At 51.5% G+C, this 115343-nt stretch carries 80 protein-coding genes, 1 tRNA gene, 1 other RNA gene and 39 pseudogenes (2 of these 121 only partly in view); 43 read left to right on the top strand and 78 right to left on the bottom strand.

Annotated features, from left to right (window positions below; translation table 11 throughout):
- Positions 1 to 986 carry the 3' portion of an MFS transporter gene (locus tag JZM30_RS14685; protein ID WP_252319581.1) on the top strand. It extends 61 nt beyond the left edge of the window, so only the last 986 of its 1047 coding nucleotides appear in the window; its start codon lies off the left edge, out of view; its stop codon occupies positions 984 to 986.
- A 72-nt stretch (positions 987 to 1058) separates the two neighbouring features.
- Here the strand turns inward: JZM30_RS14685 and JZM30_RS14680 are convergent.
- Positions 1059 to 1877: pseudogene (locus JZM30_RS14680) on the bottom strand (DMT family transporter).
- A 20-nt stretch (positions 1878 to 1897) separates the two neighbouring features.
- Here JZM30_RS14680 and JZM30_RS14675 point away from each other — a divergent pair.
- Positions 1898 to 2404, top strand: a complete 507-nt coding sequence (locus tag JZM30_RS14675) for a TetR/AcrR family transcriptional regulator (protein ID WP_252319580.1) — start codon at positions 1898 to 1900, stop codon at positions 2402 to 2404.
- 62 nt (positions 2405 to 2466) lie between these two features.
- Here JZM30_RS14675 and JZM30_RS14670 read toward each other — a convergent pair.
- Together JZM30_RS14670 and JZM30_RS14665 are read right to left on the bottom strand one after the other, a co-directional pair.
- A pseudogene (locus JZM30_RS14670) lies at positions 2467 to 3114 on the bottom strand (ABC transporter six-transmembrane domain-containing protein); the annotation flags it as partial.
- Positions 3051 to 4312: pseudogene (locus tag JZM30_RS14665) on the bottom strand (diguanylate phosphodiesterase). The pseudogenes JZM30_RS14670 and JZM30_RS14665, both read right to left, overlap by 64 nt.
- A gap of 525 nt (positions 4313 to 4837) precedes the next feature.
- Between JZM30_RS14665 and JZM30_RS14660 the strand changes: the two are divergent.
- Positions 4838 to 6058 carry an ISL3 family transposase gene (locus tag JZM30_RS14660; protein ID WP_252319579.1) on the top strand — a complete coding sequence of 407 codons (1221 nt, stop codon included), beginning with the start codon at positions 4838 to 4840 and terminating at the stop codon, positions 6056 to 6058.
- A 56-nt stretch (positions 6059 to 6114) separates the two neighbouring features.
- Positions 6115 to 6547: pseudogene (gene umuD, locus JZM30_RS14655) on the top strand (translesion error-prone DNA polymerase V autoproteolytic subunit).
- A gap of 48 nt (positions 6548 to 6595) precedes the next feature.
- Here the strand turns inward: umuD and JZM30_RS14650 are convergent.
- Complete coding sequence (locus JZM30_RS14650; RefSeq protein WP_252319578.1) at positions 6596 to 7093, bottom strand: YgjP-like metallopeptidase domain-containing protein; 498 nt, start codon at positions 7091 to 7093, stop codon at positions 6596 to 6598.
- 127 nt (positions 7094 to 7220) lie between these two features.
- Between JZM30_RS14650 and umuC the strand changes: the two are divergent.
- Positions 7221 to 8400: pseudogene (gene umuC / locus JZM30_RS14645) on the top strand (translesion error-prone DNA polymerase V subunit UmuC); the annotation flags it as partial.
- 57 nt (positions 8401 to 8457) lie between these two features.
- On the opposite strand, the gene JZM30_RS14640 reads toward umuC, so the two are convergent.
- Positions 8458 to 9006 carry a LysR family transcriptional regulator substrate-binding protein gene (locus JZM30_RS14640; protein ID WP_286673601.1) on the bottom strand — a complete coding sequence of 183 codons (549 nt, stop codon included), beginning with the start codon at positions 9004 to 9006 and terminating at the stop codon, positions 8458 to 8460.
- Between the two features lie 478 nt (positions 9007 to 9484).
- Here JZM30_RS14640 and JZM30_RS14635 point away from each other — a divergent pair, with 478 nt between their 5' ends.
- From JZM30_RS14635 to JZM30_RS14620, 4 genes are read left to right on the top strand one after another with little or no spacing between them, the layout of a single operon-like run.
- Positions 9485 to 9664: an FAD-dependent oxidoreductase gene (locus JZM30_RS14635; protein ID WP_252319574.1), complete on the top strand. Its 180-nt coding sequence runs from the start codon at positions 9485 to 9487 to the stop codon at positions 9662 to 9664.
- Positions 9639 to 10739 (top strand): FAD-dependent oxidoreductase, encoded by a 1101-nt coding sequence (locus tag JZM30_RS14630; RefSeq protein ID WP_252319572.1) that lies wholly within the window; start codon positions 9639 to 9641, stop codon positions 10737 to 10739. Before JZM30_RS14635 ends, JZM30_RS14630 begins: the two co-directional genes overlap by 26 nt.
- Positions 10740 to 10754: 15 nt before the next feature.
- Positions 10755 to 11609 (top strand): MFS transporter, encoded by an 855-nt coding sequence (locus JZM30_RS14625; RefSeq protein ID WP_252319570.1) that lies wholly within the window; start codon positions 10755 to 10757, stop codon positions 11607 to 11609.
- The gene (locus JZM30_RS14620; RefSeq protein WP_252319569.1) at positions 11548 to 11988 is read left to right on the top strand and encodes an MFS transporter; all 441 of its coding nucleotides are present in this window, start codon (positions 11548 to 11550) and stop codon (positions 11986 to 11988) included. The genes JZM30_RS14625 and JZM30_RS14620 overlap by 62 nt, the downstream gene beginning before the upstream one ends.
- 211 nt (positions 11989 to 12199) lie before the next feature.
- Here JZM30_RS14620 and JZM30_RS14615 read toward each other — a convergent pair whose 3' ends face one another.
- Complete coding sequence (locus JZM30_RS14615; protein WP_252319567.1) at positions 12200 to 13030, bottom strand: AEC family transporter; 831 nt, start codon at positions 13028 to 13030, stop codon at positions 12200 to 12202.
- A gap of 130 nt (positions 13031 to 13160) precedes the next feature.
- On the opposite strand from JZM30_RS14615, the gene JZM30_RS14610 reads away from it, so the two are divergent.
- Entirely contained in the window at positions 13161 to 14060 is a 900-nt protein-coding gene (locus JZM30_RS14610) for a LysR family transcriptional regulator (protein ID WP_252319565.1), read from the top strand.
- A gap of 55 nt (positions 14061 to 14115) precedes the next feature.
- Here the strand turns inward: JZM30_RS14610 and JZM30_RS14605 are convergent.
- The 3 pseudogenes from JZM30_RS14605 to licT form a co-directional block, all read right to left on the bottom strand.
- Positions 14116 to 15589 (bottom strand): annotated as a pseudogene (locus tag JZM30_RS14605) (glycoside hydrolase family 1 protein).
- Positions 15590 to 15598: 9 nt separating this feature from the next.
- Positions 15599 to 17481, bottom strand: a pseudogene (locus tag JZM30_RS14600) (beta-glucoside-specific PTS transporter subunit IIABC).
- A gap of 110 nt (positions 17482 to 17591) precedes the next feature.
- Positions 17592 to 18456, bottom strand: a pseudogene (gene licT / locus JZM30_RS14595) (BglG family transcription antiterminator LicT).
- Between the two features lie 471 nt (positions 18457 to 18927).
- Here licT and JZM30_RS14590 point away from each other — a divergent pair.
- The 4 genes and pseudogenes from JZM30_RS14590 to JZM30_RS14575 all read left to right on the top strand — a co-directional run bounded on the left by JZM30_RS14590 (position 18928) and on the right by JZM30_RS14575 (position 21593).
- Positions 18928 to 19985 (top strand): annotated as a pseudogene (locus JZM30_RS14590) (NAD(P)-dependent alcohol dehydrogenase).
- 54 nt (positions 19986 to 20039) lie between these two features.
- Positions 20040 to 20936: pseudogene (locus tag JZM30_RS14585) on the top strand (LysR family transcriptional regulator).
- 160 nt (positions 20937 to 21096) lie between these two features.
- Positions 21097 to 21173: transfer RNA gene (locus JZM30_RS14580), tRNA-Val, on the top strand.
- Positions 21174 to 21437: 264 nt separating this feature from the next.
- On the top strand, positions 21438 to 21593 hold the full coding sequence (locus tag JZM30_RS14575) for a SymE family type I addiction module toxin (RefSeq protein WP_291831478.1): 156 nt from the start codon (positions 21438 to 21440) through the stop codon (positions 21591 to 21593).
- 139 nt (positions 21594 to 21732) lie between these two features.
- Here JZM30_RS14575 and JZM30_RS14570 read toward each other — a convergent pair whose 3' ends face one another.
- The 15 genes and pseudogenes from JZM30_RS14570 to JZM30_RS14500 form a co-directional block, all read right to left on the bottom strand.
- Positions 21733 to 22056, bottom strand: coding sequence for a hypothetical protein (locus tag JZM30_RS14570; protein WP_252319564.1), 324 nt, complete (start codon positions 22054 to 22056; stop codon positions 21733 to 21735).
- A 151-nt stretch (positions 22057 to 22207) separates the two neighbouring features.
- Positions 22208 to 23041 carry an RHS repeat domain-containing protein gene (locus JZM30_RS24020; RefSeq protein ID WP_308167169.1) on the bottom strand — a complete coding sequence of 278 codons (834 nt, stop codon included), beginning with the start codon at positions 23039 to 23041 and terminating at the stop codon, positions 22208 to 22210.
- Positions 23042 to 23121: 80 nt separating this feature from the next.
- Positions 23122 to 24471: a hypothetical protein gene (locus JZM30_RS24015; protein ID WP_252319563.1), complete on the bottom strand. Its 1350-nt coding sequence runs from the start codon at positions 24469 to 24471 to the stop codon at positions 23122 to 23124.
- 72 nt (positions 24472 to 24543) lie between these two features.
- Positions 24544 to 26232 (bottom strand): DUF6531 domain-containing protein, encoded by a 1689-nt coding sequence (locus JZM30_RS24010; RefSeq protein WP_252319562.1) that lies wholly within the window; start codon positions 26230 to 26232, stop codon positions 24544 to 24546.
- A 40-nt stretch (positions 26233 to 26272) separates the two neighbouring features.
- On the bottom strand, positions 26273 to 26551 hold the full coding sequence (locus JZM30_RS14550) for a hypothetical protein (RefSeq protein WP_252319561.1): 279 nt from the start codon (positions 26549 to 26551) through the stop codon (positions 26273 to 26275).
- Positions 26552 to 26846: 295 nt separating this feature from the next.
- Positions 26847 to 27134, bottom strand: coding sequence for a hypothetical protein (locus JZM30_RS14545; RefSeq protein ID WP_252319560.1), 288 nt, complete (start codon positions 27132 to 27134; stop codon positions 26847 to 26849).
- Positions 27135 to 27225: 91 nt separating this feature from the next.
- Positions 27226 to 27522, bottom strand: coding sequence for a hypothetical protein (locus tag JZM30_RS14540; protein ID WP_252319559.1), 297 nt, complete (start codon positions 27520 to 27522; stop codon positions 27226 to 27228).
- 262 nt (positions 27523 to 27784) lie between these two features.
- The gene (locus tag JZM30_RS14535; RefSeq protein WP_252319557.1) at positions 27785 to 28078 is read right to left on the bottom strand and encodes a DUF4123 domain-containing protein; all 294 of its coding nucleotides are present in this window, start codon (positions 28076 to 28078) and stop codon (positions 27785 to 27787) included.
- On the bottom strand, positions 28075 to 28578 hold the full coding sequence (locus JZM30_RS14530; RefSeq protein ID WP_252319555.1) for a hypothetical protein: 504 nt from the start codon (positions 28576 to 28578) through the stop codon (positions 28075 to 28077). Before JZM30_RS14530 ends, JZM30_RS14535 begins: the two co-directional genes overlap by 4 nt.
- Before the next feature lie 104 nt (positions 28579 to 28682).
- Positions 28683 to 28859, bottom strand: a complete 177-nt coding sequence (locus JZM30_RS14525) for a hypothetical protein (protein WP_252319553.1) — start codon at positions 28857 to 28859, stop codon at positions 28683 to 28685.
- A gap of 150 nt (positions 28860 to 29009) precedes the next feature.
- Positions 29010 to 29710, bottom strand: a pseudogene (locus JZM30_RS14520) (ankyrin repeat domain-containing protein).
- Between the two features lie 140 nt (positions 29711 to 29850).
- Positions 29851 to 31101, bottom strand: a pseudogene (locus JZM30_RS14515) (PAAR domain-containing protein).
- A 9-nt stretch (positions 31102 to 31110) separates the two neighbouring features.
- Positions 31111 to 33099, bottom strand: a complete 1989-nt coding sequence (locus JZM30_RS14510) for a type VI secretion system Vgr family protein (protein WP_252319551.1) — start codon at positions 33097 to 33099, stop codon at positions 31111 to 31113.
- Positions 33100 to 33301: 202 nt separating this feature from the next.
- Positions 33302 to 33820 carry an Hcp family type VI secretion system effector gene (locus JZM30_RS14505; protein ID WP_252319549.1) on the bottom strand — a complete coding sequence of 173 codons (519 nt, stop codon included), beginning with the start codon at positions 33818 to 33820 and terminating at the stop codon, positions 33302 to 33304.
- Positions 33821 to 34056: 236 nt separating this feature from the next.
- Positions 34057 to 34973: pseudogene (locus JZM30_RS14500) on the bottom strand (AraC family transcriptional regulator).
- Positions 34974 to 35222: 249 nt separating this feature from the next.
- Here JZM30_RS14500 and yqhD point away from each other — a divergent pair.
- Positions 35223 to 36384, top strand: a pseudogene (yqhD, locus tag JZM30_RS14495) (alcohol dehydrogenase).
- Between the two features lie 62 nt (positions 36385 to 36446).
- On the opposite strand, the pseudogene JZM30_RS24005 reads toward yqhD, so the two are convergent.
- A pseudogene (locus tag JZM30_RS24005) lies at positions 36447 to 37535 on the bottom strand (NADH:flavin oxidoreductase).
- 71 nt (positions 37536 to 37606) lie between these two features.
- Positions 37607 to 37897 carry a MarR family winged helix-turn-helix transcriptional regulator gene (locus JZM30_RS14475; protein ID WP_252319541.1) on the bottom strand — a complete coding sequence of 97 codons (291 nt, stop codon included), beginning with the start codon at positions 37895 to 37897 and terminating at the stop codon, positions 37607 to 37609.
- Positions 37898 to 38307: 410 nt separating this feature from the next.
- On the opposite strand from JZM30_RS14475, the gene JZM30_RS14470 reads away from it, so the two are divergent.
- The 3 genes from JZM30_RS14470 (at position 38308) to JZM30_RS14460 (ending at position 41441) form a co-directional block, all read left to right on the top strand.
- Positions 38308 to 38760, top strand: a complete 453-nt coding sequence (locus tag JZM30_RS14470; protein WP_252319539.1) for a hypothetical protein — start codon at positions 38308 to 38310, stop codon at positions 38758 to 38760.
- Positions 38761 to 39420: 660 nt separating this feature from the next.
- A complete protein-coding gene (gene pykF, locus JZM30_RS14465) occupies positions 39421 to 40833 on the top strand; it encodes a pyruvate kinase PykF (RefSeq protein WP_252319537.1) in 1413 nt (470 codons plus the stop codon).
- A gap of 371 nt (positions 40834 to 41204) precedes the next feature.
- On the top strand, positions 41205 to 41441 hold the full coding sequence (locus JZM30_RS14460; protein WP_252319536.1) for a major outer membrane lipoprotein: 237 nt from the start codon (positions 41205 to 41207) through the stop codon (positions 41439 to 41441).
- 172 nt (positions 41442 to 41613) lie between these two features.
- Here JZM30_RS14460 and JZM30_RS14455 read toward each other — a convergent pair whose 3' ends face one another.
- From JZM30_RS14455 to sufA, 7 genes and pseudogenes are all read right to left on the bottom strand, one after another.
- Positions 41614 to 42654, bottom strand: a complete 1041-nt coding sequence (locus tag JZM30_RS14455) for a L,D-transpeptidase family protein (RefSeq protein ID WP_252319534.1) — start codon at positions 42652 to 42654, stop codon at positions 41614 to 41616.
- Positions 42655 to 42937: 283 nt separating this feature from the next.
- Positions 42938 to 43254: pseudogene (gene sufE, locus JZM30_RS14450) on the bottom strand (cysteine desulfuration protein SufE); the annotation flags it as partial.
- Positions 43255 to 43357: 103 nt separating this feature from the next.
- The gene (gene sufS, locus JZM30_RS14445) at positions 43358 to 44581 is read right to left on the bottom strand and encodes a cysteine desulfurase SufS (RefSeq protein WP_252319687.1); all 1224 of its coding nucleotides are present in this window, start codon (positions 44579 to 44581) and stop codon (positions 43358 to 43360) included.
- A gap of 24 nt (positions 44582 to 44605) precedes the next feature.
- Positions 44606 to 45886, bottom strand: a pseudogene (sufD, locus tag JZM30_RS14440) (Fe-S cluster assembly protein SufD); the annotation flags it as partial.
- A complete protein-coding gene (gene sufC / locus JZM30_RS14435) occupies positions 45861 to 46607 on the bottom strand; it encodes a Fe-S cluster assembly ATPase SufC (RefSeq protein WP_252319532.1) in 747 nt (248 codons plus the stop codon). The pseudogene sufD and the gene sufC, both read right to left, overlap by 26 nt.
- A 108-nt stretch (positions 46608 to 46715) precedes the next feature.
- Positions 46716 to 48166 (bottom strand): annotated as a pseudogene (sufB, locus tag JZM30_RS14430) (Fe-S cluster assembly protein SufB).
- 53 nt (positions 48167 to 48219) lie between these two features.
- Positions 48220 to 48594 carry a Fe-S cluster assembly scaffold SufA gene (gene sufA, locus JZM30_RS14425; protein ID WP_252319530.1) on the bottom strand — a complete coding sequence of 125 codons (375 nt, stop codon included), beginning with the start codon at positions 48592 to 48594 and terminating at the stop codon, positions 48220 to 48222.
- A gap of 438 nt (positions 48595 to 49032) precedes the next feature.
- Between sufA and JZM30_RS14420 the strand changes: the two are divergent.
- Positions 49033 to 49434, top strand: a pseudogene (locus tag JZM30_RS14420) (hypothetical protein).
- A gap of 46 nt (positions 49435 to 49480) precedes the next feature.
- Here JZM30_RS14420 and JZM30_RS14415 read toward each other — a convergent pair.
- Both JZM30_RS14415 and ydiJ read right to left on the bottom strand, forming a co-directional pair.
- On the bottom strand, positions 49481 to 49843 hold the full coding sequence (locus tag JZM30_RS14415; protein WP_252319529.1) for a hotdog fold thioesterase: 363 nt from the start codon (positions 49841 to 49843) through the stop codon (positions 49481 to 49483).
- A gap of 54 nt (positions 49844 to 49897) precedes the next feature.
- A pseudogene (gene ydiJ, locus JZM30_RS14410) lies at positions 49898 to 52911 on the bottom strand (D-2-hydroxyglutarate dehydrogenase YdiJ).
- 371 nt (positions 52912 to 53282) lie between these two features.
- Between ydiJ and ydiK the strand changes: the two are divergent.
- The 3 genes from ydiK (at position 53283) to apbE (ending at position 55960) form a co-directional block, all read left to right on the top strand.
- The gene (gene ydiK / locus JZM30_RS14405) at positions 53283 to 54401 is read left to right on the top strand and encodes an AI-2E family transporter YdiK (RefSeq protein WP_252319686.1); all 1119 of its coding nucleotides are present in this window, start codon (positions 53283 to 53285) and stop codon (positions 54399 to 54401) included.
- Between the two features lie 268 nt (positions 54402 to 54669).
- Positions 54670 to 54783, top strand: an RNA gene (gene rprA / locus JZM30_RS14400) — antisense sRNA RprA.
- Positions 54784 to 54913: 130 nt separating this feature from the next.
- Positions 54914 to 55960 (top strand): FAD:protein FMN transferase ApbE, encoded by a 1047-nt coding sequence (gene apbE / locus JZM30_RS14395; protein ID WP_252319528.1) that lies wholly within the window; start codon positions 54914 to 54916, stop codon positions 55958 to 55960.
- A 165-nt stretch (positions 55961 to 56125) separates the two neighbouring features.
- Here apbE and ppsA read toward each other — a convergent pair.
- A pseudogene (gene ppsA, locus JZM30_RS14390) lies at positions 56126 to 58497 on the bottom strand (phosphoenolpyruvate synthase).
- 332 nt (positions 58498 to 58829) lie between these two features.
- On the opposite strand from ppsA, the gene ppsR reads away from it, so the two are divergent.
- The 6 genes and pseudogenes from ppsR (at position 58830) to JZM30_RS14360 (ending at position 64867) form a co-directional block, all read left to right on the top strand.
- Positions 58830 to 59651 carry a posphoenolpyruvate synthetase regulatory kinase/phosphorylase PpsR gene (gene ppsR / locus JZM30_RS14385; protein WP_252319527.1) on the top strand — a complete coding sequence of 274 codons (822 nt, stop codon included), beginning with the start codon at positions 58830 to 58832 and terminating at the stop codon, positions 59649 to 59651.
- Between the two features lie 333 nt (positions 59652 to 59984).
- A complete protein-coding gene (locus JZM30_RS14380) occupies positions 59985 to 61031 on the top strand; it encodes a 3-deoxy-7-phosphoheptulonate synthase (RefSeq protein WP_252319526.1) in 1047 nt (348 codons plus the stop codon).
- A 204-nt stretch (positions 61032 to 61235) separates the two neighbouring features.
- A pseudogene (locus tag JZM30_RS14375) lies at positions 61236 to 62275 on the top strand (hemin-degrading factor).
- A complete protein-coding gene (locus JZM30_RS14370) occupies positions 62272 to 63090 on the top strand; it encodes a heme/hemin ABC transporter substrate-binding protein (RefSeq protein ID WP_252319525.1) in 819 nt (272 codons plus the stop codon). The pseudogene JZM30_RS14375 and the gene JZM30_RS14370 overlap by 4 nt, the downstream one beginning before the upstream one ends.
- Positions 63087 to 64092: pseudogene (locus JZM30_RS14365) on the top strand (FecCD family ABC transporter permease). The gene JZM30_RS14370 and the pseudogene JZM30_RS14365 overlap by 4 nt, the downstream one beginning before the upstream one ends.
- Positions 64085 to 64867, top strand: coding sequence for a heme ABC transporter ATP-binding protein (locus JZM30_RS14360; protein ID WP_252319524.1), 783 nt, complete (start codon positions 64085 to 64087; stop codon positions 64865 to 64867). Before JZM30_RS14365 ends, JZM30_RS14360 begins: the two are co-directional and overlap by 8 nt.
- Position 64868: 1 nt before the next feature.
- On the opposite strand, the gene JZM30_RS14355 is transcribed toward JZM30_RS14360, so the two are convergent.
- The 5 genes from JZM30_RS14355 to JZM30_RS14335 all read right to left on the bottom strand — a co-directional run bounded on the left by JZM30_RS14355 (position 64869) and on the right by JZM30_RS14335 (position 68064).
- Complete coding sequence (locus JZM30_RS14355; protein WP_252319522.1) at positions 64869 to 66320, bottom strand: protein adenylyltransferase SelO; 1452 nt, start codon at positions 66318 to 66320, stop codon at positions 64869 to 64871.
- 89 nt (positions 66321 to 66409) lie between these two features.
- Positions 66410 to 66664, bottom strand: a complete 255-nt coding sequence (locus JZM30_RS14350) for a hypothetical protein (protein ID WP_252319520.1) — start codon at positions 66662 to 66664, stop codon at positions 66410 to 66412.
- 23 nt (positions 66665 to 66687) lie between these two features.
- The gene (locus JZM30_RS14345; RefSeq protein ID WP_252319518.1) at positions 66688 to 66852 is read right to left on the bottom strand and encodes a hypothetical protein; all 165 of its coding nucleotides are present in this window, start codon (positions 66850 to 66852) and stop codon (positions 66688 to 66690) included.
- A 30-nt stretch (positions 66853 to 66882) separates the two neighbouring features.
- Entirely contained in the window at positions 66883 to 67134 is a 252-nt protein-coding gene (locus JZM30_RS14340) for an EAL domain-containing protein (RefSeq protein WP_252319516.1), read from the bottom strand.
- 450 nt (positions 67135 to 67584) lie between these two features.
- Positions 67585 to 68064 carry an MFS transporter gene (locus tag JZM30_RS14335; RefSeq protein WP_291831133.1) on the bottom strand — a complete coding sequence of 160 codons (480 nt, stop codon included), beginning with the start codon at positions 68062 to 68064 and terminating at the stop codon, positions 67585 to 67587.
- Positions 68065 to 68070: 6 nt separating this feature from the next.
- On the opposite strand from JZM30_RS14335, the gene JZM30_RS14330 reads away from it, so the two are divergent.
- From JZM30_RS14330 to JZM30_RS24355, 5 genes are all read left to right on the top strand, one after another.
- Complete coding sequence (locus JZM30_RS14330) at positions 68071 to 68544, top strand: Gfo/Idh/MocA family oxidoreductase (protein WP_252319512.1); 474 nt, start codon at positions 68071 to 68073, stop codon at positions 68542 to 68544.
- A 195-nt stretch (positions 68545 to 68739) separates the two neighbouring features.
- On the top strand, positions 68740 to 69162 hold the full coding sequence (locus JZM30_RS14325) for a hypothetical protein (RefSeq protein ID WP_252319510.1): 423 nt from the start codon (positions 68740 to 68742) through the stop codon (positions 69160 to 69162).
- A gap of 2 nt (positions 69163 to 69164) precedes the next feature.
- Positions 69165 to 70049 (top strand): NAD(P)-dependent oxidoreductase, encoded by an 885-nt coding sequence (locus JZM30_RS14320; RefSeq protein ID WP_252319508.1) that lies wholly within the window; start codon positions 69165 to 69167, stop codon positions 70047 to 70049.
- A gap of 33 nt (positions 70050 to 70082) precedes the next feature.
- Positions 70083 to 70514 (top strand): M20/M25/M40 family metallo-hydrolase, encoded by a 432-nt coding sequence (locus tag JZM30_RS14315; protein WP_252319505.1) that lies wholly within the window; start codon positions 70083 to 70085, stop codon positions 70512 to 70514.
- 114 nt (positions 70515 to 70628) lie between these two features.
- A complete protein-coding gene (locus tag JZM30_RS24355; protein WP_367115877.1) occupies positions 70629 to 70877 on the top strand; it encodes a peptidase dimerization domain-containing protein in 249 nt (82 codons plus the stop codon).
- On the opposite strand, the pseudogene JZM30_RS14310 reads toward JZM30_RS24355, so the two are convergent.
- Positions 70874 to 72074, bottom strand: a pseudogene (locus tag JZM30_RS14310) (IS3 family transposase). The gene JZM30_RS24355 and the pseudogene JZM30_RS14310 overlap by 4 nt on opposite strands.
- Positions 72075 to 72160: 86 nt before the next feature.
- Between JZM30_RS14310 and JZM30_RS14305 the strand changes: the two are divergent.
- From JZM30_RS14305 to JZM30_RS14275, 7 genes and pseudogenes are all read left to right on the top strand, one after another.
- The gene (locus JZM30_RS14305; RefSeq protein WP_291831225.1) at positions 72161 to 72880 is read left to right on the top strand and encodes a M20/M25/M40 family metallo-hydrolase; all 720 of its coding nucleotides are present in this window, start codon (positions 72161 to 72163) and stop codon (positions 72878 to 72880) included.
- Positions 72880 to 73875, top strand: a complete 996-nt coding sequence (locus JZM30_RS14300) for an ATP-grasp domain-containing protein (RefSeq protein WP_252319684.1) — start codon at positions 72880 to 72882, stop codon at positions 73873 to 73875. The genes JZM30_RS14305 and JZM30_RS14300 overlap by 1 nt, the downstream gene beginning before the upstream one ends.
- 204 nt (positions 73876 to 74079) lie before the next feature.
- A pseudogene (locus tag JZM30_RS14295) lies at positions 74080 to 75498 on the top strand (aromatic amino acid lyase).
- Between the two features lie 95 nt (positions 75499 to 75593).
- The gene (locus JZM30_RS14290; RefSeq protein ID WP_252319504.1) at positions 75594 to 76823 is read left to right on the top strand and encodes a nucleotide sugar dehydrogenase; all 1230 of its coding nucleotides are present in this window, start codon (positions 75594 to 75596) and stop codon (positions 76821 to 76823) included.
- 47 nt (positions 76824 to 76870) lie between these two features.
- Positions 76871 to 77911, top strand: coding sequence for an SDR family oxidoreductase (locus JZM30_RS14285; protein WP_252319503.1), 1041 nt, complete (start codon positions 76871 to 76873; stop codon positions 77909 to 77911).
- A 26-nt stretch (positions 77912 to 77937) separates the two neighbouring features.
- Positions 77938 to 78288: a hypothetical protein gene (locus JZM30_RS14280; RefSeq protein ID WP_252319502.1), complete on the top strand. Its 351-nt coding sequence runs from the start codon at positions 77938 to 77940 to the stop codon at positions 78286 to 78288.
- A gap of 288 nt (positions 78289 to 78576) precedes the next feature.
- Entirely contained in the window at positions 78577 to 79164 is a 588-nt protein-coding gene (locus JZM30_RS14275; RefSeq protein WP_252319501.1) for a hypothetical protein, read from the top strand.
- Positions 79165 to 79255: 91 nt separating this feature from the next.
- Here the strand turns inward: JZM30_RS14275 and lplA are convergent.
- From lplA to lolC, 10 genes and pseudogenes are all read right to left on the bottom strand, one after another.
- Positions 79256 to 80277, bottom strand: a pseudogene (gene lplA / locus JZM30_RS14270) (lipoate--protein ligase).
- 57 nt (positions 80278 to 80334) lie between these two features.
- Positions 80335 to 80802 (bottom strand): NlpC/P60 family protein, encoded by a 468-nt coding sequence (locus tag JZM30_RS14265; RefSeq protein ID WP_252319500.1) that lies wholly within the window; start codon positions 80800 to 80802, stop codon positions 80335 to 80337.
- 138 nt (positions 80803 to 80940) lie between these two features.
- A pseudogene (gene btuD / locus JZM30_RS24780) lies at positions 80941 to 81692 on the bottom strand (vitamin B12 ABC transporter ATP-binding protein BtuD).
- A 39-nt stretch (positions 81693 to 81731) separates the two neighbouring features.
- The gene (locus JZM30_RS14255; RefSeq protein ID WP_252319499.1) at positions 81732 to 82283 is read right to left on the bottom strand and encodes a glutathione peroxidase; all 552 of its coding nucleotides are present in this window, start codon (positions 82281 to 82283) and stop codon (positions 81732 to 81734) included.
- A 23-nt stretch (positions 82284 to 82306) separates the two neighbouring features.
- A pseudogene (gene btuC, locus JZM30_RS14250) lies at positions 82307 to 83347 on the bottom strand (vitamin B12 ABC transporter permease BtuC).
- Positions 83348 to 83470: 123 nt separating this feature from the next.
- Positions 83471 to 84301: a Sir2 family NAD+-dependent deacetylase gene (cobB, locus tag JZM30_RS14245; protein WP_252319498.1), complete on the bottom strand. Its 831-nt coding sequence runs from the start codon at positions 84299 to 84301 to the stop codon at positions 83471 to 83473.
- Positions 84302 to 84380: 79 nt separating this feature from the next.
- Positions 84381 to 85296, bottom strand: a pseudogene (gene nagK / locus JZM30_RS14240) (N-acetylglucosamine kinase).
- A 52-nt stretch (positions 85297 to 85348) separates the two neighbouring features.
- On the bottom strand, positions 85349 to 86596 hold the full coding sequence (lolE, locus tag JZM30_RS14235) for a lipoprotein-releasing ABC transporter permease subunit LolE (RefSeq protein ID WP_252319497.1): 1248 nt from the start codon (positions 86594 to 86596) through the stop codon (positions 85349 to 85351).
- Positions 86593 to 87300 carry a lipoprotein-releasing ABC transporter ATP-binding protein LolD gene (gene lolD, locus JZM30_RS14230; RefSeq protein WP_252319495.1) on the bottom strand — a complete coding sequence of 236 codons (708 nt, stop codon included), beginning with the start codon at positions 87298 to 87300 and terminating at the stop codon, positions 86593 to 86595. Before lolD ends, lolE begins: the two co-directional genes overlap by 4 nt.
- Positions 87293 to 88495, bottom strand: a complete 1203-nt coding sequence (gene lolC / locus JZM30_RS14225; RefSeq protein ID WP_252319493.1) for a lipoprotein-releasing ABC transporter permease subunit LolC — start codon at positions 88493 to 88495, stop codon at positions 87293 to 87295. Before lolC ends, lolD begins: the two co-directional genes overlap by 8 nt.
- Before the next feature lie 136 nt (positions 88496 to 88631).
- On the opposite strand from lolC, the pseudogene mfd reads away from it, so the two are divergent.
- A pseudogene (gene mfd, locus JZM30_RS14220) lies at positions 88632 to 92078 on the top strand (transcription-repair coupling factor).
- 124 nt (positions 92079 to 92202) lie between these two features.
- On the opposite strand, the pseudogene JZM30_RS14215 reads toward mfd, so the two are convergent.
- From JZM30_RS14215 to JZM30_RS14200, 5 genes and pseudogenes are all read right to left on the bottom strand, one after another.
- Positions 92203 to 93494: pseudogene (locus tag JZM30_RS14215) on the bottom strand (cytosine permease).
- Positions 93491 to 93685 carry a helix-turn-helix transcriptional regulator gene (locus JZM30_RS24350; RefSeq protein ID WP_367115883.1) on the bottom strand — a complete coding sequence of 65 codons (195 nt, stop codon included), beginning with the start codon at positions 93683 to 93685 and terminating at the stop codon, positions 93491 to 93493. The pseudogene JZM30_RS14215 and the gene JZM30_RS24350 overlap by 4 nt, the downstream one beginning before the upstream one ends.
- Positions 93686 to 93691: 6 nt before the next feature.
- Positions 93692 to 94183 (bottom strand): PAS domain-containing protein, encoded by a 492-nt coding sequence (locus tag JZM30_RS14210; RefSeq protein WP_252319491.1) that lies wholly within the window; start codon positions 94181 to 94183, stop codon positions 93692 to 93694.
- Positions 94176 to 94589: a GNAT family N-acetyltransferase gene (locus JZM30_RS14205; RefSeq protein ID WP_252319489.1), complete on the bottom strand. Its 414-nt coding sequence runs from the start codon at positions 94587 to 94589 to the stop codon at positions 94176 to 94178. Before JZM30_RS14205 ends, JZM30_RS14210 begins: the two co-directional genes overlap by 8 nt.
- Before the next feature lie 583 nt (positions 94590 to 95172).
- A pseudogene (locus JZM30_RS14200) lies at positions 95173 to 96524 on the bottom strand (MFS transporter).
- A gap of 97 nt (positions 96525 to 96621) precedes the next feature.
- Here JZM30_RS14200 and JZM30_RS14195 point away from each other — a divergent pair.
- Positions 96622 to 97361, top strand: a pseudogene (locus JZM30_RS14195) (helix-turn-helix transcriptional regulator).
- A gap of 171 nt (positions 97362 to 97532) precedes the next feature.
- Positions 97533 to 98817 (top strand): annotated as a pseudogene (gene yegD, locus JZM30_RS14190) (molecular chaperone).
- A 205-nt stretch (positions 98818 to 99022) separates the two neighbouring features.
- On the opposite strand, the pseudogene JZM30_RS14185 reads toward yegD, so the two are convergent.
- The 21 genes and pseudogenes from JZM30_RS14185 to plsX form a co-directional block, all read right to left on the bottom strand.
- Positions 99023 to 99559 (bottom strand): annotated as a pseudogene (locus tag JZM30_RS14185) (glycine zipper 2TM domain-containing protein); the annotation flags it as partial.
- Between the two features lie 333 nt (positions 99560 to 99892).
- A pseudogene (locus tag JZM30_RS14180) lies at positions 99893 to 101025 on the bottom strand (NAD(P)/FAD-dependent oxidoreductase).
- A gap of 15 nt (positions 101026 to 101040) precedes the next feature.
- Positions 101041 to 101199, bottom strand: a complete 159-nt coding sequence (locus JZM30_RS24345; protein WP_368858840.1) for an NAD-binding protein — start codon at positions 101197 to 101199, stop codon at positions 101041 to 101043.
- A gap of 302 nt (positions 101200 to 101501) precedes the next feature.
- Complete coding sequence (ycfP, locus tag JZM30_RS14175; protein ID WP_252319487.1) at positions 101502 to 102044, bottom strand: alpha/beta hydrolase YcfP; 543 nt, start codon at positions 102042 to 102044, stop codon at positions 101502 to 101504.
- Positions 102045 to 102194: 150 nt separating this feature from the next.
- Positions 102195 to 102785, bottom strand: coding sequence for a phosphotransferase (locus JZM30_RS14170; RefSeq protein ID WP_252319485.1), 591 nt, complete (start codon positions 102783 to 102785; stop codon positions 102195 to 102197).
- A gap of 256 nt (positions 102786 to 103041) precedes the next feature.
- Positions 103042 to 103620 carry a penicillin-binding protein activator LpoB gene (lpoB, locus tag JZM30_RS14165; RefSeq protein WP_252319483.1) on the bottom strand — a complete coding sequence of 193 codons (579 nt, stop codon included), beginning with the start codon at positions 103618 to 103620 and terminating at the stop codon, positions 103042 to 103044.
- 20 nt (positions 103621 to 103640) lie between these two features.
- Positions 103641 to 103778 carry a hypothetical protein gene (locus tag JZM30_RS14160; protein WP_252319481.1) on the bottom strand — a complete coding sequence of 46 codons (138 nt, stop codon included), beginning with the start codon at positions 103776 to 103778 and terminating at the stop codon, positions 103641 to 103643.
- Positions 103779 to 103794: 16 nt separating this feature from the next.
- On the bottom strand, positions 103795 to 103965 hold the full coding sequence (locus tag JZM30_RS14155; protein ID WP_252319479.1) for a putative periplasmic lipoprotein: 171 nt from the start codon (positions 103963 to 103965) through the stop codon (positions 103795 to 103797).
- A 57-nt stretch (positions 103966 to 104022) separates the two neighbouring features.
- Positions 104023 to 104373, bottom strand: coding sequence for a purine nucleoside phosphoramidase (gene hinT, locus JZM30_RS14150; RefSeq protein ID WP_252319477.1), 351 nt, complete (start codon positions 104371 to 104373; stop codon positions 104023 to 104025).
- 185 nt (positions 104374 to 104558) lie between these two features.
- Positions 104559 to 105966: pseudogene (gene ptsG, locus JZM30_RS14145) on the bottom strand (PTS glucose transporter subunit IIBC).
- 308 nt (positions 105967 to 106274) lie between these two features.
- A pseudogene (locus tag JZM30_RS14140) lies at positions 106275 to 107064 on the bottom strand (metal-dependent hydrolase).
- A gap of 19 nt (positions 107065 to 107083) precedes the next feature.
- Positions 107084 to 108097 carry a DNA polymerase III subunit delta' gene (holB, locus tag JZM30_RS14135; protein WP_252319475.1) on the bottom strand — a complete coding sequence of 338 codons (1014 nt, stop codon included), beginning with the start codon at positions 108095 to 108097 and terminating at the stop codon, positions 107084 to 107086.
- A gap of 2 nt (positions 108098 to 108099) precedes the next feature.
- Entirely contained in the window at positions 108100 to 108768 is a 669-nt protein-coding gene (tmk, locus tag JZM30_RS14130; RefSeq protein ID WP_252319473.1) for a dTMP kinase, read from the bottom strand.
- Positions 108758 to 109783 (bottom strand): endolytic transglycosylase MltG, encoded by a 1026-nt coding sequence (gene mltG, locus JZM30_RS14125; protein WP_252319682.1) that lies wholly within the window; start codon positions 109781 to 109783, stop codon positions 108758 to 108760. Before mltG ends, tmk begins: the two co-directional genes overlap by 11 nt.
- 14 nt (positions 109784 to 109797) lie before the next feature.
- On the bottom strand, positions 109798 to 110598 hold the full coding sequence (gene pabC, locus JZM30_RS14120) for an aminodeoxychorismate lyase (protein ID WP_252319471.1): 801 nt from the start codon (positions 110596 to 110598) through the stop codon (positions 109798 to 109800).
- Between the two features lie 194 nt (positions 110599 to 110792).
- Positions 110793 to 112036: pseudogene (gene fabF, locus JZM30_RS14115) on the bottom strand (beta-ketoacyl-ACP synthase II).
- Positions 112037 to 112117: 81 nt separating this feature from the next.
- Positions 112118 to 112354: an acyl carrier protein gene (gene acpP / locus JZM30_RS14110; RefSeq protein ID WP_012765204.1), complete on the bottom strand. Its 237-nt coding sequence runs from the start codon at positions 112352 to 112354 to the stop codon at positions 112118 to 112120.
- Between the two features lie 143 nt (positions 112355 to 112497).
- A complete protein-coding gene (gene fabG / locus JZM30_RS14105) occupies positions 112498 to 113232 on the bottom strand; it encodes a 3-oxoacyl-ACP reductase FabG (protein WP_252319469.1) in 735 nt (244 codons plus the stop codon).
- Between the two features lie 13 nt (positions 113233 to 113245).
- Positions 113246 to 114175: an ACP S-malonyltransferase gene (gene fabD / locus JZM30_RS14100; protein WP_252319467.1), complete on the bottom strand. Its 930-nt coding sequence runs from the start codon at positions 114173 to 114175 to the stop codon at positions 113246 to 113248.
- Between the two features lie 18 nt (positions 114176 to 114193).
- On the bottom strand, positions 114194 to 115147 hold the full coding sequence (locus JZM30_RS14095) for a beta-ketoacyl-ACP synthase III (RefSeq protein WP_252319465.1): 954 nt from the start codon (positions 115145 to 115147) through the stop codon (positions 114194 to 114196).
- A 6-nt stretch (positions 115148 to 115153) separates the two neighbouring features.
- Positions 115154 to 115343, bottom strand: partial view of a phosphate acyltransferase PlsX gene (plsX, locus tag JZM30_RS14090; RefSeq protein ID WP_252319463.1) — the final stretch only. It continues 857 nt past the right edge of the window; the window shows 190 of its 1047 coding nt (coding positions 858-1047); its start codon lies beyond the right edge, outside the window — the gene reads right to left on this strand; the stop codon is at positions 115154 to 115156.

Below are 115343 nucleotides of genomic sequence, written 5' to 3'. Positions count from 1 at the left end.
TTGCCTGGAGTTCCTGGATCACCCGAACGCCGTTGATACGAGACACGCTGCATGCGTCTACTGAGGTTTTCGGATTGATTTTGTTTGGTTTTTCCTGCGGGTCTATGGTGGGAATACTCTGGTCAGGAAAACTGATCAACAAGTACGGCATTCGTCGCGTTACGCTAGCGGGTTTTATGCTGCTGGCTATCGGTTTCCTGCTTCTGGCCGTGGCGCTTTTACTGGCAAATCAACCTGTCGCGTTTTGTGCGCTGGCGCTGTTTGGCATGGGGATGACCGCACTGAACATCAGCATCAACCTCCATTTTGGCATAATTATCAGCCTGACTGCGCTGACGCTTGCATTGCAATTTACCCATATGCCGTGGGCAAGCGCCCTTGTGGCAGAGCAACACAGTGAAAACCGCAGCTATAAAGCGCAGGTGATTCATGAACTGAAAGACGCGCGTCTAATGCTTCTGGGCGTAGTGATTTTAGCGATGGCGCTGGCGGAAGGCTCTGCCAATGACTGGCTGCCGTTGTTGATGATCGATGCGCATGGTTTCAGCCATACATCAGGCTCTCTGTTCTTTGTCGGGTTCGCCGCAGGCATGACCGTCGGGCGCTTTGCAGGCGGTTACATCGTAAACCAATTTGGCCGCACTGCCATTCTCAAATTCAGCGTGATTTCAGCCGCCCTGGGATTGGGACTGATTATTTTAACCCACATGCAGTGGCTCGCGGCCCTCGCGGTTATTTTATGGGGGATTGGCGCATCGTTGGGCTTTCCACTCACTATATCTGCCGCTGGCGCTACGGATGAAAACCGTGCGGTGCGCGTCACCCTTGCAGCCATTCTCGGCTACATCGCTTTTCTCGTCGGGCCGCCAGCGCTGGGGTTTATCGGCGAACACGCCGGGCTGCGCATCGCCATGCTGCCGGTATTGTGCATGGTGATCCTGGCGTTTTTCTGTACCTCTGTCGCCAGAGAAAAAAAGCCCCGTTAAAGCACCAGCGTGATGCGTTTTGGCCTCACCGTTGGTGCCTATTGTTGGCACCAACGGAAACTGAGGCAATATTTATCTCAATGGCGGCCGCCATGACTGACGATTGACCATACAGATACCGACACACATTAGCACGAGCGCGATGGCATAGCGCCATTCCAGCATTTTCTCGCCCAAAAACAGCGCAGAAAGCAGCACGCCCGCAACCGGGATCAGGAAATTAAACGGCGCAAGCACACCCACTTTGTTGTATTTCAGCAGTTGGCTCCACAGTGCAAAACTGACCGACTAAATCAGCACCAGATAAAGCAATACCATGCAGGCCGTGCCGCTTTCGATACGAATATTGCCTCCCAACAGGTAGCCCGCCGCAATCATGACTACGCCACCAATGGTCAATTGGTAGCCCGTCATCATTGTTGCGTCCATGGCAGCAGAAATACGTTTACCGTAAATGCTCGCCGCAGAGATTAAAAATGCCGAAATCACGATGAAGCCGTCACCCATCAGCGTAAACGTGAAATCGCCCAGCCCGTTGATATTCACGATGGCAACACCCATAAAGCCCACCAGGCAGCCGACACTTTTATTGATGCTTAATTTGTCATTATTGTACAAATAGTGTGCCAACAGTACGCTGAAAAACGTCTGAGTGGCATTCATGATCGACCCGTTAACCCCGGTGGTGTGTGCCAAACCAATATAAAATAGCGTGTATTGCACAGCAGTCTGGCTTAAACCCAGGATCACCAACTGTTTCGGTTGGCCAGGCAGTAGTTGCGTCAGAGAACACCCGCGTACTTTTGCCAGCAACAGCAACAAGATGCCTGCAATCGCAAAGCGGTAACCTGCGAATAGCTTAGAATGAAGTGGTGTCCAGCGCAGCAGCAATGGGGAATAAGGAGCAAAAGATGGCCGCCTCGTGCGATCAGACAGATATCGTAACAGATACACCCACCAGGATCGCGCAAGCCGCGCTAAGCGTAATCCTTGAACATGGTGTGCGCGGTACCACGTATCGCCGGGTGGCGGCGTGGGCGCAACTCTCTTTAGGCACCTTAACCTATCGCTATAAAAGCATTGATGCGCTGTTGATCGACGCGTTCACCTTTATGATTGACGAAATTTCTCACGCCTTCCATCAGCGTCTGGCACAAGCAGAAGAGATCGATGGGGCCTGTGAAGCCGTCGCCGATCTGATTTGCGGGAATATCTGGGCAACGCCGAACCACCTGACGTTAAGCTTTGAACTCTATGCGCTGGCTTCGCGCCAGGAAGCCTACCGCGCGCTGTTACAAGAGTGGATGTCGCGCAGCAGGACTGCATTACACCGCCATTTTAACGAGGAAACGGCATGGACGCTGGATGTATTAATTGAGGGGTATACCATTCATAACTTTTTTAATCGCCACCCATGAGTCGGGAAAAAATTCTGCTGGCAATCACCCGATTGGTGCGGGAATAATGGCACAGCTCGCGATCAGCCAAGCCCCGTATTCACGCGTTTGCCAATCTCTTTCAATTGCGCGTATTTTTCCAGTAACGCCGGGCTGTCATCCAGGCTCATCACAAACATCCACAAGTAGGTCATCACAGAATAAACGTGCCCAGCATCAATGCCTTTTTTCCCCGCCATCAGCATGATAACACCACCAAACAGCAGCGCTGAGGCAGCACCGATAGCAAGATAGCCCCACGCCTCACGATCGGACAGACGGATACGCAGACGCGCCATCATATCATAATGGCGATGCAGTTTCCTTTCTCCTGCACTGCTGACAACCGCAATATCCTTTTCTAATCGGTTATTAAGCCGTTGATAGAGAATCTCATTCCAGCGTGTATATTCCGACAGGAAAAAAGCGAAAAAGACCAGGATCCCCAGGCAAAAGAAACCTGCCATGCGCTCAATGACCAGCAGCATGACAACAGCACCACACATCGACGCTAATGACGTAATCAACGGAGGCAAATGCGTTTCGAAAAAGCTGACCTACTCCCGAGACATCGCCACGCGGGCGGCAATGGTAGAGTTGTTCTGCGCGTCCTCACGCTGTGTCAAAATCACCGGAACCGCAAGCGCGGCATAAATACGCGCAAAAGTACGCATATCAATACTGCGCCGCGCCGGTGCGGCCAACAAATAGCAGGTACGCCATTGAGTTTGGGCTTGGCAAAGAGGAATCCCTGAAAACGCCTAATGCCTGCTGCTTCTAACCAGCACCACTCTTCCACCGTTTCGACCCCTTCCGCAACGACACTGATCTCCAGTTCCGCACAACATTTTACGATGGCCTGAACAATCGCCTGCTTGGGCCCATGTGCATGGATATCCGTTACGATGCTGCGGTCGATTTTGATTTTGCCTGGCTGAAACTTCGCAAGCAGCGATAGCCACACCAATCCCCGCCGAACGTAATTGCTGGATAGCAGAGGAAAATGCGTCGAAACTGGAAATGACTTCATCCTCCGTCACTTCAACAATGACCTGTTCAGGCACCAGGCCATTGCGGTCGATCTGCTCCAGTAAAATATCAACGGCATTCGGCACCTTGACCAGCGACATCGGCAGCAGGTTAATAGAAATTTTATGGCTGCCAATATTGATATTTTTCGCCAACGCCCACGCCCACGCCCACGCCCACGCCCACGCCCACGCTTTGGAGGAAAGATCGGTTTCATGCAGTTTGTCGGGCGGAATCGACGCGAAATAATCCTGCGGCGATTCACCTTTCGGACCACGGATCAACGCTTCAAACGAGCTGATTTGCCCACGCAGCGACTCAATAATGGGTTGCAACGCAAACTGGCAAGGTTGCCCTAAAAACGACTGTTCTGGAGGAGAGGTAAAAGGCGGCGCTTCTGACAAGAAACCCCAGGACTCAGGTTCTCTGCTGTAGGCCAGTTGTTTTTTCCAGCGACCTCCCACATAAGGTACGAATAAATTTATAAACCCGGTCATCACTCGCCAGATTATAGCGCAGCGCGCCAGTTTTTATCACCGCTCGCAGTACGGCACCGGGTTTATCATAGCGTAAATCAAACAGCGCCATGCCCATATTGATAAAACGGCGCTTCGCCGCATAATCACGCATCAACTCAACCACACCGTCATGGCGAGGATCGTGACAGATCGCGTCATACAACTGATTCACGGCTTCTGGTTCACCTTCCAAAACCTGAAGAAAATGACTGCCATCAAAGATCAGAATGCCGGTCAGTTGCAGCGTCATATTACGCGCCTGAGACTGCGCCACTAACGCATCAAGCAGCGATAGATCAAATGTTCGGCTTGCACGGCTTCGGTAAATCAATGTAGGCAGCATAAGACCCAGGCCCTTAGAAAAAAAATAGGTGTTTCAATCTTCCCACCATCAGGGAAAGGCATAACCATAGGTAAGATACTAGACAAGGCGTTTCTCGCGTATCACCGTTTTTCCTAAACGCACTACGCTGCCCCCGTATTCAACGGACGATCGCGGCTGTAAGGTGTCCGCTAAAAGACACGTTCATGGACAAAGATTAGCAGCAACAAAATTCATCCTCCAATTTTCAATACCCTGTATCACACCAATAACCCGTTGACATCAATGACTATGCCTGCAAACCGTTACCGATAGACACAGTAGAAAAGCGTTTCTTGCTAGTGTTGAGAGTACATCAAACCGGAGAAAGCACCACCACGCAAATCTCACCTTTAAATTACTCGGTATATTAACCCATTACAGAAAACTATCAGAAAACCGCTTGATCGATGGGCATTGCACATACACTGTATTTATATGGGTCTTCCCTTGTTGTGGTGGCTGAAGGCATGATAATGGCGTATTAAATCGCCAGAGGTCACCACCATGGACGAAAAGTCTCTCTACGCTCATATCCTCAACCTGTCTATTCCGTGGCAGGTAAAGTCTCTTTCTCTCGATGAAAATGCCGGTTCTGTTACCGTTACAGTTGAGATTGCGAAAAACACTCAGTTAACCTGTCCAACCTGCGGGAAATCTTGTCCTATTCACGATCACCGACATCGTAAATGGCGCCATCTCGATACCTGTCAGTTCGCGACAATAGTCGAAGCTGATGTACCCCGTATTATGTGCCCGGAGCATGGCTACCAGACGCTGTCTGTTCCATGGGCCGGCCCCGGTAGCCGGTATACGCTGTTGTTCGAGTCGTTCGTTATCTCATGGCTGAAAATCAGCACCGTGGATGCCGTCAGGAAACAGCTGAGGCTGAGCTGGAATGCTGTCGATAATATTATGCAACGGGCGGTTAAGCGTGGACTGGCCCGTCGAAAAACACCTCAGGCCGCACGTCATCTCTGTGTTGATGAGGTCGCTTTCAAAAAGGGGCATCAGTACGTCACCGTTATCTCTGATACCCAAGGACAGGCATTGGAACTCAAAGATGATCGCGGAGTTGAAAGTCTTGCTGGCTATCTCCGGAGTCTGGGTGACCGCCAGATTGAATCCATTAAAACCCTGTCGATGGACATGAATCTATCCTATATAAGCGCAGCGCGGCTCCATCTGCCTAACGCGGTGGAGAAGATCGCGTTCGACCACTTCCATGTAGCGAAAATGCTCTGTGCCGTCGTAGATAAAACACGACAGTTGGAGATGAAAACCATCCCGTTAACGGCACGAAAAAGTGCAAATCGTTCCCGTTATCTGTGGTTGTACGGTCGCCATAAACGTCATGGTCGAATAGCAGAAAGACTGGAAGCAGCGCAGATGGTTCTGCCTGATACCAGCCGTTGCTGGGCAATGAAGGCGCTGGCCCGGGAACTCTGGAACCGCCGGTATGACGAACACAGCAGGCGTCTGTGGCTGGAATGGATAGGGATGGCAAAAGACGTTGGTGTCCCGCTACTAAGCAGCGCCGCCCGGACGTTACGTAAACGACTGTACGGGATCCTGAATGCCATGAAACACAGGGTATCAAACGGTAATGCAGAGTCACTAAACAGCAAGATAAGGCTGCTGCGGATCAAGTCCATAGGATACCGGAACAAAGAACGCTTTAAGGTGGCAGTGATGTTCCATTACGGCAGGTTAAACATGGGGTTATGAGTCTCCCACCATGATAGGGGAAGACCAATTTATATACATATATAGAGAAAATCATCATGCTGTTATCCACTCCCGTTCTGCTTCCACGACTCAGCGTCAATGCCTCTTCGTTGCCCTTTTTTATAGAACACGTGCCCTGTGATTTCCCCAGCCCGGCGCAGGACTACGTGGAAGATCGGCTCGACATCAATCAACTGGTGATCAAACACCCCAATGCAACTTACTTCATCCGCGTCAGCGGTGATTCAATGATTGATGCCGGCATTGGCGATGGCGACTTACTGGTGGTTGATCGGGCATTGACGGCACAGCACGGTGATATCATTGTGGCCGCCGTGAACGGCGAGTTTACCGTTAAAAGAGTTGCGCACCCGCCCTTTTCTACAATTGGTGCCGCATAACACACGCTATTCACCGATACACTTTCAGCATGGGGAAGCGCTTGAGATCTTCGGCGTGATCACCTTTACGGTAAAGGCGATGCGCTAGCGGGAAGGAAAAGGGAAATGCGCCTATCGCTCGACGCATGACATCCGGTTAAATCAGCCCTTCTTCTCTGCAAATCAACCACAAGCGCATATCAAATTCGTACTGATGGTAGTCCGGTTCCATGTGACAACAGAGCTGATAAAAGGCTTTGTTGTGGTCCTTCTCACGCAGGTGTGCCAGCTCATGCACCACGATCATGCGCAAAAAGGCTTCAGGCGCGTTCCTGAACAGGGTCGATATCTTGATTCCATTCTTGGCTTTTAACTTCCCGCCATGATTTTTAGAGATAAAGGTATTGGTGCCGAGCGTGCCTTTAACGGGATTTAACGCACCGTCATAAATAATTTTGGCAAGCGCACTTTCCTTTTTCAGATAGCGATTTTTTATACCATTGACATAGTCGTAGAGCTGTTTGTCATTCGTCACCGTATGCGGCGCGGAGTACTTTTGTTTAATTACCGCAGCCAGCTTGCCAGATTGCAGCAAGCTATCAACACTCGCGATCAGTTCTGATGGGTAATGCTTTATGTAATCCAGTTTGCTCATCGTGGCCGTAAACGTGTCAGCAGCAGTTAATGCACAGGGCGAAAAATTTACGGACATGCTAATCGATTTTGCCCACGGAGGCTATCAGGGAGCACCGTGTCATTTGCTCACATCGGCAGTGAATAAAGTAGTGGTGGTGTCCAACAATGACGGTTGCGTAATATCTCGCTCTCGAGAAGCCAAAGCGTTGGGTATAAAAATGGCAGCGCCTTATTTCATGGTGAAAAAAGCGTTTCCCGATGCGCAAATAGCCGTGTTCAGTTCTAACTACACCCTCTATGCCGACATGAGCAATCGCGTTATGGCCACATTGTTTGAGTTAGCACCAACGCTGGAAATCTATTCTATCGATGAAGCCTTTATGGATTTGTCCGGCGTCTGCAACGCCGCTTGCCGTGTTAGGCCAACAGATCCAACAGAAAGTCCTTAAAGAGATCGGGCTGCCAGTCGGTGTCGGTATTGCACAAACCAAGACGCTGGCCAAGCTAGCAAATCATGCTGCCAAAGTGTGGCGAAAAACAGGCGGTGTGGTGGATTTGTCGAACACCGATCGACAGCGCAAACTGCTGTCTCTGGTGCCCGTCAACGAGGTATGGGGTGTGGGGCGGCGTATCAGCAAAAAACTCAATCTGATGGGCATAAAAACGGCGCTGAATCTCGCGGAAAGCCCAACCTGGCTGATTCGCAAGCACTTTAACGTGGTGCTGGAACGCACCGTGCGTGAATTGCGCGGCGAGCCCTGTCTCGGGCTGGATGAGTTTGCACCGACAAAACAGCAGATTGTCTGTAGCCGTTCATTTGGTTATCGCATCACCGATTATAGTGACATGCACGAGGCTATCTGCGCCTATGCCGAGCGCGCAGCCGAAAAACTACGGCAAGAACGGCAATATTGTTGTCAGGTTAGCGTGTTTTTGCGTACCAGCCCACACGCTGGTGGTGAAACCTTCTATGGCAATCAGGCTTCCGGCAGGGTGAGTATTCCCACCAGCGACACGCGCGACATTATTCGCATGGCCACCCAGGCGCTCGATCGCATTTGGGCCAACGGGCACCGTTACATGAAAGCCGGTGTCATGCTGAGCGATTTTTACAGCCAGGGCACCGCCCAGCTTAATTTGTTCGATACCAACCAACCGCAAGCCAATAGCGCAACGCTCATGCAGGTTATTGACCACGTAAATACCTCGGGAAAAGGGTCGATATGGTTCGCTGGGCAAGGTATTCAGCAGCCCTGGGCGATGAAGCGCAACATGTTGTCACCCGCGTATACCACCCGGTTCGCCGACGTACCGATTGCAAAATAGACGACAGCCGTCACGAACATAAAACGCGCAACCCACTTGTGGAGAAGCACAGTACGCTTATTGCGTCACCATATCCATAACTGGCGTAAGTAATTTATTTCTTCGGTTGCGACGTAAAAAACTCAGGTATATCGATTTATTGATTTTCTGCTTTAACGGAATAGTCACTACATGCTCACGTTTATATAAATCGACAATTGAGCTGGAAAATAGCGCAATGCCTGCATTGTTCTCAACCATATCCATCACAATATCTATCTGGCTGCACTCTTTATACTGTCTGGGCTTTATGCCCGCCAGAGAAAATGCCGTTGAAATAATCGAATACGCTCCCGTGTCCTTTTGCGGCAAAATAACGTTTTCATACGCCAAATCTGACAAACCGATCTCTGATTTCGACGCCAGTGCGTGCTGTAACGGCAGTACCGCGACAACGTGATCCTCCAGCACTAACTGATGTTCCAGCAAACCATCATCAAGCTCCTCTTGTGACGGCGTACCGAACGATGCAAGCAACGTGGTGTTTTTCACTTTTTCAATGAGGGCATGGCTAGAGCCATCAACAAAGGAGTAATTAATATTTTTGACAGTCTGATTTAATGCCAGGGAGTTTTAAAAAAAATACATACGCCCGACAGGAGGAATAACGCCGATAAAAGCATGATCTAATGTCCCCTGCCCCTGATGCGCATCGATAAGCGCCATTAATTGATCGAATTCATCGACAATACGCTCACAGCGCTGCGCAAAAATAGCCCCAAACTCCGTTAATGAAAACGTACGCGTTGTGCGGTTGATTAATTTAATGTTTATTTATTGTTCTAATTTTGTAATTGAGTGTGTTGAGTTCGATTGTGAGATATTTAACATAGCCGCAGTCTTAGCAAACCTCCCAACCTCACTAAGGGGCTGAAAATGAATGACATTTTTAATATTCAACATGAAATAAAAAACCTTTTTTATCGACGTTATTAATAAATGATATCCATTATTTCAAAAAAAATAATGTGAGGCTAATCCCACAATCCTTCTCGCTGTTTCGCAAATATAGCCGCCATCAATTTATCTGCGAACAGGAGTAACAATGCTTCAAAATAACTATGACGTAGTGGTGATCGGCGGCGGTGCCGGCGGTGTTGCAGCAGCTATTGGCGCAACGCAAGCGAGGGAAAAAGCATTATTGGTAGAAAGAAGCTCCTATTTAGGAGGACAAGACACAAATTGTTCTATTCCCACCTATGACGGTTTTTTTTACACGTCATGAAAATAGCGAACAAATCGCGGGCGGCGTCGCCAGCATGGTAATGGAGAAACTCAAACAATATCACGGCTGCGGTGAGCCATTGAGATCGCCGTGGGGCAACGTCATGCTCCCGGTGAACAACGAAATGACCAAGATTGTATTGGAAGAGTTGGTCATGCAATCCGGTGCTCACCTGTTGCTAAACAGCCAGTTGTGCGACGTGATGCGCAACGAAAATACCATCAAAAGCATTACTTTACTGACCGATGGCGGTAAGGTACAGATCACAGCACAGGCCTTTGTCGATGCCAGCGGCGATGGCAATCTGGTTTACCTGTCCGGGGCGGAACACACGTCACCCGACGTAGAAAATCTGCAATTCGGCTCTCTGCTGACCCGCTTTGGCGGCGTGGCAAGCGAGGCAGATGTTAGCCCGACAGCACTGCGTACCGCCATCGCCCAGGGCAAGGCGGCGGGTATTACACCGCTCAGCAAAGACAGCGGTTTTGCCATGCGCATTGTTGGCACCGAGGATGTCATCGCCATTCTGTGCAATGAGAAGGTGAACCAGCTCGACGCTGACAGCCTGACACAAGGGCAAATTCGTGCACGCAAGCAGGCGATGGCCTATCTGGACACCTTCAAGCGCTTCTTGCCGGGTTTTGAGCAGGCCTACGTCATCAGCACCGGGCCGCATATCGGTATCCGCGAATCGCGCCACGCAGTGGGTGAATATGCGCTGACCGGGGACGATGTGGTCAATGCCGCCACCTTTGACGATGCCATCGCACGCGGATGTTGGCCCATCGAACGCCATACGTCAGCCAACAAAATGCGGGTATACACCTGGATCAAAGACGATGGCTATTACGAAATTCCGCTGCGCAGTCTGAAAAGTATCAATATCGATAATCTGTGGCTGGAGGGCAGAATTGTTTCCTGCGACAGCGAAGCTTTTGCTTCGGTACGCGTTATGGGTACGGCATTTTTAACTGGCCACGCCGCAGGTATTGCCGCAAGCATGAAAAACACGCCAACAGAAAACGATATAGCAACGATCCAATGCGAATTAAAACGACAAGGCGCGCTCATTTAAATCAGGGATAACATAATGAAAACAGAAACGATGGTTCAACCTACCTCGCATATTACCCGAAAGCACATTACGATATTCGTGCTGGTGTATGCCTGCTATTTACTCTCCTTTTTTTCACGGTTATTGATTAACCCAATAATCCCCACCATTTCCGTCGATCTGGGGTTAACCAAGGCGCAAATGGGCGGATTTATGTCTGCCTTTTATCTTGGCTACGTATTGACCAATCTGCCGGGCGGCCTGCTAACCGACAAACTGGGCTACCGCAAAGTGATTCTCGGCACGCTGTTAGCATTAGGTGTCAGTACCCTGCTATTTGGCACCGTGACCAGCTATAACACCGGTTTTATGATCCGCGTGCTGGCCGGTATCGATTCCGGTGCTACGTTCTCAGCGTGCCTGCGTGCCATCTTTGAATGGTTCCCGAAAAACAAAGGGATGGCGACCGGCATCCTGCAAACCGGCACCACCGGCGGATTACTGCTGGTGAATCTGGCAGCACCGCCGTTTACCGAGCAACATGGCTGGCAATACACCTTTTTTATTATGGGCTTGATACCGCTGGTGTTCTTTGCGCTGTCTTTCTTCTACCTGCCTAACCCAGTGCAGACCGACAAGCCCAAAGCCAGTAGCGTCCCTTCCACGTTCTGGCGCGACGTGCTGTCGATGTTCAAGAACCGCAATCTGGTGTTACTGGGCTTCTCTGGCTTCTTCGCCATGGCAGCCACCTGGGGCACTGCGTCATGGACAAACAACTACTTGAACGGTCAACTTAACTTGTCACTGGTGACGGACGGCCGGTTCCTGGATGTCGCTGTATGCCATTGCCTCTGTGATCGCCAAACCGCTGACCGGCTCCTTGATGGATAAATTCCAACGCAAAAACAAGAAGTATTATTTGCCAGCGCTGCTGTTGGTACTGGTGCCGGCGCTGATGTGGTTTAGCCGCAATAACAGTGTCAGCGCGCTTTATGTGTTGATTCCTCTGCTGGGAATAACCGCCTTTGCTTACAGTCCAGTAATGAATACTTTTATCGGCGAACTGGTCCCGGTAGAAAAAACCGGTGCGGCAGTAGGATTCCTTAATGCCATTTGGCAATTGGGATCGTTGTCCGCACCGATCGGCATGGGGATGATTCTAGACACCTTTGGTAACAGCTATTATTACGCCTTCTCCGCGCTGGCAGCCTGTGCGTTCATTTCTTGGATGATTGTGTTATTTATTTCCTTGCCTCAAACGGATAAATAATTTTTCTTAATAGAAAGCAATACGGCTTTCCATTATTATATCGGCAAGTGTTATTCCAGCACAATTGTCGTAGAACAGGCATTGCTTTTTATCAGAGAAATACAACACAAAATATGCCCGAATATAGCGTTCGGGCATCGCGTTATTATTAACACAACGCGCTGGGGTATCGCTCACCACGAGAGTATCGTCGCCAGCGAGAATCGCTAACTTAAGAGTGATCTTGCGTCTGGAAATATAGGGGCAAATCCACGGCGGTATGCACCAGCATCGACGGCAATGCAAATACCCATGTCGCCATCACCCATATAATAAGCGGGTGCAGCAGCAATTTTAGGATGACCAATAGGCCGATGATCACATTAGGTTGATACGGCGCTTTACTCGGTTTGTTAGCCAGAAATAAGCACAGCGCGATCAGCGCACAGGGAGACGCGGCACCGCCGAGTAGCTTCAAAAATACCGTTACCGGTGATGGTACACTGAGTCCGGTCAAGGGGAAAAACATCGCCACAACCGGAGCCACCAGCAGCGGGTTACGCACCAGAGATCCTGTCACTTTCATCACCAGACGCACACCGCGCTGCTCACTCTGCACGCCCACTTCGATAATCACGATAGCAATGGCAAATAGCACGCAGACGGTAATGATGGTAGCAATCAGCGTCGGCGCCAGCGCGTCTTGCCCTAAAAATGCCAGCGCTAAGGGAAATCCCATAAAACCGGTATTGGCATAGCTGGCATTCAATGCGTCCAGTGCGGCATCGGCCAGGTGGCGTGAGCGTTGCATTTGCAGCACTACTGTGACGACAAATACCAATAGCGTTCCAAGAGTAAACGCCAAAATAAAACCGGGTTGCCAAACGTCTGCTGGACGCGCGTGGGCGATAATATCGAATAACAGTGCGGGCAATGCCAGATAGACGACAAAACGGTTTAGCTCGCTGGTCGCATTCGGGCCCAGAATCCCCAGCGTGCGGGTAAACCATCCGGCAAAAATAAGGGCGAAAATAGGTAAAACAATACTCAGGGTGGATAGCATGACAACAGCTCACTTCAATGGATAAGCCACGACAATACGGGCAACGACACCAGGCGAGCGACAACTGTAAAAGCGCAGGGTCATATAATCCAATGCACTTTTACAGCGATCGTGATACCTTTTCGGTATCATGATCGATATACGTCAACTGCGTTACTTTGTGGCACTGGTAGAAACGCGCCATTTTGGTCGAGCGGCACAGCGTCTGCACATCAGCCAACCCCCACTGAGCCGCCAAATTGCCGCGCTGGAAAAAGCACTGGGTGCACGACTGCTGGAACGCCATGCCCACGGGGCTACTCTCACCTATGCCGGTGAAATTTTTCTTACCGAAGCGCGTGACGTGTTATCAGCGTTTGACCGAGCCTGCCGCAATGCACAGTTGGCAGATCGAGGCGAACTGGGTAACCTCGCCATCGGTTTCATGATGCATGCCGCCTACACCAGCGTGCCTGAGTTGACGCGACGCTTTATCACCCACTATCCCCAGGTGCAATTGGAACTACGGGAAACCATTCCCGGTCTGTTGGCAGACGAGGTGCTAAATGGACAATTCGACGCGGGAATTCTGTTTAACCACGGCCCTGTCGATGGGTTAGAAACGCTGTCACTGTACCGTGAGCGTCTATGTTTAGCGCTGTACACTTCCCATCCCCTTGCTCAACGAAGCCAGCTCAACGCGTGTGATTTGCAAGGAGAAGCATTGATCGCCACACCGCACGAGGTTGCTCCCATGCTGCGTGATGCCATTGAGGTATATTGCCGCTCGGGTGGCGTTGCGCCGCATTTCCGGCTGGAAACGCAGTTGCAGCAAACCATTATCAGCTTTGTCGCGGAAGAACTGGGCATTGCGCTGGTGCCACAGTCGATTGCCATAATTGGTGTAGCCGGCGTGGTTTACCGTGAATTGGAAAATAGCCCCTACGTTGAGCAAGTGTTGGTGTGGCGCGCTGGCAATCGAAACCCCTCGCTCACGCTGTTTCTGAAAGAAGCCGAAAAGGCGGCGCAGCGCTGGGCTACGCCAACCTGAATAGACCGTTCACCATGCCCCGTCATTCGGCGGCAAGTATGGTCCACAACAGTGCTTAATTGCTTAGATCGGCACCGTTAGAGGCAATAACTTTTTTGTACCAATGGAAGCTTTTCTTACGCGAACGCTTCTTGCTGCCATTACCCATATCATCCTGATCGACATGGATAAAACCATAGCGTTTTGACATCTGTGAGGTACTGGCACTGACCATATCAATCGGTCCCCACCAGGTGTAGCCAAACAGTTGAACGCCGTCGGCAATCGCTTCTCGCATCTGCTCAATGTGCAGCCGCAGATAGTCAATGCGGTAATCATCTTCAATGATGCCGTTAGGCCCCACTGCATCGACGGCACCCAGACCGTTTTCCGCAATAAACACCGGCTTCTGATAGCGATCATAGAGTTGGTTCAGCGCCAGACGCAGCCCTTTGGGATCGATTTGCCAGCCCCAGTCGCTTTCTGGCAAGTGTGGATTCCGGATACCGCCGGTGATCAGGTTGCCCTTAACCCCCCTCCAGTTTTTCCGGATGTGCGCTGACAGTGCTAGACATGTAGTAGCTGAACGACACGAAATCTACCGGATATTGGCGCAGGATTTCATCATCGCCCACCACTTTCTTCAGCACCACGTTCTTCTCGGCAAACATACGCTCTGTCCAGGCGGGATAGTAGCCACGCGCCTGCACATCGCTGAAGAACAGAGAGACACGTTGCACCTCTTCACATGCCTAAAGATCGTCGGGATGACAGGTATGCGGATAGAGGATTTGGTAGCTGATCATGCAGCCAACTTTGGCATCGGGAATGATTTCATGGCACGCCTTGGTTGCCAACGCACTGGCGACAAACTGGTGATGCGCGCCCTGATATTTCGCCTGCTCCAGATGCGGGTGATTCTCCTCTACTACGCCAATGCTGACGTAAAGGTGATGCTTCACGCAGTTGATTTCATTGAAGGTCATCCAATATTTAACCTTGGTGCGGTAACGCTGGAACACCGTTTGCGCAAATTGGACATAGAAATCGATAATCTTGCGGTTGGGCCAACCGCCGTATTCGGTCACTAGCGTCAGCGGCATTTCATAATGGGAAAGCGACACGATCGGTTCGATGTTGTGTTTGCGCAGCGTATCGAACACCTTATCGTAAAAGCGCAGCCCGGCTTCATTGGGTTGCGTCTCATCACCGCGTGGGAAAATACGCGTCCAGGCGATAGACATACGGAAACATTTAAACCCCATTTCAGCAAACAGCGCGATATCTTCTTCATAGTGGTGGTAAAAATCGTTACCGTTGCGCTTCGGATAGTATTTCTTACTGTCAGGATCCTGCGCTTCCGCTATCTGCGCATGGGTCATGCCAGCCCATTGATCCAACCAGCGTTCTTTCGGCACACTGGCATCGAAAATGAAGACATCAGAAGCAGACAGCCCCTTGCCATCAACGTGACATGCGCCTTCCAACTGGTTAGCCGCCGTTGCGCCACCCCATAAAAAATTGTCAGGGAAATCCTTGGTAAAGGTCATCATCTTTCCTTACGCCGCGGTTGCGGACAGTTGCAAAAAGGGTTCACGTTCACTGATATTTCCCTGTTTCACCAGGCTGATATCACTGTAGTTTTCGGTATTGGTCACGATCACAATCACACTGGGGTCGATGTTTTCCGCCAACAGCGCATTGAGATCGAAGCTGATAAGCGGGTCGCCCACCGCCACGCGCTGCCCGTCTTCGACGTGACGCGTAAAGTGGCGGCCATTGAGTTTCACCGTGTCGATACCAATATGAATCAGCACCTCAGCACTGGTATCGCTTTGCAACGTAATGGCGTGATTGGTGGCAAACACCGCGCCAACAACGCCAGCAATCGGTGAGCGTAATTCGCCGCGTTGCGGCACGATCGCGATCCCTTTGCCAAACACCTCATCGGCAAAAACCGGATCGCTCAATTGATGCAAAGGCACCATGTTCCCGCCCAGCGGAGCAAACAGCGCTTCACTGCGCGTGGACACGGCAGCAGATTCCGTCACGGCGGGGGCATCCAGGTGTTCATCTTTCGGTTGGGCATTTTCAACCGGGTCTTCAAATCCCATAAAGAAGGCAAGCACGGTCGAAACCGTAAAGGCAATAACCAGACTGACCAGCGCCCAACCAAAAGTCGGTCCGACCAACGCCGGGAGGCCGGGTAAACCGCTCAAGGCATAAGCGTATGTATTGACTCCCATCATAAGCGCAAAACCACCGCCTCAGGCACCGCCCAGCAACGCCGCAGCAAACGGACGCTTGAAGCGAATGTTGATGCCATACATCTCCGGTTCAGAGACCCACATCAGGGCACTGAATGATGTCGACAGTGCCAGCGATTTCAGTTTATTATTGCGTGAACGCAAGAACACACCGAATGCCGCGCCCGCCTGACCAAAGTTGGCGACAAAGAACAGAATTTTTACCGGATCAAAACCCAGACGGCTGATGTTGTTGATCATGATTGGCACCAGCACGTAGTGCATGCCGGTTATGATCATCAATGACAGGGTGCCCACCACCAGAACCACGGCCAACGCGCCCATGTTGGTCAGCAGCCAGAAAATGCCGCCCGACATGGCGTTACCGAGGGAAATACCGCCCGGCCCGATAACAATCAGCATCACCGGTGCCACAATCAGCAGGCTCAACAAGGGCACAAAGATGGTGCGCAGCGCGGCATGCATGACAGCATTCAGCAGGCGCTCCACCCAGCTCAGCAGCCAGACAGCACGATGGGAATAACCGATGAGGCATAGGGGACGGGTGAAACGCTCAGCCCCGGGAAGTGGACCGGCGCGCCGGATTTAAGTAGCGTGGCCAGCGTCGGGTGAAACAGCGCCGCCGCCAGCGCCACGCTGACAAACGGGTTCGCACCAAATTTCTGTCCGGCGCTGAATGCCAGCACGATCGGCATAAAATAGAACACGCCATCGGCGATCGCGGACAGGATCTGATAGGTTTGATTGGTGTTTTCCACCCAGCCAAAGGAGATGAACAGCGAAAGCAACCCCTTCATCACCCCCGCCCCAGCAATGGCGGGAATAATCGGTGAGAAAATCCCGGAAATCACTTCAAACAGCGCCGAAATCGGGTTGCGTTTTTTCGTCGTGTCGCTGTGGCTTTCACCTTCTGCGGCCTGGCGCTCAAGGTGGGGCAATTGCACATAAATAGCCTGACACACCTGCGCCACTTTCCCGCCAATAATCACCTGAAATTGATCGCCCGAGAGGTTGACGCCCATCACGCCATCCAGGTTTTCCAGCGCCTGGCGGTTCACCTTGTTGGTGTCTTTTAAATTAAAACGTAAACGCGTGATGCAATGAAACAGAGAGATAATATTCTGCTCGCCACCAAGATGTTCAATTATCCGGGTGGCGCTTTGTTTGATATCCATCGCCGAGACTCTCCAGAAAGAAACGTGTCGTTTCGCTCAATATCGACCGATAGCAAAGCTATGGGTCACCTGGCTTCCTCTGGGGTTTGCCTGATTAAACAGTAACAAGCCTAAATAGAATGCTGTTGTCGCTGCATCATGTTTTCAATGTGCACCGTTAAATACAATTTCTCCGCATCTGTCATCTGATACTGATAATTCTTTTTATAAAATCACCGATCGCATTGACGCAATTAACCGTTTTTTCATGTTTTTTCTTGACCAGATTAAATAAGTCATCGACATCATAATTCAGTTCGCTTTTTCGTAATACACGCTGGGCAAAGAATTTAATATGTGTAATAAAACGTTGGTAGCCGATGCTTTGCTCATCAATAGCCATGCTATACCAGTATTTTACAATGTTCTGAATCTGATAGATAAGCTTGGTGATTTCAGTTACCTGACCATCGGGGCTTTTCATGCCAGCGTTCACCATATGCAGCGCAATACTGCACGCCTCGGCGTTAGGCAACAACACACCAGTGCGCGCGGCAATGAGCGCAAGCGCCTGTAACGCGACGGTATATTCCTCTTGATAAAAGTGGCGAACTTCCCATTCCAGAGGATTGTGTATTTCCTGCCCCTGTTTTTGCCGCTCAATGGCATAATGCAAATGGTCAGAGAGTGAAACATATAGCCCTTCACTCAATTTGTAATCCAGAGCCTGTTGTGCCAGTCGGACAATATCATCGGTGAGCTGAATAATTTCCACCGGAAGCTCATTGAGCAACACCATAAAACGGGAAGTTATCTTGTCATCACGCAAGTGGAACGTTTTTCTACTTTATCTTCCGAATCTTCCGACACAATATCGCAGACACGCGCTTCAAAACCCAAGCCTCTACCGGTCAAAATACGTTCATTGCCTGCGGCGTCAATGGCACTGACCACATTGTTATTTAATATTTGTTTGATCGTCTGTGTCACTGCCATCCCCCAAAAACAAAAGCGGGCAAAACATAAATGCAAACGGAAAAGAAAAAATTCTTTTTCGCGCCTGCAATTAGGTTTTGCCCGCCGAACGGTAACAAGCTCTAAAAGCTGACTGGAATCTACCACTGCGGCAATAGCGGGTCAAGGCAGCGCCGCAAACAGATTCTAGAGGATGTTAAAATTGTGATCTCAGTAACATGGCGAACGAGAACAGCGTTTGTCATTCATTTATGCGAAATGCCATCACCGCGGCAGCGCATAAGAAGAAAAGCGCATGTATCGCATCAAATTCATGAATTATACTCATTGGTGCATGCACATTTTGCTATCTGGTATCGGATTACGCGATGCGATACGCTCGATGTAATACCGTTTCGCGCCCCCATAACACGGCGATGCACACTGATGACAAGCCGCATAACCTTTTTATTTAGACGCAAACTGTCAATCACGCCAAACAGAGAGCCTATCATGAAAACCATCGGTTACGCCGCACTGAGCCCCAGCACGCCGCTTGCCTCGTTCACCTTTGAGCGCCGCGCCCTGCGCGCCAATGATGTTGCTATGGAAATTTTATACTGCGGCGTGTGTCACTCGGATTTACATACGGCACGCAATGACTGGGGGTGGACACAGTACCCCGCCGTGCCCGGCCACGAGATAGTTGGACGAGTTACCCAAGTCGGCCAGGACGTTACCCGTTTTCGCGTGGGCGATGCGGTTGCGGTGGGTTGTCTGGTCGACAGTTGCCAAGAGTGCGACCATTGCCACCAGGGTGAGGAACAGTTTTGCACCAACGGCAGAACCGATACCTATAACGCGCCCGATCGCATCACCGGAGAAAACACCTACTGCGGCTACGCCAAGCATTTAGTGGTGCGTGAAGAGTTTGTTCTGCGCGTACCGGATACTCTGACGCTGGCGCATGTCGCGCCACTGCTGTTGCAGGTATTACCACCTACTCTCCGATACGCACTTGGAATGTCGGTCCCGGCAGCCGGGTTGGCGTCATTGGACTGGGCGGTTTAGGCCATATGGCCGTCAAGCTGGCGGCGGGTCTCGGCGCAGATATCACGGTAATGAGTCGCACCAACAGCAAAGAAGCCGATGCGTTATCGCTCGTGGCAGACCGGTTGCTGGTCTCCAGCGACAGCGCCGCCATGGCGGCCGCACAATCCCATTTCGATCTTATTATCGATACCGTTCCGGTCAAGCACGACGTTAACCCCTACATGCCCTTGTTGAAAGTCGACGGCACGCTGGTGTTGGTGGGACAAGTTGGCCCACTGGCAGAACCGACCACGGTGCCGTTGATCCTCGGACGCCGACGTATCGCCGGATCGCTGATTGGCGGCATCCGTGAAACGCAGGAGATGCTTGATTTTTGCGCGAAAAAACAGATCCTGCCCGACTGTGAAATGATTAGTATGGACCAGATCAACGAGGCATTCGATCGTATGGAACACGCCTATGTGTGTTACCGTTTTGTCATCGATATGGCCTCACTGCCTGCGACCAGCGCACAGTAATCCTTTGATATACGCGTCGCCGCACAACGCCGGGGGCGCAAACCGGAAGGCCACATGCTGAAAGAAAACTTCAACGATCTGCTGTCATTTTTGGCGATTGCCAGAGAGCGCAGCTTTACCAAAGCTGCCGCTCACCTTGGGGTATCGCAATCCGCGCTGAGCCATTCGGTACGCAGTCTGGAAGAGCGTCTGGAACTGCGATTACTCACCCGCACCACGCGCAGCGTCGCGCCAACAGAGGTCGGCGAGCAGCTCGCAAGCCGTCTTGAACCCCATCTGGCCGACATTGAAAACGAACTCATCGCGCTGCGCGACATGCGTACGCGTCCGGCGGGCAATATCCGTATCACAGCCGGTGAACACGCCACCGATTATGTGCTATGGCCCATACTGAAATCGTTCCTCGCCACTTACCCGGATATCAATATTGAAATCACGGTTGATAACGCACTCACCGATATCGTCAGAGAGCGCTTCGATGCAGGCATTCGTCTGGACGAACAGGTGGCAAAAGACATGGTGGCGGTGCGTATCAGCCCGGAGATGCGCATGGCAGTTGTCGGTTCGCCCGACTACCTTGAGCGCAACGGCGTGCCCTCATTCCCTCAGTCGTTGCAGCAACACCGTTGCATTAATATGCGTTTGCCTACGTTAGGTGGATTATATGCCTGGGAGTTTGCGCATGCCGGTCACTAAATGCGGGTGCGCGTGGATGGACAGTTAACATTCAACAGCTTGCGCCAGCGTATTGATGCCGCATGCCACGGTTTTGGCCTGGCTTACGTGCCGGAAGATGCGGTTTGCCAGGAACTTAAGGCTGGTACCCTGACGCGGGTGCTGGAGGAATGGTGCGCGCCGTTTCCCGGCTACTATCTTTATTATCCGACACGCAAACAGCACCCCACAGCATTTGCCCTGTTTATCGATGCGATACGCTACCAAGATAAATGACCAATAGGAACCGCGCAGCACAAACATTCAGCACTCAGTAAAAAAGCGGTAATAAAGCACTTGCCATCACGGGAGGACAACGCCATAATAGCGCCCACTCCACCAACTGGGGTGACAAAAAATGTATTTAATCAACTAATTGATTGATACTACAAACAGTACGACCATAGCTCAGTTGGTTAGAGCACCACCTTGACATGGTGGGGGTCGGTGGTTCGAGTCCACTTGGTCGTACCAATTCACATTTTATAGACAGATAGTGATGTCTATAATGCCTTGAAAAAAATCTTATCCCTTTTTTTCTGTCAGATTTTCGAGATCTGCACGTATCCAAATCAGTTTGATGTCTCCCTACTAAGCTCGTACGTAGCGCCTGCTCGCGAAATTCCTTTTGCGGGTTAAATGTCGAGTGTGGTTCACCGTTATGGACACTGAAAACAAAGTCGGTATCTCAGCTATCGTCCATAACCATGCATTTCCAAAACCGAGCGCCGCTGAATCGTGGGATGCCGACCGCAAAACAGCTATACATCCACTCCGGCGATGAACCTGTCCGGCAAGTGGCCCAGAGAGCCCAGATTTGACACCGGCACTGGCGTAACGGTGCGTATCGCTAATGGCTGTATTGTGCTGATATCCGACAACGACGAGGTGTAGGCACTTCGGCAGCAGCCTCAGCAGACGCAGCGGGCGGTTAAGTGGATGGTAAGCAAGGCGGATGGAGTGCGGGACTGCTGTAGGTAAAAAATGGCCGGAAGGATATAAGGATCACTTCCGGCTTTTTTATATAGATAAATTAATAAATAACTAAATTGCCTTTAGGCCATTCACCAGCCCAACCACAAGGCATATATCCTGTCTCATAAACAGTGATGAGTCCATCAAAAAATAAGTTAAATCTTAATTTATTTTTATATACGTCTTCCATTAAATAACTAACCAAGTCCCATTTGATATTGGCCTGCAATACATTCATACTCACACCATCAACTGAAGGGACCAATGGAAAAATTACACTCTCAACGTAATCCCTTGCCTCTCCAGCCAATAAATCCCACTGTTGATATATAGTGCTATGCCTGCTTGCCAAAAAGCCAGTTATTTCATTCCTGGCTTCCAATGTGGCATTTTCCCATTCATCACTCTCAAGTGATTTCAGAAAAAAAAATCAACACCTTCAACCCTATTAAAACTATCATCAATAGGTTTACCCAATTGACTAAGCCAGCTAATTTTTGCAAGTCTCTCTTTTGCAGCTTCAGATATATTCATTATTTAACCTGCCCTATCCTTCCAGGTAGTCTTGACACATCCATTCCACCAAGAGCGCCATGCTTCATTCTATTTTTTATACTATATTTTACTGACTCATTTACCTGACTGGATGATAGTCCAGAAGATTCTAAAGATCGCTTTAAAGCCTGAGTATATTGCGTATTTGTAGACATCTTTCCGTAAAGCTCGCCATTCTTGCGATATTGATCCCAAAACTTCTCCATCGACTTATGAGCTTCATAATGCTGTGATCCCGGCTCGGTAAACGCATTTCCTTCTAATTTAATTGCTGCGCCTTGATCTTGTGGGATAACATCCCTAAACGTGGCATCCTGATTTAAGTGGTGAGACTGTCCGGGGCTTGGATCGTTTTTCAGTTGCCCTGTGGGCCCTATCGCAGGACCTTTTTTCTCCAACCCAAAGGGATCACACCACATGAATGGATTCGTGACGTAACCCTGCGGCCTTACCCCCCCCCCCAACATCCCTATCGGGTCCGACGAGAGATACTGCCCGCTATCCGCATCATAGTAACGATGCCGGTTGTAGTAAAGCCCTGTCTCCGCGTCGTACAACTGCCCCTGATAGCGCAGTTCGCAGTATACCTCTTCGTTCGACGCATCACCCAGATAGCGTCGCAATGCGATGGGCCGGCGTTCCTCCCGATGATTGCCCCACAGCGCCTGTTCACCCCGCCAGTGAACCTCTCCCTCCTCACTGCATAGCTCGCGCGCCGTCCCCGTCAAATCCGTGACGATATAGTGCAGTCGGGTAACATCGCCTTTTCCTTCCACCTGCGCCAGCGGCCGGAAACTCCCCGGTTCATACACCCACTGCACTGCACGCGCCGATGTGCCATCCGCCAGATACTACTGCTGCCCTACCAGTTGGTCTCCGTCCCAGCGGTAGGCTACCCGCGCTCAATAACGCGACCGGCTGCATCATAACGCGCCAGTGACTGCACCACCACATCTTTCTGCGTCAGCGCTTCGCCCATACCGGGCGCTATCTGAGCAATTTCGCACAAATTCTGTTCGCTGTCGTAACCGAACAGCCGTGCCTGACGACGGCGCCCTTCCTCCCGACGCTCGGCCGTCACCTGTCCGGTGCCGTTTAACCGGAAGGCCTGTTCCCCCCAGTGACTGTCACTGATGCCTGTCAGCCTGTCCAGCACATCATACTGGTAGTGCCGCTCCAGCACGTAGTTGACCCGACCATCCGCCCCTTCCAGCGCCTGGCGTTGCAACAGCCCGGTTGGACCCCACTCCTGGCGCAGCGCAAAGCCGCTGCCGTTGCTGCGCCGCTGCTCTTCACCGGATGCGGTGTGGCTGAACTGCAACGGCTGATGTGTGCCAATGCCCAGCGCAGTCACGCGGCCTGATGCCAACGCCAGTTGTAACAGGGCCAAAATACCTTCCACCCGGGCGCGCTGCCCGCTGTCATCATAGTCACTGGTGAGCACTTCACTGTTAACCGTTTCGGCAATCACCTGCCCTGCCCGGTTATAGGCGTACTCTACTACCGTGTCCGGGTTGGCCGTTTTTATCAGGCGTCCCGCCAGATCGTAGTGCAGTTCGGTCACCGCTTCGGTGTCACCCGACGCGCGCCGCGTCACAATCCCGGTGATGCGCCCTGCGGCATCATAGGCGTACAACATGTGGCTGCCATCCGGGGCCAGGCGCTGCGTTAACCGGCCTGCCACATCGTAGTGATAGCGCACCGTGGCGCCCAGCGGGTCGGTCGCTTCCAGCAGGTTGTCGAACGCGCCATAACGGAACTGATAGCGTTGTCCCAGCGCATCGGTCACCGCCGTCAGGTTACCTCCAGCATCATAACCAAAGCGTGTTTCACTGCCGTCTTCGTACACCACTTTGGCGGGCGTATCGCGAGTGCCTTCATATTCCCAGCGACGGATTTGTACGCCTGTTTCATGAGCGATGTGGCGCTCGGTCAGGCGATCAAAGTCGTCATAAAGAAAAGTCGCGGCGGGCGTGTTATTCCGCTCAATGCCGCTTAGCAACCCACGGCGGTTGTAGCGGTAGTGCTGGAGTACGCCGTCCGGGCCGATCAACGCATCCAGTTGCCCGGTGGCGTTGTAGCGATAGGACCACTCCCGTTGTTCCGGATCGTTAACTTCAACGATCTGCCCCAGCGCATTACGTTGGTAACGCCATGTGTTACCCAGCGGATCGAAATAAGCCAGCAGTTGCCCTGCATCGTCATATTCGTAACGATGAATCGCGCCATCCGGCAGCGTCACCGTGGTAGGTTGCCCCCACGCGTTACGCTCATAAACCGTGCGCTAGCCCAACGGATCGGTTTCTGCTATCAGTTAGTTATATACCCATTCAAAATTGGTTTCACCGCCATCGGGCATGCATTTGATCAGGATATTGTTGCGGGCATCGCGCACATAGCGCGTTACGCCGCCAAAGCCGCTGTGGTAATAGCTGGTGAGATTGGCGTCATCGTACTCAAAGTGACCGGCCCAGTAGCCTTCGGAAGTGCGATCGCGTATCGCGCGTCCGCTGTCGTCATAGTCATGTTCGACCCAGGTGGTGCTTAAATCAGACCAGCGCAACAGCCAGCCTTGCGGGCTGTATTGGTAGTCGAAGTTGCGGCCCTCGCTGGCCCGCACACTGAGCAAGTGCCCCTGCTCGTCATAGGTATAGCGTGCTAACGTTTTTATCGGCTGGCGCTGCGCCGAGCAGAGCGTCAGCTTGACGATACGCTGCTGCTCGGTGAGCACATGAATGAATCGCCCGTCAGGCAGTGAGATCCAGCGAAGTTCCGTGAATTCCCACTCGAAGTTCACTCGGTTGCCCGCAGGGTCTTCAATCGCCGTCAGGCAGAGTTGCATACCGAGCGCATGCTCAAACCGGTAGCGCAATCCGCCTACGCGCCTGACGATCAGTTGGTTTTGTTCACGCGTGAGCCGCCATTCCTGGTTTGATGGCGCGCGATTCACTTCGCCTTCGCCCGGCAGGATAAATACTGCGCGGTTAAATTCACCGTCGATAAGCGTCGCCAGGCTGCCATCCAGCTCAAGGCTGATATCCCAATTACTGCGCCACAGGTTACCCAGCAAACCAGGGTGACGTTCACCGGTTGAGCGGTAGAAACGCGCCAGTGAGATTGGCAATAGCCCCGCGAGTTGGAGGTCAGTGCGTCGTTCCACCACGGCACCCGTCGCCATATTCACCGGGTCACCATTCTCTTCTGCGGTTTTGCTATTACCGTTGGTTTCCTTGTCTTGCTGGTTGGCTTTGTCATTGTCTTTGGGATCGGTGCTTCGCGTCTCTTTTTTACTTCTTGCTTTGATATCCTGAGCACCGCTGTCTTGGCGTTTTTTCTGTCGTTTCTTCTTCCCTTTTGAGGTTTTCGGCGTTTCGGTTGTCTGCGCTTTATCACCCTGAGGCTCAGCGCTGTGCTGAGTGGTGGGTTCACTGGCTTTGTTGTGCGCAGGAGCAGTTTCCGTACGCGTCGAGGGGGTATCCGTTTTTACTGTGTCAGATTTACCGTGCTGTGAGGATGTCTGCGCGTGAGTGGTTTTCGGCGATGCCTTGTGCGTGCCGCTCGCGGCAGGCGCGTGACGGCCACCCCGGACCCGGCCAAACCCTACCGCCGCCATGGCTGCCGCAATCCCTACCGCGCTATTGGTTAATCCGGTGTCTTTTGTTCTCTTAACATCTTCATTGCTCTCTTCCTCGGTACGATAATCCCCCGAAGCGCCTTTCTCTATTTCCAGCCCTGAAGCGCTGCACGTTACTTTGGCGCGCGCACTCCCCACTGCCTGAGTCATGATATTGGGAATAAAGGCAACAAATTCGCTATCAATTAACGTGACGGTAGCGTCGACTAAATCAAATAGCTTACCCAGATACTCCACCATTTTATGGAAAGTATCTTTCATCAACGTGATAATCCAATTATTACCCAGTGATGATTCATTAATAACTTTTTGTAACGCCACTTTCATCTTCGTCAAGATGACCTTGGCTTCATCCGCATAAGTTCTCATTTCGGATCGCATTTTTGCGATCCACTTGACAATGTTTCCGTTACTTAATCCACGAATCAGTTTTATGGCTTCCTGAATTTTTTTCAGGCGACCAAGTTTTTACTTTTCGCATCGCATCGGTAATGGCGCGCCCGCTGATTTTCATAGCGTCGCCAAGCCCGGGAATAACGCCGATAGCGCAAAAAACGCCGTCCATTTGATGCATCGGATCATCAAGCAATGCGGGTTTTTGATAGGTGTTGTAACACCATTCAGCAATACAGATCGCATCTATCGCCGGCCCGACAACCGGGATACACCCCAGAATGATTTCTCCCATTAGCAATACAGCAGAGTCTATCTGCTGCGCAGAGGTTGCAACCTCTGCGGAGATGCTGTTATGTATGCGGCCAATCTCTTTGCGAAAAGCGGGATCTCAGCGGCGGATTTTCCGGACTAAAACACAAAAACGCTCATAGGCGGGTTTATAGTGGGGAGGAATACTGTGTGCATGATACCCAGCCTCGCCGCAAGCTGGGAATGCTCATCATAAACCACCGGATTCAGCTTTCGCATTTCTACATAAAGCGCAAAATATTCCCCGGCCAATGCTGCATTTTCTGGTGAGGATTGTATCACCGGGTTATTTTTTCCGTGGGAACGAATTTATCAGAGCCTTCACCCAATAATATTTCAAAGGCACCGCACCCCATGTTATAGATAAATACTTTTCCGTTCTCATCCGTTTTGCCTTCGATTTTAGTATTTTTGCTGTCGGTCAAAACGAACTGCGCATCCGGTACCGGATCGCCTGAATCGTATTCGTAATTAATGAGGATTTCGCAGGCGCACGTCGCACATCCCCCCGATATTCGGTTATTGGTGCCAAAGTTTTCGACCGCGGCTTCACCACTTTGCGCCAAGGCATGTTTTTCCTAAGTCATAACATGACGTCCTTATTACGCTTCGTCCAGTTGATCAATAGCGGCTTGATACAGGCGATCCATACGACTTTTAATGCCGATGTTTTCCGGCTGCGACAGAAGAGGTTGCGCCCAAGGCTGTTGGGGAAAATCCGGCCCCAGTTCGGTGACCAGTGCCAGCGTCCCGATCGTTGTTGGACCCGTTTTGCTGCGCCTGTGCCATATGCTGGCGGGTAAAGTCCAGCAACGCGTCCTCTGGCGCATCCTTCCAACGCGTGTGATACGTGCGCAGATGCGCCGTATAGCGCGCCAGTTCCTGCTGCTGTGCGGGTTCCAGCAGCGCTTGCCACTGCGCTGTGCTCAGTTGGCGCGGTAGGCTATCCGACACCGAATGCGGTTCGCGCGCCGTCAGAGTCAGGGCTTGAACGCGGCCTTATGGCGCAATATCGCAGTAGCTGGCGACCGGGCCATAGAGGGCATTGGCCTCTTGTGCCGTGCTGACAGCGAGCAATGCATTCACCACCTGCCAGTCACCGATACGCAGAATGGCACTCTCGCCAGAGGGCGGCGAAATCAGGCTCTACTGACGAAAGTGCTTCATCAGCGCCATCAGTTGATCGCGCGGCGCATAGGCCCGCATAAACCACGCCTTACTGCATTCCCATGCCCCAGCCGTCCTGTATCAACAGATGCTCTCGCACCTGTGTCCAGTTGGCGCTGTGCACCGGAATGCAGTAAGGCGAAATGCTCGCGTGCTCGCGACCGGCCTCGCCCCAATACACACGCGTTTGATCCAAGTTGCCTCCACAGCGTTCAGCCAGCCAGGGCACGGCATCGTTGAGTGCGGCCTCCGCAATCACAAAGCAGCCACCCTGAGCCAGACGTGCTTGCCAGGCGGCGTCATCTTCCTCAACTAACGCTAAAAACGGTGGGGAAACACTCACAGCGCAACCTCCGAAATGTCGGGTAAATCGCCCCGCATCCAACCGGGGCGATGATAATGAAGACGCACACTGTCAAGGTGTTCAGGCGCGGACTTAAAAATCCGCAAGCTGTCTGCCAGCGTGTAGCGTTCGGTGAGAGGAATAAAAGCCGGATGGTGATAAAACTCGCTGCCCAATACCCAACGGTGTGCAGACCAGGCCTCGCACTCTGCTTCACCAGCGAAGGGGTAATACTGTTTTGCCAGCGCAATGCCACTGAGAAAGCGCTGTTTGACCACCTCGATATCAAGCGGAAACGCCGTGAGTGTGCTCGCATAAAGGAAGAGTTCATTGGCCAAACGGTGCAGGCGGTTGTCATGCGCCAGCAGCGCATACTGCTCTGGCGTAAGTTGAATCTGGTAGAACGTATCGGCGTGTACGGTTGCCGGTGTATCTTGCTGCGCCAGCAGGCGATAGCACCGCTTATCATCATCAATCATGGGGAGATAGATCTGTGTCATCTGGTCAAGAAACGCCCGCCGTGCCCCGCCGCAGCGGTTTCCTCCAGCCAGTGCACCAGCGTTTCTCCCGCTTTGCCCTCCTATACCTGAACCACCAGAGGAGCTCAGCGCTGCCACGCTTCTGCTTGCGGCGTAAAATGCAACTGCTGCCAGAGTCCCGCCGCAGCGAGCTGAAATGCCTGCCAATATTCGGGCAGTTCCGGATAATCCAGCAGGGATATCACGGCGTACAAGGGTGCTGCACGCTGGCTGATGTCAAACAGGGTAAAGCTGTTTGTCATCGTTATTATGTTTTCTGAATTCGTCATGTTTTGTGGAATACATTCGTCGCTAACGCGTGAATGTGAGGTGCCGGGAAGTGTCCTGCGCCGAAAAAACGCAGGACAAAACGTAATAGCGAGGTGACAAAAAGATTCAAATGGGTTTTGAGATTACGGCGTGTGGCCTTTTTCCCACTGTGCGCGCATCTGCACCGGAGAGCGCGGCGGGAAGGACACACCTTTATCCCGCAATTGCTGCTGCACCTTAAGCAGCCAGGGATATTCCGGTGATTGCTGTGCCATAATGGATACGCTTTCGTACACGCGCCATGCCAGACTGCTTCCCGTCACGGAATAGGTTTCTACCTGTGCGTCCTGCTCAATCAGCCAGTGCACCATCTGATATTTGTTCAAATAAGCGGCGTAATGCACACTGGTGGTCTTCGCCTCATCGGCCAGCTCGATATCAGCACCGCGCGCCACCAGCAGTCGCACATTGTCCCAGCGATCTTCACCGATGGCAGCAAACAGCGCGGGTTGTCCACGCCGGCCGATGGCATTCGGGTTACCACCTGTATCCAGCATGAGGCGCAGCCATTCGGGATCTTTCGCTCCCGCAAGGGTATTGACCGCGCTATCACCGGCGCCATCTTTGAAATTGGGATCGGCCCCCAGCGTCAGTGCCCATTGCACTGCACGTTTATCCTGGGTTTGATAGATGAGCCATTGCCGCGGCGTCACCCCCCCTCTTTGCCCTGCACATTGAGATCGACTCCGTGACTCAGTGAATAACTGGCTCCTGCCGCGTCACCTTTTTGAATGTTGTGCAACACCGCCACCACTGAGGGGGAAAAAAGTTCACTGGCATCCATACTGTGCCCCCCTGCCTGACAAGCCGTAAGCAGCCCGATCAGCACTGCTCCCAACCATGCCGCCCGCGTGCGACCGGTTAGCCCAACAGCAGGCCATAATCCACGGCGCGGTAGCGCTTTGTGTCTGACTAACCATTGCATTACATCCCCCCGAAGGTGCTGGTGATTTGTCCGATGTCTTCTTTTTTCTGGTTTTCAATACCGGCAATCACCTGATCCATACCGTGACGGGCCAATGGCGATCCGCCGGAATCAGGTAGAGATAACATCTCTCCGCTCGCTTTCGGCAACGCGCCGTCCAGTAACTTGACCACACCCATCACACCGCCGATTGCAGCGCCGGCATTGCCGCCAATTAATGCTCTGGCGCCGGAAAGCAAGCCCGGCAACAATGGGGTAGCGTAGTTTTGCACCAGGGTGAGGATCTCACCATCCATCGCCTGCGTTTTAATCAGCGTAGAGGTATCTACCAGCGATGTCCCTCCAGCACGCGCCACCGTGTTTTCATGCAATCCCGCGGCGTTAAAGGTAAACCCCGGCAGTTTGGTGACACTGACGGCAGCGGAAGCCAGCCCGCCGCCCAGCGAATGACCAACAATTACCGGAGCTGGAGAGATCACATCCTTTACCTTGGTTGCCAGGTACATCGCCTGGTTGTATTGATCGGATTTCATCCCCATCCCCTGGCTGGCATTCGTCACTCAATCTTGCACGCCGGTCACCGCATTGTTGGTGCCCCGGTAAGTCAGCATGGTCTCTCCATTCACCGCTGATTTAAGCAGTGCTGCACCAAAGCCGGTTTTGCTATCGGTAAAGTCGCTCGCCGCCAAGCCGGGCAGCTTGCTGGTATCCAACAGTTCCAGCCCGACGGGTGCTTTCAGTAATTTATCCATTACACCGCGCCGAAATTCGTCCACCGAGTAAACATACTGTGCAGCTTCCGCTCGCAGAATATTGTCGTTGTTGAACGCCAGACGTTTCGCTGCATACACCAATCCCGGCAGGGATGTCGCCTCGGTTGCCAGTTTGGCGCGCGCCAGATAGCGATCTTTGCGTTGCGCCAACGTCAACAGCTCATCCACCATCGGCAACTCCGCCGATTGTGCCCACTCCATCAGCGTAGGCAATAGCATCAGTGTCAAGGCCAGCAGTGGTGCACGATTTTTTGCGGACTGTTCCGCGCATGCTTTGACCGGAGATTGGTAAGGCGTACTGCCAATAATCACATCGCCGCTGCCTGCGGCAACGGAACCACCGCAGCCGATAGCGTCGCCAACCAGTGCCGCCAGTTTGCCATTGATGATGACATCGCCACTTCCGGCGATAATCGGCGTAGCAGGAAAACAGCCGTGACCGGCACAGTTGTCTCCCAGTCGTGCTGCACTGGGCATGCTCTCTCCTTAGCGTCTGTCCGGCGCGTCGGGCAACGTGGGGGCTCTCGGTGTCTCGGGCGCAATGGAGACTGGCGCGGTGCCCGCCCCCGCTGAACCACCATCGTTAATTTTGACCAGAGTGCCGGAAATGGTGACACCCGCACTGTCAATTTTGATAAACCCGCCGGGCGCTTTGATGGTTAATGCCTGGCCGGCTTCCAGCACAATATCCGCCGCTTTCAGGTAGCTGTCGGTATTAACTAAAACCCGTTGATGCGCGCCGATCAGTGTCTCTTCCAAGCCAGTGATGGTCGAGTGTCGACTCCCTTCGATATGACTCACCTCACCCCCGCCGATAAAGCGTTTCAGCGACTGGCCGATTTGCTCGAAATCATCCTGACCAACAGTGCGGTGACGATGGCGGTCAACGCGCTGAAACTGGTCCTGCGCCACGCTCAGGTGTTGGTCACGTCCGATGCTTTGCCGGTGAATATTGTTCACCAACGTGTCACGATCCTTCTGCGTATGCAGATAGATCTGCTCACGCGTGGCTTCATCTTCAAAACGCAATTCGTTAAAACCGCTGCCCTTGTGCGTGTCGGTGCGCAACGTGGTACGGGTCTTGTGCTCCGGCAACAAATACGGCGTCGGGTTGGTGGCATGGAAGGTGCGCCCGGTGATGATGGGTTGATCGGGATCCCCCTCCAAAAAGCTGACGATCACTTCATGCCCAATGCGCGGGATAGCAATCAAACCATACTGACCGCCCGCCCAGCCCTGACTGACACGCACCCAGCAGGAACTTTGATCATCACTGGCACCGTAACGATCCCAGGGGAATTGCAGTTTGACGCGGCCAAAATTATCGCAGTAGATCTCCTCGCCTGCCTGACCAACCACTGTCGCAATCTGTGGGCCGTCCACCATCGGCTTAAACGGGAGGTTCGAACGCCAGGTCGTACCGGCTTTCGCCACAGAGAATGCGTTGCTTAGCGTCGTGGGCTCGCCCCCGCTCTCCTCTTCCAAAGCCTGAGGCTGCTGACCAACATGCGTCACTGACACCGTTTGCCACACGATGTTAAGCGCCTGTTGTGGATGCTTCGTCAACGTAAACATGTTGCCGGGCATCAACGCCGCACAGTTGGATTCTCCGGTGGCGGTAACGGCGTCGGCACGCAGCGCATCCAGACGGAAAGCGCTAAATGCCTTACCGCTCGGGTCCTGTTTAAAACGGCCCGGATAATCATAGTGCTGGTATGTTTCGCGCTGATGAGTCAAATCCCGGCTCAGATTGCTGTGCATCAATCCATAGGAGGGGGTTTTAAAGCTGTAGTCTTTCAGCGCAACTTCCGCCGTACTGACGCGTTCCGCATAGTGAAAACGCCTGACGTAAGCGCCTTCCGACAATCCCTGTGCCGCCAGATTGAAAAACAGCTCAGGGCCTTTCTCCAACGCACCCGCATCATCGGCGAACACCACCCGGTGTTTGCCTGCTTCATACTCATGGAAGAAATACATTCCCTCTTCCGCTGCCAGACGGCTGATAAATGCCAGATCGCTTTCACGATACTGTACGCAATATTCGCGCTCAGCATGCTCGTGGCGCAGCGCAAAAGCGAAATCAGTAATACCCGTTTCCTGCAACAAGGTGCTGATAATGGCATCCGGCTTCTGCGATTGGAAAATGCGCGTGTTGGTGCGCAGGCCCGCGCGCCGCAAGGCCGGACGCACCTCTGCCTGATAGCGGGTACGACGAAAACCGGTATCGCCTTGGGTAAAGGCACTGACGATGCCGCTGACGCGACGCTGAAGTTCACCTTCGAACCATATCAACAGTTCGCAGGGCTGATCCAACACGGCGCTGAAATCAATGTCTGGCTGAGCGCTGGCCAGATTCAGTGACAAGCTAAAGGGACGATTCAATCCCTCATCAAGCCTGAAATCCACCACCGCAAACGTGCTTGCTGGCAGCGTGCCGAGTGTCACGGTGAACTGTAATCCTGTGCTGTTTGCCACCTGTTCTCTCCTTATTGTTTCGCCCTACCATGGCTACCGCACGCCCCGATGACTGACCGGTTCGTCGTCGTTTCTGTCATGACGCTGTGCGTTGGGTTAACCCAGTGCACAGCGCCCGTGCTTGTTGTGGTGCTGATGAATCAAAACGGTTGCAGTAACAAACGCAGAAAACCCGGCACAGTGCCGGGTTATACATCTGCGCTTAGGCTTCGACCGGCGCACGCCAGTCATCAGAACCAGAGGTTCCGGCAACAGTGTGCTCCCAGTCGATTTTGCGGTAGGCCAGAGGGACTTCGATAAGCTGGGTATAGTCCAGCTTTGACGGGGCCTGGCAGTGTGGCATCTGGCAGTTGATGTCCACGATGGTGGCGTCAGTCAACACGGTAGAGAAGAAGTGCTCCTGCTTGCCTTCCACGGAAGTGCGATACCACTTCAGGGTCACGGTCGGCAGCATTTCACCGGAGGCCAGCGCGTTGTACATCAGCGGAACGGCTTTGTTCAACGCGACGGTGAATTTGAACGGTTTGTGGACGCGTTGACCAGAAGGCTGGCCTGATTGCGGGTCAGTCGGTACGGTGACAACGTGTTTGAATTCCTGTACCAGCATTTCATCTTCGTGGCCCTGCACGTATATGTTGCCGACGGAGTCAGAGGTGAAGGCACCTGCGGTGATATTGCCCTGTGTTTTTCCTTCGATGCTGATATAGCATGGAGTTGGCATAGTGTTGCTCCTTGTTATTGAACGGGTTGAGTCATTGCACCGTTCGTAAAGCAATTCGCATGCTAATTTTTATATTGTTGTTTTTAAACAATAATTACTTGAAGGCCATTTCCCTTACGCCAAGTCTGAGCAAGAAGTTGCGCAGAATGCGCAGTTATGCTGATACAGCGTGCTGACACAATATCCTCTCCATCCTCTCCCGCTTGACACCCTTTATTCCTGCCTGTCTGGCTATTTCAGCTCTCTTCAACCGCCATATTGGTGACTTTCAGCCGTGCCACTTCGTCACCTGGCGTTGCGCCAAAGTAGCGTTTAAATTCCCGACTGAATTGTGACACGCTCTCATACCCAACGCGCACCGCCGCCGCTCCAGCCCGCACGCCATCATTGAGCATCATCAGGCGCGCTTTATGCAGCCGGTAAGACTTCAGGTATTGCAGCGGTGAGGTATTGGTCACCGCCTTAAAGTTATGGTGAAACGCGGACACGCTCATATTCACTTCCGCCGCCAATTGCTCCACATTAAGGCTATCCGCATAGTGATTTTCGATACGACGCAGCGCTTTAGCGATCTGGCTGAAATGGGTATGCCGGTTGACCAGCGCCTGCAACGCCGCTCCCCACACAGGATATGGTAGGTAATCTCTTTGACGATCATCGGCCCCAGCACTCGTGCATCACGGGGAGTTTTCATCGCATCAAACAATCGTTCAACGGCACACAGCATCTCTTAGGTAAACGGCACACTGTTCACACCGCAAGAGTCTGAGCACGGGCGAATAACGCTATCATCATCGCCAATATCCAGCAGCAATTCCTGGAGTACCTGCGGATCGATCCGGATGGAGATCCCCACCAAAGGCTGTTCAACACTGGCAACCGTCTCGCATTCAAACGGCAGCGGCACTGTCACCAACAAATAGTTTTCTGCGTCATACTGAAAAACGGTATCACCCACATAGCCAATCTTCCTGCCCTGAAACAGGATAACTATCGTCTGGTCATATATCACCGGTACACGTGTATGGGACTGGTCCGCGTAAAGGATTTTTACCTGTGCTATCGGCGAGGGCGTAACCCAGTGTTGGGTTGTGTAGCTGAGCGCCTGCTTGATTATCTTGGCAAACACTGGGTTGTTTTGAGCACGCGTCATCAGTAAGGCCTCACTCGGGTGGCAACCGTCTCTACAATAGGAAAACAACATGACACAAACGTCATTTTTTATCACCCAATTCTCCTGGTAATTGTAGAAATAGGCAAAAACCCAACAGAAATGTGCATTGAATGCCTGAGACCAGCTGCTGATAATAGCCCACATCATTCATACTGAACGATCGGTATCCATCTCCCACAAGCGTTACCCGGGATTTCTTATCAAGGCGTTGAACTGGATAATTACCCTATGCAAAATTTCACACTTCATACCCCGACCAAAATTCTGTTTGGTGAAGGCAAAATTGCCGAAATAGGCAAAGAAATTCCTGCTGATGCGCGCATCCTTATCACTTACGGTGGCGGTAGCATCAAGCGTAACGGCTTACTGGATCAGGTTTATCAGGTGCTGGATGGCCGTGATGTGCGTGAGTTCGGCGGTATCGAACCGAACCCGTCTTATGAAACGCTGATGAAAGCCGTTGAATTGGTCCGTGCCGAAAACATTGACTTTCTGCTCGCGGTGGGCGGTGGCTCGGTCGCCGATGGCACCAAATTTATCGCTGCCGCTGCACACTATGAAGCCGCGCAAGATCCCTGGCATATTCTGCAAACCACCGGCGCACAAGTGACGAATGCCGTGAAAATGGCTTGCGTACTGACCCTGCCAGCAACCGGTTCTGAATCTAACAATGGTGCCGTTATCAGTCGTAAAACCACGGGTGATAAGCTGCCCTTCTTCTCCCCATACACCTTCCCCCTGTTTGCCGTACTCGATCCGGTCGTCACCTACAGTTTGCCGCCGCGTCAGGTTGCCAACGGCGTTGTCGATGCGTTTGTGCATACCGTTGAGCAGTATCTGACCTATCCGGTAGATGCCAAAGTGCAGGATCGTTTTTCTGAAGGCTTGCTGTTAACGCTGATTGAAGAAGGCCCACGCGCTAGCCGAACCGGAAAACTACAAAGTCCGGGCCAACGTTATGTGGAGTGCCACCATGGCGCTGAATGGATTGATTGGTGCAGGCGTGCCGCAGGATTGGGCTGCTCATATGATGGGCCATGAATTGACCGCATTGCACGGGCTTGACCATGCACAAACGCTGGCGATCGTATTGCCTTCCTTGCTGCAAGCGAAAAAGGCGCAAAAACGCGCCAAACTGTTGCAATATGCAGAACGCGTATGGGATTTGCGTGAAGGTAGTGAAGATCAACGCATTGATGGTGCTATCGCGGCCACGCGTGCGTTCTTCGAGAAAATGGGCGTACCAACCCACATGGCGGATTATCAATTAGATGGAAGCACCATTCCGACGCTGGTTGCCAAACTGAAAGAACACGGCATGACGGCGCTCGGGGAACACGCTGATATTACGCCAGAATTGAGTCAGAAGATCTACAAAGCGGCACGCTAAGCGCTGCCCCCATTGCTGTGTCTGCAAAGGGAGCCATTGTCTCCCTTTGTCATGGAGGTATATCAGGCAAGTACGGCTAAATCTGCCGCATTAAATCCGCGTAGAGAATCCGTTTGGCCAGACTGGACTTTTTCTGCCCAGTGCGCATCAGAAAGCAGAACCCGACCTACGGCGATTAGATCAAACTCGTCCCGCTCCATACGCGTATACAGGTTATCCAATGCTGCCGCACCCGATCCTTCACCGCCAAAGGCAGCAAAGAAGTCAGAGCTTAACCCACCGACCCAACGCTGATGGTGGCCGCACCGGTTAACTTCTTCGCCCAGCCGGCAAAATTCAGCCCTTGCTCGCCGTCAATGTCCGGGAATTCCGGCTCCCAGAAGCGACGTTGTGAGCAGTGCAGAATATCAACGCCCGCCTCAACCAGCGGTGCCAGCCATTCCGTCATTTCTTGCGGTGATGTCGCCAGACGCGCTTTATAATCCTGCTGTTTCCACTGGCTAACACGCAGGATCATCGGGAAATCAGGGCCAACGGCAGCGCGAACGGCACGCACAATGTCCGCCGCTCACGGATGGTTGCTCCGCCGAAAGCATCGGTACGCTTATTGGTTCCCGGCCAGAAGAACTGGTCAATCAGATAACCATGCGCACCGTGCAGTTCCAACGTGTCAAACCCTAACCGTTTGGCATCCGCTGCCGCTTGGGCAAAGGCGGCCACCGTATCAGCGATATCCTCTTCGGTCATCACCACGCCGCGTGGAGCATCCGGTCCGACCGAGCCAGAAAGGGCTTTCCACCGGGGCATCAGGCTCCCACTCTCCCGCGCGCGTTGAACCGGTGTGCCAAATCTGTGGGCCAATTTTACCGCCCGCTGCATGAACGGCATCGGCAACGCCCTGCCAGCCAGTGCCGCGTCACCGTGGAAAAAGGGAATGCCTGCCATATTACGCGAAGCAGGACGGTACCACCGTGCCTTCCGTCAGGATAAGCCCCACGTTGCCTTGTACGCGACGACGATAATATTCCGCATTTTCAGGGCCTGGGATCCCCGCTTTTGCCATACCGCGCGTCATCGGAGCCATCACGATTCGGTTAGGCAGTTGCAACCCTTTCAGTTTAAAGGGGGGTGAACAAGATATTGTCGGACATGGACCTTTCCTTTTTAACGATTAACGTTCACGAAGTGAAGTAAACGCAGTCAATTCTCAAGACAGGCTGCATCAAGGGCATTGGTGAGGTGGCTCGGTAACTCCTTCGCCGCCGCCATCAAGGCAATCAATACACTCTTCAAGCAGTTGATGCAGCGCAGCGACACGTTCAGCGCCCAATTGTGCCACGATCGCCACCTGCGCCCCCTGCCACACCCGTTGCGCTTGAGCCTGTTTCTCCCGCCCCGCCGCCGTCACTTCAATACGACGACTGCGCGCGTCATTCCCGGCACAAATTTTTAGCCATCCTTGCGCAACCAGAGGCTGCATATTGCGTGTTAACGTAGAGGCGTCCATTTGCATGTGTCGGGCCAGATCGACGGGACAGACAGTCTCACGGCATACGATAACAACGCGTACTGCGTATTTTTCAACCCGCATTTCGCAATGTAGTGATCGTAATGTCGCGTCACCATCCGCGTAAGCTGGCGCAGCTTGAGATTGGTACAGCCTTGAGACGCGTCTGTGTTTTTCATGTCGTTAATTGTATATGCAACATTTTTACATCAGGAAGATCGCGGTATTGGTCCATTATCCGGCTAATAACGCGAGCAATATATGAGTGTTCACGGTTTCACCCGAACCAGATTAGCGATAAGCTTATGTTTTTTTCTATCTCTTTGGAGTCAGCGTGAAACGCTTGTTATCAACCCTGCTTTTGGCAACGCTCACCGCTTATTACACACGCAGCGCCTACTGCCACAGATATCACCATGACAACAGCATCCCAACAAGACACGGATGCCAGTTTGGCCAAGAAACATCCCAGCGAACTCTATCTGCATGCCAAACAACTGTTTGAAACCAGCCATAAGGATGAGGCTGTGACCTGGTTTTATATCGGCCAATTGCGCTGGCGCTACCATTTACTGGCACACCCCGAACTGCCGCCCGATGGTGAACCTGCGGCAATGGATGCCCTTAATGCCACGCAGGGGCAAGCGCTCAATGAATGGGCAGGCGGATCGCCCAAAGCCTGGCGCGCAGCGATTAGCAAAGCGCTGGCATGGGATGCCGCTAACCCTAACCCTACCACACCCAAAGCGCAGTATGCCGACCAATGGCAGCAGGTGCGTACCGGACTGATGCAGCTTGATGGTTACCTGCGTGATAATGAAAACCAGATCCGTACGGAGCGTCAGGCTCGCGGTTTGGAAAACCGGTAAACAGACCTCTTCAGATTCAACGAACAGAAAACCACACAAAACGCACTCAGGCTGTGTTTTCCAGACCGAAACACAGCCTTTTTTCACTCGTACACTTAGGTATCGCTCATAATCACATCAGTCGTTTACCGCAGACTATCCGTGCGCTCAGTGAGCGCTGCGCGAGGGCGCAGCGTAAACCCACCACTGTGCAGTTGCGCAATAAAAAGAAAGAAAATGAGGGAAAATGATAAAATCGTTAGTTTTTTTGCGCAAACACAAGAAAACGTGCTATCTTAGCAGCGTAATTATCTTGTTTCCCCATGTGTTATAACTATAACACGAAACGTTGTTTCATTGAATGGTTTCAGCAAATCGACGTGCCGAAAATACTACGATTAGACACTGTTACTGCAAACATAACTCCCCGAGACACGCTTAAGGTTGAAAGACGCGTTTTACCGGTGGCGAGCGACACGGTTGCAGCGTATCACCGCACTCGGCTTACTGCCGGTGGTAACAGGCCACGTCCATCATCTTTCATTCATCGTTCCGCTACAATTACTATTAGCTTACTATTCGCTCTGGACTCGCAAACACATTCCCTTCGTCGGCCTCGTAGTATCCGGTGCCCGCGAACTCATGATTTTTTATCCATCACAACTTGTAGAAAACACTCTTATGAAAAAGACTAAAATCGTTTGTACTATCGGTCCGAAAACCGAATCAGAAGAAATGCTGACCAACATGCTGAATGCAGGCATGAATGTGATGCGTCTTAACTTCTCACATGGGGATTATGCTGAGCACGGGCAGCGCATCAAAAACATGCGCGCGGTCATCGAGAAGACAGGTAAACAAGCCGCCATTCTGCTGGATACCAAAGGGCCAGAAATCCGTACCATGAAACTGGAAAACGGTGCGGACGTTAGCCTGGTTGCAGGCCAGACCTTTACCTTCACCACTGACCAAACGGTTATCGGTAATAAAGAGCGCGTTGCGGTTACCTACGAAGGTTTCGCTACTGACCTGTCCGTCGGCAACACCGTATTGGTGGATGATGGTCTGATTGGTATGGAAGTCACCGCTATTAACAACGGTGAAGTGGTTTGTAAGGTGCTGAACAACGGCGACCTGGGTGAGAAAAAAGGCGTGAACCTGCCGGGCGTGTCTATTCAGTTGCCTGCACTGGCTGAAAAAGACAAAAGCGATCTGATCTTCGGCTGTGAGCAAGGCGTTGACTTCGTTGCTGCCTCTTTCATCCGTAAGCGTTCTGACGTCGAAGAGATTCGTGCCCACCTGAACGCCCACGGCGGCGAAAATATCCAGATCATCTCAAAAATCGAAAACCAGGAAGGTCTGAACAACTTTGACGACATCCTGGAAGCATCTGACGGCATCATGGTTGCCCGTGGCGACCTCGGCGTGGAAATTCCGGTTGAAGAAGTTATCTTCGCCCAGAAGATGATGATCGAAAAATGCAACAAAGCACGTAAAGTGGTTATCACTGCTACCCAAATGCTGGACTCCATGATCAAAAACCCGCGCCCAACCCGCGCAGAAGCCGGCGACGTCGCGAACGCCATTATCGATGGTACCGATGCAGTTATGTTGTCTGGCGAAAGTGCCAAAGGGAAATACCCGTTGGAAGCCGTCACCATCATGGCGACCATCTGTCAGCGCACTGACGTGGTGATGAACGCGCGTCTGGATGCACAGCAAGACTCTGCCAAAATGCGTATCACCGAAGCGGTATGCCGCGGTGCGGTAGAAACCGCAGAAAAACTGGATGCGCCGTTAATCGTGGTAGCGACCAGCGGCGGCAAGTCTGCGAAATCCATCCGTAAATACTTCCCGCACGCGCGTATTCTGGCACTGACCACCAATGCCATCACTGAGCGTCAATTGCTGCTGAGCAAAGGCGTTGACACGCTGCTGGTGAATGAAATCGCCTCTACCGACGACTTCTATCGTATTGGTAAAGAAGCCGCGCTGAAAAGCGGTTACGCACAGCCAGGCGATGTGGTTGTGATGGTTTCTGGCGCGCTGGTTTCCAGTGGCACCACCAACACAGCATCCGTACACCGTCTCTGATCGTTTCCACTGGCTGTTGCCGTTAACTGCGCAGCAGCCAGTCAACGCGCGATCGTGAGTGAGTAAATGATCGATAGTAAAAAAGCGCCATAAATAGCGCTTTTTTATATTTTTATGTTATCAATCGACTACACTTAGTAAATAAGCACTATACTGATCCACCTATTTCCGCAGAATATATCCCCCAATTCGCATCATAAAATACCGCTGTTTTCACTCCTTTTTTAACTACTCTGTAAAACTCGCTGCTTCTTTGAGCGAACGATCAAAATTAAGCATGTTCTCATCAAAAATTTATTCTCATTAGAAAAAGCTTTGTGTAATACTTGTAACGCCACATGGAGATTAACTCAATCTAGAGGGTATTAAGAATGAATCGTACTAAACTGGTACTGGGCGCGGTAATCATGGGTTCTACTCTGCTGGCAGGCTGCTCCAGCAATGCTAAAATTGACCAACTGTCTTCTGACGTTCAGACTCTGAACGCTAAAGTTGATCAACTGAGCAACGACGTGAACGCAATCCGCGCTGATGTACAGGCTACTAAAGATGACGCAGCTCGTGCTAACCAGCGTCTGGACAACCAAGTTCGTACTTACAAAAAGTAAGAATTGGTTAAGTAGTGAAAATGGCGCACAGTGTGCGCCATTTTTTTTGCCTGCCGTTTTGCCTATTCAGCCTATGTCGTTAACGCCTCCCGCAACCCGCTGACGCACGTCACAAGATTCAGATAAACTGGCATTGAGAACAACATTTTCCGGATTTCACCGAGTAGTGGCGTTAATGCGCGCTCAACGGTCGCTGAGCGCATTTTATCAATGAATTAGGTGCACTCACAGAAGAGATAGGCGCAGCCTGATGCGTCTCAGGCGCTGTTAGCGCTGGTTCCTGAAAATGCTCGACGCTGACCAGAATCGGCATCCCGGAACGGCGTACAATAGCATCGGCCACCATTTGGCTATCCGTTTCCGCCGCATGGATAAAGCTATGAATCTGTTTATTCAGCGGAATTGCCATGGTTTGTGGATCGTCCTTGGACGTTTTAGACAGCGGCTGATGCACTTCAATGTAACGCTTGCCGTCAGGCTCCAGCGAGGTTTTCACCGCGTCATTGATGATCTGCACTCGGGTGCCTACCGGTACGTTATTAAACAACCATTCAATGTCATCGGCACGCAGACGGATACAGCCGGAACTGACACGCATACCAATACCGAAGTTAGCGTTGGTGCCGTGCAGCAAATACACCCCGCCATGGGCCGCCAGACGCATGGCATGCAGCCCCATCGGATTATCGGGCCCCGCCGGGACAACCGCCGGAAGTTTGATGCCCTCTTCTTCCAGATAACGCTTACTGATGTTGGCCGTCGGCGTCCAGGTCGGATTGGCACGTTTTTCGCTGACCGACGTGACCATCAACGGGGTGTTACGCCCCTGCTGACCGATACCGATCGGGAAAACGATGACGGTTCCCTTCCCTTTAGGGTAATAGTAGAGACGCAGCTCAGCCAGATTGACGGCAATTCCCTCGCGCGGCGTATCCGGCAGCAACATCTGCGTCGGGATGGTCAAGGTGGAACCCGGCGTTGGCAAATAGGGATCGGTACCGGGATTGGCTTCCAGCATATTCAGCAGGCCGATTTTAAAATCAGACGCAATCGCTTCCAGCGGCCGACCATCATGGGGCACCGGGTAGGCAATGTTCTCACCGATCAGTCGGCTGCCCGCAGGGGGCAATGGGTATTCGGTGGCGCTCGCCGCCGAGCTTCCTACCAGGTAGGTCGCCAGTACCATACCCAAAAATGTAAACATACGCTTCATACGAAAATCTCTACAGGTTGACGTTATTATTCGTTTGTCATTGATACCAGCCTGGGCCTGAATGCGGTCACTTCCGTCGGATTCTGCAAGTGTAGCATGCCAAAAATACCCTCATATTTTATTTGCTAATCAATGCGTTAATGTACAGTTCTTGACAAAGCACCACGACAGAATAAAGAGTTTCTGGTAATAACCAGTGGGGTAATCTGAAAAACCAAGCGGTTGGCGCGCACACGCCGTGCTTGAGTGAACCAGCCCGCAGTAAACAGGCTGGTTAGCAGGATCAGGCCAGGGTCGACGCTTTGGCGCGAATGGCGCGCAGCATCGCTTCCAGCCCCTGTGAGCGAGATGGCGTTAAATGCTGCTCAGCGCCAGTTCCGCAAAGAAAGGTCGCACATCAAGCGCCAGCACTTGCTGCGCCGTCAATCCCTGATACAGGCTGAAGACCACGGCAACCAGTCCCTTGACGATAGCCGCATCGCTGTCACCGCTAAAAACCAGGTGGTCCTGCTCATCACGCGTCATCACAATCCATACCTGACTCTGACAGCCGGCAATCAGGTTCTCGGGTTGACGCCACTGCTCTGGCAAGTTTGCCATGAATTCCTCCCAACAGGCTGACATGCACGCTCCCCCCATTGCCGCCTGGCGACAACGTCAGAACAAAAAGACAAGGGGAAACGCAGGCGCGCACAAAGGCTTATCAGCCTCCCAGCAAACGATGAATACGCTGTAGTCCGGCAACCAGCCGATCTATTTCTTCTCGGGTAGTATAAACCGCTAACGAGGCGCGGCACATACTGGGTACGCCATAGTATGCCATCAACGGCATCGCACAGTGATGACCGGTACGAATGGCAATACCGTACTGGTATAGGAAACTGCCGACGTCATAGGCATGATGCTTGCCGAGGTTAAAGGCAATCACCCCTTTTCGCTCCGCCGGACCGTAGAGGATGATATCCGGTACCATGCTCAGCGCATCCAGCGCGTAGTGCATCAGCGCCGTTTCGTAATCGTGAATAGCATCCAGCCAGATGGCGGAGACATAATCCAGCGCCGCACCCAGTCCCATGATCCCGCCCGTGTTGGGCGATCCTGCTTCAAAGCGCCATGGCGCATCGGCATAGCGGGTGCCCTGCGTCAGGCTGACGTCACGAATCATCGCTCCGCCTCCTTCCCACGGCGGCATAGCATTGAGTAGCGCGTGCTTGGCGTACAGCACGCCAATACCGGAGGGACCGTATATTTTGTGGCCGGAAAAAGCATAAAAATCACAGTCTAACGCCTGCACGTCCACACGCTGATGCATCACCGCCTGCGCCCCGTCTACCAGCACCGCGCTGCCAACCTCCCGCGCCCGCGCAATCAAGGTTTGCAGCGGGTTTTCCGTGCCCAGCACGTTAGAGACCTGAGCCACGGCCAGCAAGCGGGTACGCGTATCCAGCAGCGTATCCAATTGGCTTAAATCCAGTGTGCCTTGCGCCGTGAGTGGCAGCACGTGCAGCTCAACGCCTTGGCGTTCCGCCAGCATTTGCCAGGGTACGATATTGGCATGGTGTTCCATTTCGGTGATCAGAATATTGTCACCAGCTTGAATAAAAGCACTGCAGTAGCTGTTGGCGACCATATTGATCGCTTCCGTGGTACCACGCACGAAGACGATCTCTTCCGCCGAGGTCGCATTGATATAGCGCGCAACCTGTTCACGCACCGCTTCCATCGCGCTGGTCGCCTGTGCGCTTAGTGTATGAATGCCGCTGTGCACCGCGGCATATTCATTACTGTAAAATGCCACTTCCCGGTCAATCACCGCCTGCGGTTTCTGCACACTGGCGGCGCTATAGAGATACGCCAGAGGCTGCCCGTTGACCTGCTGCGCCAGCACCGGGAAATCGCGGCGAATACGTTCAATCGGATAATTCATCAGGCCACTCCTGCCGCGTTCGGCAAGGCGCAGCGCAATACGCTGCAACACAGCTTCTTGCAGCGTGTCGTTATCCAGCGCTTCCGTCAATTAGGCGGCAAACGCATAGATGATCATCTGCTGTGCATCCTGTTGTGAAATACCACGCGAACGCAGGTAGAACAGTTGCTCGTCATCAATACGTCCAACCGTGGCACCGTGGCTGCACTTCACATCATCAGCGTAAATCTCGAGCTGTGGCTTGGTATCCACTTCCGCCAGACGCCCCAGCAGCAAGTTGTTGTTGGTCATCTGTCCGTCTGTCTTCAATGCCCCCGGCGCGACCTTGATCATACCGTTGAACACCGCCCGGCCTTTGTCACTGACAATCGCCTTGTGCAGTTGGCGGCTTTCACCGTGGCCCTGATTATGTTCAAGGTAGGTACGGGTATCGCACACTTCGTTGCCAATCGGCAAAATCAGGCTGTTGATAGAAAGGTTGACGCCTTCACCGTTAATCTGTGCACTGGTGTGGTGCCGAGTTAATCCGGCACCCAGCAAGAAACTGTGGCTGCGTACACGCGCATCCCGCTCCAAGACCAGATCGTTGTGGGCGAAGTGGTAACTGGCGGCAGCCTCAAACGCCAGCTTGAGGTGTTTTACCTGGCTGTTGGCAGCGGCATGCACCGTCAAGCGCGTACCGGTGAAGTGCGCCTTGTCATCCAAACTGACGTAGTGCTCGATAATCTCTGCGCTGGCTCCCGCCCCGACATACACATGGTGACGCTGGCGTGCCATTTTCAGGCTGGCAGACTGTCCGCTGCTGATATGCAGAATATAAAGTGGTTTCTCCGCCTGACATCCGGTCGGTAAACGAATGGCACTGTGCTGCTCCGCCAAACTTTCCGTCAGGTGCAAAAACAGTTCTGGTTGAACCGCCGCCAGGTCGGTGGGTGCCGCATGGGGCGCGTTCACCGCAATCTGGTAAGGCCCCCACTGCGCATCACTCAACGCCGCGTTGAATACGCCATCAACAAACACCAGACGCCAACTTTCCAGCGCCAGTGCGTGTGCTGCCAGCGTATCGTCATCAAGGGTCACCGCATCTGGCGCGCTGAACTGCTGTGCCAGCAACCCATCCAGCAGAGTGTATTTCCAATGCTCGTGTTTGCGCCCAGGCAAGCCGAGCCGCATCACTTCCTGCCAATGGTGTTGCGCACTGGATGCATCCGCCGCACGTGAAGCGTTAAACAACGCTTGCCACTGCTGGAGCGTTTTGGCCTGTTTTTCAGCCAGCGTGTTACTGTTGGTCGGTAAGCCAGCCATAGCCTTGCTCCTCCAACTGTTTCACCAGCGAAAAATCGCCCGATTTGACGATGCGACCTTGATAGAGCACGTGCACATAATCGGGTTGGATATAATCCAGAATACGCTGGTAGTGCGTCACGATAATAAACGCGCGTTGTTGGTTACGCAGAGCATTAACGCCGTTGGCCACAATCTTCAGCGCATCGATATCCAGCCCGGAGTCCGTCTCATCCAGGATACACAGTTCTGGCTCCAGCGCTGCCATTTGCAGAATGTCATTACGTTTTTTCTCGCCGCCGGAAAAACCCACATTGACCGAACGGGTCAACAAATCTTCCGGCATTTTCAGCAGTTTGATTTTATCTTCAATGAAATCAGCGAAATCGAATCGGTCCAGCAGCTCCTGCTCGCGATATTTGCGCACGGCGTTGACGGCGGTTTGCAGAAAGAACTGGTTACTGACGCCAGGGATTTCGACCGGGTACTGGAAGGCCATAAAGATGCCCTCACCAGCGCGATCTTCCGGGTCTAACTCCAACAAGTCTTTCCCCTTGAACGCCACCGTGCCGTCGTTCACTTCATAATCTTCGCGGCCTGCAAGCGTGGCGGAAAGCGTACTCTTTCCGGAACCGTTAGGTCCCATGATGGCGTGAACTTCACCGGGCTTCACCTCGAGGTTCAGTCCGTTCAGGATGGCCTTACCTTCAACGCTTACATGTAAATTCTTAATGCTTAACATAGTTTATCCTTACGGCGTCGTGCCGAGCACGCCTGATAACATCAATTCGCGTAGGGTGCTACCAGATTGACATCCGGCACCCTGCTGCATTTTTATTTTGCGACGCCCTTAGCCGACGCTGTGTTCCAGGCTGATGGCCAGGAGCTTCTGCGCTTCTACGGCAAATTCCAGCGGCAGCTCCGAGAACACGTCCTTACAGAATCCGTTCACAATCATCGAAATGGCGTCGTCTTCGCTGATACCGCGTTGCGGGCAATAGAACAGTTGGTCTTCACCAATGTGTGAGGTTGTAGCCTCGTGCTCCAGCTGCGCGCTGTTGTTGCGCACTTCCACATACGGGAAAGTATGCGCGCCGCAGTCGCTGCCAATTAGCATCGAGTCGCACTGGGTGAAATTACGCGCATTGGTGGCAGTCGGCATGATTTTTACCAGACCGCGATGGTGTTCTCACTGTGACCGGCAGAGATCCCTTTGGAGATAATCGTGGAGCTGGTGTTTTTGCCGATGTGGATCATCTTGGTCCCGGTATCCGCTTGTTGATGCCCGCTGGTCAGCGCAACAGAGAAGAACTCTCCCACCTAGTTATCTCCGCGCAAAATCACGCTCGGGTATTTCCAGGTGATGGCCGAGCCGGTTTCAGACTGGGTCCAAGACATCTTGGCATACTCGCCGGCACAGAGTGCACGTTTGGTCACGAAGTTAAGGATACCGCCTTTGGCATCCTGGCCGGAGAACCAATTCTGAACCGTTGAGTATTTAACTTCGGCGTTTTTGTTAACAATTACTTCGACTACGGCGGCGTGCAGTTGGTAGCTGTCGCGCACGGGTGCTGAGCACCCTTCGATATAGCTGACATAGCTGTCATCATCGGCAATCAGGATGGTGCGCTCGAACTGCCTGGTCTTCGCCGCATTGATGCGGAAATAGGTGGGGAGCTCCATTGGGCAACGCACGCCTTTCGGTATGTAGACAAAGGTGCCATCAGAGGCTACCGCGGCGTTGAGCGCAGCAAAAAAGTTATCGTTGGCAGGCACCACCGTACCAAGATATTGGCGCACCAGATCGGGGTGTTCCTGAATCGCCTCGCTAAACGAACAGAAAATAATCCACTGCTGCGCCAGCTCTTCGCGATAGGTGGTCGCTACCGATACGGAGTCAAAAATCGCATACACCGCCACGGCTTGCCCTTCTCGCACTGGCACGCCGAGCTGATTAAAAACATTTTCGACTTCAGCGGTCAGATAGCTGTTCACCTCGGCTAATGCTGGACTGCTGCTTGGCACCGGGTTCAGAGCCGCAGGTGTCATCACAGTGACCGCAAGACGGAGCGAATAATAGCTGTACTCCTGATAGTCCAGCTTGCCATAGTGCGCTTTTAGCCAGTGCGGCTCCTCCATCTCCAGCCAGGCGCGGTAGGCATTGAGACGGAACTCCAGCATCCACTCAGGTTCGTTGCGTTTGGCGGAGATCGCTCGCACCACCTCTTCATTGACGCCACGTCCCAGTTGGTCAGTAGGCAGTTCGGTGAAAAATCCCTCTTTATAGCGGTCATCCCCCATCCAGATTTGCACATCATCAGGTACATCTACATTGCTACGCGCCATATCAGTCATCACTCAATGCCAAAGCTTTCGCCACACCCGCAGGCGTGCTGCGCTTTGGGATTATTAAATTTGAAAATCTGGTTCAAGCCTTCACGCACATAATCCAGTTCGGTGCCATCGATAAAAGGCATCGCCTTTAAAGGGACGTACGGGTGTGCGCCCTTGCGCTCGAACACCAGATCACCCGCATCCGGTGCGTTGACCAGATCCAGTACATAACCAAACCCTGCACATCCTGATTGCTTGACGCTCAAACGTAACCCTTTCACCGTGTCATCAGACTGGACAAGACGCAGGATTTGTTGAGCGGCACTGGCCGTCAGCGTCAGCCATTTCCAGGTATTTTCATCCAGTGAAAATGTTTCTACGTTTCCCGTTTGCATCCGCCGTACCTCGTTTCAGAAAAGCTCTGTCTGAGCCTAATGTTAGTGATAATGATTATTGCTTCAACCTCTTGTTTCGCAGGGGTATTTGTAACATTTCATCGGTGCCTGAAAAAAACCGTTTTTTTGCCTGCCCACGCGTTTATAGACTGACAATAAAAAAATAACCTGTTGATATAAAATAACTAATTTACCATCGCGTGACAGACCAACGAATTAACATCAACATATTGTTACCATAATTATAACATTCGTAGACGATACCTATTTTTAAAACAGGAAAAATCGTGACCGATTTTATGGTTTGATTGCGCAATTATTGACCATAAAAAGTCCTATCAGGCCGTATACTTTTTTCTCTGTTACGGGGCGATAGGTTGATCCCGATGAACATTAGAAATATGATAATGATTATCATTAATATCCATGGTGATCCCTATGCAATCCGTGAATGCCTGGCTACAGCATCAGATTGATGAGTACAAATTCTTGATCCGGGATGTCACCGTAGATTTTTATATGGCCGAAGCACGGTTGAATCGGCAGGAAAGCCATATCGATCACCTGCGCCGCTACCATAATGCCTGCATGGAGATGATCGATCTGTGCCGTAAGAACGGCGATGATGAGGGCTATCTGCATGCACTGGTAAAATTACATAACCGTTTGATAAAATAGATTAATAACGAAGGGCGCTGCCATCTTTTCCGCGTGCAGAGCTACTATTTTGCACGCAACACGCTAAAGCTGATTTGCCATCAGCTCAGCCTTGAAGGCAGTTGGGATAAGGCCACCGCTTTTCAGACCGATTTTGTACGGCGCGTGCCTTTTTTACCTTGAAGGACGAGGCCGCCAGAATGCGCGCCTAACGACGCACATTCTGCGGTTAGTACCGGATTAAGGTGTTACCACCGCGGTGGTGAGGCGAGACGTGCAGCGCGCGGCGCACCACTCGCACCTCGCCAGAGGTCACAGCTCGTAAATGGTTGGCGTTAATCTCCATCCCGACGACACGCTGTTCCCCTTCGGTACACAGGTAGCCCGCCACGGAGCCGAGCGACTCCGCCAGCATCACCGAAGCTCCGCCGTGCAACAGGCCGAAGGATTGACGCGTGCGCGCATCCACCGACATCGTACCTTCCAGAGTATCTTCTGCAATACGGGTAAAACGAATCCCTAGGTGCTCCATCATACAACCCTGGCTGTGCTGATTAATCTGCTCCAGCGTAGCCGGTCTTTTCCACAGCATAACTCTCTCCAGTCAGACGAGATCCAGTAGCGCCTGCAACGGATAACGCAACCCTTACCCTTCCATCCGCTTCACCTGACTGCGGCAGGAATAGCCGGTTGTCAGGCAGCGTGCAGAGGGTAATTTTTGCAATGCCTGCTGCCAGGACAAGGCGTAAATCCCCTTGGAATCAGTGATGTTTTTACTTTCATGACCATAGGTGCCTGCCATGCCGCAACAGCCAACACTGACATTCTCCAGTCGGACACCGAAGCGGGCAAAGATATCGGCCCACTGTTTGCTACTGGTCGGCAGCGCAGTGGATTCGGTACAGTGACCAAACAGATACCAGGCATCGTCGCGCGGCGTGGCCGGGGGCGTTCTCGCCGACAGCAGCGGCGGCAGCCACTCATGCACCAGTAGCACCTGAAAATCGCCGCGTTTGTCACCCAGAATTTCACGGTATTCATCGCGATAACAGAGAACCAACGCCGGGTCGACGACAATCATTGGCATGTCCAGCTTGGCAACCCGATTCAGGAAATCCGAGGTTTTGGCTGCGGTTTTAGCAAAACGCGTCAAAAAGCCTTTGATATGCTGCGGCTTACCGTTAGGTGAGAAGGGCAGCAGTACCTGCTTGAGATCCAGTTTTTCCACCAGATGCACCAAATCGGCCACCACTTGCGCATCGTAATAGCTGGTAAACGGGTCCTGCACAATCAGCACATACCGATCGCGGGATGCGGCGGCGACACTTTCCAACTGCTCCAGCGTAGTGGTCATTGCCGGGTGCCCGGCAAATTGCTGGCGCAGCGAGGGGGAAGAGAGTAACGGCAGATCGGTCATACCGATCGTCCGGCGGCTCAAGGCGTCAACCAGCGGCATTTTCAGGAAGAAGTTGAAGGTTTTAGGGCTCAGCGCCATCAGCGGCGCGTAACTTTCTACACCGGCCACCAGATAATCACGCGCGGGACGTAAATAGCGCGTGTGGTAAAGCTGGAGAAAACGTGCACGGAATCCCGGAACATCTATCTTGATCGGACATTGGGTTGAACAGGCTTTACAGGCCAGACACCCGGACATGGACGCCTTCACTTCATGAGAGAAGTCATACTCGCCTTTGCGCGCGCGCCAGCTGTTACGCGTCTTTTCAATCAAACCACGTAGGCTGGGCGACCGTGCGGTCAACGACTGCTCCAGCGCCACCGGATCGATCCCCTGCTCGTCAAGCAAGCGCAGCCATTCGCGTACCAGCGTCGCTCGCCCTTTCGGCGAATGGATACGGTTTCCGCTGATCTTCATGGAAGGACACATCGGACTGTTCACGTCAAAGTTGAAACACAGCCCGTTGCCGTTACACTCCATCGCGCCACGGAACGAGGTACGCACCGCCAGCGGAATACGGCGATCGAAGGTGCCACGCTTATCGGCATCAATACGCATCATCGGCGCATCGACGGCCAACGGCGCGCAAATCTTGCCTGGGTTAAGGCGGTTATCCGGATCGAAGGCGGCTTTGATGCGCCGCAGTTCGTTATACAGTTCTTCGCCAAAAAATGCCGGACTGTATTCGGCGCGAAACCCTTTACCGTGTTCCCCCCACAGCAGACCGCCATATTTGGCCGTCAGCGCAACAATCTGATCAGAAAGCTGTTTCATCAACACTTCCTGTTGCGGATCGCACATGTCAAGGGCCGGACGCACATGCAGTACGCCCGCGTCCACGTGACCAAACATGCCGTAGGTCAGATTATGGCTATCGAGCAGCGCACGAAACTCGACGATGTAATCCGCCAAATGCTGCGGCGGCACACATGTATCTTCCGCAAAGGGGATTGGCTTGGCCTGCCCTTTACTGTTACCCAGCAGCCCCACTGCTTTTTTACGCATGGCGTAGATACGCTCAATCCCAGCAAGATCGTGGCAAATCTGATAGCCGATCACTCCCGCTTCATGGGCCGCGAGCAGGCCATCAATGCGCTCGCATAACCCACGTACTTGTCCATCGATCAGCGCTTCATCATCCCCAGCAAACTCAACGATGTTCAGGCCCTGCATATCCTGGCCGTGCACATCCTGAATCAGTTCGCTGACGGAGTGCCAGACGATATCTTCACGCGCCAAATTCAATACGCGGGAATCGACGGTCTCCACCGAAAGCGCCTTGGCTTCCACCATAAAAGGCGCGCTGCGAAGCGCTGAATCTAAGGAATCAAACTTGACGTTGACCAGACGCCTGACCTTAGGCAAGCGCGTAATATCCAGCTTAGCTTCAGTGATAAAGGCCAGCGTCCCCTCAGCGCCCGTCAGGATGCGCGTCAGGTCAAACGTTTGCATATCATCGCTGAACACATGGCGCAGATCGTATCCGGTCAGGAATCAGTTCAGTTTGGGGAATTTATTGAGAATTAGCGCACGCTGGTCGCGGCAACGTTCAAAAACGGTGCGGTACACACGCCCTATCGGTGAAGATTCTTGCGCCAATTGCTGCGCCAGCGCCACAGGCATCGCCTGAGTATCCAGCATGTCACCGCCCAACAGCACGGCACGCACGCCAGGACATGGTCCGAGGTTTTGCCGTACACCAGAGAGCCTTGCCCTGAAGCATCAGTGTTGATCATGCCGCCAAGGGTGGCGCGGTTACTGGTAGACAGTTCCGGCGCAAAGAAATAGCCGTAAGGTTTGAGGTACTGATTGAGCTAATCTTTGATCACCCCAGCTTCAACGCGAACCCAACCTTCCTCTGGATTGATTTCCAAAATCCGGTTCATGTAGCGGGACATATCCACCACAATACCCTGGTTTAGCGCTTGCCCATTGGTGCTAGTACCGCCGCCACGCGGGGTAAACGTCAGTGCACGGTATGGCTCTTGTACTGACAACTGCGTCAGCGGCGCCACATCTGCGGTCGATCGGGGAAACACCACCGCATCGGGCAACAGCTGATAAATGCTGTTGTCGGTCGACATGGTTAAGCGATCGGCATAGCTGGTGGCGGTATTGCCGGTAAAACCACGTTGCTTCAAAGCATCCAAAAAATTAAGCACCGGCTGAGCCAGCCCAGGTGCATGAGAGATCTGTGGGATCATTATGTGTTGACCCTGTCTGTCGACTAAAAAATAATTAGCGTGTTGTGAGTGTGTTTATTGTAAAAATCATTGTGCGAATTCGCGGTTTTACGTTTTATCACATTTCGGCGCTATGCGCCGCCACCCTAAGAAAAACTTTTTGCCTAGTGGTCCAGCATGATTTTTGGAACCCTGTCCGTGAATGCGTTAACAAAATAGCTCACACGCTGTCAAAAACACGAGAAATGCCCCATGATAAGTTATCCCCGCCGGATGACCCGAGCGATCGCAGGTAACTTGTTCAACGTCGGGTCTCTATACAGAGGTATTGTCCATTGACGAAGTCATCATCGCCCAAACCGCTGGCCGCGCATTCTCCACTGTCCGCAACGATGCAGCAAAGTGCACGCCAGCAGCGTTTTGATTTGCCCCGCATCCTCTTTAGTCTGATGTTTATCACTATCATGATCATCACCTGTTTCTGGGTGGTGCAACCCTTTATTCTGGGCTTTGCCTGGGCCAGCATGGTGGTGATTGCCACCTGGCCGCTGATGTTGAAAATGCAGAATTTACTGTGGGGCAAGCGCGCGTTAGCGGTAACCAGCATGACGCTGTTGCTTTGCCTGCTGTTTGTGATGCCGATTTCCATCCTGGTCAGCATGGTGATGGACAACACCTCCGCCATCGTCAGTTGGGCCTCCGGGCAAGAGAAACTGACGCCTCCTCGTATGGAGTGGCTGACATCCCTGCCTTTTGTCGGCGACAGGATGTTTTCAAGTTGGCACAGTTTGCTGCAAAGTGGCGGCAGCGGCGTGTTTGCCAAAGTGCAGCCCTATATCGGCCAAACCGCTACCTGGCTGTTATCACAAGCGGCCCACATTGGACGTTTCCTGATGCACTGTGGCCTGATGCTAATTTTCAGTGCCCTGCTTTACTATAAAGGTGAAGCGGTTGCCCAGGGCGTGCGCCACTTTGCGCTTCGTCTGGGACGCGAGCGCGGTGATGCAGCGGTGATCCTGGCAGCACAATCGATTCGTGCCGTCGCGCTCGGCGTGGTGGTGACCGCTATCGTACAATCGGTGCTGGGTGGTATTGGCCTCGCCATCTCCGGCATCCCCTACCCAACCTTGCTGACCGTCGTGATGTTCCTGTTCTGTCTGGCGCAACTGGGACCGCTTCTGGTGCTGATCCCCGCGATAATCTGGCTCTATTGGAGCGGTGATACCACCTGGGGCACCATTCTGTTGGTGTGGAGTTGTGTGGTGGGCACGCTGGATAACGTAATCCGCCCGATGTTGATACGCATGGGCGCCGATCTGCCCATGCTGCTGATTCTGTGCGGCGTGATTGGTGGCTTGTTGGCATTTGGCATGATCGGCCTGTTTATCGGCCCAGTGGTGCTTGCCGTTTCATACCGCTTGCTCTCTGCCTGGATGAAGGAAACGCCGTTGCCAGAAATTATTGCGGATGCATTGCCGTCGCCAAACGATCGTCCGACACACTCGCAGTAAGCACTGCTGCCGCAGCGTGAAACCTTAGCGCTGCGGCAAATCCATCAATAGATAAGTAATCTTAATGTTTTGCGTGTAGCACCCACGGATTATTCTGATTTACTATGGATAAGCGGCGGTATTACATCAAATAGTTTGACAATATGCATCTCTGCGTGACAAATCCATTAAAAAACGTTAACCATTAGGATGATTCTTAATGACTTAATGCCCCACAGCTTCTAGCATTATTCATGAAACGATTGCCAACCGTTGTCTTGCTGAACAAACGCTTTTTGTAAGGACAACGCGAGTTTGCCAATGAGGTTTCCTCCTCGTCAGAGCTAGTAACGAATTGCTGTGTGTAGTCTTTGCCCATCCCCTAAGGTGGGCATTTTTTTGTGGTTTATCCTGTACTTTCCCGCTGCTGTTACTGAAAAATTGCGCCTCATCCTGTTTTTATCAATCTCCGCTTTGCAAGCACGCATTAATGGATTATTTCTAACGTCTCTTTTTATCAGGAGTCATTTTCTATGTCACATTCCCCACTGGCACGCAGAGTGTGCCTGATTCTGGTCAGTCTGGCGGTCTACAATACCGCGATGGCCGACAGCCGGCCATTGACCAGCCTGGAAGGTAAAACCATGGGGACCTTTTACAGCGTAAAGATCAGCGGGGATCTGCCTGAAGATAAAGCGCATCTGCAACAAGAGATTGATGCCCTGCTTGAACAGGCCAACAACGATATTTCCACTTACCGTGAAGACTCCATTCTGTCGCGCTTTAACCGCTATCAAGGCAGCGATCCTCAGCCCATTCCCGGCGGTATGGCAGATATTATCCTGGTAGCCAAGCGTATTGGCCGGGCGACAGACAATGCCATGGATATTACGGTGGGACAGTTGGTGAATCTGTGGGGCTTTGGGCCGCAAAAACAGCCGGTGACCATTCCTACTCAAGCACAAATCGATGACGCCCGTCAGCGCGTCGGCTTGCAGCACCTTACGCTTACCAGCAACAGCAAGGGAGAGTGGCTGCAAAAAGATCTGCCGTCGCTGTATGTGGATCTCTCAACCTTGGGCGAAGGTTACGGTGCCGATTTGTTGGCGCAGTTGATGACACGCAAGGGCATTACCAATTATCTGGTTTCAGTCGGCGGTGCTATTTCAAGTCGCGGGGTCAATGGGCAAGGGATGACGTGGCGGGTGGCGATTCAAAAACCTACCGATAAGGAAAACGCGGTGCAAGCGGCAGTCGATCTGCAAGGATATTCCATCAGTACGTCCGGCAGCTATCGCAACTATTTCGAGCAGGACGGCAAACGCTATTCCCGCGTCATCGACCCCAGCACCGACCACCCCATCAATCATACGCTGGTGTCTGCCACAGTGATTGCCAAAACCGCGCTCGAAGCGGACGGTTGGGACACAGGGTTAATGGTATTGGGAACGGAAAAAGCGCTGAAAGTAGCCGAGCAGCACGGGTTGGCGGTTTATCTGATCACAAAAACCGACAACGGGTTCGAAACGGTGATGACATCCCAATTCAAAGCCTTCTTGCAACAAGAGGCTAAACCTTAACGTCGGGTGAGATTGCCGATAAACAGCCCTACTCCCCCTCATTCCTTCCTCGTTATCCTCGGCGAAAGTCGGGAATGACGGCGGTGGAGGGAATGCCGAGAGGTAAAGTGACTCTGTCATCAGTCTCAGGCCCCAGCATTGCCGGGGCCTGCTGCTACTGCACGATTACTTTTCTGCCAGCGTTAACCAGGTCTGCACCACGGTATCCGGATTGAGCGACAGGCTGTCGATGCCTTGCTTCATCAGCCAAATGGCAAAGTCTTCGTGATCGGAAGGGCCTTGTCCGCAAATCCCCACGTATTTCCCCTGTGCCTTGGCTGCTTTTATTGCCATCGAAAGCAGTGCTTTCACCGCGTCGTTACGCTCATCAAACAGTTCAGACACCACGCCGGAATCGCGATCCAGCCCCAACGCCAACTGCGTCATGTCATTAGAGCCGATGGAGAAACCATCGAAATGTGCCAGGAACTGATCCGCCAGCAGCGCGTTCGACGGAATCTCACACATCATGATCACTTTGAGGCCATTCTCACCGCGCTTGAGCCCTTGCTGCGCCAGCTCAGTAACTACGGCTTCCGCCTGTGCCACGGTGTGCAAAAACGGGATCATCACTTCCACGTTGGTCAGCCCCATGTCATTACGCACGCGTTTCACCTCCGCACATTCCAAGGCAAAGCACGCTTTAAAATCCGGTGACACATAGCGCCCAGCACCACGGAAGCCCAGCATCTGGTTTTCCTCATGAGGTTCATAGCGCTCGCCGCCCACCAGGTTGGCGTATTCGTTGGATTTAAAGTCGGACAGACGCACGATAACGCGTTTCGGCCAGAACGCCGCCGCCAGTGTGGCGATCCCTTCAGTCAGGCGCGCAACGTAAAACTCAACCGGATCGTCATAGCCCTGCATCAGCCCTTTGATCTCTTTTTGCAGTTCTGGCGTTTGGCTGTCGAACTCCAACAACGCACGCGGGTGCACACCTATCATGCGGTTAATGATAAACTCCAACCGCGCCAAACCGACGCCATCGTTGGGCAGGCGAAATCAAATGCCCGATCGGGATTCCCCACATTCATCATGATCTTCAACGGCACCGAGGGCATCTCGTTGACTTGTGAACTCTTGACCTGAAACTCCAGCAGATCGGCATAGACGTATCCGGTGTCCCCTTCCGCACAGGATACGGTGGCTTTTTCGCCGTCATGGAGGCGTTCAGTCGCATCGCCACAGCCGACTACCGCAGGAATACCCAGCTCACGCGCAATAATCGCTGCGTGACTGGTGCGCCCGCCGCGATTGGTCACGATAGCCGCAGCTTTCTTCATGATCGGCTCCCAATTCGGGTCGGTCATGTCGGTCACCAGCACATCCCCCGCCTGCACCAGGTGCATTTCGCTGATATCCTGAATCACTTTTATCGGGCCGGCACCGATACGGTGACCGATGGCACGGCCTTCCGCCAGCACCTTGCCACGTTTAATCAGTTGGTAACGTTCCATCACCTGACCGTTGGAGAGTACCGTCTCTGGCCGCGCCTGTACGATGTAGAGTTTACCGGTGTGCCCGTCTTTCGCCCATTCGATATCCATCGGGCGACCGTAGTGTTTTTCAATAAGCCGCGCCTAATGCACTAACGCTTCCACTTCGGTATCCGTGAGGCTGAAACGCACGCTCAGTTCAGCGGGCACATCCTCAATACGCACCTGTTTGCCATGAGCCTGACTGTCGGCATACACCATGCGGATTTTTTTCGACCCCATGGTACGGCGCACAATGGCAGGTTTTCGGTTAAGCAACGTCGGTTTGTGCACGTAAAACTCATCCGGGTTCACCGCCCCTTGCACCACCATTTCCCCAAGGCCGTAGGCAGACGTGATAAACACCACCTGATCGAAACCGGATTCCGTATCCAGCGTAAACATCACCCCCGATGCCGCCAGATCCGAACACACCATGCGCTGCACCCCAGCGGAGAGCGCCACGCCACGATGATCGTAGCCCTGATGCACACGATAAGAGATGGCGCGATTGTTAAACAACGAAGCAAACACATGCTTCACCGCCACCATCACCGCATCGATACCCTGCACATTGAGGAAGGTTTCCTGCTGCCCGGCAAAGGAGGCGTCCGGCATGTCTTCTGCCGTCGCGGAAGAGCGGACCGCAAAAGAGGCCTCTTTTTCCCATTCGGCCAGTTGATCGTAAGCCGCGCTGATCGCCTGCTCAAGTTCAGGCTGTAACGGTGTATCGATAATCCACTGACTAATTTGCGTACCCGCTTTGGCAAGTTGGTTCACATCATCGATATCGGTACGATCCAGCAGTTCATAGATGCGCTGGTTGATACCGCTCTGCGTAAGGAAATCGTTAAACGCCTGCGCCGTTGTCGCAAAACCATTGGTAACCGATACGCCAAGTTCTGACAAATGAGTGATCATCTCACCCAAAGACGCATTCTTGCCGCCCACCCGCTCAACGTCATGCATACCGAGCTGGTTATACCGAAGGACATTACGCAAATCAGGGCCGTTATTGGACATCGAAAATAATCCTTTCTGCATACGATTTCGGCCTGCATACCACAGGGTATGGAGACCATTGGGGATATATAAAATGTTGGTTGGGCAATTGCCTCAACGCCATGAATGTAGCATAGCGTTTAACAAACCTGGGAAAGGTGAATCGTTCAACCTATGAAATAAAAACGATTTCACTGCTGAATCTTGCTTAACGGGGTAAAAATACAATACTGTAAAAGTTTAACTGGTTTATCATGAAGATAATGAAATGATGTTTCATTAAAAAATCGTTCTACGCCAATTTTTGAACGAGTTTAGTAATGTTTTTTCGCAGAAAAAATGCAGGGGTTGATGTGGAAAGAAGCGTCTTTTATATCTCCGATGGTACCGCCATCACCGCTGAAGTATTAGGCCATGCGGTGCTTTCTCAGTTTCCTGTCAACACGGTCAGCTACACGCTGCCGTTTGTGGAAAGTGAAGAGCGCGCCAACGCGGTACGCGAGCGCATCAATACGCTCTACCAGCAAACGGGCATGCGCCCTCTGGTGTTCTATTCCATCATTAGCCAGACGGTGCGGGATATTATTAACAGCAGCGACGGTTTTTGTCAGGATATCGTGCAGGCGCTGGTTGCGCCATTACAAGGAGAGCTCAATATTCCTCCTGCACCGGAGGCCAATCGCACCCACGGTCTGACCGCTAAAAACCTCGGCAAATATGATGCACGCATCGCCGCCATTGACTATATCCTCGCCCACGACGACGGCATTTCATTACGCAATCTCGATCAAGCGCAGGTGATTTTACTCGGCGTGTCCCGTTGCGGCAAAACGCCCACCAGCCTGTACCTCGCCATGCAGTTTGGCATTCGCGCGGCCAACTACCCTTTCATCGCCGATGATATGGACAATTTGCGCCTGCCTGAAGCGCTTAAACCGTTTCAACACAAACTGTTCGGCCTGACCATCAATGCCGAACGTTTGGCGGCGATCCGGGAAGAACGTCGCGGCAACAGTCGTTATGCGTCGTTACGTCAGTGCCGGATGGAACTGAGCAAAGTAGAAGCGCTGTTTCGACGTCACCAGATTCCTTATCTCAACACGACAAACTACTCCGTGGAGGAGATTTCCGCCAAGATCATCGACATATTAGGCATGAGTCGTCGCATGTACTAGTATATTATCATTTTTTAGCGAAAGCGGGTTGAATTGCCCCCTGATTCGGTTATCGTGGATGTCATGACTTCCCGACATGTCGTCGTAGCGAAGCAACCCATTTGGTAGGGGACGGGGAAAAACTGACACTCACTTAGCGCCCAAGAGTCCCGCCGCCGTCTGACATGATGCGCGAGCCACTCACTCACGTAGCCTTATCTTCAGGAAGATAAACGCAGTGTGAGCGATGACTTATTTTCTATGCGCGTTACCCCTTGGTTCAGCGGCGTTTTTTTGCAAGACGAACCGCCATGCGACACGGTCCCCTGACCGACCCTTAAGCAGAGATATTGCATGTTAAAAACTGATGAGTTACGCAGCCGGCGGCTCGATCGTCTGATCGCGCCGCAGGTGCTGCTGGCGCAATTGCCGGTTTCACCTGCGGTTGCAGAAAACATGACAACGTCACGAAATAGGATAGGAAATATTCTCACCGGAAAAGATCCTCGGTTGCTGGCGATCGTTGGCCCCTATTCTATCCACGATGTTGATGCTGCGCTCAATTATGCGCGGCAGCTCGCTACGCTGCGTGCTCGCTATCAGGATCGACTGGAAATCGTGATGCGCACCTATTTTGAAAAGCCGCGCACCGTTGTCGGCTGGAAAGGGTTAATTTCCGATCCAGCCCTTGATGGTAGCTATCAGGTCAATCACGGCTTGGCATTGGCACGCCGTCTGCTGCTGGATATCAACGCGCTTGGTCTACCAACAGCAACAGAATTTCTGGATATGGTCACCGGGCAATACATTGCCGATATCATCAGTTGGGGAGCCATTGGCGCGCGAACCACCGAAAGCCAGATTCACCGCGAAATGGCCTCCGCCCTCTCCTGCCCGGTGGGTTTCAAAAATGGCACCGACGGCAATCTGCGCATCGCTATTGATTCCATCCGTGCCGCGCGCGCGTCTCATCTGTTTCTCTCGCCAGATAAACAAGGGCAAATGACCATCTACCAGACACACGGCAACCCCTATGGCCATATCATTCTGCGCGGCGGGAAAAATCCCAATTATCACGCCGCCGATATTCAGGCCGCCTGCGAACTGCTGCGCGAATTCGCTTTACCATCACAGTTAGTGGTGGATTTTAGCCACGGCAACAGCTACAAACAGTACCAGCGACAAATGGATGTGTGTGCCGATGTGTGTCAACAGATACGTTCGGGTTCGCGCGCCATTGCAGGTGTTATGGTGGAAAGCTTTCTGGTTGAAGGTCAGCAACCGTTGGCTGCGCCGCAAACGCTGGTTTACGGTAAATCGATTACCGATGGCTGCCTGGGCTGGCAGGACACTGAAACCCTGCTTGCACAATTAGCCGATGCGGTAGACAGCCGCTTCTAACGCCCTACTGCCTTTCAACCGCGCACGGTCATTCCTGGTCGTGCGCTGCCGCTCCATCATCCTCTGCTGGCTTACCTGTTTCCGACGTATTAAGAAATCTTCACTTGATGTCACCTTTTGGCAACATGAAAATGATTCTCATTTATTAAGTTAATTATTTCTAATACGATAATATCCATCGCAGAACGACCACAGGAACAGACAATGCCGAACGCGATTTATGCTCAATACCTGCAAGCCAAAAACAACAATCCCCGCCAGTACGCTCGTGATATCGCCACGACGCTCGGCATCAGTGAAGCAGTGTTGACGCATGCACGCGTCGGTCATGATGCGCAACGCTTGCGAGGGGATGCCAAGCGCTGGCTGCTGGCGCTGGAGAAGGTAGGTCAGACCAAGTCCATCACGCGTAACACCTATGCGGTGCACGAACAGGTTGGCGTTTACCAAAATCAACATTTGGACGGCCATGCGGGGTTGATCCTCAATCCTTACGCGCTGGATCTTCGCCTGTTTTTGCATCAGTGGAATGTGGCATTCAGTCTGCGGGAAGAGACCGCACGCGGCGAGTGTCAGAGCATTCAATTTTTTGACCATCAGGGTGATGATATCCTGACACCGAACAGACCGATATGGCGGCATGGGACGCCTATCTGGCTGAATTTGTCACGGACGTTAACCCAGAGGTGCAGTTACGTCAGGAAACCCCGGCGACCACTCAGGCTCCCAGCATCGACCAGGCGGCATTTGAAGCCGAATGGCGTGCTATGACGGACGTACACCAATTTTTCATTCTACTTAAACGCTACAATCTTACGTGTCAACAGGCTTTCCACGCCGTTAAAGACGATCTGGCCTGCAAGGTCGATAACAGCGCCCTGTCGCAAATTCTTACCGCTGCGCAGCAGGATCAAAAAGACATCATGGTGTTCGTTGGCTAACGTGGCTGCGTACAGATTTTCACCGGCCCCATCGCCCGGGTGGAGAAAATGGCGCAGCACGCGGAATGGATCAACATTTTCAACCCGGATTTCACCCTGCACCTGATTGAAGATGCGATTGCCGAAAGCTGGATCACCCGTAAACCAACCGCAGACGGTGTCGTCACCAGCCTGGAACTCTATGCGGCTGATGGTACGCAAATCGCACAGCTGTTTGGCCAGCGCACTGAAGGCACGCCAGAACAGGCACAATGGCGCAAACAAATCGAGGCGCTCACCGCAAATAAGGAACTGGTCGCATGAAAAACTGGCTTTACGCACTGCTCCTGACGCCGCCACTGAGTGCCAGCGCCAATGAACGTATCGTCTCCATTGGCGGTGATGTCACCGAAATCATCTATGCGCTTGGCTCTGAGCAGCAACTCATTGCCCGCGACAGCACCAGCATGCACCCGGCCGCAACGCAAGCACTGCCGGATGTTGGCTATATGCGCCAATTGAATGCGGAAGGCATTCTGTCATTAAAACCGTCGTTAGTGATTGCCAGTGAGTTGTCACAACCCTCTCTGGTGCTCAAGCAAGTGGCAGACAGCGGCGTCAAAGTGATCATGGTGCCTGCACAACCGACGCTGGAAAGCATTCCGCAGAAAATCAACACGATTGCACAGGCGTTGCAGAAAGAGAGCGAAGGCAAAGTACTGACCGACCGTTATCAGCAGCAGGCGTCCGCCGTGGCACAGCAACCGTTGCCCGTCAAAGCGCTGTTTGTTCTCAGTCACGGTGGCATGACGGCCATGGCGGCAGGGAAAAATACTCCCGCCGATACGGTGATTCGCTCTGCCGGATTACAAAATGCCATGCCTGATGTAGTGCGTTACCAGCCGCTATCGCAAGAAGGCGTTATCGCCAGTGCGCCCGATCTGTTGTTGATCTCCGCACAAGGGCTGCAGAGTTTAGGGGGCGAAGAGAAAATCTGGCAGTTGCCCGGTGTTGCACTGACCCCTGCTGGCAAACACCGCCGTGTCGTGGTGGTCGATGATATGGCGATGCTTGGCTTTACGCTGGAAACCACTGCGCTGTTAACCACGCTGCGTTACGCCGCCGAGCAGGTAAAATGAGACTAAGGCAACGTCCCCGCCTGATTCTGGCGGGGCTGATGTGCTTCACTCTGCTGTTAATGCTGGGTGCCGCCAATATGGGGGCACTCACCCTCTACTTCCGCCAACTGTGGCATGCTCCGATCAGCGATCCGCTGTGGCATATCTGGCTCAATATTCGCCTACCGCGCGTCCTGCTGGCACTGTTGGTGGGCAGCGCGCTCGCCGCAGCCGGTGCAGTGATGCGGGGGCTGTTCCGCAACCCGCTAGCTGATCCCGGATTGCTGGGTATCAGCAGCGGAGCGGCGTTGTTTGTCGCGTTTGCGGTTGTTGATGCCTTTGGGCCTTCCGCAGTTGCTGGCGCTCTATAGCCCGATGTTGGCCGCTTTCGCCGGCAGTCTGACGGTGACAGCCATTCTGTTTATGCTGGGACGCGATGAGCGCGGCGGCGTGACGCGCCTGCTGTTAACCGGCATTGCACTGAATGCGCTATGTGGGGCAGCCGTTGGCGTACTGACCTACATCAGTAACGATCAGCAATTGCGTCAGTTTTCGCTCTGGGGGATGGGCAGCCTGGGACAAGCGCAGTGGCCGGTACTGCTGGTGGCCGCTTCTCTGATCGTTCCCGCGATGGCGTACGTACAGTGTTATGCCCGCAAACTCAATCTGCTTCAGTTGGGTGATGGAGACGCACACTATCTGGGCGTGAAGGTAAAACAGACCAAGCTTATATTACTGCTGCTCAGCGCACTGCTGGTAGGCACGGCAGTGGCGGTCAGCGGCGTGATTGCGTTTATTGGGTTGGTCATTCCACATTTGGTACGCATGAACCTGAGTGCCGATCACCGCTGGTTGCTACCCGGATCAGCGCTGGCAGGTGCAGGATTGCTTATCGCGGCCGATACGCTGGCTCGCACGGTGCTGGCTCCGGCGGAAATACCCGTGAGTTTGCTCACCAGTTTGATAGGCGATCCCTACTTCTTATGGCTCATTGTCACGCACAAGGGACGAACCCATGACTAATCGCCTGATGGCACAGCATCTGCACTATCAGGTCGCCGGACGCACATTGATTGATGATGTTTCGTTGGACATCAACTACGGTGAGATCGTCGCGATTATTGGCCCGAATGGGGCGGGAAAATCCACGCTGCTGCGTCTGCTCACCGGCTATCTGGCAGCCGATAGCGGTGAATGTCAGTTTGCCGGAAAAGCGCTCGCTGACTGGCAGTCTGATGCTTTGGCACAAACCCGCGCCGTCATGCGTCAACACGGCGCGCTGAATTTTCCGTTTAGCGTGCGCGACGTGGTTGCTATGGGACGTGCGCCCTATCGCCACGATCGTGCATGTGACAGCGTGGTCGATCATGTCATGGCGTTAACCGAATGCACGGCGTTAGCCCAACAGGATTACCGCCATCTTTCCGGCGGCGAGCAGCAGCGCGTGCAGTTGGCACGCGTGCTGGCGCAGTTATGGCACCCGACACCGACGCCATGCTGGCTGTTTCTGGATGAACCGACATCTGCACTTGATCTCTATCATCAACAACACCTGCTGCGTCTGCTTAAGCAGCTTACACAACAGCAGCCCCTTGCTGTGTGCTGCATTCTGCACGACCTGAATCTTGCCGCGCTGTATGCCGATCGCATTGCACTACTGCATCAGGGAAAACTGGTGGCACAAGGCACGCCGCAAGCGGTATTGCAAAGCGAAACGCTCACGCAGTGGTATCAGGCCGACGTGCTGGTACATCCGCATCCCGACGACGCGACGCCGCAAGTTTTTCTGCGCCGTTAGCCTAGCTCGAACAAGACACTTCCAACGCTTTACCCCACGCTGGCGGCGCTGCCGCCAGCGATTCATATTCAGGCTGTTCATCATAAGGACGAGAAAGCGCCTGATGCAACTGCGTCAATGGGCCTACATCATCCTGCTCTGCTGCTTCAATCGCTTGCTGCGCCAGATAGTTACGCAAGATATATTTTGGATTATCCGCTTTCATGCTGCGCTGGCGTTCAGCGTCACTCTGCGTCTCCTGCGCCAGACGTGCGCGATAGTCGCAAAACCAGGCGTCAAATGCAGCACGGTCGATAAACAGGTCACGCAACGGCGACTCGGCATCCCGCACGTTGGTGTCACTCAACAGACGGAAAGTACGGGTATAGTCACTGTGCTCACGCGCCATCAAGTTCAGCAATCCCACCAACAGATCGTTATCTCTGGCATCTGCATCGAAAAAACCCAACTTGGCACGCATAAGTTGACCAAAATGCGCCATCAGGGTTGGTTCATAGCAACCCAGCGCGGTTTCAAGTGATTCCACCGACAACAATCCAGAGAGTGCCTGCGCTAAGCGATGCAAATTCCACAGTGCTACTGCGGGCTGGTTGTCAAACGCATAACGACCGTGGTAATCGGAATGATTACAGACAAAGTCAGGTTGGTAGCCATCCATAAAACCGTAGGGGCCATAATCGAACGTCAGGCCAAGGATCGACATATTGTCAGTGTTCATGACGTCGTGGGCGAACCCCACCGCCTGCCAATGGGAAACCATGCGCGCCGTGCGTTCGACAATATCGGTAAACCAAAGTGAGTAGCGTTGTTCATCGTGCTGCCACTGTGGCCAGTGGTGCGTGATGGCGAAATCGGCCAGTTTTTTCACCTGATCCGGCTGACGCGCATAGTAAAAATGCTCAAAATGCCCGAAACGCAGATGACTTTCGGCAACACGCATCAGCATCGCACCCTGCTCCTGCTGTTCGCGCTGAACGGGTTCATCACTGGTAACGATCGCCAAGGCGCGCGTGGTAGGAATGCCCAGATGATGCAGAGCTTCCGACGCGAGAAACTCGCGAATCACCGATCGCAGCACTGCGCGACCGTCTCCCATGCGCGAATAGGAGGTCAACCCTGCCCCTTTCAGGTGCCACTCCATGCTGGAGCCGCTCGCCAGCCGCTGCTCACCCAGCAAAATCCCCCGCCCATCGCCCAGTTGTCCGGCCCATACGCCAAACTGATGGCCACTATAGACCTGCGCCAACGGCAGCATACCGGGCAGCAGCGTTTTTCCTTGCCAGATATCAATATGTTCAGGCTGAAACCAACGGGCAGGCACCCCTAATTGCTCCGCCAGTTCCGCGCTGTGATACAGCAAGCGCGCCCCCAGTAACGGTGTGGGCAAAAGAGCCGTGTAACATCTGGGCAAAGCGTCATGGTAGTGATGGGTAAATCGTAATCCCTGTGTCATCGTCGTTATGTCACTCTACAGCGTCTGTCAAACTTGAGTGTAGAACGTCAACACGGAAATAAACACGGAGGAAATACATGGATACTGGTTTACGCCGCCGGAGTCAGTTCCTGTTCCAACGCATCCAACGGGATGGCAGGCCACAGCTTGCCTTGTATCGCATCCACCTTGAGGTGATGCACTTTTTTCAGATGTTCGAGCGTATCAATCCATTTAACTATCACCCCGAGGCCCTGCTGGTGGCTTTTCATCACGTTAAGCAACGGATCCATGATCAGATACGGTGCCGGACGCGAGAGAATATCCCACACCAGTTTAGGATCGATTTTCACATAGCTCAGCAAACCATCGTGGAACGCCTTGAGGTTTACCTTACCTGAGCCGAAATTATCCAGCCACGGGGAAACATGTTACTCAGTTCGGTGATACCAAGGTTTCCTTTACCTTCGCCGAGGTGAGGAAACGCCTCATTAATTTCCAGATGGACAAAGGGTAACGCGCGGATCGCGTTGCGGTGTGGAATCGATGCCATCAGCAGTTCGGCGCAATGCTTCTCAATGCGCTATACCAACAAAAACCGGTGCAGTTTAAGCCACCCCGCTTTGCGTTGGATGATATCGATTTGTTCATCCAGCAACGTCAGTTTTTGCGCCGTGGTCAACATACTCGTCAGGATATCGCCAGGCACGGTGAGTTTACCATCCGCACTATTGAAACACCCCGTCATTTCCAAGGCCAATAGCCGTTCATCCCGGCTATAGATGGGCCAGAACAGGTATTCACTTTGGTAGTCAACGTCTAACGTGATTTTCATGATCGATGTCTGTGGAGATAAGTGTTCAATATCACTCTAGCGCCAACGATGAGCGCTCAACAATCCCTTTTTCATTATCCTGATGCTCCCCTTACAGTGATGTCACGCTGTTAACGATTATGCCGCTTTATCGGATATTCCACGCGTTCACGTGTTTCAATTCAGACTGATGTTAGGGGTTACTCCTCCATTGCAGTGTGACTATTTTGTCAGAAAAAGATCTGCCCGCGCCTTCACGGGATCGGTGTCCCGATACGTTATTTAGCGCAGATCTGTGTATTCATCTTCATCGGACTTACTGCCATCGACAAACATGTCGTAATGCCCGTTGGACTGAGGTTAGGATGAACCGGTGGATCCGCTTACGGGGCGGCAAAGTCAACACCAAAAAGAAAATCATACCTGGAGACAAGAAACGGTTCGATATCCTCCTTATGCTGGATGAAATTTTCACCGTATTCGTCGATTAATAAAAAATAAGTTCATTATGCCGGTCGCGATGATAATCAGTACTGTCGTAATAAATACGGTACTGATATCGAAATATCTCGCTATGGCTCCACCACTTAAAGGTCCCAGAATATGACCTAGGTATTTGACCGAGATCAACCAGTCGAGCAACGTTCCAGAGTATTCAGAAGAAGCATTATCGCCGACAATTTTAGTTATAGTTGGTATTAATCCGGCAAGCGTCAGCCCCATTAAAAACCGTAAGAAAATAAATTCCAGAGTTGTGGTAGAATAAGCCTGAGGAATAAGCAAAAAACCTGTAATAATAAGGCAGGTAACTATAAGAGTCCATGGCCCTATTTTATGTGATAACTGACCAATAAATGGAGAAAAAAGTATGCTACCGAGAGCCGTCGATGATATGGCCAAACCAACAATTAATGATGGTTTGCCATTTTCGCCGACCATATCAAGAAGGATAGCAACATGTTGAATGCTGCAATTATTGGGTATGGAAATGCCGGACAGCGTTTTTCACATGCAATAGACATGGTCAATGCAAGACAACACACTATAGAAGTTAAGTGTGTTGCGGATTCAAATTTTTTGGCTCTGTCCGAAATAAACCTTGGAAAAATCTCAATTTATGAGAGCTATCAGGAAATGTTATTTGAAAATGAATTGGATCTCATTTTTATTGCGACTAATGATAACACTCACTTCAGTCTTTTCAAATTTATAAAAGATTTTAATATAAATTATAGAAAAATCGTGTGTGAAAAGCCTCTAGTGAACACAGCTTCTGAAATGGAGTTTCTGTATGATAACTTTCATGCAAACTCGATATTTGTTCATTTTGTTGAAAGATACAGCGATGCATGTCAAGAATTAATCAATTACATAAGTGAAAACAAAAGAAAAGTTAAAAGAGTTTTTTTGACTGGTCAAAATTCAGGCTAAATGATCCGCGCCCGACAGTTGGCGTCTTCTCAGAAATCACACACCCACTCGATCTTGCTCTTTTCATAAGTGATATTGGCTGTGACGTAAATTTTAAAAACATTAGTACATGGATAAGTAGAAGCGATTTTCATGTTGGCGGTATGTCCAGACCCGATAGCATCACTGTAACGTTAGATTTCGAAAACGGCCCCATTGTATTCGGCAGTAGCAGTTATCTACGTTCTGAACGCACAAGAAAAAGCATCAGAAATTGCCACCCTTGAATTTGATAAACCGCTGTGGGATTACGACTATTTAAAAATCTATGACATAACCAAATCAGAAGGAAATCTCATCAAGATTTATGAACGATCAATTAAACCTAAGAAGGATAATCACAGCGGTTTAACTAAGATTTGTAGGTTCATTGAGCTTATTTATGAAAATATTAAAAATCCTAATAGCAGGAATCTTGCAAATATGGAACAGGGACTTCTCGTACAAAAAATTGTATTAAGCCTGGTTGAATATAACACAACATCAGATCAGGAATTATTCGAAAAAAATCATGAAATAACACAAAACATTCTTCAGGTGATAATTTTTTATTTAATACAAAAGGATGAAAGTAACTGACTATGACTGATAACAAAATAGGATTAATTGGCATTGGTAAAATGGGGTATGGGATAGGACTGAGTCTTATTAACCGTGGGTGTGAACTATATGTCCTGGGAAATAAAAACCGCGAGGGTATCGATAAGTTATTAGCCATAAAGGCAAAAGAAATCGATAACATTAGTCAGATGATCGCGGAATGTAAAACCATAATTCTTTCCCTTCCTTCATCTGCTGAGGTGGATGACGTTTTGTTCGGCCTTAAGGGTATTGAAGAAGGAGGGAATGAAGGAGGGAATTATGATGGGCTCATCATTGATACGGCAACCGGTGACCCGACCTTGAGTAGGATGATTTTAGAAAAGCTATCTTTCTTAGGATTCAAGTATGTTGATGCACCTGTCACAAGAGGCCCTAAAGAAGCGACTGAAGGTCGGCTAAATACGATTCTTGGCGGAGAAGATAGTACCAAAACGAAAGCTAATGAGATTGTATCTATGTACTCTGAATTCATAATACCAAAGCAAGGTACAGGTAGTGCTCATAAATTAAAGCTATTAAATAATGCGCTATCGATAAGTGTTGTTGCGATCAGTGCCGAAATATTTGCCGCGGCAGATAAATTGAATATTGGTCTGGAGTCACTTAGGAACCTTGTTAAGCATGGTGGAGTTAACAACGGACTTTTGCAGAGTTTATTTAAGTGGGGTTTAGATGGAAATAAAGAGAGTTTAGATTTTTCCATATCCAATGCAGAAAAGGATCTGCGTTATTTCGAACGACTGTGTATCGAAGATGGCTACGAAACATTCATTGTGAAATCAGTACATCAGCTCTTCAAAGAAAGCACTGATGCTGGACTTGGAAAACTTACACTGCCTAACATTATTAATGTAGCTCGTTAGTCTTTACAGACAACCTAATTGAGACATAATAATATGATACGTCGCACTACATTTGACAATTGGTTTTCCGCAAATGCTTTAAATATTAATAAACAATTAATTAAATATTTAAGCATTGATACATCTAATGAAAAAGAAAAGGATGCTTACGACTACCTGGAACAGATCCTGACTCAGTATGGTTTTGATTTTTACATTGAACCTTATCATACAGAATTAGATGAGCATAATCTGTCAACATACCCTGTAAATGTGGCAGGCGTTAATATAAGAGCCATTTATAAAAAAGGGGTGAATAATCAGAATAAGATACTCTTTAATTGTCATGTAGATGTCGTACCACATAGTAAATGTTCTAAAAACCAATTTCAGCCATATATCACAGATAATAAAATTTATGCACGTGGGGCATGTGACATAAAATCCAACATGTTTTTATTGCTGGGTGCAATTAAATTTCTGTAGGGAACAGGTAATGATATTGAATTTGATGTACGTTTAGATCTGGTTTCAGATGAAGAAACTGGGGGTAATGGAACGTTATCTACTCTTCTCCATGGCGTTGAAGCTGATTTAGTTGTGGTTTTTGAACCTACAAATCTGGATGTACATAATGGTCACAGAGGATGCCTGACGACAGAGTTAGACATTCAGGGGAAATCTGTGCATATGGGAAGTGATCTTACTGGTGTGTCGGCAATCAAACGTGCTGCTGATGTCATTAAGAGTTTAGAACAACTTGAAGGGTCAATGTTAAAGGAAGCGAGTAAGGATGGAGCATTCAATCTGGATTTGCCCCTATATTTCCAGACACAAGATCACTCTTAAGTTAGCGATTCTCGCTGGCGACGATACTCTCGTGGTGAGCGATACCCCAGCGCGTTGTGTGGATGCTTCTCGTTATAGTGCTCGAACGCGATAGCCAGGTTTTTCAATGCCACTTGCTGATTCGGTTTGGGCATTATACTGATATAGTCGCGCTTCATCGTCTTCACGAAGCTCTCAGCCATTCCATTGCTTTGTGGACTCCTCACTGCCGTTGTCCTCGTTTCAAGATTCAATAGATGACCGAACGCCCTCGTTTCCTTCGCTGTGTAACAGGAGCCGTTATCGCTCAGGAACTCGATGGGGACCTCTGGAAGCCCATTTCCGAACCGCTTACTGACGCTGTTTACCATCACATCCATCACGATTTCACTGGTGTACCCGCCATTTGTCGCTATACAGTCCAGCGCCTCACGGTCACAACAGTCAAGCGCGAACGTGACACGCAGCTTATCGCCATTATCGCAGTTGAACTCGAAGCCATCCGAGCACCACCTGAGGTTACTTTCAGCAACCGCAACCCTGCCGTTGTGACTTCGCTGCTCTTTAGTAACGCCCTTTCTATCCAGCAACAGATGATTGTCGCGCATTACTCTGTAGACCCTTTTGGCATTAACTATCGCAAGCCTATCCTGCTGGCTTTCATCACGCAGTAATGCCCAGACTCGTCTGTAGCCATAGGTCGGCAATTCAGCAGTATGATGCCGTATTCTGCTGATAAGCTCAGCATCGTTGTGGTTAGGCTTCTGTCGGCGATCCTGCCACTCGGCAGAGCTTAGAAGATAAACCGATAACTGCGCACGCGACACATTAAGAGCGCGGCTGACCTGTGTCAGTCCGAATCCCCGGGCAGCAAGGGCGCGTGCGCTATCCATTTTTTTGCCCGGCCGTACTCCACGGCTTCTTTGAGGAGCTCAACCTCCATCGTTTTTTCCCCAGCAGCCGTTGCAGCTCTTTAATCTGCTTCATGGCAGCAGTGAGTGCAGAGGCCGGAACCACTTCTTCTGAGGCACTGACAGCAGTGAAGCTGCCATTCTGATACTGCCGGCGCCAAGTAACTACCTGATTAGGATTGATGCCGTGCAGGCGAGCCACGTGAGATACTGTCATCTTGGGCTCCATAGTCTGCTGAACAATAGCGATTTTTTCCTGAGCGGTACGCCGATGGCGGCGTTCAGGCCCTGACAGAACTGAGATCATTTTTTCGTTGTGACCGGTATTAAACATAGTTTTTAGACTACCTCTTATTTTAAGAGTGTCTATCTGTCTGGAGATCTAAGGGGCCAATCTATTTACAGATAAATGTAGGGAAAATTAATGGTGGAGAGTGGCCCGGCTCAGTCGCTGAGAAATGTTCCCTGGTGTTCAATACGGGTTTTCTCCCGCCCTCATCTATAGAATCCATAGAAAGCCGTATATGTAACCATTTGCGAGCTGTTATTGATGCTTATCCCGGTATCAAAGTAAATTATAATTTTAAAGCAGGATTGAGAAATCAGGCATATCTGAGTTCTATTGAGAATAGTTTGATTAACAGATTTATGGAAATTGCATCTTTAATAAATAAAAAGCACACCTCAATTAAATCTTCAGGATGGCGTGTAAGTTGCGACGCAAGACATTATGCTAATCTTGCAATGATTCCTACCGTTATATTTGGTGCAGGTGCTTTAGAGGATGCACACTCTGCAAATGAGCATATAACAATCGATGATTTGAAAAAAGGGATGTTTATTCTTGCGAATTTTCTGTCCGGGGGTTATGAAAAAATGTATAAGGGGACTGACATTGGGAAAAATATTCTTTTTTGCGGTAATGGTCTCAGTGGAGAAATATTAAATGATGTCAGAAACTGGGGCTATAATATTTTTCTTATAACTGAGTTTCCATATGATAATGGTTTAGAGTATTGTACCGAAGTCGTAGAAGCCAACTCTAAAAATGTATCGTGTGCAGTTGATACAGCAAGAAAGTTAGTAAAAAAGGTTTTACCTTTGATGGCGTGATGAGCCTGTGTTGGGATACAGCCAAATCTGTTTCTGCAATAGCCCCATATTATGGTCTGATAGGTATATCAAATGCCTCTGCAATACTTGCAACTGATAAGGAAATGAGATCAAAAGCATTTGAGGAAGAAGGTATTCCTGCACCCCGTTTTGAAATCTGTTCAAATCTAGAAGAAGTACGGAAATTCTGTGAATTAATCAATTTTCCGATTGTTTTAAAGCCTATTAATCTGTCTTCAAGCAAAGGCGTGATCTTAGTAAAAAATGAGAGTGATTTTGAGAAAAGCTATGATTATGTAAAGCAATATGAACCCTCTGATAAAATTATCGCTAATCAATTTATATTATGGTCCGAGCATAGCACTGAAGGTTTAATGATTGATGGAATTCTCCATCTTACTGCAATTTCTGACAGAGTGTTTAAATACAAAGAGTATGAGTCTCACTTTGTAGAGGTAGGCGACATAATGCCTACATTTATTGATGAATTTATGCAAAACGAGTTGAGATTAATCACTGAGAAAGCCGCATTGTCATTAGGTATATTTAATAGTGTGATTAAAGGCGATATTATAGTTTCTACTTCTGGAGAAGTTTATGCTATAGAACTGGCGGTCCGTTTAGGTGGCCCACGCTTTGACACTGAAATGGTTCCACTAAGTAATGGAACATGTATTTTAAAGGCTGCAATACAACAGGCATTGGGAGAAAACATAGATGTAACGCTGCTTATTCCAAAATTCAGAAAGAGAATGGTCAATAGATCTATTTTTCCAGCCACAGGAGTAATCAGTAAGATTGACGGAACTGAAAGGATTAAGTCCAAAAAAGGTTGCTACGATTTTAAATGGTGGGGTAAGGAATTAAAAGTCGAAGATGTTATATACCCATATGAAAATGGTTGTGGAAATGTAGCATATTTCATTACCGGCGGTTGCACACGGAATGAGGCAATCTCTAATGCATATGAAATAGAAGCTGAGCTTGTTTTTTAACCAAACCTAATGAAGTGAACAATATCTCTTAAGGACAATACGCATGGAATTCGACACCCTTAAATTTAACTCGAATGTGTTGATGCTTGATGCAGACCGTAACGTATCTTTAACTGAACTGGTTTATTATTCTCAACCCAGTATGAGTGTAAATTTCACAGACCTAGTGAAAGAACGTATCATTGCATCAAGAAATACCTTAACTTGCATGGTAAACGATGGGAAAATAATTTATGGTGTCAATACGAGTATGGGGGGTTTGTTGACCGACTCGTTCCTATAGAAAAAGCAGCTGAATTACAAAATAACTTAATCAATGCGGTCGCCACAAATGTGGGCAGTTATTTTAATGATCACTCTGCAAGATCCACTTTTCTTGCTCGTATTATTTCACTGGCAAGAGGTAATTCAGCTTTATCCTTCGATAATTTTAAGCGCATGGTAGATATTTATAACGCTGGGGTCATCCCCTGTATTCCTGAGAAAGGTTCACTGGGCGCCAGCGGTGATTTAGGATCACTGGCAGCTATTGCGCTTTGCCTCACTGGTCAGTGAAAAGCGAAAGTAAAAGGACATGAGCTTTTTGGCAAAGACGCACTTGCCGAGGTCAATATCAAACCATTAAAACTCAGTTACAAAGAGGGACTAACTCTGACAAACGGCACCTCCACAATGGTGGGTATAGCTGCTATCAATGTTTTAAAATCTGAAAATCTTCTGATGAAATACCTTCAAATTAGCGCCCTTACGTTCGAAAGCCTGCGTGCGAAATCAAAACCATTTGACCCTAGAGTACACCAGCTCAAACCGCATAAAGGCCAGCAGGAGGTTGTGACTATACTTTGGGAGGCACTTGAGGGTTCTAAATTGATCGAGGATGAGTCGGCGGTATCGAGTTTACTATATGAAAAGATGTCAGATAATGTGAAACAGGCCGATCAGCCTATTGAAGATAGCTATTCTATTCGATGCACACCACAGATTTTGGGGCCTGTACTTGACAACATCCGCTATGTTCATGACGTTATTGAAAATGAATTGAATTCATTAAATAATAATCCTTTAATCACGCCTCAAGACAATGAGGTTTTCCACAACGGTCATTTCCATGGACAATATATTTCTATGACTATGGATCACTTGAATGTTTCCCTGATTGTTTTATGTAATCTTTCTAACAGGCGAATAGACAAATTTTTGACCGTAACGAATAGTAATGGCTTACCTCCTTTCCTGTGTAAAGAAAACCCAGGTCTCAGATTAGGACTTATGGGCGGGCAGTTTATGTCTGCCTCATTAACCGCTGAAAACAGATCTCTCGCCACTCCCCTTTCAATCCAGACACTTACCACTACCGCTGACTTTCAGGATGTTGTTTCATTTGGTCTTGTTGCGGCTCGTCGCGTTCGTGATGTTTTAGTTAATACAAAATATGTTGTGGCATTTGAATTACTGTGTGCTTGCCAAGCCGCTGATATCCGCGGTATCGATAAGCTCAGCCCTAAAGGATACGCTCTCTATAGAAAAATGCGTGAGTTCATTCCTTATTTCGATCGAGACATCGTACTGACAGAATATATTGAATCAATCGTCAACAATATCCTTTGTACTGATAATGCTTGAGGTTTTACTCTAACTGAGAATACATGCGATCTATTATCGATAGCTTTCCATTAATTCTTTATTAACATGTCAATAAAGACATCAGTTGAGGCCATATGGATATTCGCAAGAAGAAAATAGCAGTTATAGGATTGGGTTATGTTGGGTTGCCCTTAGCCGCTGCGTTTGGAAAACATAGGGATGTTGTTGGATATGATAATTCCTCTAAGAGAATTGAAGAGTTAAGATGTGGTATAGATAACACTAAGGAACTTGGTGTTGATGAGATAAACAGTATAAGTTATCTATCTTTTAGTAATGACATTAACGATCTACATAGTTGCGATATTTTTATTCTCACAGTTCCCACTCCAATAAATTCAGGAAACCAGCCTGATTTTAACCCTCTCATCAGTGCCAGTGAAATGATTGGTAAAGTAATGAGAAAAGGTGCAATTGTAATATATGAGTCAACCGTCTTTACTGGCTGTACAGAGGATATATGTGTGCCTATTTTACAAAAAAATTCAGGCCTGATTTTCAACGAAACATTCTTTTGTGGTTATAGCCCTGAGAGAATTAACCCTGGTGACAGTGAAAGACGTTTAACAAACATCAGAAAAATCACTAGTGGCTCAACGCCTGATGTCTCTATTGCTGTTGACGACTTGTATAATGAAATTATAAAAGCAGGTACGTTTATGACCAGTAGCATAAAAGTTGCTGAGGCTGCTAAAATAATTGAAAACGTACAAAGAGATGTTAATATAGCTTTAGTTAATGAGCTGACATTTATTTTTGACACGCTTGAACTTGATATAAAAGAAATTTTTACGTCAGCAAATACCAAATGGAATTTTTTGCTATTCAAGCCAGGTCTTGTCGGCGGGCATTGTATTGGTGTAGATCCTTATTATTTGATTTACAAAGCTCAGGAAGCTGGTTATTACCCAGAACTTATCTCAGCCGGAAGAAGAGTTAATAATAGTATGGCCAAGCATATAGCAGACGTGACCATCAAACGCATTCTTTCCGCTGGCAAGTCTATTTTAAAAGCAAAGGTTTTAATCCTTGGGTTGACTTTTAAGGAAAATTGTCCTGACATACGTAACACTAAAGTTGTTGATCTTTTTAATTCACTCAAAGATTACTGCATGGGTGTTGATATATATGATCCACTAGTAAATATTTCTGAGGCTGAACATTCATACAATTTAAAATGTTTACATTCTTTGCCAGATTCTGGGAACTATTCTGCAATAGTAATTGCTGTAGGTCATAATGAGTTTGTTAACATGGGGCTTTCTAAAATAAAGGCATTGGGCGATAGGAATGCATATATATGATTTAAAAAATATCTTTACATGAATTAACATCGCGAATGGAGGTGGTTATGGAGGAATACCGTGATATTCTAAACGAACTTTGCCGAGAAAGTAAGACATGGCTGATAACAGGCTGTGCATGTTTCATCGGTAGTAACTTACTAAAGGTACTGCTTAAATGTAACCAATATGTAGTGGGTTTGGATAACTTCAGTACTGGCAGCCCAAAAAATATAGACGATGTAAAAAACCTAGTTAATGAGCAGCAATGGGAACGGTTTAATTTTATCAATGGCGATATCCGTAATGCCTGCGACTGCGATAATGCCTTGATGTGGAGCGCCAACCGTCCGGTCGAATATGTCTTACATCAGGCTGCATTGGGCAGTGTACCCAGAAGTATTGACGACCCTACGGAAACGAATGGCGTCAATATTACGGGGTTTCTTAATGTTCTGATGGCATTAAAAAAGAGTAAGGTTAAACGTCTTGTTTATGCTGCCAGTAGTAGCACATATGGCGATATTCAGGATGTGCCAAAGGTTGAACACTCGATTGGTAGTCCAATGAGCCCTTATGCTGTTACAAAATATGCTAACGAACTTTACGCAAATGTCTTCCATAAAGTCTATGGTTTAAATAGCATCGGACTACGTTATTTCAACGTATTTGGTCCCAGACAGAACGTAAATGGCGCATATGCCGCGGTCATCCCTAAATGGATTTCTCAGGTGATAACTGGACAGGGAATCATAATCAATGGTGATGGAAGTACCAGTCGTGATTTTTGTTACATCGATAATGTTGTTCAGGCTAATCTTCGCGCGGCCCTTATTCAGTCTGAAACCGCCATCAACCATATATATAATATCGCAAACGGAGAGAGTACCTCATTGAATGCCTTACTTAAATTTATAATAGCAGAAATTTCAACGACCCTAAAAACAGTATCTCCTGAAATAGATATGCAAGACTTCCGCCTCGGTGACGCTCTTCATTCTCTCGCAGATATACGTAAAGCGCAGAATTTTTTAGGGTACAAGCCTCAATATAAAGTATTCGATGGTTTAACGAAAACCATTTCATGGTATGTTAATCAATATAAATGATATTTTACCCATAACCAGGAGTCTTTATGATACCCAAATCTCTATTCATAAATGGATGGCCTAATTCTGTTCGCCCCCTTGATGATTTTATTCCTCATTACAAAAAACAGTTGATAATTGTCTGCGCGGAGAACTTAGCTGTAGCATTTAAAGCACAGGGTTGGGATTGTTTTATTGTTTCTTCTCATTCCATTGAATCATATGAGATTGAGCTTCTTCCTGTATTATGTGACATGGAAATATTCAGCATTATTGCAGACAGTGAACTGCATATCTTGCCTGCCGCCTATCTGAGAGAAAAACTTAATATTCAGGGACAAGATCTCAGGAGTGCCAACGACTTCAGAAATAAGCTAGAGATGATTAATTTTTTTTAAAAATCCTAAAACATTCAAAGTGCCTTTGACTGTTAATACAGAATCTAAGGTTAAGGGGGACGTTGAAAAAATAGAATCTGGGAAAAATTATATAATTAAACCTATATCTGGAACTGATTCTTTTTAAGTGACAAAAATCACTGAAAGTGACCTTCTAAATAAAATTAAAATTAGTCAGGAAGGTTTTTTATACAGGAATTCATTGACTTTCTCGTTTATCATGTAAATGGTGTAGTATGTGGTGGTGAACTGATTTTATATTCAGTTTCAAAATACGACGGCACTTGTTTGGCTTATGCTAAATCAGAATCTCTGTTTTTAGGTAGCACTGTAGTTTTCGATAAAAATATTATCGATAGTTTCGGCCATGTCATTCATGAAATACTACCTCTGATGCCCACCCCTGAAAATACAACATTCCATTCAGAGTTTTTTGTAGATGATGAATCTAAAGATATTTATTTTTGCGAAATCGCTTCCCGCTCCCCCGGTGGAAGTGGAACATTAGTTAATATGATTGAATATATGTATGGTGTGAATCTGTCTTATGAAATGATTGCTCATAATATGCCATCCTATGTCCCAAAAGATGACCGTTATGACATTGTCCGGCAGGAGAGACAAACAGCATCAACAATGTTTGTACCATTAAGTCTTGTAACTCACTTCCCAGAGACAATCCCCGATAATGTCATTTACTATCACGGCCCCAACGGACGGGATCCAGCTTATACGGATCATTTCAGAACTTCCGATGATGCAATCAAAATTGTTTTCACTTCAAAAATCTCTGATTTACTTAATGAAAAGAAAAAATACTCAATCTATTTGGCTGCGGTGATAGTTAAACCCTATCGTTATATTCAGACGCGCTAATAAATGAGAAACACTGGTGTATATTTTTTTAAATTAATCAGTCGAGTTTAATAAGATCTTCTCGGGAGCAAACTGATATGATCGTAAGTATCTAACGAATGCTCTCAGCCAACCATGCATTCAGCTGTTGCAGCTCAGACTGCTGCTCGGGAAATTGTTCAAACAGCGCTTCGCCTGCCGCGATAATGTCTGGGACACGGTAAGCCTGGCCCCGTAAAGCCTGTGCCAGCGCCGCTAGCGGCGCTGGGTTCAGACTGTCCGTAAACAGCTGGCTGCGTGTGATCACGCCGCGATCAACATCCATATGTAGTTCAATACCGCCCCAAGGAAAACGTGTATCCAACGCATGGGTAAAATCCGGAGCCTGACCAAAATTCCATTCCCAGCTGCTTTGTTTGGCAAACTGCTCGCGAAAGCCGGGAAGATCGGGCATTTTCGCGGGTGAGATGTGCTCCGCTGTGCAACTATCCGCGTAATAGGCAAAAAACGCGTCACGTACCGCCTCACACACTTGTGCATGATCGACCGTCGGCAACAGTTCCACCAGATTGGCAACCCAAGAGCGAACTGAGGTAATACCTTTGGCCTGTAATTTCTTCACATCCGGGTTGAAGTAATTTGCCAAACGTGAAAGATCGGCATTGAGCAACAGCGTACCGTGGTGAAAGCCACGATCCTTGGTTTCCCGGTAGGCAGACCCCGAAACTTTAAGTTCACCGTCAGGCGTATCCACTCCACCACCAGATCGTTCCGCCCTGAAGCCGAAGCAGCTACACCTAGCGCAGTCAGCGCATTAAGAATGATAGCGGTTGAAACGCTTTTATCGTAACCCGGTTTTCCAGCCATAAAGGTAAGCAGGTGTTGCCCAAATCGTGGAAAACGGCGCCGCCACCGCTGCTGCGACGCGCCAGCTTGATGCCATCCTCCTCCATCTTGCGCGTGTTGCACTCTTTCCACGGGTTTTGCGCCCGACCAATCACCACGGTTTCCGCATTGCGCCAGAGAAACAGCACGTGCTGCGTGGGGGGACATTTGGCGAAAGATGCACTCTTCGACGGCCAGATTAAACCAGGGATCGTAAGAGTCAGACAGCAACAAACGGAGTGAAGACATTGAGGCTCCATGCGCAAACGACCTGCCGACATCGGCAGCCGTTACTTGAGAGTGGAATCAGATTCGGCGCGCCTGCCAGTAGGCCCGCTTCCAGTAGACGTTATCCAATGACGATCGCATTACACCCTGGCTGGTCGAGGCGTGAATAAACTGATCGTCTTTATCATAAATACCCACATGCAATCCGCTGCTGCCGCTACCGGTTTTGAAAAACACCAAATCGCCCGGCAACAGGTCGTCCCGGTCAATGCGGGAACCCAATTCCGTTTGCGCCTCGGTGGTGCGCGGCAGTTGCATACCGAAACGATCGCGAAAGGTTAAATAGACAAAGCCAGAGCAATCGATGCCACGGTGATCCAGCCCGCCATAGCGATACGGCGTGCCACGCCACTGCGTGAGCTGTTCATTAAGTTGGCTTATCACCATGATGGGGTCGCCCAGACGCGGATTAGGCGGTGGAGCGCGGTGGCTGCTGCACCCGACCAAAAACAAACTTGCGATCAGCAACCCCTGAATCAAGCGCATCTGCGGTATCCTGCGAGTATCGGTTCGTTTTGTTGTTCACCGCGCCCTGCGGGGAATGTCACGCTATCAGAATGATATTACAGCCTAATTTAGCGTTGATTTCACTGTTTTGGCAAGCCTGACGCGGTAAATGACCGGTTACTCGGACACCGGCACCAACCAGTCGCTCTCGCCAACGCGATGACGTTGGAAGTCGATGCCGAAAACCGGGGCCAGTCGTTCAGGCTTCATGACGTCTGCTGCGTCTCCAGAATCAATCATTTTACCTTTTGAAATAAACCAGATATCATCATCCTGCTGTAAGCTGTGATTTAAATCATGAGCGCTGGCTAGCACAATCAACCCTGTCTGACACAACACTTTCAGCATGGCATCAAGCGCCACGCGTTGCGCTACGTCCAGACCAGTGGCGGGCTCATCGAGCACCAACAGGCGAGCATAAGGGTTCAGCGAAGGCCATCCTGTAAGAATACGGCGGCAAGACGTACACGTTGCCACTCGCCGCCGGACAGCTCCGTCAACGGACGCGTCAATTTATCCGTTAACATCAGACGCGTAGCAAGTTGGGCGACCACTTCATCGACCGCCATGACACTCACCTGTTTCGGCTGGTGCAGCGCCAGATACTGGAACACGGGCATCAATGCACTGTGGTTTTGCTGCTGCGACAGATAAGCGCGACGCAACGCCAGATCTCGCGCAGACAAATCGGCAATCGGCATGCCGTCCAGTTCCACACGCCCTTCGCCGTCTAGCAGCCCGGAAACCCGTGCCAGCAACGTGCTTTTCCCAGAGCCATTGGGCCCGACCACGTGAATCAATCGACCGGCATAGGCGCTGACGCTGACGGGCTGTAAACGCCGCCCACAGGCGACGTGGGTCAGACGCAGCGCGCAGGGAACGTGATGCTTCAACTCTTGCGTCAACAATTACTCGGCCACCGCAGCATCAATGGCGTTAACAATCATTTTGTCATCCGGAGCGATATCGGGAGAGAAACGCTGAATCACCTGACCATTGCGCCCGATCAGGAATTTTTCAAAGTTCCACAGAATATCTTCAGGATGCTTGGGCGCCCGACCTTTATTGAGTAAACGCTCATAAAAACCGCTAAGCAGATTTCCCTTAGCTTTGGGCTGTGCGGCAATCAGGTGACGGTACAGGGGATGACGTTGCTCGCCATTTACCTCAATCTTGCTGAACATCGGGAACTGCACGCCAAAGGTGGCACGGCAAAATTCCTGAATCTCAGCGTCGCTGCCCGGCTCTTGTCCGGCGAATTCATTGGAAGGAAACCCCAGCACCACAAAGCCGCGCTCGCGATAGGTTTCATACAGTTTTTCCAACTCATCGTACTGTTTGGTTAAACCGCATTTGGAGGCCACGTTAACAATCAGTGCGACCTGTCCCTGATAAGCGCTAAGGGTGGTCGCCTCGCCGTTAATGGTGGTCAACTGGATTGCATAGATGTCGTTACTCATAGTCACCTTCCTGTTGTACGTCATTAGGTTACATTTACCGGATTACGCCGGCGCAGCAGCAGCCAGATAAACAACGGTGCGCCGAGCGTCGCGGTGATCACACCGATGGGCAACTCGGCCGAGAGGATCATTACGCGTGCCATGGTTTCAGAGAGCGAGAGCGTCATGGCACCCGCCAGCCCGCAGCCCGTCAGCAAGTAGCGTTGATCGGTCAACCCCATCAGGCGCAGCGCGTGGGGGACAATCAGCCCGACAAACCCGATAACACCGGCCAGCGCAACGCTAATCCCCACCAGAATGCCCACCACCAGCACCAGCACCAACACCAACACCAGCACCAGAAGGTTACGCCAGCGATAAACAGAGATCCCCAACTGCCGCGCCTGAATCTCACCCAGCGAAAGACGGTTGAGCGTCTGTCCCTGACGGCTTAGCCACGCCAGACAAGGTAGCAATGCCACCATCAACCACCCGTAGCGCCAGTCAACGCCGCTGAATCCGCCCAGCATCCAATACATCAGTTGACGTAGATCCAGACTGGTACTGAAATAGACGGCCCAGGTCATCACGGCGCTGCACACAATCCCCAGCGCTACGCCAATCAGCAGCAAACGCGCATTGGAAATGTGACGTCTGGCAAAATGTAATAGCGAGAATGTGGTGGCTAGCGCCCCAACAATTGCACCAACACTCAGCACCCAGACTGGTTGCAACCCCTGCCACAGCAGGACGCCAAGCACCAGCGCCACGCCAGCGCCATTAGCAACGCCCAGCAAGCCCAGCTCTGCCAGTGGGTTATCGAAAATGGCCTGCATCACGGCCCCTGACATCGCCAGGCTCGCCCCCACCAGCATCACCGCCAGCGTTCTCGGCATACGCAACTGCCGGATGAAAACACGCTGGGCATCATCCCATCATGACCAGGGCATCACCCAACGATCGCCAGCACATAACCAGATGATCACGGTCACCGCCGCCAGTAGCGCCAACACCACGATGCGTTGACGGTCGTGATAACGCTGGCGTAAACGTAACAGCGAGTATCCCTTGTTCAATGGCTGCATAACGCTATCCTGTACACTGCGGTCACACCCGCAAACTCAACTCTGCTTAACTCGACCGTCATTTCGTGTAGCGTCACTGCACGCCGTTCATCTCGCTAAGGCATTCCAGGTGCCGAGTAGCGATCAAAACGCCACTTTACGCCGCCCTGTCAACCAAGCGCCGACAAACTCTGGCACCACTTCTGTCGCCGCGCCGTAGATTTTTTCATCAAACTGGCTCTCAACCTGACTCGGTTCGAGATTCAGTTCTATGGTGTAAGCACCATGGGTGTGCGCTTCATGAACGAATCCCGCTGCCGGATAAACATGACCGGAAGTTCCGATAGCGATGAAATAATCGGCCTGCGCCAGCGCCTGATAGATACGTTCCATACCAAGAGGCATTTCTCCGAACCACACCACGTGCGGGCGCAGTCGCGCGGGAAACTGGCAACAGTGGCAGCGTTCATTAGCAGCGATATCACCGGTCCAGTCGATAACCTGTCCACTCTGGCAACAGCGCACCTTGAGCAATTCACCGTGCATATGAACAACCAGCTGGCTGCCCGCACGCTCGTGCAGATTATCGATATTTTGCGTCACCAACAGGAAGTTATCTCCGAGCGCCGCCTCAAGATTGGCTAACGCCAGATGCGCTGCGTTGGGCACCACCTCTGGCTGCTGCAACTGCTTACGGCGCGCGTTGTAAAACGCCTGCACCAGTTGCGGATCGCGTTGAAATCCTTCCGGCGTGGCTACATCTCCCACCCGGTGCTCCTCCCACAGGCTATCCGCCGCGCGAAAGGTGCGAATACCGGATTCCGCTGAAATCCCCACGCCAGTCAGAACCACCACGCGCGGGCTTTTTGATTCATTCACCGCCAGATAATCCTTATGGAAAATACGTGAACGCAGACGCTGCTGACGCAGTCGCTTTCCTTGATGAAACCGGATCATCCTTTGACGCGTATGCATGTCTGCTCCTGTGAAAGCTGGGTGGAAAGTGTCTAACGCTGCCAGCTTGATTGCCAATAAGCGTTTACCGCTAAAAAAACTACTGCGAAAAAAAGTGCAGCAGGGCCGCGCCCCGAACGCCACCTGCATCACCATAGCGCGCCTTCTCAATGCGCGGTAAGCGCGCAACCGGCAGCAAATACTCAGGTAACCGCGTCGGGAGAAACTGATAGATCTCATCAAAGTTAGACAACCCACCGCCCAGCACCAACATAATGGGGGTCAAATATTATCAACAGATTCCCCACGCAGGCCGCCAGCACGCTCATATAGCGATCGACGTGCGCCAGCGCGTTTGCTTCACCCGCCCGATAGTGGCGAATAATGGTGACAGAATTAAGACTTTCGCCATAGGTATGCGCATAAAGCCATTCAAAACCTCGGCCAGAAATATAGTTTTCAATACAGCCAGATTGACCACAGCCGCATTTCACCCGAGGGATATCTTCCCCCATAATATCCAGTGCATCCACCGGTAGCCGGAAATGGCCGAATTCGCCAGTAATGCCGTTGCGACCATCAATCACTTCGCCATTAATCACCAGACCGCCACCGACACCGGTGCCAAGGATCAGCCCCAACACCACAGGATACTGACGGAATTCACCCTCCCAAGCTTCCGAAAGGGCAAAGCAGTTGGCATCGTTGGTCATGCGCACATCACGCTGCAACAGGCGTTGCAAATCCGCCTATAGTGGTTTTCCCATGGTTGCAGGCAGGTTAGCAGTAAACAGCGCACCATCATCCCCGCCACGCATACCGGGAATGCCGACGCCGACAGTCCCCTGTTTGCCCGTCAACGCATCGGCTTCCTGCGTGAGTGCAGCAAAGGCCGCCAGCAATGCATCATAGTCATTACGCGGCTTAGGCACCCGTTTTTGCCATACGGACCTCATATCCGCATCAAAGACGCCGACTTCAATCTTACTGCCGCCCAGATCAAAACCATAATACATGGCTCACTCCTCTGTGGCTGAATAGGTTATGCGATTGCAAGTGGCCGTAGCGCTATTGCCCGCTTAACACGCGAGCGGGCTCAATACGGCTGGCGCGCCGCGCCGGATACCAACTGGCCAGCAAGCTCAACGCCACGGTGGTGAGCAGTACCAAAACCACATCCATCATGTACAATTCTGACGGCAGAAAATCGATAAAATAGATATCGCCCGACAGAAAATGGTGTCCGGTCAGCGATTCAATCCCGCGCATGATCGCACTCAGTTGTAGCGTCGCCACCACCCCGATCACGGCACCGATCACACAGCCAAGCAGGCCTGCCAGCAGTCCATACCAGATGAAAATGGCACGGATCAGCCTGTCGCTCGCCCCCAAGGTGCGCAATACGGCAATATCGCTGCTTTTGTCTTTCACCGCCATCACCAGCGTGGAAACAATGTTAAAACAGGCAACACCAATCACCAGTACCATCGCTAAATACATGATAGTCCGAATCATCTGGATATCGCGATACATGTAACCGTAGGTGCCAATCCAGTCACGAATATAGATATAGGTGTCGGTCACTTTCCCCGCGTCACGCACCAGTTTGCTGGCGGCAAACACGTCATCGACCTTGATGGCAATGCCGCTGACATCATCACCCATGTCAAGATACTGCTGCGCGTCAGCCAACTGGATCAACGCCAGACTGTGATCGAGTTGCCCGCTAAGTTGCAGAATACCGCTCACGTGCAGGCGAATGCGCTTCGGCTGCAACAGCTTCATTTGCGGATCGCTGCTGGGGATCATCACCGTCACCCAATCCCCGGTTTTGACCTCAAGCGCCTGCGCAACGCCCTTGCCGAGAATAACCTTCTGCTCACCCGCTTTGAAATTGGCCCACGCATTTCCTGCCACAAACGTTGGCAAAGTACTGAGGCGTTGTTCCTGTTGCGGATCGACGCCTTTCATCTGTATCGCGCGCAGTCTGGCTCCGCTCTCCAGCAGCACAGTAAAATGCACATAGGGCACAGCGGCAACGATGCCAGGCACCTGCTCAATTTTAGGCAACATGTTCTGCCAGCCGGTGAAGGGCGGATTGACCGGTTCCATTTCACCATGAGGCACTACTGCCAAAATACGATTTTTCAATTCACGTTCGAAGCCGTTCATGGCGCTGAGGCCTACGATCAGCACCGCCACCCCAAGCGCAATACCGATGGTGGAGATCACCGAAATCAGGGAAACCATGCCACCGCGCCGACGGCCCCGGCTAAAACGCAGCCCAATCAGCAGGGAGAGCGGGGGAAAACTCATTGCGCGACTCCCATAAGGGTTAACTCTTGCTGAAGTTGCCCGTCACGCATTTCCAACTGGCGACGCAAACGCGCAGCCAGCGACAAATCGTGAGTCACCACCAGAAACGCGGTGCCCTGACGCACGTTTAACTCGCCCAGCAGTTCAAAAATGGTATCCGCCGTGCGCTGATCGAGGTTACCCGTAGGCTCATCCGCCAGCACCAGCGACGGGTTATTCACCAACGCGCGGGCGATGGCCACGCGCTGACGCTCCCCGCCGGACAATTCGCTGGAACGGTGCTCGCGCCGTGCATCCAGACCCACGGCGGCCAGCATAGCGCGCGCCTGATCCTGCGCCTGCGCGGGCGGCGTGTTGCCAATCAGAAGTGGCATCGCCACGTTTTCCAACGCGGTGAAATCCGGCAATAAATGGTGAAACTGATAGATAAAGCCCAGTTCACGGTTGCGCAGCGCCGATTTAGCAGCGGCGGAGAGCCCACTGAGCGCCTGACCTTTGAAGATAACATCACCAGTGGTGGGCGCATCCAGCCCTCCCAGCAGATGCAACAGGGTACTTTTCCCCGAACCGGAACTACCGACAATCGCCATCATTTCGCCGGCCTGCATGCTGAATGTCACATTACGCAGCACTTCGGTGGACAGCTTCCCTTCCTGGTAGGTTTTGCACAGATCATTACATTGCAACAACAGGGAATCATTCATAGCGTAAGGCCTCTGCGGGATGAACGGCGGCGGCGCGCCAGGAAGGATAAAGGGTAGACAGTATGGCAACGATCATCGCCACTAGCGCGATAGTCACCACCTGCACCGCATCAATATGAACGGGTAGCGCGGCACCATCCAGCAACAGCCCCAATGCCGGGATCAGCGTATTAAGCTGGCTAGCCAACAGCGTACCGAGTACTGCGCCCAACAGAGCACCGACCACCCCGGCGCTTCCCCCCTGTACCATAAACACCGCCATAATCTGGCGTTGGGTCAGCCCCTGCGTTTGCAAAATGGCCACCTCACCCTGCTTTTCCATCACCAACAACCCTAACGACGTAATGATATTGAACGCCGCGACGGCGACGATCAGGCTCAACAACAGCCCCATCATATTTTTTTCCATGCGAACGGCCTGAAACAGTTCGCCCTTGCGCTCACGCCAATCTTTCATCACCAATCCTTGTGGCACCGGCTGCGCACTGAACGCCACAATATCCAACGGGTTTTCCAGCCACAGGCGCCAACCAGTTATGTGCCCGGTCGGGTAACGCATCAGACGCGACGCATCCTGCTGATTCACCAGCATCTGGTAACCATCCACTTCACTACCTGCGGCAAAGGTACCTGCTACGGTAAACAAGCGCTGGCTGGGAATGCGCCCCATTGGCGTGAGTTGACTGGCACCGGTGACCATAATACGCAGTTGTTCACCGCGTTTGACCCCAAGTTGAGAGGCCAACTGCTCGCCAAGGATCACCTGGTATTCACCCGCTTGAAGTTGAGTGAGCGAGGTATTTTTCAAAAAACGTGACAAAGGCTCAGGTTCATCGGGATTAATGCCCAGCATGACTCCGACTGCCACCCTGCGCGCGCTTTGCAACACCACTTCGCCCGTGGTGATTGGCGCTATGCGCGTTATGCCCTGTAAGGAGCTCAACGATGATGCAGGCAATGCCTGTGGGTCGAGTGAACCGCTCGCTGTGGTCACCACCGCCTGCGGCATCAATCCCAGGATGTTCTCCTCAAGCTCCTGTTCAAATCCATTCATCACCGACAATACGGTCACCAGCGCTATGACGCCTAACGTGATGCCAATGGCCGATAACCAGGAGACAAATCGCCCAAAGCGATCCGATGCTCGCCCACGCATATAACGCAGGCCAATAAATAAAGCGACAGGTTGATACATGAAATCCGTCTGGATAAGGTTGCTAAAGCAAAGTGATCAAGGATAATAAAGGGTCATATCACTTTATGGAACCCTACCCCGCTTCCTACACTGCTTTTTATTATGCTGGAACGGGGCAACACCAGATATTCGGAATATGCCTGAAAAAAATCGCTATGCTCTGCCCGTAAAAGCGGGTGAACAACGTCTGTTAGGCCAACTAACCGGCGCTGCCTGCGCCGTCGAGTGTGCCGACATCATTGAACGCCACGCCGGGCCGGTTGTACTTATCGCACCTGATATGCAAAACGCGCTGCGGCTACGCGATGAACTTCAGCAGTTTACGGTGCATCCGGTCACCACGTTGTCTGACTGGGAGACGCTGCCTTACGACAGTTTCTCGCCGCATCAGGGGATCATCTCGGCGCGTCTCTCCACACTGTATCACCTCCCTGAAATGACCCGCGGCGTACTGGTGTTGCCGGTCAATACGCTAATGCAGTTGGTGTGCCCGCACACCAACTGCACGGTCATGCGTTGATGGTGAAAAAAGGACAACGCCTGCCTGCTCCAACTGCGCGCGCAGTTGGAGCAGGCAGGCTATCGCAGTGTCGATCAGGTAATGGAACACGGGGAGTTTGCCACGCGCGGTGCGCTGCTGGACCTCTTCCCCATGGGCAGTGAAGAGCCCTACCGCATCGATTTTTTCGATGATGACGTAGATAGCCTGCGCGTATTTGATGTTGATAACCAGCACACGTTGCACGAAGTGACACAAATCAACCTGCTGCCTGCGCATGAGTTCCCTACCGACAAAAATGCCATCGAACGCTTTCGCAGCCAGTGGCGCGAAACCTTTGAAGTGCGTCGTGATGCCGAGCATATTTATCAACAGGTCAGCAAAGGTACCTGGCCTGCGGGCATTGAATATTGGCCACCGCTGTTTTTTGAACAGCCGCTCAGCACGCTGTTCAGCTATCTCCCCAGCAATACGCTGCTGGTTAATACGGGCGATCTTGAAGCAAGCGCTACCCGCTTTTGGGCCGATATTCAACAACGTTTTGAAAGCCGCCGCGTAGACCAGATGCGTCCTCTGTTAACGCCGGACGCCTTGTGGTTGCGAGTCGATGCGTTGTTCAGCGAACTGAAAGCCTGGCCGCGCGGTCAGCTCAGCAAAGAAACGCTGACGGAAAAAGCAGCGCACCGCAACCTCGGTTACCAAACGCTGCCGGACATCGCCATCCAGCACCAGCACAAAGCGCCGCTGGATGCACTGCGACGTTTTTTGGAAGGTTTTACCGGACAGGTGATCTTTTCCGTTGAAAGCGAGGGGCGTCGTAAAACCCTTCAGGAATTACTGGCACGCATCAAACTGGCGCCAACGCCAATTACCCGTTTGGATCAGGCGGACAAACCAGGCGCTTATCTGATTATCGGTGCCAGCGAGCACGGTTTTATCGACACGCTGCGCCAACGCGCCTTGATTTGTGAAAGCGATCTGCTCGGTGAACGCGTTGCACGTCGACGTCAGGACAGCCGTCGCACCATTAATACCGATACACTGATCCGCAACTTGGCCGAACTACATCCGGGACAGCCGGTGGTGCATATGGGGCACGGCGTTGGGCGTTACGTCGGCCTCACGACGCTGGAAGCCGGTGGCATCACCGCAGAGTACATGATCCTGACCTACGCTGGGGAAGATAAACTCTATGTTCCGGTTTCGTCATTGCACCTCATCAGCCGTTATTCCGGTGGGGCCGATGAAAATGCGCCATTACACAAACTGGGCGGCGATGCCTGGTCACGCGCGCGGCAAAAAGCGGCGGAGAAAGTACGTGATGTGGCAGCCGAACTACTGGATATCTACGCGCAGCGCGCAGCGAAAAGCGGATTTGCCTTTAAGCACGATCGCAAACAATACCAACTTTTCTGCGAGGGGTTCCCGTTCGAAACCACGCCTGATCAAGCACAAGCCATCAATGCCGTACTGAGCGATATGTGTCAGCCGCTGGCAATGGACCGGCTGGTATGCGGTGACGTCGGCTTCGGTAAAACCGAAGTTGCGATGCGCGCCGCGTTCCTCGCGGTGGAAAACCACAAACAGGTAGCCGTGCTGGTGCCGACCACTCTGCTGGCACAACAGCATTACGACAATTTCTGCGATCGCTTTGCCAATTGGCCCATTCGTATCGAAATGCTCTCCCGTTTCCGCAGTGCCAAAGAACAGACGCAGGTGCTGGAACAAACGCAGGAAGGCAAGGTAGGCATTCTGATTGGCACCCACAAACTGCTGCAAAGTGACGTGCACTGGCGCGACCTTGGGCTACTGATTGTGGATGAAGAGCACCGCTTTGGCGTGCGCCACAAAGAGCGTATCAAAGCGATGCGTGCCAACGTGGATATCCTGACGCTGACCGCCACACCGATCCCGCGTACTCTCAACATGGCGATGAGCGGGATGCGCGATCTCTCGATTATTGCCACACCGCCCGCGCGCCGTCTGGCGGTAAAAACTTTTGTTCGCGAGTACGATGGCCTGTTGGTGCGTGAAGCGATGCTGCATGAAATTCTGCGCGGCGGACAGGTTTATTACCTCTACAACGACGTAGAAAACATCGAGAAAGCCGCTCAACGCTTGGCGGAGTTGGTGCCTGAAGCACGCATCGCGATTGGTCACGGCCAAATGCGCGAACGGGATCTGGAACGGGTGATGGGCGATTTCCATCATCAGCGCTTTAACGTGCTGGTGTGCACAACCATCATCGAAACCGGCATCGATATTCCCAGCGCCAACACCATCATCATTGAGCGCGCCGACCATTTCGGTTTGGCCCAGTTGCACCAGTTGCGCGGGCGCGTCGGACGTTCGCACCATCAGGCCTATGCCTATCTGCTGACGCCAAATCCGAAGGCGATGAGTACCGATGCGCACAAACGGCTGGAAGCCATCGCATCACTGGAGGATTTGGGTGCAGGCTTTGCACTGGCAACCCATGATTTGGAGATTCGCGGCGCAGGTGAACTGCTTGGCGAAGATCAAAGCGGGCAAATGACAACCGTCGGTTTTTCGCTCTATATGGATCTGCTGGAAAACGCGGTCGGTGCGCTCAAAGCCGGGCGCGAACCCTCTTTGGAAGATCTGATCAGCAGTCAAACCGAGGTGGAATTACGCCTACCGTCCTTGCTGCCGGAGGCCTTTATCCCTGACGTCAACACGCGACTGTCATTCTACAAGCGCATTGCCAGCGCCAAGGACGATAGCGCATTGGAAGAGCTGAAAGTGGAACTTATCGATCGCTTTGGTACCCTGCCGGATGCCACGCGCCATCTGTTGCAGATTGCCGCGCTGCGCCAGCACGCGCAATCGCTAGGCATCAAACGTATCGAGGGCAACGAAAAAGGCGGATTTATCGAGTTTAGTGCCCATAACAGGGTCGATCCTGCACACCTGATTGGCCTGTTACAGCGCGATCCTCGCGTCTATCGTTTGGATGGCCCTACCCGCTTGAAATTTATTAAAGACCTCAGCGAAAGGCCAGAGCGTATCGACTTCATTGCTGGACTTCTGACTGACATGGCTCAGCACACCTTGGCGGCATAAGCCTGCACAGTGGTGGCTACTATCGCTTAGCCACCACTGTGTGCGGGGTTGGATATAACGTATACACACTGCACTAAAACTAACGTTAGGGAGACTACAACGTCAGCAAAAGGCCCATGCTGTATTAGCTGTAAACAGTGCTGGTAAAAAATTTAAACTTATAAATTCCCCAATAAGAAACCATAGCAACCAATAATGAGTTAATAGCGGGCACACCACATCTATCTATTGCCCCCACAAAGCTCCCTAACAAACAGCAAAAAATAGCGTCCCAACCTATTAGTGGCGTGATGTCATCCCCGGGCAAGGTGTTGGCATCACGAGACTGATTCAGTTTTTCAGCATTCTCCTTTACGCAAAAATATCCCACAATCATCACGCCAACGACGGGTGGGAAAATAATGCCTAACAGTGTCAGGAAATTGATAAACCTATCGAGTATTCCTAGTATCGAAAATACAGTCCCTGTGATGCCAATTACAATCGTAATAATGGTATAACTTACTTTTTTACCTGTGAGAATCTCAACGGCATTTGCAATGCTTAGCGATGAAGAGTAAAGATTCAAATCATTGACTCTCAACGTCGAAAAAATGACCGCTAATAATCCAATGCCTGCGGTTGTTTATGTCATGATGGTGACAACATCTTCTGTGTTAAGCGCCCTGGCTAGCATGATGGCTAACCCATTAATAACAAATTCACCTGCAAAGATGGTAAACAACGTTATTGAAAAAACATGAGATGTTTTTTTAGCATAGCGTGTTATATCGGGAGTCATCAATGCGGCCACAATACAACCTCCAATAATAATGGTTATTGCATTAGCTATTGTTAAAGGCTCTCCCTGTGGCGCAGTGTGAAAAAGAGTTGTTACATTAAGATTGGAAAGAATTTGAATAGAAATAAAAGCGATAACAGCAATGAATATTGGAACAGCAATTGAGGCGGCAGTTTTAATCGCTCTAATACCAAATGCGACGAGGAAAGTAATAAATAAGCCTGATAATGCGGCAGAGAACTCAAACCCTAGCATTCCATTCAATGCATGATCGATGCCTTTGGCAAACACTGCATTTTGTACACCGAACCACCCTAACAGACTGACGGCTACGATTGCACTGATCAATACCGATCCAACTCGCCCGAAGCCTGACAAACGCGCAAGTAGGGTAACGGTTAATCCTTCCTTAATTCCAGCATAGCCCAGTGCGAAGGTAATAGCACCAAATACAATACTCGCCATCGTAATGGCGACAAAGCGTCCTGTAGGGTCATCGAGTGACCCAGAATCGCCCCTAGCATAAATTGATCAAGCGCAGTTAACATACCAGCATGGACCAGCATTATGCCTAATAATGGTAAGCGGCATTCAGGTTGCACTCGACTGTATGAGTGATTTTCATTTCTTTTCATAAATTATAAACACCCATTTTTAAAATTGCTGTCGGGATAAAGTCGCCTATATCTTGGTCAACATAAATTGCACGTAGTTGTGCTATATTATGTATGTCAAGCTTATCAAAAACCGAATGCACTCTATAATTTACCGTGCGTGAGGTTATATTAAGAATACGTGATATCTCCTTGCGTGAATACCCATGAATAAGTAACTAAATCACTTCGAGTTCTTTTTCTGTTACCAGACCGATTCCTGTTGATGTTATTTCATAGTTACTTTTATTTAATGACTTTAGAATAGGGTGAATACAGCATGCCGGCTTGGCATCCCAAAGAATACCTATACATTTATTAAAATCATCATAAGTGGGGATTTTTGTGCTAATGTAAGCAATCGGTTTATCATTACCGTTCCAACAGTGTACTTCGAATACGCTAACGCTTTTTTTACTGCTCATTGTGTCTTGATCGTGTTTAATCAAATCAAGATATAATTCATGCCATGCTGTTGGAAACTCAATATCATGCCGACCTTCAACTGAAAAATTTTTTGGTGTATTAGTGTACCGTCTTGCAGCAAGGTTGAGATAGACATGCCTCGATTCAGCATCTTTTATCCCCCATGGCTCATCAAGATTTTCTATTAGCGAAATGGCTCTAGAAAAATCTGCTGCAACGCACATATCCCCCTTAAAATCAGCCAAGTTGCTTTACCAAGTAGTGCCTTGAAAATTTCATAAAAAAGCCATCAAGACTACCATATTCCGAATAGCCCAACTTTATATAAAACCCACGTGCCTGAAAGCTGAATGTATCAACATAAGAAAAATGGCAATCTCTTTTTATCGCCTCACGCTCAGCCATTAGCATCAATTCTCGCCCAACGCCGTTTTTTTGATATTCTGCCGCAACCCAAAGGTATTGAATGTCTAATCCACCCCACCATGTTCTGGCTATTATTCCCCCCTTTATGTTATCTGATTCATCTTTAACCGTGATTCGCAATGGTTGAATGTCAACAGGTGCAAAATGATCATTATGTTTCCATAAACCATCAAGTGTCTGTTTCTCTTCATTTTCATCAGGTGTGCAGTGTAATAGGTAATTCATCGTTCCCCCTTGTGGTTGCTAATAACTCACGTAGTTCACTGAATGAATCTTAACGGCATAAAACTATCCAATGTTTAAATAAATATAAAATACCAACCACTTACTAACGTGTTCATAGGGTTCAACATGTCAGGAATAGTTTGCGATATTGGCGCCAATCAGTATCACCTGATTTACCTGTACTGACAGGGCGCCAAGTCGTCACAGAAAAGTAGCTGTTTTACACATTAAAGACAGAGCTGAGATGATATTCCGTTTTGTTTCTTAATGACTATCATAAATACTCTCTAGCCTTTCATAGTCTCATGATTACGTTTTTTTGCACTGTAGTTTTCATCAGTTGAGTATGTTGGACAATAGCTATCATAATCATGACTATAACTATTTCAATGACTGCCAGTTTTTAATTAATAATGGAAACGCCGGGGAAAATAATAACGCATTAATGAACATACCATGCGTTATTATTTATAGAAAAATGATGACACTAATGACGTAATGGACTATTTATCCTTCACGGTAAATGGATAATACCGCCAAGATAACGCTCAAGCGCTGCGGGAAGCGCACCTTCCCTCACCCACTACCGTGTTTTAGCCAGCAATAGCAATAGCACATAGACCAGCATGGCCGCACCCAGGTTATAGAACATTCCCATCACAAAAGCATCAGCGTACTGGCCTGCTTGTGCTACCGTGCCCCCACCGGTAGTCAGCACCTCACCAAACAGAATGCCAACACCCGCCACCCCCAGCGCCGCGCCCACCTGCTGTACCGTAGAAACCACACCAGATGCCATACCAGCCTGAGTTTTATCGACAAAGCCCAGCACCACATTTAGCAACGGCGTCATGATGAATCCCTGACCGACACCGACCATAATCAGCGCGGGAATGAGTCGCACAGCAACTAACGCCGCTCCCGCCATGCTCACCTGCACGATCATCCCCCCGATGGAAAGCATATAGACCAACGCACCCACCACGATCGCATGCGTGCCAAAGCGTGACACCAGTCTCGGTGCAGCCAGCGACGCCAGCATAAAACCCAAGCTGCGGGGAGCAAAGATACTGCCCGCCACCAGAGGATCAAGACCCAGCCCGGTTTGCATCAGCAATGCAAAACATAAAAAGAAGGAACTTGACGTCGAATAAACCAGCAACACCAGCACAGCCCCCAACGCAAAACGGCGTTGCGATAGCAACTGCATATCGATAAGAGGGGTCCCACCGCGCACCCGCCGCCGTTCCTGCTGCCGGTAAAACAATGCAAGCAGCGCCATTGCTGTACAACGCTATTCCCATCCAGGGCAGAACATTGTGGCGCACGAGTTTCAGGAATGCAGCGCGCAGCACCGATGGCAAACATTCCAATAGGTACATTGATGAGAAAGATGCTGCGCCAGCTCAGTCCGAACAGATCGGCATGCACCATCCAGCCGTCTAGCACCTGACCCGCAATCGCAGACAAACCGAGCGTCATTCCTAACAGGCCAAAGGCACGGCGGCTGTTATCCCCGCTGAAATTGACACGGATGGATGCATAGACCTGAGGAAACAGCAAGGCGGCGGCCAAGCCTTACAACGCCCGCGCCCCGTTCAAAAAACCTGCGCTCGGTGCCAGACCGCATAGCACTGATGCCAGGGTGAAGCCCGCCATGCCGACAATAAACAATTTACGGCGACCAAACCGATCACCCAGTCGCCCGCCGGTGATGATCAAGACACCGAAGGCCAACTCATAGCCAGACACGATAAAACCGACCTGTGAAAAGCTCGCGTCCATCCCTGTTTGCATACTCGGGATAGCCACATTGACCACGAACAGGTCGAAGATGGTCATGAAACCGGCTAACAACAGCACGGACAACCCCAGCCACGGTGGGCCACTGGCGGCACGCTCGGACGAAAGTGTACAACAAGAATTTGTGTTCATATTGCGCTTCCAAAATCAAGAAGCGATCATTCTCAAATTCTTTTTAAACGATTACAATTTAATACCTTATGCTATTACTAAAATAACGAGATAAACAATGCGAACTCTGGAACGAACCAGCCCCGACTTGGCGGCTTTCCTCCGCACGCACCGTGAGCGCCTTTCTCCCGCCGAGGTCGGTCTACCCAGCGGTAATCGACGCCGCACGCCGGGACTCCGACGTGAGGAGGTTGCCGCGCTCGCAGGTGTTGGCCTGACCTGGTACACCTGGTTGGAACAAGAGCGTGATATCGGAGTATCGGCCAGCTTTCTCGATAATCTGGCTCGGGTGCTTAAACTGGATGCGGCCCAGCGCAGGCACCTGTATCTGTTAGCCCACGAACGCCCCCCCGCAGAACCGGGCAAAACCTGGTGTGTGCTACCGCCATTGGTGCGACGCCTGATGCACGACCTGCCACATCCGGCCTTTGTGCTCAACTTGCGCTGGGACATACTGGGCTTCAATGCTCCGGCCGATACGCTTTTCAGCTTCAGCAAGCACGCGCCCGAACGGCGCAACTTACTGTGGATGCTGTTCACCGATCCACTGCTGCGTCAACGTATGGACGCCTGGGAGGAACAAGCGCCGCTGATGCTATCGAGCTTCCGCCACGACTTCACGCGCGGCACGCAGGAAGCCGATATTCGCGAACTGGTGAATGACCTGGAGCGAGTGTCACCCGAATTCAAACACTGTGGCGGCAGCACGACGTTCATGCGTCCTGTAGCGGCGTGCGCAAGCTGGTCATAGACGGTCAGCCCACTCCCTTCGAGCACACCTCGCTAACGGTGGATTAAGACCGGCATCTACAGCTGGTGGTGTATGCACAACAACAGCCCAACGATTGAATAAAGCGGTAACGATGGCTGGAGACACAATCCATCGCACCTTGAACAGGAGTACCTCTATACAAGTCGCTTCACACGCAGTAAAATCCCCGCCTTTTTCTTGTTACCGGGAGGTATGACATGTTTATCGGCTTTGACTACGGCACGGCCAACTGTTCCGTTGCACTGATGCAAAATGGCACGCCGCGCCTGTTACCACTGGAAAACAACTCTCCCTATCTCTCATCCATGCTGTGCGCACCGACACGTGAAGCCGTCAGCGAATGGTTGTGGCGTCATCATCAAGTGGATGCCCAAGGCGAAAATGCGCAACTGCTGCGGCGCGCCATCAGCTATAACCGCGATGAAGATATTGCCGTTGACACCCACAGCGTACACTTCGGACAAGCGGCGCTGGCGCGTTATATGGATGACCCGCAAGAAGTGTGGTTCGTGAAATCCCCCAAGTCATTCTTGGGGGCGGTAGGGCTGAAACCGCAGCAGATCGCCTTTTTTGAAGATCTGGTGTGCGCCATGATGTTGCATATTCGCCAGCAGGCGGAGCTGCAGGCGGGAGATGCCATAACAGGACATTCTTGAGCGCGCAGCTACCAGCGCCGGGTTTCGTGAGATCGAATTTCAGTTTGAGCCTGTCGCCGCCGGGCTGGATTTTGAAACGACGCTACAACAGGAAACGCGGGTGCTAGTAGTCGATATCGGCGGGGGGACCACCGACTGCTCGATGCTGCTGATGGGGCCTGCGTGGCACCGCAAGAAAGAGCGCCACGACAGCCTGCTGGGACACAGCGGATGCCGTACTGGCGGCAACGATCTCGATATCCAACTGGCCTTCAAACAGTTTATGCCGCTGCTCGGCATGAATGGCATGACGGAAAAAGGCATTGCCCTGCCGACCTTGCCTTGGTGGAATGCGGTCGCCATTAACGATGTGCCGGCGCAGAGTGCTTTTTACAACAATGCAACCCGCACTTTGATCAACGAGATGATCCGCGATGCGCGTGAACCGGCACAGGTCAAACGCTTATTGAGCGTCTGGCAGCAACGCTTGAGCTACCGCTTGGTGCAACAAGCAGAAGCCTGCAAAATTGCCTTATCCGATAAGCCTTTGACATATGCTGCACTGGCGTTTATCGAAACCGCGCTAGAAACACGCGTCTCTGCTGAAGAGATGGTTCAGGCGATTGCTCAGCCTGTATCGCAGATTCAAACCCAGATTCGCCAGGCGTTGGATGACAGTGGAACACGTCCAGATGTCGTCTATCTGACCGGCGGCAGTGCGCGCTCGCCGCAATTGCGTCTGGCGGTACAACAAACATTGCCTGATGTGACTATCGCCAGCGGCGATGATTTTGGTTCCGTCGCCGCCGGATTGGCACGCTGGGCAGAATTGCTGTTTCCGCGTTAAACGGTGAGTAACGCGTGAGGTTGCTGACAACCCCACCCAAAACTCTCATCCCGCCTACTCCCAGTCATTCCCGCGAAGGCAGGAATCTCGTACAGGCTAAACGCGTTCATTCGGCCAGAGATTCCCGGCTTTCGCCGAGGGTTACAGGGAAAGTGATTTTCCCATCACTCTGACACGCCCAGAGGGGCGTGTCAGATTTCCACTTAGCCTTTTGGTTCAGTACCAGTTGCCCATTTCTGTCCAACGGGATTTGGGTGCCGGGATCGCGATCCATGCGGATCTTGCCTTGCTGCGCGCCAATTTTGTAAGTGATGTCATAGCCCAGCACTTTCTTGGATTTGTCATATACCGTCTGGCAACGCTGTTGCGTCGTGGTGTAGGTATCATTGTTCTGCATATGGCCCTGAACCTGATTGCCTGCATACCCGCCCGCCAGAGCCCCTGCGACCGTGGCAATATCCTTGCCTCGACCACCGCCGACCTTATGACCCAATACGCCACCGGCCACCGCGCCAAGCACCGACCCCGCCAGACGATTCTCATCTTGCACCGGACGACGATGGGTTACGCTGACATCACGGCACTCCTGACGCGGTGTTTTCACCGTTTCTTTAATGGGTGTTGCCGAAATAACCTGAGCAAACTGCGGCTCGGGTGAAAAGACCTCCATGCTGGCTACCGCCGCTACGCCTAGAGCAGCAGCCACACCGATACCCACCCCCGCTAACATGGATTTGTTCACAGAAACCTCCTGAATGACCGCTCGCACCTGCTTTATTCGCTGTATCCATGGGCGTCAGAGGATAGTGCCCTTAACGTCGGTACCAGCCATTACGGCGTGCGTTGTTTCGTTGATAACTGGCAAAAGTGTGCATTCGAAGAGAAAAAGTGACAATCAGATTAGTTAACCAAAAGCGTAGATGTTAATAAAATGCGGTTATTTGGGATTTTTCTTAGGGGGTAATTGGCGTTAAGGCGAGATGTTATTCTGAGAGTGGAAAAGCGCTAAATTCTAGCCCTTCAGGACCGGGCAACGTGCCACCACAACCGGCAGCACGTTGTAGAACCCCGTCGGTTAATGCATTTTCAAGCGCGGACGAATCACGCGGTTAATACCGCCCACCAGCATCATCAACCCGGTTTTGGTGTAGCCGTGCAAGGCAATCTGGTGCATACGGTACAGTGATATATACACCGCACGCGCAATGCGTCCTTCCACCATCACCGATCCACGCATCAGGTTACCCATCAGACTGCCGCCGGTGCTGAATTTAGACAGCGACACCAACGAACCGTGATCCTTGTAAACATAAGGCTTCAGCGCCTGGCCATTGAGCTGGGCGAGGATATTGTGATAGCAACGTGTCGCCATCTGGTGCGCCGCCTGGGCACGCGGCGGGACAACGCTGCCGCTGGGTTGCAGGCACGATGCGCAGTCGCCGATGGCATAGGTATTCGGATCGCGCGTGGTTTGCAGCGTCGGTTCCACCACCAGTTGATTGATGCGGTTGGTTTCCAGACCGGCAATCTCTTTCATGGCATCGGGTGCTTTAATCCCAGCGGCCCACACCATCAAATCGGCTTCGATAAACTCGCCCTCTTTGGTGTGTAAACCACCGGGTTTCGCTTCCGTGACCATCGTTTTGGTCAGAACACGTACACCGATATTGGTCAACTCCTGATGTGCTGTGGCAGAAATGCGCGGCGGCAACGCGGGCAAAATGCGCTCCCCGGCTTCTACCAGCGTGACGTTCAGTGCCTGATTATCCAGCCCGTCAAAACCGTAGCTGTGCAGTTGCTTCACCGCATTATGCAGTTCTGCGGAGAGTTCCACTCCAGTTGCACCGCCGCCGACGATAGCAATGTTGACCTTTTCCTTGTCGTCATTAGCGTTTGAGGTAAATTTCAGGAACAGGTTTAGCATTTCATTGTGGAAACGGCGCGCCTGTTTGGGGCTGTCGAGAAAAATACAATTGTCTTTAACGCCTGTGGTGCCGAAATCGTTGGAGATACTGCCTAGCGCGATCACCAGAATGTCATAGGGCAGCGAACGTTCAGCTACCAGCATTTCACCCTGATCGTTATCGATTTCGGCCAGTCGAATACATTGACTGTCACGATCGATTCCATCAGCGTGCCTAACTGAAAATGGAAGCCATGGTTGCGCGCATGTGCCAGATAGCTCAGCGCGTCAATGTCATCATCCATCGAACCTGTTGCCACTTAGTGCAGCAGCGGTTTACATAAATGACTTTGATTACGATCAACCAAGGTGATCTCAGCTTTGCTTTTACGCCCCAGCTTATGGCCCAGGCTGGTGGCTAATTCCAAACCGCCGGCACCACCGCCGACAATAACAATTTTTTTAAGTGCTGATGTCAAAACGACCACTTGATTGTTAACCAATAGTTAATAAGGCGTAAAAAAATAATATCCTTATATTACATATGGTTCTCATAAGTTAAATGCCAAATCTGTGGGAAGAATAGCACGTCAGGTCATTTGATCATACCAAAATTGATATATCAATTTATTTTTTATCCGCTTGATTCGCGGCAAAAAATTTCCTTTTGAATTCATCAAATTATTTTGCAGGTGCTGATATCAGTATAGGACACACGACGTTAGACGAGGAACATCAAACGCCGTGGCAGGGAAAAAGGTGGGGGTAGAGTTGTTATCGATTAACCGAGCGTTTTAAACGCTTTAATGCGCTGAAGATGCGGCGAGATACTCTTGAATTTATGCGTCTGGATGTCGTCCCAAATGACTTCATAGAGCGATCCCAACAATGCGGCACTGCGCTGGCTATCGAGAATTTCATCGTTGCGCGACAGCACAGTCAGACAGCGGTCGCGATTCTTCTCACAGAAATTAGCGACACACTTGGTGGCAATGTCCGCATACTCTTCGGGCCTGTCGATTTTTCCTGCCATGTTCTCTTGCGGGAACAGATTTGGATTAAAAATGACCTGGCGAATATCACATAAAAAGCCGATACGTTCGGCCCAAAAGCCGCCCAGCCCTACACCGCAAATCAGCGGCCGCTCGTCCTGCGCACGCTGGATCAGCTTGTCGACTTGTTTGAGCAAATGTTGCATATCATGCCGTGGATGAAGCGTACTATAACTCGGCAGCTCAACGTCCTGGTCAATAAACTGCAACTGCAACACTTTTTCATGGTTGCCAGGGCTAGTGGAATCAAAGCCATGCAAGTAGATAATCATCTGAATCTCATCCTCCGGATACGACCAACGCCAGACGTCACCGCCTATCACAACAAGCAAACGCTTTTTTGATAATACACCTGATGGATTGTGCCTGCATTGAGCGATGACAGGTTATCTGGCACACAGTGCCTAGATTATTCGCCCGGATTACGTGTTTAGCCCAAGAGCACGACGCGATGCCGAACCTGCCGCTAAAAACGCCGTTTGTCCCGCTTGATGCCAGCACACCTCACACCACATCAGAATAAGATAATCGGCCCAGGGCAGCCACTGTTGAACCGATGTGTTCAACGCCTGCGCGCACAAACCGGGCCGCTGCTGCTGGTAGGTTCGCAGCAAGCGCCGTTGCGACTCAACGTCAAGCCCATTGCCACGCACCAACAGCGCCAGTTCCAGTCCAATATCTCCATCGGCGGCGTATTCCCAATCGATAAGCAGCAGCGCCCCCTGCGGCGTGATCAACACATTCTCGCTATGTACGTCTAGATGCAACGGTGCCCACGCGAGCAAGTCAGGCTGCGCAATACGCTGAAAATGGTGGTGCCAGCGCAGTAACGCTGGCGAGCGTCGACGCGGATCCATATTTTGCCAATGATGGATAAACTGCGCCGGTAAATTCAAACGAAAGCCACAACACGGCTGGCAGTGAAGCTGGCTGAGCAGTTGTGCCAGCGATCCGTTTTCCAATAAGCCTGAAAAATCCTGCGCAGACACCGTAGCCCCTGCGGCCCATTCCACGATGAGACAACCGTCGCGGTAGACAACTGGCTTAGGAGCCAACTGCCGTGCAGAGAGTTAGCGTAACACCCGGTATTCACGTTGCCTGAATACGCCCAACTGCGCCGCCTCGGTGGTTTGTGGCCGCGCTAGCAATTGACGATCGCCCACGCGAACGCGCCAACAGCCGCGTCCCGAACCGTTCACAGCTTAGAAATGAAAACCAGCGGTATCAACCGCCGGAAAGTGTTGCGCAAGCAGACGTTCAAGAACCAATTTACTGTTGGACGGCACCATTTCCCGACCACACGATTTCACCGGTTTGCACCAGCATCAGCTGCATGTCCAACTGTGGGGTTTTCACATCACCGCTTACATCGCTGTAGAGCACATACTGCGCGCTCACGTAGCGCGCCAGGCCAATCGCCTTAGTGCGCGAGCCCAGACTGTCCTCTGCTGATAACCCCAACGTCTGTTTCGCCACGGCCACCTGTTCACATGGCACCAGCGTGAACGCGTTGCCGTTCGCCAGCGCATCATAAATCGCCGCTGTCGCCTTCGCGACCGGCAGTGAGCCGTTGGTGTTGTTCTTCACTCTGTCAATCAGCAGGATACTGCCAGGTGCTACGCCGCTGGCCTGTCGCATTTGTGCCACTAAGGGCCCGACGCTTCCTTCCCAGTTCAGGGTTTGAATTTTCGGAGGCGTAGGCACCGGCTGCCCCGGCGGCGGCGTGACCACTTCCGACTGTGACGGTTGCACCGGTTCGATCTGCGCCGGTGGCTGTTGCTCTGGCGGACGGGTCATACAACCGGTCAACACCATCGCCCCGAAAAGCAGCACAAGATACTTTTTCATGCGTTCCTCTCTAAACACTTTTACAGAAACAGATGGAGGCGGACTTGCTGAACATTCTGCCCCTCGTGCGCGCCAGAAATACGCACTTCGCTCTGCGCCTGAACCAGAACGCTGCGCACATCGTCATAAGGCAGCACATCCAACCCTCTTTCCGTCATACCAGTAGAAGCGGTACTACACCGTCACCGCCTGGGATGACGTATTGCGCAGTACCGCCCAAGCACTTCCGCCCTCACTGCGCGTGGTCAGAGCAGGTTTTGATGCCGTAATCCCAGTGTACAGTAGAGAGGCATCAAGCACTAACGTTTGCCGCTCATTGATGGTCAACACGGGGGGCTGGAACACGCGACGGCCCCCAAGACAGCAGATAACAGGCCGCGCACAATCTGGAAGTTCATGAAGTTAGTCCGACAACAATGGCCCCAGAGGACGTCCACCCAGCAGGTGCATATGAATATGATAGACCTCCTGGCCGCCATGGCGATTGCAATTAACGATCAGACGATAACCGTCTTCATCAATGCCATCGTCGCGCGCAATCTTGCTGGCGACGATGAACAATCTTCCCAGTGCCTGTTCGTGCTCAGGCAAAACATCGTTTACGGTCGGAATCAATACGTTAGGCACGATCAAAACGTGCGTTGGCGTGCGAGGCGCGATGTCACGAAAGGCCGTCACCAGTTTATCCTGATAGACGATGTCGGAAGGAATTTCCCGGCGGATAATTTTACTGAAAATGGTTTCTTCAGCCATGTTTGAGTTCCTTATAAACGTGTAACGCCGAATGGTTACGGCAGTATGAGTGACACTTTCGGTTGCTTTCAACCTTCTTTCTGTTTTTTCTTGTTCAGATGTTTGAATTGCGGCTTTTTCACCACAGGTTAGCGCCCAATAAAAAAAGGAGCTTACGCTCCCTTTATCACTCCCCGAACAACGAATCAGTGATTACGGATGTAATCATCCATATCCGTTTTCAGGTTGTCAGATTTAGTACCAAAAATTGCCTGTACACCGGAGCCCGCAACAACAACGCCAGCTGCACCCAGTTTTTTGAGGCCTGCCTGATCCACTTTGGCGACATCACCGACGCTCACGCGCAGACGCGTAATACAGGCATCCAGATTGGTAATGTTTTCTTTGCCACCAAAGGCAGTCACCAGCGCAGCCGCCATTTCATTATTGTTCTGCGCAGACTGTTCAGAGGTGCTCTCTTCGCGGCCCGGCGTTTTCAGGTTCAGTTTGGCAATCAGTACACGGAAGATGGTGTAGTAAGCCAGCGCGTAGCGCAGGCCAACGATCGCGAACAGCCACAGATTGCTGCCGTTGCCGCTCAGTACTACGAAGTCAATCAAACCGTGGGAGAAACTGGTGCCATCGCGCATGCCCAGCAGGATACAGATGGGGAACGCCAGGCCCGCCAGAATGGCATGGATCACGTAGAGGATCGGTGCCACAAACAGGAAGGAGAACTCAATCGGTTCAGTGATCCCAGTCAGGAACGAGGTCAATGCCGCAGAGAGCATAATGCCCGCGATTTTCCGGCTTGGCGGAATGCCAAATGGCAATCGCCGCCGCCGGCAGATCGTACATTTTGAACAGTAAGCCACCCGCCAGTTTACCCGCAGTCGGGTCACCGGCCATGTAACGAGGGATGTCACCGTGGAACACCTGGCCCGCCGCGTTGGTGAATTCACCGATCTGCATCTGGAACGGCACATTCCAGATATGGTGCAAGCCAAACGGCACCAACGAGTGCTCAACAATACCGTACAGGCCAAATGCCAGTACCGGGTTCTGGTAGCAGCCCAGTGTGAGAACGTTTGGATTGCGGTCCCTACCGGTGGCCATATAAAGGAGAGCACCACACCGGTGATAATCGCTGTCAGACCAGAGATGATCGGCACAAAGCGTTTAACGGCAAAAAAGCCCAGGTGTTCTGGCAACTGGATACGGTAGAAACGGTTAAACATGTAGGCCGCAATCGCACCAGCGATGATCCCACCGAGCACCCAGGTATCCGCCAGGTGTTCTTTGATGATCACCTCAGGCGGCAGTTGCAGCACGAGTGGAGCCACCGCTGCCATCGTCTTCACCATAATGCCGTAGGCAACAACGGCCGCCAGCGCGGAAACCCCATCATTATGGGTAAAATAGAGGGCAACGCCGATGGCAAAAATCAGTGGCATATTGGCAAATACGGAGTCACCCGCTTGAGACGATGGCCGGCAGCCAGCTGAAGTTGGCCGATCCGACACCCAGCAGGATACCTGCAATGGGCAGTACGGAAACAGGCAGCATCAGCGACTTACCTACTTTTTGCAGGTTGGCAAATGCATTCTTGAACATAATTGAGTGTGCTCCTGAGTAATAGTGCTTTTACGGCGTTATAGCAACAAAAGACGGGGAGGATACCATTTGTTATTTGAGGGATTTATCCCTCTTTTAATTTTTACGCAGAGTAAAATAAATGGGTCATTCAATGTTTGACTACTATCACGTTTCATTGCGCCAACAGGTCGAGTAGCGCACAAAATCGCTATTTATGTACGTAACAGACGGGCAGAACCTCTGTCACTGGTGGCGAAACCACCAACCAGCGCACAGATGAGCGTCAATTAACTACGCAGCACAAAAAAACTCGGCCATTTTAAACACTAAACGGCGGCGGTCAACCGCTGTGAATCGATGTGGAACAGGCGGGAAAAATTCTCTGTGGTAGCCGCTGCTAATTGTGCAATATCAACACCTTTTAGCACGGAAAGATACTCGGCAACATCGCGCACGTAGGCAGGCTGGTTCTCTTTACCACGAAACGGCACCGGGGCCAACCAAGGGGAATCGGTTTCAACCAGCAGGCGATCCAGTGAAACAAACCGGGCAACGTCACGAAGTTCGTCTGCATTACGAAACGTCACAATACCTGAAAACGAGATATAGAACCCCATATTCAGCAGCGTGTGCACCGTGGCAATATCCTCAGTGAAGCACGCCACCACAGCGCTCAACTCCCTCTTCTTTCAGAACATCAAGGGTATCCTGACGTGCCGAGCGGGTATGCACGATAACCGGCTTGTTTAACTCACAGCCGACGCGAATGTGTTCGCGAAAGGAATCACGCTGTTGCGCCTGTGTTTCCGGCTGATAGTGGTAATCGAGGCCGGTTTCACCCATCACCACCACGAGTGGATCAGCAGCCAGTTGGCGTAGCTCAGCATAATCATACGGTGCGTCCTGATTGATAGGATGCACACCGCAAGAATAAGCCACTCCCGGGCGATCGCCGATCAGTTCACGCATGGTGCGATAACCGGGCAGCGTGGTTGCCACCGCCAGCACAAAGCCTACGTCACGCGCCCGCGCTTTGGTCAACACATCAGACACATCTTTATGCAGAGATTGATAATCCAGACCATCAAGGTGGCAGTGCGAATCCACTAATAACATGCTATTTACTCAACGCTTATCAAACAGAGAAAGAAGGGAGAGAATTCAGGTTTGCCGTTTGGAACCGTTGTTCCCATTCCAGCAACACATCGGCCAACAGGAGTTCACGGTTTACGCCTGTCACCGTCAGGAGCTGATGACGGCAACGCAGCCAACGAGCAAGCACGGCGTCTATTTCCGTAGCGGGTAACTGGCTAGCTAACAGCGCTATCAGCGCATCCTGATCGAGGTTAACGCGCGCGCGCGCGGCTCCACGCTGTATTTTTAACGCATCCAGTAGCAGCGAGGAAAGCCAGTGAAGACGCTCCGATGCGTCATCGTGGTTCAGTTGCGGCAACAGCGAATAAAACGCACGCGCTGACACCGCGTTTGCCAGCGCCTGACATAATGTCGTGCGCTGGCGTGCGGTATCATCTTGCAGCAGGTGCTCAGCCGCCAGCGGCGCACCGGCCTGCAAACGCAGCGCGGTTTGCAGCGCCTGCTCAGACGCAGGGTGTCGTTTATTGAGCCAAACAACGCTTTGTGCTTCGTCAGGCGTAGGCAGATAAAGGTGTAGGCAGCGGCTGCGCAGCGTAGCCAGCAAACGTGTTGGCTCATGACAACCCAGCAAAAAATAGGTCGCTTCTGGCGGTTCTTCCAGGGTTTTTAACAACGCGTTGGCCGCCGCTTCAGTCAACTGCTCACTGTTTTCAATCCATACCAGCTTGGCACCACCCTGCCGTGAACGCTGATAGAGGTTTTCCAATACGCTGCGTATCGCATCAACCCCTAACGTCTGTTTGCCATTTTCCGGGCTGAGGGAATACCAGTCCGGGTGCGTACCTGCCATCATCAATTTACAGGAATGGCATTCGCCGCAGCTTTTCATGCCCTCTGGCTTCTGGCACAGCACGCGTCTTGATAACGCATACACCAGCGATTCGCGTCCCATACCCGGCAACGCGTGCATCAGCACCGCGTGGTGCGCTCGCCCCTCCTGATATCCCTCAATCAGTTGCCGATAGGGCCCATTCAGCCAGGGATACCATTCCATACTTAGCGCTCCTGTACCGACAACGGTGCAGCATCTTGTGCCTGTTGCTGACCAAGCCACTGCACCAGAGCGGCTTCAATATCCGCAATCACCTTGTCCAACGGTTGTGAGGCATCAATGGTAACGATGGTGGCATCGGTGGCAGCCAGCGCCTGATAACGTGCACGGGTACGGGCGAAGAAATCCAATGATTCCTGCTCAATGCGGTCGAGTGCACCGCGCTGGCGTGCACGCGCCAACCCCTGCTCCGGCGGAATATCAAGGTACAAAGTAAGATCGGGACGAAATGTGCCCAGCACGGTATCACGCAGTGACTGCATGAGCTGTTGATCCATACCGCGCCCGCCGCCCTGATAAGCCTGCAAGGAGAGATCGTGGCGATCGCCAATCACCCAGGGACCCCGCGCCAAGGCGGGTTTTATGACATTTTCCACCAGCTGTACGCGCGCAGCATAGAGCATCAATAATTCAGCTTTATCCGTGATTCTCTCGTCGTCGGCCCCCTGTTTTATCAGGTCACGTAGCCGCTCGGCCAATGGCGTACCGCCCGGTTCTCGGGTAAAAACCACATCCTGCACGCCGTGCGTCCGCAAGGTCGCTAATACGGTGTTCTGCGCACTTGTTTTACCTGCGCCTTCCAATCCTTCAATCACGATAAATTTACTGTTCATCCCGGTCCTTCAGCGTTGAGCGGTAAGCGCGCACTGCACGATTATGATCGGCAAGGTTGGTCGTGAAACGGTGCCCCCCCTTCCCGTCCGCCACAAAATAAAGATAATCTGTTTTTGCCGGATGCGCGGCGGCTTCAAGTGCAGCTCGGCTCGGCATGGCGATTGGCGTCGGCGGCAACCCGGCAATCACATAGGTATTATACGGCGTGTCGGTGTCCAGTGCGCTACGCGTTATCACACCACGATAATCCTCACCCATACCATAAATCACGGTAGGATCGGTTTGCAGACGCATGCCTGCGCGTAGACGATTTACAAACACCGACGCGACCTGAGGGCGCTCCTCTTTAACTGCCGTCTCTTTTTCTACGATGGAGGCCATGGTCAGAAGTTCCTCCGGCGACGCATAGGGCAACCCTGTCTCGCGGTTTTTCCACACTCCGTCTACCACATTACGCATACGATGATGCGCACGCAGCAGCAGATCGCTGTCGCGTGTGCCTGCGGTGTAAAGGTAAGTGTCAGGGTAGAGCCAGCCTTCCGGGTTCTCCGCCTCTTTAATGTCCAGCAGTACAGCAATCTCTTGCGGCGTTTTATCCTGTACGCTGTGCGTCAGGTAGGGTGCGGTTTTCAACGTTTCTAGCCAGTCACGCAGCCGCGATCCTTCGACAAAACGAATAAAGAACTGCGCCTCTTTGCCGCTCGCCAGCAACGCCAGCATCTCCCGTACCGTCATACCCGGCATCAGGCGATAGGTGCCCGCTTTGAACTTTGCCAATTCGGGCTCCACGCGCAGCAGCCACTGAAACAGCACCGTTGGAGGGATCACCTGCTGTTCTGTCAGCGAGTTTTCCAGCCCTTCTCTGCCGGTTCCGGCCGGGAGGGTGAAAATGGTCTCCTGTTCAATCAACAGCGGCGAGCGGGCAAACTGTTGCAGGTTATGCCATGCAGCGCCGAGTGCCGAGGCGAGTACCATCACCACCAGAAGGGAAAATAGCGTTTTCTTTCTTTTCATCATTCAACCATCGACTAACCGTTAGGGCTCAGTAGTTGGTACAACGCCCTGGAGCGATAACACCAGGTATCAATTTGATTGACCGGAAGCACCGGCATCAATGCATTACAAACAAACACCTCATCAGCATCGGCGAGCGTCGTCACAGTTTCACGCACTAGCTGTAGCCGATAATCGGGATACTGGGCCAAGCGGGTCATCACCTGCTGACGAGCCACACCGCCCACACCCGCGAGTGACAAATCCGGCGTAAATACCTGATAGCCCTTGCGCCAAAACAAATTAGCCGCACAGCATCCCACCAGGCAGCCCCCAGTGTCAAGCACAACCACGTCATCGACACCTTGCGCTTCCATCTCCTGGCGTATCAGGATCTGCTCCAGACGATTCAGGTGTTTAATGCCCGCCAATCGCGGATTGCGCCCCAACGTGACCGGACTGATGCCAAGAGAGATACCCTGCTTGCGCCATTCGGTGTATTGAGCAGGATAACGCGTCTGCATGACTATACGTGTCGGTTCGCCACAAGACAGCGTGCTATAACCTCGTCCGCCACTACCACGGGTTACGATGGTTTTCACTACGCCTTGCTCCACGCCCTGCGCCGCCCGCTCCATTTCGGCTTGCAGTCTATCCCATGCCGCAAACGGAATATGCAAACGCGCAGTGTCCTGAAGTAACCGCGCCATATGCAATGGCAACCACACGATCTTGCCTTCCAGCACGCGTGCGGTGGTGAAGCACCCGTCACCATACTGGAGGCCACGATCGGTAACGGCTATCTGCTCTTGCGCCTGGCCATTTATCCAAAACATACGCTGTCCTCACCCAACAGGTTCATGAACGCCGATGCCAACAACGCCAAGGGTAGTGGCAACAGCATGACGTTCAGAGTGCCAGTAACCCATGACGGCAACAAGTGGCGCGTTCTGAATTATGCCCTGTCCACGATGGTGAGTGACAGGCAAAAAACCCGGTTGCCCGGGCTTTTAGCGGTATCGCTGCGCCATTACACGCGGCGGAACACCAGTGAACCGTTAGTGCCGCCAAAACCGAAGGAGTTACACAGTGTGTATTCCATATCGGAAACCTGACGTGCTTCATGCGGTACAAAATCCAGGTCGCAACCTGCGTCCGGGTTATCCAGATTGATGGTCGGCGGAACAGCCTGATCGCGCAGCGCCAGCGCCGTGAAGATAGATTCCACAGCACCCGCAGCCCCTAACAGGTGGCCGGTCATGGATTTGGTTGAGCTCACCATTACGCGGCTCGCTTGTTCACCAAACACGGATTTGACTGCGTGCGTTTCCGCCAGATCACCCGCTGGCGTAGAGGTACCATGCGCGTTGATATACCCAATCTGGGCCGGGGGGTAATACCTGCATCGCGCAGGGCATTTTGCATCGCCAACGCAGCGCCAGCGCCATTTTCCGGCGGTGACGTCATGTGATAAGCATCGCTGCTCATGCCGAAGCCAACGATTTCGGCGTAAATTTTCGCGCCACGTTTCTTCGCATGTTCATACTCTTCCAGCACCATGATCCCGGCACCGTCACCCAGCACAAAACCATCACGATCTTTATCCCACGGACGGCTTGCCGCCTGAGGATTGTCGTTACGTGTGGAAAGTGCACGGGCTGCGCCAAATCCACCAACGCCCAGAGGCGTACTGGCTTTTTCCGCGCCTCCAGCCAGCATAATATCTGCATCGTTGTAAGCAATGATGCGCGCCGCATGGCCTATATTATGCACGCCAGAAGTACAGGCAGTGGCAATGGAAATACTCGGAGCACGCAGTCCGAACATGATGCTCAGATGCCCAGCAACCATGTTAACAATGGTGGAAGGGACAAAGAACGGACTGATTTTACGCGGACCGCCGTTCACCAGTGAACTGTGGTTCTCTTCAATGAGCCCCAAGCCACCAATGCCGGAACCGATCGCCGCACCGAAGCGCGTCGCGTTTTCTTCCGTCACTTCAATACCGGAATCACGCATGGCATTAATGCCAGCAGCAATACCGTATTGGATAAAGGCATCCATATTGCGTGCTTCTTTGCGCGAGATGAAATCCTCACTATTGAAATCCTTTACTAAGCCAGCAAAAAGGGTTGCATAGGCAGTAGTATCGAAATGGTCGATCAGGCTGATGCCACTCTGACCGGCAAGAAGAGCACTCCAGGTGGACTCAACTGTATTGCCGACAGGAGTTAACATGCGCAGTCCGGTCACAACTACACGACGCTTAGACACGCTTGTCCTCCAGGGAGGGAAATATGACACTGCGGGACAAAGAAAACTTAGGCGGTCGAGTGACCGCCTAGATATGTTCGCTTACTGCTGGTTAGCCTGAATAAAATCAATGGCTGCCTGAACAGTTGTGATTTTTTCTGCTTCTTCGTCTGGAATTTCAGTATCAAATTCTTCTTCCAGCGCCATTACCAGTTCAACGGTGTCAAGAGAATCAGCGCCGAGGTCATCAACGAAGGAAGCGTTGTTAACCACTTCTTCCGGTTTAACACCAAGCTGTTCAACGATGATTTTCTTAACGCGTTCTTCGATAGTGCTCATATTCTTAAATTTCCCATCAAAACTCGCTTTCGCGATGGTTTTCGTAGTGTATGAATGTTGAAAAAGTGCAACAAAATCCCGGCTGGTCTAACCACGATTTTGTGCTATTTTGCGGTTTTCACCGCAAATAAATTCCGAGCTAATTAGATCATATACATGCCGCCGTTGACATGCAACGTCTCACCCGTAATATAACCAGCCTCATCGGAGGCCAAAAAAGCAACAGCACTGGCGATCTCTTTCGCTTCCCCAAGTCGGTTCGCAGGAACCTGGCTCAAAATGCCTGCACGTTGTTCTTCTGTCAATGCCTGCGTCATATCGGTTTCGATAAAACCTGGCGCAACCACATTGACAGTAATGCCACGTGAGGCCACTTCGCGCGCCAGCGACTTGCTAAAACCGATCAGGCCCGCTTTCGCTGCCGCATAGTTCGCTTGTCCGCCGTTCCCCATGGTTCCCACTACGGAGCCGATGGTGACGATACGGCCAAAGCGTTTTTTCATCATGGCACGTAACACCGCTTTTGACAGACGAAATACCGATGTCAGATTGGTGTCGATGATATCTTGCCATTCGTCGTCTTTCATTCGCATCAACAGGTTATCACGCGTAATACCTGCGTTGTTGACCAAAATGTCGATTTCACCGAAATCCGCACGAATCGCTGTCAATACCGCTTCAACGGACGCCTGATCGGCGACGTTGAGCATATACCCTTTGCCATTGGCACCCAACCACTCGCTGATGGCTTGCGCGCCATTTTCGCTGGTAGCGGTTCCCACCACGGTGGCACCGCGAGCCACCAGCGTTTCTGCTATCGCACGGCCAATACCGCGGCTTGCACCCGTTACCAGAGCAATTTTTCCTTCAAAGCTCATGGTACTCTCCGTTTTATTGTTCCAAGGCCTCAGACAGTGAAGCCGGATCGTTAACTGCCGCCGCACTCAGGGTGTCAACAATACGTTTTGTCAGCCCGGTCAACACTTTGCCTGGTCCCACTTCCAGCAAGCTCTCAACGCCTTGAGCCGCAACGTAGGAGACACACTCGGTCCAACGCACCGGGCTGTAAAGCTGTTTCACCAGCGCCGCACGAATGGCATCAGGATCGGTTTCGCTACGCGCATCAAAGTTGTTAACCACTGGAATGGCTGGCGTAGTAACTGTAATCGTTTTTAACGCCTCTGCCAGCTTTTCTGCCGCAGGCTTCATCAACGCGCAGTGGGAAGGCACGCTCACCGGCAGCGGCAACGCACGCTTGGCCCCGGCGGCTTTGCAAGCTACACCAGCACGCTCAACGGCTTCTTTGTTACCCGCAATCACCACCTGTCCCGGCGAGTTGAAATTCACCGGAGAAACCACTTGCCCATCGGCAAACGCTTCACAGGCAGCCGCAATAGCATCGTTATCCAAACCAATGATAGCGTACATCGCGCCCGTACCTTCCGGCACGGCTTCCTGCATCAGTTTGCCGCGCAGCTCAACCAGACGCACCGCTTCCTGAAAGTCCAGAGCACCGGCGCATACCAGTGCCGAATATTCACCCAGACTGTGGCCGGCCATCAGCGCGGGCTGTTTGCCGCCCTGCTGCTGCCACACCCGCCAAATCGCCACCGACGCCGTCAGCAGTGCCGGTTGGGTTTGCCAGGTTTTATTCAGTTCTTCCGCTGAGCCTTGTGCAGTGGACTGCCACAAGTCGTAACCCAATACCTCAGAAGCCTGGGCAAAGGTTTCTTGTACTACCGGGTACTGTGCTGCCAGTTCAGCCAACATGCCGACTGTCTGGGAACCTTGCCCCGGAAATACCATTGCAAATTGCGTCATATTAAACGTCCCGTTTGATCAAAAACGAACCAGCGCAGAACCCCAGGTGAACCCGCCACCAAAGGCTTCCAGCAGGATCAACTGACCGGGTTTTATCCGTCCATCGCGCACTGCTTCATCCAGCGCGCTGGGTACGGAAGCGGCCGACGTATTGCCATGGCGATCGAGTGTCACCACAACCTTGTCCATGCCCATACCCAATTTCTTCGCCGTGGCACTGATGATGCGCAGGTTAGCCTGATGCGGCACCAACCAGTCCAACTCGCTCTTATCGAGTTGTGCGGCATGCAGCGTTTCTTCAACGATATGCGCCAGTTCCGTCACGGCTACTTTGAACACTTCGTTGCCAGCCATGGTCAGATAGGCAGGTTGATCCTGATGCGCACGATCCTGATGAGGCAGCGTCAACAGGTGGCCATAGCGGCCATCTGCATGCAGGTGGGTTGACAAGATGCCTGGTTGTTCCGACTGGCCCAACACGACCGCGCCCGCGCCGTCACCGAACAGAATAATGGTACCGCGATCGGCAGGATCCAAAGTACGCGCCAGCGTATCTGAACCAATCACCAACGCGTAATCTACCGCGCCGTTTTTAATGTATTGATCGGCAATGCTGAGCGCATAGGTAAACCCTGCGCAAGCCGCGGCGACGTCAAAAGCGATAGTATCGCGGATCTCCAGCATCTGCTGAATCTGACAGGCGGCACTCGGAAATGCATGCGTAGAGGACGTGGTTGCAACAATCAGCAAGCCAATCTTGTCCTTATCGATGCCCGCCATCTCCAGCGCGTTCAGCGCTGCCTGATGTCCCATGGTCGCCACGTATTCATCCGGCCCGGCAATGCGGCGTTCACGGATACCGGTGCGCGTCACAATCCACTCATTGGAAGTGTCGACCAATTGTTCTAAATCAGCGTTCGTCCTGATTTGTTCAGGCAAAAAACTGCCCGTTCCGATTATTTTAGTATACATGTACGCTCAGTCACTCTTGGGTAATACAGTTTTCAGGCGCGCTGCAATCCTGTCGGGAAGTTGCCGCTGCACCGCCTGCATTGCCTGTTCGATAGCGACGGCAAACGCCCGTTGGTTTGCTGCGCCATGGCTTTTTATCACGGTGCCCCGCAGCCCTAACAGACATGCGCCATTATATTGATCAGGATTGAGACGA

It is taken from the genome of Candidatus Symbiopectobacterium endolongispinus, from assembly GCF_018777385.1.
Classification (GTDB): domain Bacteria; phylum Pseudomonadota; class Gammaproteobacteria; order Enterobacterales; family Enterobacteriaceae; genus Symbiopectobacterium; species Symbiopectobacterium endolongispinus.
This window is presented reverse-complemented; position numbering and strand designations above follow the sequence as displayed.

Excerpts from the sequence above, each read along its gene's own strand:
- JZM30_RS14675 (WP_252319580.1), top strand. The coding sequence starts at position 1,898 with ATGGCCGCCTCGTGCGATCAGACAGATATCGTAACAGATACACCCACC.
- JZM30_RS14660 (WP_252319579.1), top strand. The coding sequence starts at position 4,838 with ATGGACGAAAAGTCTCTCTACGCTCATATCCTCAACCTGTCTATTCCG.
- JZM30_RS14650 (WP_252319578.1), bottom strand. The coding sequence starts at position 7,093 with ATGAGCAAACTGGATTACATAAAGCATTACCCATCAGAACTGATCGCG.
- JZM30_RS14635 (WP_252319574.1), top strand. The coding sequence starts at position 9,485 with ATGCTTCAAAATAACTATGACGTAGTGGTGATCGGCGGCGGTGCCGGC.
- JZM30_RS14630 (WP_252319572.1), top strand. The coding sequence starts at position 9,639 with ATGACGGTTTTTTTTACACGTCATGAAAATAGCGAACAAATCGCGGGC.
- JZM30_RS14625 (WP_252319570.1), top strand. The coding sequence starts at position 10,755 with ATGAAAACAGAAACGATGGTTCAACCTACCTCGCATATTACCCGAAAG.
- JZM30_RS14620 (WP_252319569.1), top strand. The coding sequence starts at position 11,548 with ATGTCGCTGTATGCCATTGCCTCTGTGATCGCCAAACCGCTGACCGGC.
- JZM30_RS14615 (WP_252319567.1), bottom strand. The coding sequence starts at position 13,030 with ATGCTATCCACCCTGAGTATTGTTTTACCTATTTTCGCCCTTATTTTT.
- JZM30_RS14610 (WP_252319565.1), top strand. The coding sequence starts at position 13,161 with ATGATCGATATACGTCAACTGCGTTACTTTGTGGCACTGGTAGAAACG.
- JZM30_RS24010 (WP_252319562.1), bottom strand. The coding sequence starts at position 26,232 with ATGAGAACTTATGCGGATGAAGCCAAGGTCATCTTGACGAAGATGAAA.
- JZM30_RS14550 (WP_252319561.1), bottom strand. The coding sequence starts at position 26,551 with ATGGGAGAAATCATTCTGGGGTGTATCCCGGTTGTCGGGCCGGCGATA.
- JZM30_RS14530 (WP_252319555.1), bottom strand. The coding sequence starts at position 28,578 with ATGACACAGATCTATCTCCCCATGATTGATGATGATAAGCGGTGCTAT.
- JZM30_RS14525 (WP_252319553.1), bottom strand. The coding sequence starts at position 28,859 with ATGACAAACAGCTTTACCCTGTTTGACATCAGCCAGCGTGCAGCACCC.
- JZM30_RS14505 (WP_252319549.1), bottom strand. The coding sequence starts at position 33,820 with ATGCCAACTCCATGCTATATCAGCATCGAAGGAAAAACACAGGGCAAT.
- JZM30_RS14475 (WP_252319541.1), bottom strand. The coding sequence starts at position 37,897 with ATGCAAATGGACGCCTCTACGTTAACACGCAATATGCAGCCTCTGGTT.
- JZM30_RS14470 (WP_252319539.1), top strand. The coding sequence starts at position 38,308 with ATGACAACAGCATCCCAACAAGACACGGATGCCAGTTTGGCCAAGAAA.
- pykF (WP_252319537.1), top strand. The coding sequence starts at position 39,421 with ATGAAAAAGACTAAAATCGTTTGTACTATCGGTCCGAAAACCGAATCA.
- JZM30_RS14460 (WP_252319536.1), top strand. The coding sequence starts at position 41,205 with ATGAATCGTACTAAACTGGTACTGGGCGCGGTAATCATGGGTTCTACT.
- JZM30_RS14455 (WP_252319534.1), bottom strand. The coding sequence starts at position 42,654 with ATGAAGCGTATGTTTACATTTTTGGGTATGGTACTGGCGACCTACCTG.
- sufS (WP_252319687.1), bottom strand. The coding sequence starts at position 44,581 with ATGAATTATCCGATTGAACGTATTCGCCGCGATTTCCCGGTGCTGGCG.
- sufC (WP_252319532.1), bottom strand. The coding sequence starts at position 46,607 with ATGTTAAGCATTAAGAATTTACATGTAAGCGTTGAAGGTAAGGCCATC.
- sufA (WP_252319530.1), bottom strand. The coding sequence starts at position 48,594 with ATGCAAACGGGAAACGTAGAAACATTTTCACTGGATGAAAATACCTGG.
- JZM30_RS14415 (WP_252319529.1), bottom strand. The coding sequence starts at position 49,843 with ATGCTGTGGAAAAGACCGGCTACGCTGGAGCAGATTAATCAGCACAGC.
- ydiK (WP_252319686.1), top strand. The coding sequence starts at position 53,283 with ATGCAGCAAAGTGCACGCCAGCAGCGTTTTGATTTGCCCCGCATCCTC.
- apbE (WP_252319528.1), top strand. The coding sequence starts at position 54,914 with ATGTCACATTCCCCACTGGCACGCAGAGTGTGCCTGATTCTGGTCAGT.
- JZM30_RS14380 (WP_252319526.1), top strand. The coding sequence starts at position 59,985 with ATGTTAAAAACTGATGAGTTACGCAGCCGGCGGCTCGATCGTCTGATC.
- JZM30_RS14370 (WP_252319525.1), top strand. The coding sequence starts at position 62,272 with ATGAAAAACTGGCTTTACGCACTGCTCCTGACGCCGCCACTGAGTGCC.
- JZM30_RS14360 (WP_252319524.1), top strand. The coding sequence starts at position 64,085 with ATGACTAATCGCCTGATGGCACAGCATCTGCACTATCAGGTCGCCGGA.
- JZM30_RS14355 (WP_252319522.1), bottom strand. The coding sequence starts at position 66,320 with ATGACACAGGGATTACGATTTACCCATCACTACCATGACGCTTTGCCC.
- JZM30_RS14345 (WP_252319518.1), bottom strand. The coding sequence starts at position 66,852 with ATGGCATCGATTCCACACCGCAACGCGATCCGCGCGTTACCCTTTGTC.
- JZM30_RS14340 (WP_252319516.1), bottom strand. The coding sequence starts at position 67,134 with ATGAAAATCACGTTAGACGTTGACTACCAAAGTGAATACCTGTTCTGG.
- JZM30_RS14330 (WP_252319512.1), top strand. The coding sequence starts at position 68,071 with ATGTTGAATGCTGCAATTATTGGGTATGGAAATGCCGGACAGCGTTTT.
- JZM30_RS14320 (WP_252319508.1), top strand. The coding sequence starts at position 69,165 with ATGACTGATAACAAAATAGGATTAATTGGCATTGGTAAAATGGGGTAT.
- JZM30_RS14315 (WP_252319505.1), top strand. The coding sequence starts at position 70,083 with ATGATACGTCGCACTACATTTGACAATTGGTTTTCCGCAAATGCTTTA.
- JZM30_RS14300 (WP_252319684.1), top strand. The coding sequence starts at position 72,880 with ATGAGCCTGTGTTGGGATACAGCCAAATCTGTTTCTGCAATAGCCCCA.
- JZM30_RS14290 (WP_252319504.1), top strand. The coding sequence starts at position 75,594 with ATGGATATTCGCAAGAAGAAAATAGCAGTTATAGGATTGGGTTATGTT.
- JZM30_RS14285 (WP_252319503.1), top strand. The coding sequence starts at position 76,871 with ATGGAGGAATACCGTGATATTCTAAACGAACTTTGCCGAGAAAGTAAG.
- JZM30_RS14280 (WP_252319502.1), top strand. The coding sequence starts at position 77,938 with ATGATACCCAAATCTCTATTCATAAATGGATGGCCTAATTCTGTTCGC.
- JZM30_RS14265 (WP_252319500.1), bottom strand. The coding sequence starts at position 80,802 with ATGCGCTTGATTCAGGGGTTGCTGATCGCAAGTTTGTTTTTGGTCGGG.
- JZM30_RS14255 (WP_252319499.1), bottom strand. The coding sequence starts at position 82,283 with ATGAGTAACGACATCTATGCAATCCAGTTGACCACCATTAACGGCGAG.
- cobB (WP_252319498.1), bottom strand. The coding sequence starts at position 84,301 with ATGCATACGCGTCAAAGGATGATCCGGTTTCATCAAGGAAAGCGACTG.
- lolE (WP_252319497.1), bottom strand. The coding sequence starts at position 86,596 with ATGAGTTTTCCCCCGCTCTCCCTGCTGATTGGGCTGCGTTTTAGCCGG.
- lolD (WP_252319495.1), bottom strand. The coding sequence starts at position 87,300 with ATGAATGATTCCCTGTTGTTGCAATGTAATGATCTGTGCAAAACCTAC.
- lolC (WP_252319493.1), bottom strand. The coding sequence starts at position 88,495 with ATGTATCAACCTGTCGCTTTATTTATTGGCCTGCGTTATATGCGTGGG.
- JZM30_RS14205 (WP_252319489.1), bottom strand. The coding sequence starts at position 94,589 with ATGAATTACCTATTACACTGCACACCTGATGAAAATGAAGAGAAACAG.
- ycfP (WP_252319487.1), bottom strand. The coding sequence starts at position 102,044 with ATGATTATCTACTTGCATGGCTTTGATTCCACTAGCCCTGGCAACCAT.
- lpoB (WP_252319483.1), bottom strand. The coding sequence starts at position 103,620 with ATGAAAAAGTATCTTGTGCTGCTTTTCGGGGCGATGGTGTTGACCGGT.
- JZM30_RS14160 (WP_252319481.1), bottom strand. The coding sequence starts at position 103,778 with ATGACGGAAAGAGGGTTGGATGTGCTGCCTTATGACGATGTGCGCAGC.
- hinT (WP_252319477.1), bottom strand. The coding sequence starts at position 104,373 with ATGGCTGAAGAAACCATTTTCAGTAAAATTATCCGCCGGGAAATTCCT.
- holB (WP_252319475.1), bottom strand. The coding sequence starts at position 108,097 with ATGGAATGGTATCCCTGGCTGAATGGGCCCTATCGGCAACTGATTGAG.
- tmk (WP_252319473.1), bottom strand. The coding sequence starts at position 108,768 with ATGAACAGTAAATTTATCGTGATTGAAGGATTGGAAGGCGCAGGTAAA.
- mltG (WP_252319682.1), bottom strand. The coding sequence starts at position 109,783 with ATGAAAAGAAAGAAAACGCTATTTTCCCTTCTGGTGGTGATGGTACTC.
- pabC (WP_252319471.1), bottom strand. The coding sequence starts at position 110,598 with ATGTTTTGGATAAATGGCCAGGCGCAAGAGCAGATAGCCGTTACCGAT.
- acpP (WP_012765204.1), bottom strand. The coding sequence starts at position 112,354 with ATGAGCACTATCGAAGAACGCGTTAAGAAAATCATCGTTGAACAGCTT.
- fabG (WP_252319469.1), bottom strand. The coding sequence starts at position 113,232 with ATGAGCTTTGAAGGAAAAATTGCTCTGGTAACGGGTGCAAGCCGCGGT.
- fabD (WP_252319467.1), bottom strand. The coding sequence starts at position 114,175 with ATGACGCAATTTGCAATGGTATTTCCGGGGCAAGGTTCCCAGACAGTC.
- JZM30_RS14095 (WP_252319465.1), bottom strand. The coding sequence starts at position 115,147 with ATGTATACTAAAATAATCGGAACGGGCAGTTTTTTGCCTGAACAAATC.